This is a genomic window from Allobaculum fili (assembly GCF_020969955.1).
Lineage (GTDB): Bacteria > Bacillota_I > Bacilli_A > Erysipelotrichales > Erysipelotrichaceae > Allobaculum > Allobaculum fili.
Window position 1 is genome coordinate 1 of sequence record NZ_JAHDSX010000006.1, and the last position, 86,730, is coordinate 86,730.

The 86,730-nt window shown below is 50.2% G+C and carries 73 protein-coding genes, 1 tRNA gene, 1 other RNA gene and 1 pseudogene; 36 read left to right on the forward strand and 40 right to left on the reverse strand.

Annotated elements, in window-relative coordinates; all coding sequences use genetic code 11:
* Window positions 1–247 (reverse strand): annotated as a pseudogene (locus tag Afil_RS02420) (hypothetical protein); the annotation flags it as partial.
* 271 nt (window positions 248–518) lie between these two features.
* Between Afil_RS02420 and Afil_RS02425 the strand changes: the two are divergent.
* Window positions 519–863, forward strand: a complete 345-nt coding sequence (locus Afil_RS02425) for a hypothetical protein (protein ID WP_230266931.1) — start codon at window positions 519–521, stop codon at window positions 861–863.
* A gap of 98 nt (window positions 864–961) precedes the next feature.
* Here the strand turns inward: Afil_RS02425 and Afil_RS02430 are convergent.
* Both Afil_RS02430 and Afil_RS02435 read right to left on the reverse strand, forming a co-directional pair.
* Window positions 962–1,045 (reverse strand) — tRNA-Leu (locus tag Afil_RS02430).
* A gap of 312 nt (window positions 1,046–1,357) precedes the next feature.
* Window positions 1,358–2,593 (reverse strand): phosphoribosylglycinamide synthetase C domain-containing protein, encoded by a 1,236-nt coding sequence (locus tag Afil_RS02435; protein WP_230266932.1) that lies wholly within the window; start codon window positions 2,591–2,593, stop codon window positions 1,358–1,360.
* A gap of 624 nt (window positions 2,594–3,217) precedes the next feature.
* Between Afil_RS02435 and Afil_RS02440 the strand changes: the two genes are divergently transcribed.
* Window positions 3,218–4,711, forward strand: a complete 1,494-nt coding sequence (locus tag Afil_RS02440; RefSeq protein WP_230266933.1) for a polysaccharide deacetylase family protein — start codon at window positions 3,218–3,220, stop codon at window positions 4,709–4,711.
* Window positions 4,712–4,864: 153 nt separating this feature from the next.
* On the opposite strand, the gene trxB is transcribed toward Afil_RS02440, so the two are convergent.
* The 10 genes from trxB to tmk all read right to left on the reverse strand — a co-directional run bounded on the left by trxB (window position 4,865) and on the right by tmk (window position 15,859).
* Window positions 4,865–5,779 (reverse strand): thioredoxin-disulfide reductase, encoded by a 915-nt coding sequence (trxB, locus tag Afil_RS02445; protein ID WP_230266934.1) that lies wholly within the window; start codon window positions 5,777–5,779, stop codon window positions 4,865–4,867.
* Window positions 5,755–6,489 (reverse strand): HAD family hydrolase, encoded by a 735-nt coding sequence (locus Afil_RS02450; RefSeq protein ID WP_230266935.1) that lies wholly within the window; start codon window positions 6,487–6,489, stop codon window positions 5,755–5,757. The genes trxB and Afil_RS02450 overlap by 25 nt, the downstream gene beginning before the upstream one ends.
* A gap of 231 nt (window positions 6,490–6,720) precedes the next feature.
* Window positions 6,721–7,707 (reverse strand): HPr(Ser) kinase/phosphatase, encoded by a 987-nt coding sequence (hprK, locus tag Afil_RS02455; protein ID WP_230266936.1) that lies wholly within the window; start codon window positions 7,705–7,707, stop codon window positions 6,721–6,723.
* Window positions 7,708–8,118: 411 nt separating this feature from the next.
* Window positions 8,119–8,583, reverse strand: coding sequence for a helix-turn-helix domain-containing protein (locus tag Afil_RS02460; protein WP_230266937.1), 465 nt, complete (start codon window positions 8,581–8,583; stop codon window positions 8,119–8,121).
* 225 nt (window positions 8,584–8,808) lie between these two features.
* Complete coding sequence (gene uvrA / locus Afil_RS02465) at window positions 8,809–11,691, reverse strand: excinuclease ABC subunit UvrA (RefSeq protein ID WP_230266938.1); 2,883 nt, start codon at window positions 11,689–11,691, stop codon at window positions 8,809–8,811.
* Between the two features lie 173 nt (window positions 11,692–11,864).
* Window positions 11,865–12,104: a hypothetical protein gene (locus Afil_RS02470; RefSeq protein WP_230266939.1), complete on the reverse strand. Its 240-nt coding sequence runs from the start codon at window positions 12,102–12,104 to the stop codon at window positions 11,865–11,867.
* A gap of 198 nt (window positions 12,105–12,302) precedes the next feature.
* Window positions 12,303–13,169: a 16S rRNA (cytidine(1402)-2'-O)-methyltransferase gene (gene rsmI / locus Afil_RS02475; protein ID WP_230266940.1), complete on the reverse strand. Its 867-nt coding sequence runs from the start codon at window positions 13,167–13,169 to the stop codon at window positions 12,303–12,305.
* Window positions 13,141–14,019 (reverse strand): PSP1 domain-containing protein, encoded by an 879-nt coding sequence (locus Afil_RS02480; RefSeq protein WP_230266941.1) that lies wholly within the window; start codon window positions 14,017–14,019, stop codon window positions 13,141–13,143. Before Afil_RS02480 ends, rsmI begins: the two co-directional genes overlap by 29 nt.
* A 141-nt stretch (window positions 14,020–14,160) precedes the next feature.
* A complete protein-coding gene (locus Afil_RS02485; RefSeq protein ID WP_230266942.1) occupies window positions 14,161–15,219 on the reverse strand; it encodes a DNA polymerase III subunit in 1,059 nt (352 codons plus the stop codon).
* Window positions 15,209–15,859 carry a dTMP kinase gene (gene tmk / locus Afil_RS02490; RefSeq protein WP_230266943.1) on the reverse strand — a complete coding sequence of 217 codons (651 nt, stop codon included), beginning with the start codon at window positions 15,857–15,859 and terminating at the stop codon, window positions 15,209–15,211. Before tmk ends, Afil_RS02485 begins: the two co-directional genes overlap by 11 nt.
* 305 nt (window positions 15,860–16,164) lie before the next feature.
* On the opposite strand from tmk, the gene Afil_RS02495 reads away from it, so the two are divergent.
* Window positions 16,165–16,737 (forward strand): SOS response-associated peptidase family protein, encoded by a 573-nt coding sequence (locus tag Afil_RS02495; RefSeq protein WP_230266944.1) that lies wholly within the window; start codon window positions 16,165–16,167, stop codon window positions 16,735–16,737.
* 282 nt (window positions 16,738–17,019) lie between these two features.
* Here Afil_RS02495 and Afil_RS02500 read toward each other — a convergent pair whose 3' ends face one another.
* Complete coding sequence (locus tag Afil_RS02500; RefSeq protein ID WP_230266945.1) at window positions 17,020–17,430, reverse strand: TIGR04076 family protein; 411 nt, start codon at window positions 17,428–17,430, stop codon at window positions 17,020–17,022.
* 228 nt (window positions 17,431–17,658) lie between these two features.
* Here Afil_RS02500 and Afil_RS02505 point away from each other — a divergent pair, with 228 nt between their 5' ends.
* The 4 genes from Afil_RS02505 (at window position 17,659) to gpmA (ending at window position 21,493) form a co-directional block, all read left to right on the forward strand.
* Window positions 17,659–18,288, forward strand: a complete 630-nt coding sequence (locus tag Afil_RS02505) for a YggS family pyridoxal phosphate-dependent enzyme (RefSeq protein WP_230266946.1) — start codon at window positions 17,659–17,661, stop codon at window positions 18,286–18,288.
* Window positions 18,289–18,515: 227 nt separating this feature from the next.
* Window positions 18,516–19,541: an N-acetylmuramoyl-L-alanine amidase gene (locus Afil_RS02510; protein WP_230266947.1), complete on the forward strand. Its 1,026-nt coding sequence runs from the start codon at window positions 18,516–18,518 to the stop codon at window positions 19,539–19,541.
* A gap of 119 nt (window positions 19,542–19,660) precedes the next feature.
* Complete coding sequence (locus Afil_RS02515; protein WP_230266948.1) at window positions 19,661–20,584, forward strand: N-acetylmuramoyl-L-alanine amidase; 924 nt, start codon at window positions 19,661–19,663, stop codon at window positions 20,582–20,584.
* 162 nt (window positions 20,585–20,746) lie between these two features.
* Window positions 20,747–21,493: a 2,3-diphosphoglycerate-dependent phosphoglycerate mutase gene (gene gpmA, locus Afil_RS02520; RefSeq protein ID WP_230266949.1), complete on the forward strand. Its 747-nt coding sequence runs from the start codon at window positions 20,747–20,749 to the stop codon at window positions 21,491–21,493.
* A 115-nt stretch (window positions 21,494–21,608) separates the two neighbouring features.
* Here gpmA and Afil_RS02525 read toward each other — a convergent pair whose 3' ends face one another.
* The 5 genes from Afil_RS02525 to mutS all read right to left on the reverse strand — a co-directional run bounded on the left by Afil_RS02525 (window position 21,609) and on the right by mutS (window position 29,739).
* A complete protein-coding gene (locus tag Afil_RS02525) occupies window positions 21,609–22,955 on the reverse strand; it encodes a hemolysin family protein (RefSeq protein WP_230266950.1) in 1,347 nt (448 codons plus the stop codon).
* A gap of 184 nt (window positions 22,956–23,139) precedes the next feature.
* Window positions 23,140–23,880 carry a tRNA threonylcarbamoyladenosine dehydratase gene (locus Afil_RS02530; protein WP_230266951.1) on the reverse strand — a complete coding sequence of 247 codons (741 nt, stop codon included), beginning with the start codon at window positions 23,878–23,880 and terminating at the stop codon, window positions 23,140–23,142.
* Entirely contained in the window at window positions 23,858–24,832 is a 975-nt protein-coding gene (gene miaA / locus Afil_RS02535) for a tRNA (adenosine(37)-N6)-dimethylallyltransferase MiaA (protein WP_230266998.1), read from the reverse strand. The genes Afil_RS02530 and miaA overlap by 23 nt, the downstream gene beginning before the upstream one ends.
* On the reverse strand, window positions 24,825–27,026 hold the full coding sequence (gene mutL / locus Afil_RS02540) for a DNA mismatch repair endonuclease MutL (RefSeq protein WP_230266952.1): 2,202 nt from the start codon (window positions 27,024–27,026) through the stop codon (window positions 24,825–24,827). The genes miaA and mutL overlap by 8 nt, the downstream gene beginning before the upstream one ends.
* A gap of 178 nt (window positions 27,027–27,204) precedes the next feature.
* Complete coding sequence (mutS, locus tag Afil_RS02545) at window positions 27,205–29,739, reverse strand: DNA mismatch repair protein MutS (RefSeq protein WP_230266953.1); 2,535 nt, start codon at window positions 29,737–29,739, stop codon at window positions 27,205–27,207.
* Window positions 29,740–30,044: 305 nt separating this feature from the next.
* Between mutS and Afil_RS02550 the strand changes: the two genes are divergently transcribed.
* Window positions 30,045–31,424 carry an FtsW/RodA/SpoVE family cell cycle protein gene (locus Afil_RS02550; RefSeq protein ID WP_230266954.1) on the forward strand — a complete coding sequence of 460 codons (1,380 nt, stop codon included), beginning with the start codon at window positions 30,045–30,047 and terminating at the stop codon, window positions 31,422–31,424.
* Between the two features lie 128 nt (window positions 31,425–31,552).
* On the opposite strand, the gene Afil_RS02555 is transcribed toward Afil_RS02550, so the two are convergent.
* Window positions 31,553–32,338 carry a diacylglycerol kinase catalytic domain-containing protein gene (locus tag Afil_RS02555; RefSeq protein WP_230266955.1) on the reverse strand — a complete coding sequence of 262 codons (786 nt, stop codon included), beginning with the start codon at window positions 32,336–32,338 and terminating at the stop codon, window positions 31,553–31,555.
* A gap of 52 nt (window positions 32,339–32,390) precedes the next feature.
* On the opposite strand from Afil_RS02555, the gene Afil_RS02560 reads away from it, so the two are divergent.
* Entirely contained in the window at window positions 32,391–32,942 is a 552-nt protein-coding gene (locus tag Afil_RS02560) for a CYTH domain-containing protein (protein ID WP_230266956.1), read from the forward strand.
* On the opposite strand, the gene Afil_RS02565 is transcribed toward Afil_RS02560, so the two are convergent.
* From Afil_RS02565 to ffs, 6 genes are all read right to left on the reverse strand, one after another.
* The gene (locus Afil_RS02565; protein WP_230266957.1) at window positions 32,934–33,608 is read right to left on the reverse strand and encodes a coiled-coil domain-containing protein; all 675 of its coding nucleotides are present in this window, start codon (window positions 33,606–33,608) and stop codon (window positions 32,934–32,936) included. The genes Afil_RS02560 and Afil_RS02565 overlap by 9 nt on opposite strands.
* 723 nt (window positions 33,609–34,331) lie before the next feature.
* Window positions 34,332–34,466, reverse strand: a complete 135-nt coding sequence (locus Afil_RS11095; protein WP_255658161.1) for a hypothetical protein — start codon at window positions 34,464–34,466, stop codon at window positions 34,332–34,334.
* Between the two features lie 349 nt (window positions 34,467–34,815).
* Window positions 34,816–35,406, reverse strand: coding sequence for a recombination mediator RecR (recR, locus tag Afil_RS02570; RefSeq protein WP_230266958.1), 591 nt, complete (start codon window positions 35,404–35,406; stop codon window positions 34,816–34,818).
* 468 nt (window positions 35,407–35,874) lie between these two features.
* Window positions 35,875–37,623, reverse strand: coding sequence for a DNA polymerase III subunit gamma/tau (dnaX, locus tag Afil_RS02575; RefSeq protein ID WP_230266959.1), 1,749 nt, complete (start codon window positions 37,621–37,623; stop codon window positions 35,875–35,877).
* A 5-nt stretch (window positions 37,624–37,628) separates the two neighbouring features.
* Window positions 37,629–38,369 carry a tRNA adenosine(34) deaminase TadA gene (gene tadA, locus Afil_RS02580; protein WP_353887465.1) on the reverse strand — a complete coding sequence of 247 codons (741 nt, stop codon included), beginning with the start codon at window positions 38,367–38,369 and terminating at the stop codon, window positions 37,629–37,631.
* A 101-nt stretch (window positions 38,370–38,470) separates the two neighbouring features.
* An RNA gene (ffs, locus tag Afil_RS02585) (signal recognition particle sRNA small type) lies at window positions 38,471–38,568 on the reverse strand.
* Window positions 38,569–39,158: 590 nt separating this feature from the next.
* Between ffs and Afil_RS02590 the strand changes: the two genes are divergently transcribed.
* The gene (locus Afil_RS02590) at window positions 39,159–39,914 is read left to right on the forward strand and encodes a hypothetical protein (protein WP_230266960.1); all 756 of its coding nucleotides are present in this window, start codon (window positions 39,159–39,161) and stop codon (window positions 39,912–39,914) included.
* Window positions 39,915–40,031: 117 nt separating this feature from the next.
* Here Afil_RS02590 and serS read toward each other — a convergent pair whose 3' ends face one another.
* The 7 genes from serS to dnaA form a co-directional block, all read right to left on the reverse strand.
* On the reverse strand, window positions 40,032–41,327 hold the full coding sequence (gene serS / locus Afil_RS02595) for a serine--tRNA ligase (RefSeq protein WP_230266961.1): 1,296 nt from the start codon (window positions 41,325–41,327) through the stop codon (window positions 40,032–40,034).
* 1,266 nt (window positions 41,328–42,593) lie between these two features.
* Complete coding sequence (gene gyrA / locus Afil_RS02600) at window positions 42,594–45,242, reverse strand: DNA gyrase subunit A (RefSeq protein ID WP_255658162.1); 2,649 nt, start codon at window positions 45,240–45,242, stop codon at window positions 42,594–42,596.
* Between the two features lie 26 nt (window positions 45,243–45,268).
* Window positions 45,269–47,245, reverse strand: a complete 1,977-nt coding sequence (gene gyrB / locus Afil_RS02605; RefSeq protein ID WP_230266962.1) for a DNA topoisomerase (ATP-hydrolyzing) subunit B — start codon at window positions 47,243–47,245, stop codon at window positions 45,269–45,271.
* Window positions 47,238–48,338 (reverse strand): DNA replication/repair protein RecF, encoded by a 1,101-nt coding sequence (recF, locus tag Afil_RS02610; RefSeq protein WP_230266963.1) that lies wholly within the window; start codon window positions 48,336–48,338, stop codon window positions 47,238–47,240. Before recF ends, gyrB begins: the two co-directional genes overlap by 8 nt.
* Window positions 48,335–48,538, reverse strand: coding sequence for a S4 domain-containing protein YaaA (yaaA, locus tag Afil_RS02615; protein WP_230266964.1), 204 nt, complete (start codon window positions 48,536–48,538; stop codon window positions 48,335–48,337). Before yaaA ends, recF begins: the two co-directional genes overlap by 4 nt.
* 426 nt (window positions 48,539–48,964) lie before the next feature.
* Window positions 48,965–50,104 carry a DNA polymerase III subunit beta gene (gene dnaN / locus Afil_RS02620; RefSeq protein WP_230266965.1) on the reverse strand — a complete coding sequence of 380 codons (1,140 nt, stop codon included), beginning with the start codon at window positions 50,102–50,104 and terminating at the stop codon, window positions 48,965–48,967.
* A 172-nt stretch (window positions 50,105–50,276) separates the two neighbouring features.
* Window positions 50,277–51,620, reverse strand: coding sequence for a chromosomal replication initiator protein DnaA (dnaA, locus tag Afil_RS02625; RefSeq protein ID WP_230266966.1), 1,344 nt, complete (start codon window positions 51,618–51,620; stop codon window positions 50,277–50,279).
* 1,446 nt (window positions 51,621–53,066) lie between these two features.
* Between dnaA and rpmH the strand changes: the two genes are divergently transcribed.
* Genes rpmH through Afil_RS02645 form a run of 4 tightly spaced genes read left to right on the forward strand, consistent with a single transcriptional unit; the run spans window position 53,067 to window position 55,292 of the window.
* Window positions 53,067–53,201, forward strand: a complete 135-nt coding sequence (gene rpmH, locus Afil_RS02630) for a 50S ribosomal protein L34 (RefSeq protein ID WP_230225730.1) — start codon at window positions 53,067–53,069, stop codon at window positions 53,199–53,201.
* Window positions 53,202–53,242: 41 nt separating this feature from the next.
* The gene (gene rnpA / locus Afil_RS02635) at window positions 53,243–53,605 is read left to right on the forward strand and encodes a ribonuclease P protein component (protein WP_230266967.1); all 363 of its coding nucleotides are present in this window, start codon (window positions 53,243–53,245) and stop codon (window positions 53,603–53,605) included.
* The gene (locus Afil_RS02640; protein WP_230266968.1) at window positions 53,586–54,647 is read left to right on the forward strand and encodes a YidC/Oxa1 family membrane protein insertase; all 1,062 of its coding nucleotides are present in this window, start codon (window positions 53,586–53,588) and stop codon (window positions 54,645–54,647) included. The genes rnpA and Afil_RS02640 overlap by 20 nt, the downstream gene beginning before the upstream one ends.
* Window positions 54,648–54,653: 6 nt before the next feature.
* The gene (locus Afil_RS02645) at window positions 54,654–55,292 is read left to right on the forward strand and encodes a Jag family protein (protein WP_230266969.1); all 639 of its coding nucleotides are present in this window, start codon (window positions 54,654–54,656) and stop codon (window positions 55,290–55,292) included.
* A gap of 170 nt (window positions 55,293–55,462) precedes the next feature.
* Here the strand turns inward: Afil_RS02645 and Afil_RS02650 are convergent, their stop codons facing one another.
* Window positions 55,463–55,732: an HTH domain-containing protein gene (locus Afil_RS02650; RefSeq protein ID WP_230266970.1), complete on the reverse strand. Its 270-nt coding sequence runs from the start codon at window positions 55,730–55,732 to the stop codon at window positions 55,463–55,465.
* A gap of 202 nt (window positions 55,733–55,934) precedes the next feature.
* Between Afil_RS02650 and Afil_RS02655 the strand changes: the two genes are divergently transcribed.
* The 8 genes from Afil_RS02655 to rpoE all read left to right on the forward strand — a co-directional run bounded on the left by Afil_RS02655 (window position 55,935) and on the right by rpoE (window position 64,585).
* Window positions 55,935–56,189, forward strand: coding sequence for a hypothetical protein (locus Afil_RS02655; RefSeq protein ID WP_230266971.1), 255 nt, complete (start codon window positions 55,935–55,937; stop codon window positions 56,187–56,189).
* A complete protein-coding gene (gene pth, locus Afil_RS02660; RefSeq protein WP_439647320.1) occupies window positions 56,186–57,001 on the forward strand; it encodes an aminoacyl-tRNA hydrolase in 816 nt (271 codons plus the stop codon). The genes Afil_RS02655 and pth overlap by 4 nt, the downstream gene beginning before the upstream one ends.
* Before the next feature lie 11 nt (window positions 57,002–57,012).
* A complete protein-coding gene (gene mfd, locus Afil_RS02665) occupies window positions 57,013–60,450 on the forward strand; it encodes a transcription-repair coupling factor (RefSeq protein ID WP_230266972.1) in 3,438 nt (1,145 codons plus the stop codon).
* A gap of 3 nt (window positions 60,451–60,453) precedes the next feature.
* Window positions 60,454–60,729 carry an RNA-binding S4 domain-containing protein gene (locus Afil_RS02670; RefSeq protein ID WP_230266973.1) on the forward strand — a complete coding sequence of 92 codons (276 nt, stop codon included), beginning with the start codon at window positions 60,454–60,456 and terminating at the stop codon, window positions 60,727–60,729.
* Window positions 60,710–61,936 carry an HD domain-containing protein gene (locus Afil_RS02675; RefSeq protein ID WP_230266974.1) on the forward strand — a complete coding sequence of 409 codons (1,227 nt, stop codon included), beginning with the start codon at window positions 60,710–60,712 and terminating at the stop codon, window positions 61,934–61,936. The genes Afil_RS02670 and Afil_RS02675 overlap by 20 nt, the downstream gene beginning before the upstream one ends.
* Before the next feature lie 213 nt (window positions 61,937–62,149).
* Window positions 62,150–62,551: a hypothetical protein gene (locus Afil_RS02680; RefSeq protein ID WP_230266975.1), complete on the forward strand. Its 402-nt coding sequence runs from the start codon at window positions 62,150–62,152 to the stop codon at window positions 62,549–62,551.
* Between the two features lie 29 nt (window positions 62,552–62,580).
* Window positions 62,581–64,221 (forward strand): arginine--tRNA ligase, encoded by a 1,641-nt coding sequence (argS, locus tag Afil_RS02685; protein WP_230266976.1) that lies wholly within the window; start codon window positions 62,581–62,583, stop codon window positions 64,219–64,221.
* Window positions 64,222–64,246: 25 nt separating this feature from the next.
* On the forward strand, window positions 64,247–64,585 hold the full coding sequence (rpoE, locus tag Afil_RS02690; RefSeq protein WP_230266977.1) for a DNA-directed RNA polymerase subunit delta: 339 nt from the start codon (window positions 64,247–64,249) through the stop codon (window positions 64,583–64,585).
* Window positions 64,586–64,777: 192 nt separating this feature from the next.
* Here rpoE and Afil_RS02695 read toward each other — a convergent pair whose 3' ends face one another.
* Window positions 64,778–65,602, reverse strand: a complete 825-nt coding sequence (locus Afil_RS02695) for a DUF4230 domain-containing protein (protein WP_230266978.1) — start codon at window positions 65,600–65,602, stop codon at window positions 64,778–64,780.
* A gap of 469 nt (window positions 65,603–66,071) precedes the next feature.
* On the opposite strand from Afil_RS02695, the gene rsmG reads away from it, so the two are divergent.
* The 4 genes from rsmG to abc-f all read left to right on the forward strand — a co-directional run bounded on the left by rsmG (window position 66,072) and on the right by abc-f (window position 70,472).
* A complete protein-coding gene (gene rsmG, locus Afil_RS02700; protein ID WP_230266979.1) occupies window positions 66,072–66,785 on the forward strand; it encodes a 16S rRNA (guanine(527)-N(7))-methyltransferase RsmG in 714 nt (237 codons plus the stop codon).
* Window positions 66,778–67,557, forward strand: coding sequence for a ParA family protein (locus tag Afil_RS02705; RefSeq protein WP_230266980.1), 780 nt, complete (start codon window positions 66,778–66,780; stop codon window positions 67,555–67,557). The genes rsmG and Afil_RS02705 overlap by 8 nt, the downstream gene beginning before the upstream one ends.
* The gene (locus Afil_RS02710; protein ID WP_230266981.1) at window positions 67,554–68,501 is read left to right on the forward strand and encodes a ParB/RepB/Spo0J family partition protein; all 948 of its coding nucleotides are present in this window, start codon (window positions 67,554–67,556) and stop codon (window positions 68,499–68,501) included. Before Afil_RS02705 ends, Afil_RS02710 begins: the two co-directional genes overlap by 4 nt.
* A 462-nt stretch (window positions 68,502–68,963) precedes the next feature.
* Window positions 68,964–70,472 carry a ribosomal protection-like ABC-F family protein gene (abc-f, locus tag Afil_RS02715; RefSeq protein WP_230266982.1) on the forward strand — a complete coding sequence of 503 codons (1,509 nt, stop codon included), beginning with the start codon at window positions 68,964–68,966 and terminating at the stop codon, window positions 70,470–70,472.
* A gap of 154 nt (window positions 70,473–70,626) precedes the next feature.
* On the opposite strand, the gene Afil_RS02720 is transcribed toward abc-f, so the two are convergent.
* Window positions 70,627–71,184 (reverse strand): DUF5662 family protein, encoded by a 558-nt coding sequence (locus tag Afil_RS02720; protein WP_230266983.1) that lies wholly within the window; start codon window positions 71,182–71,184, stop codon window positions 70,627–70,629.
* Between the two features lie 153 nt (window positions 71,185–71,337).
* Window positions 71,338–72,453 carry a UDP-galactopyranose mutase gene (glf, locus tag Afil_RS02725; protein WP_230266984.1) on the reverse strand — a complete coding sequence of 372 codons (1,116 nt, stop codon included), beginning with the start codon at window positions 72,451–72,453 and terminating at the stop codon, window positions 71,338–71,340.
* 378 nt (window positions 72,454–72,831) lie between these two features.
* Here glf and rpmE point away from each other — a divergent pair, with 378 nt between their 5' ends.
* The 7 genes from rpmE (at window position 72,832) to Afil_RS02760 (ending at window position 79,511) form a co-directional block, all read left to right on the forward strand.
* A complete protein-coding gene (gene rpmE / locus Afil_RS02730) occupies window positions 72,832–73,050 on the forward strand; it encodes a 50S ribosomal protein L31 (RefSeq protein WP_230266985.1) in 219 nt (72 codons plus the stop codon).
* Window positions 73,051–73,302: 252 nt separating this feature from the next.
* Window positions 73,303–74,571 (forward strand): helicase-related protein, encoded by a 1,269-nt coding sequence (locus Afil_RS02735; protein WP_230266986.1) that lies wholly within the window; start codon window positions 73,303–73,305, stop codon window positions 74,569–74,571.
* An 89-nt stretch (window positions 74,572–74,660) separates the two neighbouring features.
* Window positions 74,661–75,068, forward strand: a complete 408-nt coding sequence (locus tag Afil_RS02740) for a hypothetical protein (protein WP_230266987.1) — start codon at window positions 74,661–74,663, stop codon at window positions 75,066–75,068.
* A 151-nt stretch (window positions 75,069–75,219) separates the two neighbouring features.
* Window positions 75,220–75,435: a hypothetical protein gene (locus Afil_RS02745; protein WP_230266988.1), complete on the forward strand. Its 216-nt coding sequence runs from the start codon at window positions 75,220–75,222 to the stop codon at window positions 75,433–75,435.
* 207 nt (window positions 75,436–75,642) lie between these two features.
* Window positions 75,643–77,253 carry a hypothetical protein gene (locus Afil_RS02750; RefSeq protein ID WP_230266989.1) on the forward strand — a complete coding sequence of 537 codons (1,611 nt, stop codon included), beginning with the start codon at window positions 75,643–75,645 and terminating at the stop codon, window positions 77,251–77,253.
* A 252-nt stretch (window positions 77,254–77,505) separates the two neighbouring features.
* Window positions 77,506–78,516 carry a bifunctional UDP-N-acetylglucosamine diphosphorylase/glucosamine-1-phosphate N-acetyltransferase GlmU gene (locus Afil_RS02755; protein ID WP_230266990.1) on the forward strand — a complete coding sequence of 337 codons (1,011 nt, stop codon included), beginning with the start codon at window positions 77,506–77,508 and terminating at the stop codon, window positions 78,514–78,516.
* Complete coding sequence (locus Afil_RS02760) at window positions 78,510–79,511, forward strand: ribose-phosphate diphosphokinase (RefSeq protein ID WP_230266991.1); 1,002 nt, start codon at window positions 78,510–78,512, stop codon at window positions 79,509–79,511. The genes Afil_RS02755 and Afil_RS02760 overlap by 7 nt, the downstream gene beginning before the upstream one ends.
* A gap of 188 nt (window positions 79,512–79,699) precedes the next feature.
* Here the strand turns inward: Afil_RS02760 and Afil_RS02765 are convergent, their stop codons facing one another.
* Together Afil_RS02765 and galU are read right to left on the reverse strand one after the other, a co-directional pair.
* Window positions 79,700–80,470 (reverse strand): TatD family hydrolase, encoded by a 771-nt coding sequence (locus Afil_RS02765; RefSeq protein ID WP_230266992.1) that lies wholly within the window; start codon window positions 80,468–80,470, stop codon window positions 79,700–79,702.
* A 1-nt stretch (window position 80,471) separates the two neighbouring features.
* Window positions 80,472–81,365 carry a UTP--glucose-1-phosphate uridylyltransferase GalU gene (gene galU / locus Afil_RS02770; RefSeq protein ID WP_230266993.1) on the reverse strand — a complete coding sequence of 298 codons (894 nt, stop codon included), beginning with the start codon at window positions 81,363–81,365 and terminating at the stop codon, window positions 80,472–80,474.
* A 244-nt stretch (window positions 81,366–81,609) separates the two neighbouring features.
* On the opposite strand from galU, the gene prfA reads away from it, so the two are divergent.
* The 3 genes from prfA to Afil_RS02785 are packed head-to-tail and all read left to right on the forward strand — an operon-like array spanning window position 81,610 to window position 84,414.
* Entirely contained in the window at window positions 81,610–82,689 is a 1,080-nt protein-coding gene (prfA, locus tag Afil_RS02775; protein ID WP_230266994.1) for a peptide chain release factor 1, read from the forward strand.
* The gene (gene prmC / locus Afil_RS02780; RefSeq protein WP_230266995.1) at window positions 82,686–83,564 is read left to right on the forward strand and encodes a peptide chain release factor N(5)-glutamine methyltransferase; all 879 of its coding nucleotides are present in this window, start codon (window positions 82,686–82,688) and stop codon (window positions 83,562–83,564) included. Before prfA ends, prmC begins: the two co-directional genes overlap by 4 nt.
* Window positions 83,551–84,414, forward strand: a complete 864-nt coding sequence (locus Afil_RS02785) for a methionyl aminopeptidase (protein WP_230266996.1) — start codon at window positions 83,551–83,553, stop codon at window positions 84,412–84,414. The genes prmC and Afil_RS02785 overlap by 14 nt, the downstream gene beginning before the upstream one ends.
* Window positions 84,415–84,930: 516 nt before the next feature.
* On the opposite strand, the gene Afil_RS02790 is transcribed toward Afil_RS02785, so the two are convergent.
* Window positions 84,931–86,232 (reverse strand): IS30 family transposase, encoded by a 1,302-nt coding sequence (locus Afil_RS02790; RefSeq protein ID WP_230266997.1) that lies wholly within the window; start codon window positions 86,230–86,232, stop codon window positions 84,931–84,933.
* Between the last annotated feature and the right edge of the window lie 498 nt (window positions 86,233–86,730).

The following is an 86,730-nucleotide window of genomic DNA, read 5'->3' on the forward strand; positions in this document are numbered from 1 at the left end:
CATTGGCCCAGTCTTTAAGAACTGTCTTAGATGTATGAACCGCTGGAGAAGTCGGTTCTTCAAGAGGTACGAATTTGCCATTAATGATGTGGCCGATAGTAGGACCATCGACTGGATAACAATGGCCGTTCTTGCGGACACAGCCGACTCGCTGCTTGACAGCGTATCGATCCTTGTTTTTTCCATAGGCATAGACAATCGAATTTTTGGGACGTGGTACGGCACGAATCTCAGCTGGAACAGACATATTTGGCTCCTTTTCATATAGTGTATTTATATCTGTCTTATATCATTAAATAATCTATACAGGGAGGATTTTTATAATAAAAATGAAATTTCAAAGAATCAAATTGATTTACGATTTTTGCTTAATAATGCTTGTTAATCGCATGTCTGGTCATGAAGCCAGGCAGAATTAAAAGAGAGCCTCGAAAAAAAGGCTCTCTAATGAGATAAAATTTCAAAAACGAGCGATTTGTATAGTTAAGCTCGTTGGGAAAGTTCTAGAGGAATAAAAAATGAATTTCAAAGATCCATATAGAAATCTTTTAAGAAAAAGAATAGCTGTTTCCGATGAAGCCATTACCTTCAGCGAGCTTTTCATCAAGGATACAGTACATTTATTTGCGGCTAACATTCCCGACGCCATGCACTTCTTAAAAAACAATTGCACGGAAGACGAGTATTCATGGATCAGCGAAATCATTGACGATAGTGCAGAACAGTCGAAAAGTGTTGAACTCATTGAGGCATATAAGAATCTGGCTGAAAAATATCCAGAAGAAACGAAGAGCTACAATATAAAATCATTCATTAATTCCGCTATGGCCATTGCTGAGTCCTGGCAGGAGGATGAAGACTAGTCTTCTAAACTCAATCTAGTATAAAAAATCGCACGTAAATCGCACATCAAAACAAAATAAAAACCCGATAGGCTTTACCTACCGGGATATTTGTTAAGTGGTGCGGACGATGCGAGTCGAACGCACACGGGTTGCCCCACTGCCGCCTGAAGACAGCGTGTCTGCCATTTCACCACGTCCGCATATGCGCTTTGTTTCAACGCTTTGATATTATAGCATGCGAAATCAGAACTGGAAGACCAAAGTACATTTAAATTCTAAAGATTTTCTAAACAAAATGCCCGGTTCACTTGTTCTGTTCCCTGAACGGAACGAGAAAACGGGCTTGTGCCTCTATGTGGACGTCTGGATCTGGATTTTTCTTTTGCTTTTTCCTTTGGCCAAGAGCGGATAACAGAAAAGAGACGGCATAGATCGACGAAAAGGTCGATGCCGTCTCTTTTATTTATTCAGGGATTTCGAAGATTCGTCTTTTCTTTTGCAACGGAATCCAGCTAGTCGAGATCCTGTCCAATGTCGGAACGATGAATCAGATCGGAGCAGTGAATGGCGTCTGCGGATTCCTGTACTTTTGCACAGGCTCCGGCAAGCGTTTCGTCTACGCGGGTAAGAATAAGTACGCGTCCGCCGTCCGTAAGGATCCGGCCGTTTTCTCCGACTTTTGCGTGGTTGTAGTTGATGATGCCTTCAAAGTCTTCATCCATCACAATCGGCGCATCGTGGGAATCGGTCTGCGGATAGTCCTTGCCGGCCAGAACAACGGAAACTGCTACTTTCGGCCGCCATTCGAGATTTACCGGTTTGCCTTCCTGCAGATCGAACCAGGCTTTGGCCAGATCGCTGCGCAGAAGCTGCAGATAGGAAACCGCACCGGTTTCTGAAAGACCCGGTTTCATGTTTACGCAGACCAGACCGTGATCGGTCAGCACAAATTCACCGGTCAGAAGACCGTTGTAGTCCACGCCACGTTTCTGGATCACCTTGAAGAACGGAACCATAATTCGCTCAACGGCTTCCTGGGCGTGTTCATGACTGATCGGACCTCTGGCGCTGCATACCGCGCCCATTCCTTTGGCCTGCGGATCGTCTTCATGTTCATAAATACCGCGCATCACAATATAAGGAAGAAGCGGAACCACACGGGCCTTATAAACCATAACCGGCAGATTAAAGCGGCGGCCTTCTTTAAATTCAGAAACCATGACGCGGGTACGTCCATTTCCAAACCATTCTTCCAGCAGATCCAGCGCTTCGTCTTCGTTATACGGAATGGCGAACCGTTTTTCGCCTTCCACTTCCTTCAGTACGAACGGGCATGGAAATTCTTCCACAAACTTTCGTGCTTCTTCAATCGTATTCAGCATGCGGAAATCCGCTACCGGAATATCGTTTTCCTGCATAATCTTGGCCCAGAGCGGCTTGTCATCAATCATATGACAGGCTTTGATATCCGGGGCCAGAACATTCCATCCACGGCTGGAGAGACTGTCTCCCCATCCCTTGCGGATGAGATCCTCATCACAGAGAATGACCAGATCTGGTTCAAACTCCACCAGCGTTCCAAAAATGTCTTCAGGATTATAGTTATCCGGGAGCTCTTCTACCGACTGCTCAAACTGAACCGTTCCCGGATTTCCGGGGACGACGAGTACTTCATTACTGCCGCGGCATTCCAGAAGCGAACCCAGAGCTTGTTCTTTCGCATTTTCACCAATAACAATTATTTTCATACACCAATCTCCTCTGTTCAGGTTTGCCATTTCTGCAATTCATATTACCATGTGCATTTTCCCTGACCGCAGATCCTGCTAACTCCTGTTCAGTTTGTCATATTTGAGGAAAGATATTTTTAACTGATGCAAAGGAATTTTAGGAAGGGCAATCTGTCCACAGTATGCGCCGTCCTTTTTTGTCTATTCTTTCCTACGCTCACGTTTCATCTTATCCGTATACTTTCATCCAGCTTTTCTTACTTTTCAAAAAAGGCCGGTTCATAAAGTCTTTTCTTCGGGTATCCGAAGAAGACGAACTTTAAACAGCCTTAAGATTGTACGACAGATCGTCATAATCTTTGTGATTTTTAGTGCATCCGTTTTCAAACCGCCTGTTTTGTCCTGCCGAACGCCTGAATCGTTTCCGATCGCACCCCCTGAACGTACACGGGGAAAACGTTCAGTTCTGTCATTTTGTCAGAAAAGAGCGTGCGCGGCTCAGAATTCTGTTACATTGATATATACCTTTTCCTGTCCGGACGATGCGTTTCCTTCACTTTGAAAAACGATCGCCGGCCGTTTAAAAAAGCAGGCAGACCGCAAACCTTTCCGCAAAATCTGCGCTGCCAGAAAGGAGAACCTGTGAATTCTGAACCGTCCAAATCCAGCCCTTCTTTACAGGAGCCGGCTGCCCAGAAGAAGGCTTCGAAAAAAGCTTCCAGAAAACAATCCCGGCCGGCAAACCGGAACAGAAACCGGCGTAGAAATCGGATTCTGCTTCTGATTGCGCTGATTGCCGCCGCCGTTGCGGGTTTCTATCTGCTTTTCAAGGCGCTGAACCCGATCAGCCTGGCTTCCGAAGTCTATGTGGCTGAATATACCGAGTCGTTTAACTCCAAAGGAAACCTGAAATCGGTCTTCCTGGATTCCGAAGACAAAGTCACATTTAAAGGCTCAGTAGATAAAGATAAAATCGGCACTTACGATGCCGCCTATGTGTATAAAGGAAAAGAATATCCGTTTCTCGTTGAAGTAAAGGATACGAAAGGCCCCGAGCTCGAAGTCCACGATCTGACCATTACGACCAATGAGAATCTGACGCCGCGCATGTTCGTGACATCGTGTTCCGATCCGTCCAACTATTCCCTGAAAATGACCGGCGATGACCCCAAGCGCCGCGAAGGGTCCTATGAAATCACCATTACAGCCCGGGATGACTACGAAAACGAAACCAGCAAGACCGTCAAGCTGACCCGCGTCAACGATACCCATCCTCCGGTCATTGAAAACTTCACCGAAAGCATTGAGCTGCTCCAGGGAAAACCGTATCCCGCCGAACAGCTGATCATCACGGATGACTATGACGAAAAGCCTTCCGTACACATCGATACTTCGGCGCTGAATACGGAAGCCCCGGGTTCCTATCCGGTTACCATTCGTCTCATTGACCATTCCGGCAACGAACAGACGTATTCGCAGACGGTTACCGTAAAGGAAAATCCAAACTACGGAAAGAAACTGGTGTATCTGACCTTCGAAGAAGGTCCGTCCAGCCAGACCGATGCCATTCTGGACGCTCTGGAGCGCAATAACGTCAAAGCGACCTTCTTTGTTACGGCGGAGCATCCAGAATCCGCCGATAAGATCCGCAAAATTGCGGATGCGGGCCATTCGCTGGGCCTGATGTCCTATTCCAACAATCCTTCCGCCATCTACAAATCCGAAGACGCGTATTTCAAGGATCTGGACAAAATTTCCAGTCTGGTCCGTGAAGAAACCGGTCAGGATGTCAAACTGATCCGCTTCCCGGAAGGATCCGGCAACACGGTCGTTCCCGGCACGGGAATCATGTCCGATCTCGTTCGTGCCATCAGCCAGAAAGGCTACATGTACTGCGACTGGAACGCGGATTCCAACGACTGGTATGACGTGAACATCGATCCAAACACGCTGATCAACACCTGTCTCCAGCATATGACAGCCGATCAGCTGGTCGTCCGCTTCCACGACTCGCCCGACCAGTCCACGACTGCCCAGGCGCTCGATGCGATCATTCAGAACTATCGGGACAACGGCTATTCTTTTGAAGTCATTGATGAAACGACGATCCTTCCGCATCAGGTTGTCATGAACTGATACGAATTTTCTGAGCTGCTCTGTGATTTTTCGCAGAGCGAAGACCATAGACAAAAGGCGATACGCTCGTGATTCTGCGCGCGTATCGCCTTTTTCTGTTTCTGACTCTGAATTTCTGTATGAATTTTCGTCTGCCGAAATCGATGAATGATCCTAGATTCCGGTGACGTAGTGGAAGGCTTCTTCCGCTGCGATAGCACCGTCTCCGCAGGCGGTAACGATCTGACGAAGTTCCTTGTCGATGCAGTCGCCGCATCCGAAAATTCCAGGAACGGCGGTTCTCATGCGGCGGTCAACGACCAGATAGCCGCGCTCATCGAGTACGCCAAGATCCTTCACAAAGCTGGTTTCCGGAATGTGACCGATGTAAGGGAAGATGCCCTGACATTTCAGATGTACTTCGAGGCCGTCTTCGAGGTTTTTGAGGGTAAGTCCGCTGACTTTGCCGTCTTCCATCTGAATGGAAACCGGGATGTGATGACGGATTACGCGAATCTTGTCGTTGGCGGCGATGTCCTGCTGCACTTTGGTTGCTGCACGGAATTCATCGCGGCGGATGACAATCGTTACCGAAGACGCGAAGCGCGCCAGGAACTGCGCTTCTTCCAGAGCGGAGTTGCCGCCGCCGATGACAACGACTTCCTTTTCACGGAAGAAGGCGCCGTCGCATACGGCGCAGAAGCTTTCGCCGTGACCGATGGCTTCCTGTTCGCCAGGGATATCGAGATGACGTTCTGCCGCACCCGTGGCGACAATAACGGCTTTCGCATTGATGATGGTGCCGTCTTTCAGGATGACCTGATGACCGGCGGATACGGATTCAACTTCGCCAAACATGTACTGGGCGCCGAACTCGATGGACTGCTGATACATCTGCATGGCCAGATCCGGTCCGGAAACGGAAGGTACGCCAGGATAGTTATCGACCTGGTACGTTTTGAGAAGTTTTCCGCCTGGAGCCGTACCGTCAATCATGACTGTCGTCAGTCCGGCACGGGAAGCATACAGTGCGGCGGTCATTCCAGCTGGGCCGGCGCCGATAATCACAAGATCATATTCTTGTTCCATTTTGATTCCTCCTTGAGAAGAAAAGGAAGCTGGCGAAGATCATCGATCAGATAATCCGGACCTTCCTTTTCGAGTGCTGTTCTTTGTACTGTATCTAAAGTATAGCCGATGGACACAAAACCGGCTCTGTGTGCCGCCTGAATGTCTGCGTCGTTGTCTCCGACGTAGACCGCTTTTTCCTTTGGATAGCCCATGACTTTCGCCGCATGCAGCAGTCCTGCCGGATCCGGCTTGCAGGCCGGCTGATCTTCCTTCGCGAATACCGCCTCAAAATATGGACGCAGATGACAGATTTCCATCCCCAGCAAAACCGGTTCGCGCCGCTTGTTGGAAAGGATTCCCATCGCATACCCTTCGTCATACAGCTTCTGAACGGTTTCGAGCGCATGCGGCATTTCACGCAGCAACATGTAATGCAGATCCTTGTTAATTTTCTGATAGAGGTCGATCACGTCTTCCACTTCTTCCGGCGGAAAATAGCGAAGAAAGGTCGTTTCGAGCGTTGGGCCGAAAAAGGAATACAGCTCTTCGGGGCTCAGCTGGTAATCGGGAAGCTTCTGGGCAAACACCTGCCGGAACGTCTCGAACACAAGATTCTGCGAATCGATCAGCGTGCCGTCCAGGTCAAACAGCACCAGCGGCTTTTGCGGATCGACAGTATGTTTTGAGGATGGGGTCTGTCCTGCATTGGAATTTGGCAATTTTTCCATGTTCGCTCTCCTTAAAAAATGCCTTGCGGCATTCTCGTCGTTTTCGTTTCGGGGTACTTCGGGTATCCCCGGTCTATTTTGCGTACATCGGGTTCATTCCATCACGTGCATATCGCGTACATATGGAAACAGAGCGCCGGGAGCGCTCTGTTTTTCGATGTCTGATTTTTGTATTCGTTCATTCTTTCGGCAGTGTCTGTGATTCACGCCGTTTTTTACGCTTTGGCCATCTTAATTGAGCGGCTCTGCGTTTTGCATGGCTGCGGCTTTGACTTCTTCCTCTTCTTCACTGCGGTTCTTTTCAATTTCTTCGAGAACCAGCTCTTCGAAAACTTCTGCGGAATCGAAGCCGTCCTGCTGAAGCAGATAGTTGGTTACCGCCGTTTCAATAACGGTCGCCATCGGCCGGCCGTACGTAACCGGGATGACCATTTTCAAAACCGGGATGCCAAGGTAGTTGGAATACTGCTTGTCTCCCAGACCGACACGGTCATACGCCACGCTCGGATTATACGTTTCGAGACGAATTTCAAAACTGATTTCCGCGGAATTGGCAACCGAGGTAATGCCGTACAGGCGCTTGATATCGATAATGCCGACGCCGCGCAGTTCCATGAATCCGGAAATGACCTGAGCGGTTTTGCCGACGAGCGTGTTGTGAATTCGATACAGATCCACCCGGTCATCGGCAACCAGCTGATGGCCCCGCTTGACGAGGTCCAGTACGATTTCACTTTTGCCGGAGCCGCTGGTTCCGGTAATCAGAACGCCTACGCCGTAAATGCGGACGAGTTCGCCGTGCAGCAGTGTCGCCGGGGCGAGCAGTTCGTCGAGATAGTTGGTGACATTGACGACGACCTGGCTCGTTTTTGTCTTCGTTTCAAAGACAGGAAAGTCCTTCCGATCGGAAATCTCCTTGAGAATCGGCGGGCAGACGTGGCCGCCGGTCAGAAGAATGCAGGGGGTATCCGCATGCGTCACGAATTCAAAAACACGGCGCTGCTGGATTTCGTCCATCTGTTCGGTAATGTAGCGGTATTCTTTACCGCCGATCACGATCAGACGCTTCGTCTGCGAATGGGACAGGTAGCCGGCGAGTTCAAGACCCGGACGGTTAATATCCGGCAGGGTGATCGGGCGCTTGAGGGCTTTGCTGGTGCCGGCCACCTGGTTCCAGTGAAATTTCACAACCAGATCCCGGACTGTTGCTTTCGCCATGTGTTCTGCCCCCTTTCCCTGCTCTGCGGATTTCGCAGTTTTTTGCGGCCGCTGTTCAGAGCTTTATCATATCTTATCCAGCGGTTTTTCTGCGTACAGAAATGACCGGCATAGAGTATCCCATCACAAATTTCTGTGTTCCCGCTGTATTTCCTTAACATTAGACAGTTCGAAATGTCAAACGGATTCAAAATGCCCGAATGTTTCTTCCAGACGATTTTTCGACCTTGTGCAAGACGTACAGTCTCTCAGTTTACATGTATCCCCGGGAAACGGGGAAAGCCAGCACACAGGAAAATGCCGGATTCTGACCTGACTGTTTAAACAGCGGCCCGAATCCGGCCTGATGCGGTGAATTGGCGGTGAATTCGCAGTGAAGTATTGGCTGGAATGGGTGTAAAGCAGCTTTTCTTATTCGTTGGAATCGGAAGTCATTTTTCCCTTCCAGTACGGAAGCTTTTTGAGATGTGATGCGTAAAACGCCCGGCATTCTTTTTCGCTCAGGCCATTCTGCGGCATCGAAGCGACGAGAAAATCCAGCATCTGATCCGGTTCGGTATACACAAAGGATCCGTCTTCCAGACACCACTTGCAGTAGCCGGGATCGATTTCTCCTTCCTTATTTTTCCCCATGATCGACGGCTCAAGAGGCATTCCGCAGCATTCGCAATAGCGAATCACCGGTGACTCCAGTAAAGCGTCGATCGATACGCCAAACACTTCGGACAGCTTCACCAGCAAATCCGCTCCCGGTATAGTTTCGCCATTTTCCCATCGGGATACCGCCTGACGGGTGACGTGAACTTTGTCCGCCAGCTGGGCCTGCGTCATCATCGATGCATCTCGAAGCTGTTTGAGAATCGTTCCTGTACTCATTTGCGTACCTCTTTTCCTGCATTCAGTATGCGGGAAGCCCGTATGAGGCTCAAGCAACCGTCCGTTGCCTTTTCTTCCTCGTTGAAAGGCAGAAAAAAGCAGCAGCTCGAGGAACTTTTTCCTTAAGCTGTTGCTCTGGATTCGAATTTCTTCTGCTATTTTGGATTTTTCGTTTTTCGGTATTTAAGCTCTTCGGATGATTTTTCCGATTTGCGTTTTGGTTCTTTATTCTTCGGTTTTGCTTTCCTTCTCGTCTTCAAAGCCTTTCCATTTCGTATAGGCTTCGGCTTCGCCGCCGGTAAGCAGCGGGGCGAGATACTGACCGGTAAAGCTGTTCGGGCAGGCCGCAATTTCTTCCGGGGTTCCCTTGGCGATAATCGTACCGCCGCCGGCACCGCCTTCCGGACCGAGATCAAGAATATAGTCCGCGTTTTTAATGACGTCGAGATTGTGTTCGATGACGATGACCGTATTGCCGCCGTCGACCAGACGCTGCAGCACTTCGATCAGCTTGCGGACATCGCTCGAATGCAGACCGGTCGTCGGCTCATCGAGAACAAAGACCGTCTTGCCGGTCGGCTTTTTCTGCAGTTCGCTCGCCAGCTTGACACGCTGTGCTTCCCCGCCGGACAGGGTGGTCGCCGACTGGCCGAGCTTGACGTAGGACAGACCGACATCCGCCAGCGTCTGCAGCTTGTGACGGATGCGGGAAATCGGCTGGAAAAATTCAATGGCTTCTTCCACCGTCATTTCCAGAACGTCGGAAATCGTTTTGTCCTTGTACTTTACCTGAAGCGTTTCTTCGTTATAGCGCTTGCCGTGACAAATGTCGCATTCGACATAGACGTCGGGCAGGAAGTGCATCGAAATCTTGCGGGTACCGTCGCCCTGACACGCTTCGCAGCGTCCGCCTTTGACGTTGAAGGAAAACTGCGATTTGGTGAAACCGAGCAGTTTGGCTTCGCGCGTCTGTGCGAACAGGTCGCGGATATCGTCAAAGACGCCGACATACGTCGCCGGATTGGAACGCGGGGTACGGCCGATCGGCTCCTGCGAAATCTCGATCAGCTTGTCGATTTCCTCAAGACCGCGTATTTCCTTTGCCTGACCGGGTTTTACACGGACTTTTCCTAAATGATGCTGGATGCCGTGGGTGAGAACTTCAGTTACGAGCGACGATTTGCCGGAACCCGAAACGCCGGTGACAACCGTAAATGTTCCGAGCGGGAACGAGGCGTTCACGTGCTGGAGGTTGTTATGGGTGGCATCGATGACATCCAGCGATTTGCCGCTGCCTTTGCGGCGCACAGCCGGATACGGAATTTTCTCCTTGCCGGACAGATAGCGGCCGGTAATGGAGTTTTCGTTGGCCATGACCTGTTCCGGCGTACCGCAGGCGACGACTTCCCCACCGTGCACGCCGGCGCCTGGGCCGATGTCCACGATATAGTCGCTGGCGCGCATCGTATCTTCATCGTGTTCGACAACGATCAGGGTGTTGCCCAGATCGCGCATTTCCTTCATCGACTGAATCAGACGGTCGTTGTCGCGCTGGTGCAGACCGATCGACGGTTCGTCGAGAACGTACATGACACCGGTCAGACGGGAACCAATCTGGGTGGCCAGACGAATACGCTGGCTTTCGCCGCCGGAAAGAGTCGACGCCAGACGGTCGAGCGTCAGATACGTCAGACCGACATTTTTCAGAAACGTCAGACGGTTTTTGATTTCATTCAGACCGAGTTCCGCAATTTTGCGCTGCGCCGGGGTCAGTTCGAGATGTTCGATGAAGTCGATGGCTTCCACAACCGACATCTGGGTCCATTCGTAAATGTTCTTGCCGCCGATGCGTACCGCCAGAACCTGATCGTTCAGACGGGCGCCGTGGCAGGTCGGGCACACCGCTTCGCCCAGGAACGTTTCGTACCAGTCTCTCGACCAGGCCGATCCCGTTTCGAGATAGCGGCGTTCAATCAGATCCGCTACGCCCTCGATCGGCTCGTTGTATTCGCGGGTCAGGCCTTTATTGTTGACGATAGTGTAGGACACCGGTTCGTCCGAACCGTGGAGAACGATGTCGAGTTCCTTTTTCGTCAGCTTGCTGATCGGCTTGTCCATATTGATGCCGAAATGGTCGCACAGCGCCACAAAGCGCTGCCATTCCTGGTTGGACGAGCCGGCAATGTTTTTAAAGTAGGCGACGCCGCCTTCATTCAGCGTCTTTTTCTTATCCGGAATCAGAAGATCCAGATCGACTTTCTGGATGACGCCGATGCCCTTGCATTCCGGGCACGCGCCCATCGGCGCGTTGAAGGAAAACAGACGCGGTTCGAGTTTCGGTACGGTAAAACCGCAGATTTTGCACGCGTAGCTCGAGGAAAAGAGCAGCGTATCGTCCGGCGTCATGACCGCCGCCATGCCTTCGCCGAGATTGAGCGCCGTATTGATGGAATCGTAGTAGCGGCCGCGGTTATTGCCTTTAATGATTCGGTCGACAACAACTTCAATCGTGTGCTTCTTATTTTTTCCCAGCGGTTCGAGTTCTTCGATCAGACGGATTTCCCCATCAACTCGGGCACGCAGAAAACCGTCTTTCATCAGTTTGGCAAATGTGTCCTTGAACGTGCCCTTCTTGTCGCGGGCAATCGGAGCGAGAACGGTCGTGCGGGTGCCGTCGGGCAGAAGCATAACCTGGTCTACCATCTCGGTAACCGTCTGGCCGGTAATCGGTTCGCCGTGTTCCGGGCAGTACGGCACGCCGATGCGCGCGTACAGCAGACGCAGGTAGTCGTAAATTTCCGTTACCGTGCCTACGGTCGAACGCGGGTTGTGCGAAGTCGTTTTCTGATCGATAGCAATAGCAGGAGAAAGACCGTCAATCTGATCGACATCCGGCTTTTCAGAATTGCCGAGAAACTGGCGGGCATAAGAGGACAGGGATTCCATATAGCGGCGCTGGCCCTCCGCATAAATCGTATCGAAAGCCAGCGAAGTCTTACCGCTTCCGGAAACGCCGGTCATGATAATGAGCTTGTTTTTGGGAAGATCGAGAGAAATGTTTTTCAGGTTGTTTTCTCTGGCTCCCTGAATGTGAATAACAGAGTCCATGTTGATCCCTTCTTTCTGTTTTTCTGTTCGGTTTGTGTATGTATTTCGATTTTGTATTTCTGTCTGAAACTGGAGTGTAGCGCCCGGCTCTGGATTTGGAAAAGCACAAAGCCTGCGCCTTTTAAACTTTTCATGATTTTGGCACGGACAAAATGTCGTGCCGATAAATGATTTCAAAAAAGGATCTCTGGACGCTGCCCCAAAGCGGGTATGGTCTGGCGGATCCGCATACGGCGTCTTTTCTGTTTTGGAGAATGGTTAAGAGGGCCGGCTTCTTTATTTTGTATCGTCTGGTTTCGTTTTCGTAATTTCTGGATTCTTCCTTGAGCAAAAAACGCAGAATTTCCTGCGATCTGCCTGCAGCCTGTAAAAAGCGTATAATCCAGCTTTTCATTATTCCATTTTTCACGCAAATGTCAATTTGAATGTGCTCATATTGTGCACAACAAATCCTTTAGACAAGCCCAAAATTCCGCTTTTTCCAGACCGGATTGAGCTGTATGAACATCGCCTTGCGCGTCGGAATTTTCTTCGAACCGGCCGGTATGCCGGTATATAGAAAAGGCTGATTTCTGGTTTTGAAATCAGCCTCGTTTGTTTAAGAATGGGTTTTACTGCTCTTCCTGTTCCTTTTTCTGGCGCATCATTTCCTGATACACCTCGTTTTTGGAAAAGCCGCTTTCTTCGCTGGCTTTAGCGGCTGCCTGTTTGGGCTTGATGCCCGAGGCCGCCAGTTCAGACGCCATGCGAACCGTTTCTTCAAAAGAACGGTCAGTCTGCTGCGGGCAGCCCTGTACGACTACGACCATTTCTCCTTTCAGCTGGGAAACCAGCGGGAGAATTTCGGAAATCGTGCCGCGCAGGAACTCTTCGTGCAGCTTGGTCAGTTCTCTGGCCAGACAGATCTGCCGGTCGCCAAAGACTTCCTTTACGTCTTCCAGCATTTTTTCAATGCGGTGCGGCGCTTCGTAAAAAATTACCGTATACGGCAGGGACTTCAGACTTTCGAGTTCCTTTTTCCGGCGAACGCTTTTCGCATCCAGAAATCCGTAAAAGAGGAAATGAGAGGTTTCCAGGCCGGAGGCCACCAGCGCGTTTAACGCCGCATTGCTTCCGGAAACGGGAATGACCGGATAGCCGGCCTGGGAAGCGAGCCGGACGAGTTCACTGCCCGGATCCGAAATGAGCGGATAGCCGGCATCGGAAATGACGGCGACTTTCTTTCCTTCTTCAAGCAGCTTTAAAATGCCGGTCGAACTCGTATGCGCGTTGTATTCATGATGCGCGATCAGCGGTTTGTGAATTCCGATCGATTTCAGAAGAAGGCCGGAATTGCGCGTATCTTCACACGCGATCACATCGGCGTTTTCCAGCGCCTCTTTCTGGCGAGGAGAAATTTCCGAAAGATTGCCGATCGGGGTCGGGACCAGATAGACGGCTGGTCCATTTTCATTCTGGAAGCTTTTCTGTCGATTCATGTTCTGCCTTTCTTGCCGGGAACAGTTCGTCAAAGGAGACAAACAGCGTTTCTTCCCGGTTTTCAAGCTTGGCTTGTTTCTGAAGCACGTTCATCGAGCTGATCCGATAGCGATTTCCGTTGTATTCGATCTGGGAATTCAGCTTCGGCAGGTTTTTGCGCAGCTCGCAATAGGCTTCGTTTTCAAAACGCAGACAGCACTTCAGCTTGCCGCACTGTCCAGACAGTTTGGAAATATTGAGCGCGAGCAGCTGGTTTTTCGCCATGTTGATGGACACAGTATCAAAGTCGCTCATGAACCGGCTGCAGCAGCATTCCATGCCGCAACTGCCGATGCCGCCGACCAGTTTGGCTTTGTTGCGGGGGCCGACCTGGCGCAGTTCAATCCGGCCGCTGATGCATCCGGCGAGCTCTTTGAGCAGACCGCGGAAATCGACGCGATCTTCGCTGACGTACGTAAAAATCACTTTGGAGCGATCAAGGGTATACTCGCAGGAAATCAGATGCATGTCGAGCTTGAGGCGCTCGATGGCTTTGGCACAGATCTCAAAGGATTTGCGTGCTTCTTCTTCATTTTCAGCTTTCTGGTGCAGGTCTTCCGGCGTGGCGCGGCGGACGATGCCTTTTAAGTCGCCCTGGACTTTGGACGCGTCAAAGGGCATCGACGGTACATAGACCGTACCGATTTCCTGACCGCGAACCGTTTCCACAACGACCGCTTCACCAGTTCGATGTTCCATTGTCGTTCCGAAGGTATACACCTTCTTGGATCCGTCAAACTGGATATACACCATGAAAGGGTAAGTTTTCGTATTCGATGCCGGCTTGGCGGCACTGGATGGTTTCGACATAATTCGTCTTGCCTTTCTAAGGAAGCAGACGGGTTTCGATCGATTTTGATTTTCTCTCAAAGAAAGATCGACAGCGTCCGTTCCAATCTATGGAGAAGCCGCCCGGTTTTGCGTGAACATGCAAAACGGCGGCTGAAATTTCTAAGGATATGCATCCTGCTGCAGGATGCCGGTTGAGCGTCTTTGTTTTCTGAGCGCTTCTTTGCGCAGATCGCGGGCAACGCGTTCGATCAGAAGAACAGGGTCGAGCGGCTGACGCAGGGCGTCGAGCGCTTCGACAAGCGTTGAGCGCTCTTCGAGACGATCCGCCTGTTCCGTCTGCTCCTGCTCCAGAAAGTAAAGCAGGCCGTGCAGGAAAAAGGCGGCCGCTTCCCGGGTGGGAAATCCGCTTTTGGAAAAGACGCCGCATTCCAGACGCACAATGGCGGAATGCGAAGTTCGCTGCGGCCAGTATTCCTTCGCCGCATCGCGCAGTTCAAACAGCGCTTCGTTTTCCAGGAGCGCTTCCAGACTGTCCGGACCGTAGCCGGCCCGGGCGAGAATCGCCACAATTTCGGGATCGTCGATTATTTCGGCAATTTCCGCTTCGAGTGCCGCTCGTGCAGGCGGCCGCATGGGGATCAGCTGACAGCGGGAAACGATCGTCGGCAGTACGGTATTGATCGCGCTTGTACACAGGATGCCGGTCAGCCCGTCCTTGGGCTCTTCAAGAAATTTCAGAAGCGTATTGGACGCGGAAGCGGTCGCCTGTTCGTACTGTTCAATAATATAAACCTGTCGTCGGGCGTCCGTCCCGCTCGAGGTGGCAAATGTATCCTGCAGACGCAGAATGTCTTCTTTGCGCAGTCTCCAGCTCGTTTTCTGTTCGCTGGGAACCGCGTTGGTTTTCCACCAGGCGTCGAGTTCCTTTCGCGTCAGCGGCTTGCGCGCCTGCAGACCGCCGGGATGCAGCCAGAAAAAGTCCGGATACATGTCTCGGGCGATCAGCTGACAGGTTTCGCAGTTCTGGCAGGCAATCCCGTCTTCATCAGGATGTTCGCAGTTCATCGACTGCGCAAACAGCAGAGCCAGCCGGCTCTGATCCGGGTTTTTCTGTCCATAAAACATGTAGGCGTGCGAAATGCGTCCGCTTTTCAGGGCATTGGAAAGAATTTTCCATGCGACCGGCTGGCGTTCCTTCAGCTTTTTCTTATCGACCATAGCCGGCCTCTTCGAGAAGACGGTCTACCTGCTTCATCGTCTGATTTGCTACGTCTTCGATCGACCCCGACGCGTCAATGCGGCAATATTCGGGATGCGTTTTGAGAATGGCTTCAAATCCGTCGGCTACCCGGGAGAAAAACGCTTCCTTTTCCTGATCGAGACGGTTCAGATTGCCGCGCAGGTTAATCCGCTTTGCGGATGTTTCCCGATCGAGTTCAAAAAAGAGCGTCGCGTCCGGCCGGAAGCCTTCCAGACCAAAATCATTGAGATGTTCAATCGTCTTCGCATTCAGATCGCGTCCAAAGCCCTGATAGGCGATCGACGAATCCAGAAACCGGTCGCAAAGCACGATTTTGCCTTCTTCCAAAGCTGGCAAAATGGTGGAAACCAGATGCTGGCGGCGGCTGGCGGCGTACAGAAGCGCTTCGGTTTTCGGATCCACTTCATTTTCGGGATCGAGCAGAATGTTCCGGATTTGTTCCGAGAGCGGCGATCCGCCCGGCTCGCGGGTAGTGATGACGGGAAGGCCGCGTTTCAAAAGTTCTTCATAGACATGCGCCATCGCAGTGCTTTTCCCCGCTCCGTCGCTGCCTTCAAAGGCGATCATGATGCCTTTGCTTCCTTCTGGCTTTTTCATCCTCTTTCCTCCCCGAGCGCTGCTTTCCTTTTTTCGCTCTGTTTTCTATATGGTTTTCTCTACATATTCTTGATTTCGCATCTTTGCTTTTGCAGATACAAAACGCTCTGCAGTCGAAATCCGCTTTTCCTATTGTATCAAGCGGCGCAAGCTCTGACGATCGGCCAAAACGCAGGCCCGGCTTTACAAAGGAAATCCGGGGTTTGCTACAATCAGGACAGGAAGCCATTCTGCCCGTTTTGCCGCAGACAGAGCGCTGTTTTGCCTGGCGGGCAGAAGGACAGAAAAAGAAAAGAGGAATGTGTATGTGCGGTCAGTTTCTAGTCAGCGAAGAAATCGTAGATTCTCTGCGTCATCTGGTGCCCAGGGAACACTGGGAGGAGATCGAGCTCGATCTGCATCCGCATGTGATTTATCCTTCCGCCCGAACGATCGCCGTCTGCGCCAGAGACCAGGCGCTGAATCTTTCCGTAATGACGTTTGGCTTTGCCTCGTCTTCCATGAATCGCCGTATTTTCAATGCGCGTCTGGAAACCGCGTCGTCCAAGCCCCTGTTTGCGCGCGCCTGGAGATCGAATCGCGTTGCCGTTCCGGCCACTGCGTTTTACGAATGGACACCGGATAAGGAAAAAATCACCTTTGATGAACCCGGGCGCGTTCTGTATCTGGCCGCGCTGGCCCTCGATGATCAGTTCATCATTCTCACACAGGATGCCAATGAAAGCGTGGCACCCTATCACCATCGCATGCCGGTCATTCTGCAGGAAGATCAGGTGCCCGCCTGGGTCCTCGATTCCGCACAAAGCGCCATTCTGGGCCAGAACGCTTCGCCCGCTCTGCATGCAATTCTTCCAGAAGAGCCGCTTACGCTTTTTTAAATTTTCTCGTTTAGAACATTCTGACGCCGCAGACCGGCGTCTTTTTTGAACCGCTTTTCAACCGATCTTTTCAGCCGCTTCTTTCAACCGTTCTTACCCCAGGAAAAGAATCGTTTCATCTTTCCTTAATCCCGGTCTGGAAGGATAAGAGCGGCAGCTGCTCTCCGGAAAAAGAAAAAGAGATCCGGTCGCGCTGGCAAAACCTTCCGCCAGAACTCCAGATCTCAAACCATTCCGACTGTATGGACGCACCGATCGGCTTGAAAACGGATGATTCGAAACTCAGCCGGTATAGGCGTCCTGGGCGCGGTTGGAAAAGTCCTGCTTTTCCAGCCATTCTTTTTCTTCTTCTGTTTCCGGAATATCGATCCGTTCAATCTTGAAAATCACCGGCCGCGTGCCGTCGTTGCAGCAGGCGATCATCATCCGCTCATCGTTCGTCCATTTATACATGATCGATCCGCCCTGCAAAGCCGCGGAAATGTAGCGGCTGATGGCATCCCACGCTTCTCCGCAAAACCTGCCGTTCATGAGATGGTAAAAATCGTCCTGTTTTTCCGTCCGCTTGAGAACAAACGTATCGCCGGGCTTAAAAAACGGACACGGTCCGGACTTTGGATTGGCCAGATACTGCTGCTGAAGCTCTGGAAACACTTTGGTTTCCAGTACGGTCACTTTACATTCGTGCTGCATCTGCGCACCTCCTTTTTTCTTCTATTATCTTCTCGTATTCTGACGGTACTGTCGCCTTTTTGGCAGAAGGTCTGCCGCCTGCATGCTCTGCAATCTGGGCCGGTCTTTCCCTGCTCTGCCGGTTCTGCAATTCGGTATACAATAAGGGACGCAGGTACTCCAGACGATTTGAAAACAACGATTTGATTTTTCGCCGTTCTGGATACCGTTTAAAGAAGGACTCTCGTTATGAATGAAAAACTGATTAAAGAACGTCTGAACGATCCAAAGGTCACGCTCGTTGCGGTGACGAAAAAGCATTCCAAAGAAGAAGTCGATGAACAGTACCGTCTCGGGGTTCGCACGTTCGGCGAAAACCGCGTACAGGAATTTCTTGAAAAATACGATCCGAACTATACCTGGCACATCATTGGCCATCTGCAGACGAACAAAGTGAAATACGTTGTCGGCAAAGTCGCCATGATCGAATCCGTGGATTCGAAAAAGCTGGCCGCGCAGATTGAAAAGGAAGCCGCCAAGCAGAATCTGGTCCAGGACATTCTGATCGAAGTGAAAGTGTCGAAAACGGATGAAACCAAAACCGGCCTTCCGCCCGAAGAACTGGACGATCTGCTCGCGTACTGCGATACGCTTGAGCACGTTCGCGTACGCGGTCTGATGACGATCGCCTCGCTCAATCAGCCCGAGGAAGTCAACCGGGAAGAGTTCACGCTGCTTCATTCCCTGTTTGAAAAACATAAGGCAAACCGCCCCGATTTTGAGTATCTGTCCATGGGCATGAGCCATGACTACAAGCTGGCTATCGCCTGCGGAAGCAATATGGTCCGCATTGGAACGGCCCTTTTTGAGAACGCCTGATCACGGCGTTCTTTTCTGTGAACGCACGTCTCTGATTTTATAAAATGTCTATCATCCTTTACGTATCGGTTTTTTCCAATTCTGGTAAATTTTGTTTTCAAATCGGAATCTGTCGGACGATGTGATAGAATTACGTATCGCGCGGCGGACGTCGACGGACGCCATCCATTGATATCCGCCATGAATAACGATCGTCTGCGCAAAGACCGGGAAAGGAGGAAGGCCGTATGGCAAAACAGAAACTGAAACTCAAACGTTCCGCGGCCGCCGTCCTGTACGGACTCGGTCTGCTTGCGGTAACGACCGCTTTATACGCGCTGTTCCCTTCCGCCTTTGAAAACGGCAAGAATGCACAGACGTCTTTCACAACTGCCGCCCTCGCCCAGAGTCCGCAAAACGCAGACGCGGCTTCTTCCAGTTCCTCGAGCGATCGTTCGAGCGCTCAGGCGTTGGAAGGTTTATCCTCTGCAGAGACGGAAGTCTCCGCTTCATCGGATTCTGCCGATGCGGCTTCGACGCAGACGGGAAGCGAAACGAGCGAGACCCTCGAAGAAACCGCCAGAAAAGCGGCCGCTTCTTCCAAAGACGATTACGGCTTTGCGATTCGTGAAGCCGACGGTCAGAATGCGAAAACCATTCTGATTGACGCCGGTCACGGCGGATCGGATCTTGGCGACGGCGCCAAAGACGGCAGTCAGGAAAATAATATCGTTCTCGACTACGCGAAAAAGCTCAAAGCCCATCTTGAAAAGCAGAATCCCGATCTTCACGTTGTCCTCACCCGTGAAGACGATACCCGTTTAGGCAGCAACGACTGGAACGATACGGCCGCCCGCATCCAGAAGCAGGAAGACGTGCAGGCCGATTACGTAATTTCTCTGCATGCGCACGCCAGCGATGACCCTTCCGCCAGCGGCTTTCAGATCATCCTCAACGATGACGATGACATGGCTAAGGATCTCGCCAGCCGGATCGTCGAAAACTTCGCGACGGTTTCCTGGCTCCCCGATCGCGGTATTGTCTTTACCCGCGACTATCCCCTGCAGATGATTTCCATGTCCAATGCGCACGCGATTGAACTCGATCTCGGACTGTTAAGCTCGGATACCGATCTTTCGTATCTTAAGGATTCCGCCCGCCTGGAACAGTCCGCCGCAGCAGCCGCTGCTGCCATTTCCGATACGATTCTCTACAACCCGGGCGCACCGGGCTACGCATCCAGACAGAAGCAGAATGCGGCCTCTCGATCCTGAACCCGACAGGATCGGTGATCAATTTTTGTTTTTTCCTGTCTTTCATCTTTTCTTTTGAACTCTTCAGAATCCCGCTTCCTGCGCGGATTTCTGTCTTTTGATTTTTAAAGGAGGTATACATGCCATCCCCTTCCCCAAAAAAGCAGCGCAAAGGCAAAAATAAGGCCGCGCATGCTGGACTGTATTTCGCGCTCCTGCTCTGCCTTTCCATCGTTCTTTATTCCACGCTGTTTACCCGGGCCTATTCCCCCGTCCAGCAGCCTCCTGAACCGAAAACTTCCAAGACTTCCCAGTCGCAGACATCCAGCACCCAGACGTCGGTCGCGTCGACCGAACCGACCCCGCCGACGTATAAAACGTATCCGGATACCGGAGAAAAAGTGGCTACCGTTCTCATCGATGCCGGTCATGGCGGCGTAGACGGCGGCAAAACGACCGATAACGGCACGCTGGAAAAAGATCTGAACCTGGCGATCGCCATGAAAATGGGTCAGTATCTCGAACAGCTGAATCCTCAGATCGAAGTTAAATACATCCGTCAGGACGACAATGTGTTCTGGGGCGATGTCGAATCCGATGACCTCAATTACCGTCTTGCCCAGCAATGGGAACAGGACGCGGATTATTACATCTCCCTTCACTGCAATTCCTTTGCGGATCCTTCCGTCGAAGGCACGATCTTCTTCATCAACCCCGACGACTCGATTACCCGCGCGCTGACGGATAAAATGCACGAATATCTCAGCGCGATCGGCTGGGCGCAGAACTACCAGACGATCGACGATCAGCTTTTGCAGCTGGTGACCATGTCCGATATTCATTCGATGCTGATCGAGCTGGCGTACATGTCCAATCCGGACGATCTTGCCAAGCTCAACAGCGAAGAAAAGCAGGACGAAGTGGCCGAAGCGCTCGCCGCTGCCGTTTCGGATTACATCATGGAAAATCCGGACGCCCCGCAGTACCAGAACCAGCGCTACCATCACGGTCAGCTCATTGAAAAAAAGGATTCTGCCAGCTCTTCTTCCGCCGCGGCTCAGTAAACCGTTCTGCTTCTGATCTTTCCGTCTTTCCATCTTGTCTTTTCCAGACTCTGTCCGCTCGACAGAGTCTGTTTTTTTCTGGCATCCGATTGGATTGGATCGATCCAATCTGCTACTCTTCGATTAGACTAAACTAACAATCAAAGAAAGGAGAGTCTGGATATGAAAAAACTTGTGCTGCTTCGCCATGGCGAAAGCGAATGGAACCGGAAAAACCGCTTTACCGGATGGACGGATGTGGATCTGTCCGAAAAAGGGCATGAAGAGGCAAAAGAAGCCGGCCGTCTGCTCAAAGAGGAAGGCATCGTTCTCGACCGGGCCTACACCTCGTATTTGAAACGGGCCATTCACACGCTCAATCACGTGCTCGATGAACTGGATGAAAACTATATTCCCGTCGAAAAGACGTGGAAACTCAACGAACGGCATTATGGGGCACTCCAGGGACTGAACAAAGCCGGCACCGCCCGCAAATACGGAGACGAACAGGTTCTCATATGGCGGCGTTCTTTTGACGGGCTGCCGCCCGTTCTGGATCCAGAAGATCCAAGAGCGCCGCAAAACCAGCCCCACTACGCCAAAATTCCGGCCGATGAACTGCCGCTGGCTGAATCGCTCAAGACGACCATTGAACGCGTCGTTCCGTACTATCTGGAACATATTGAACCGAAAATTCGCGACGGAGAGACCGTCATCATAGCCGCCCATGGCAATTCCCTTCGCGCGCTCGTGAAGTATCTGGACGGAATCGGCGATGAAGAAATCGTCAAGCTAAACATTCCGACCGGCGTACCGCTCGTCTATGAATTCGACGACGATATGAACGTCCTGCGCCATTACTATCTGGGCGACGCGAAACAAATCAAAGCCAAAATGCAGGCGGTAGCCAATCAGGGAAAAGCGCACTGATTTTCGGTCGGATTCCGCTTTGGAATCCGACCATGAAAAAAAGACCATTTGTATGATATATAAAGTTCAGATGGTCTTTTTATTCTTGGAAAAATACGCTTAATCGCCAGTCGGATTATTTCTGCTTTTTCCGATCCGTTTCGCCGGATTTTTCCTGGGAAGGTTCGGGTTTGGCTTCTTCTTTTGAAGCGCTCTTTTCTTCGGTCTGCGCGTTGGGATCCTGAATCATGAGCATGACTTCTTCGATTCGGTTTTTGTGCAGGGACGTTACGCGGACACTGAGTCCGTCATCAAGCTGGACGAGTTCGCCAAGCGTCGGGAAACGGCCGAGCTTTTCAATGAGCAGGCCGCCGATCGAATCGTAGTCTTCACTGTCCAGATGCAGCGACAGCGCATCGTTAAGATCGTGCAGGGAAAGATAGCCGCGCACTTTGTAGCGGCCAGGACCGACCTGAATGATGTTTTCATTTTCCGAAGCGTCGAATTCGTCCTGCACTTCGCCGACGATTTCCTCAATGATGTCTTCGACCGTCAGAATGCCGGCCAGTTCGCCGTACTCGTCGAGCACGATCGTCATGTTGTACTGGTCTTTCTGCATTTCTTCAAGAAGCTCGTTAATGCCCTTGTTTTCAATCGTGAAATACGGCTTGCGAAGCATTTTCTTGAGATCAAACGGTTCATCGGGATCGTGGAAAATAAGATCTTTCATGTTGAGGATGCCGATAATGTTGTCCGGATTGTCCTCATACACCGGGATTCGCGTAAAGTGGTCGCGATCGTAAATCTGCTTGAGCTCCTGGCTGGTGATGCTCGAAGGAACGGACGTCACATGGACGCGGGGGACCATGATTTCGCGCGCCTTGGCATCAGTAAACTCAAACACGTTGCGGATCATATCGCGCTCGTCTGCTTCAATAACGCCTTCTTCATGCGATACATCCAGAATGGTGTGGAGTTCGCTTTCGGTAATCTGGGCGTTTTTCTGACTGCCCTTTACGCCGAACATGCGCAGGATCAGACCGGAGAAAATGTTGATGAACCAGATGACCGGCGTGAGAATCTGCATGAGAAAGCGGATAATCGGCGCGTACATCAGCGCGAACTTTTCCGAGCTGATCGTCGCCAGCGTTTTCGGGGTGATCTCGCCAAAGACCAGGATCAGAAACGTGATCAGAAAGGTCGCGATCGACACGGCGTAGCCGCCGAATCGATAGGCGATCATGGACGACAGAGAGGCCAGGAACGTATTGACGAGGTTGTTTCCGATCAGAATTGCCGACAGCATTTTCGGCTCGTTTTCAAAAATCTGAAGCAGTATTTTCGCCCGTCGGTTGCCCTGATCCGCAAGCGTACGGATGCGGATGCGTGAAACAGCGACTAGCGAGGTTTCCGCCGAGGAGAAAAAAGCGGACAGAAGCAGGAGAACAACTAGCAGAATAATTTGGATTGTCAGTTCGTTCATTCAGTTTTAGGTTTCCTTTCCTTCCTTTGGGGAAGTCATTTTTTATCTGGGGATGAAGCAAAGAAGATGAAACGATTGTATTGGTTTGATCTTGTTTTTTGAATTTACTTTTTTGTGCGTTTGCCTGTTTATGGCCATGCACACGTACGATCTCTCAGACCGGGAAATCCATGGATAATCGGATTTACTCGCCCATCGAAGCGGCAGGTTCTTTTTCTGCCTTCGGGAGCGCCTTTTTCTGCAGATCGCTGACGCAGCGCGACGCCATGAGAATGCCGGCGGTTGACGGTACAAAAATCGAAGAAGGCAGCGGTTCGCCTTCTGGCATGGCCATCGGAATTTCCTTCGAGCAGACGGTCATGATCTTGCCGCGAATCCGGCTCTTGCGCTTCCACAGGCGAAGAATTTTCGCCATGGGATCGCCGGCCGTCTTTTCCAGTTCCACGAGTTCCACTTTGGACGGGTCAAGACGTCTGGCCATGCCCATGCTGGAAATGAGCGGAATTTTTTCGCGCAGGCAGAAACGGATCAGGTCCTTTTTGGAGCCGATGGAATCAATGCAGTCGAGCACATAGTCCGGGTTCTGTTCGAGGAGCTGTTCGTCCATGTTTTCGTCGTACCAGCCAGTAAAGAGAACGACCTCGCAGCCCGGATTGATCTGCGCGATCCGCGCTTTCCAGACGTCGGTCTTATACTGGCCGATCGTGCTTTGCAGGGCGCAGAGCTGGCGGTTGATGTTCGTTTCTTCCACTACGTCCTTATCGATGAGCACAAGTCTGCCCACGCCGCTGCGCGCGAGCGATTCAATCGCAAAGGAACCGACTCCGCCGCATCCGGCGACGATCACGCAGGCGTTTTTCAGGGCGTCCAGCCCTTCTTTTCCGTAAAGCAGGGATGCCCGCTTAAATGGATTTGTCTTTTCCATACCAGTCCTCCAGCGCATCGAAGATTGCCTGCTTATTGGCCGGATCAAACCAGTGCACCGGCATCTGGTGATTAAACCAGGTCATCTGCCGTCTCGCGTACTGCCGCGTATGCACCTTGATCTGCTCTCGAATGGACTGAAGCATCGTTTCGCTTTCCGCTTCGGTCAGCTTTTTTGTACTCTGTCCGTTTTCATCGTCTTCCAGACGCTTGAGCCACGGCGCAAATTCCTTGTACCCGATGGCCTGAAAGCTGTTATACGTGCGGCTTTTCTCGGAAAGAAAGAGTGCACGTACTTCGTCTGCAAGTCCGGCATCAAACATCTGATCGACGCGGCGGTCGATGCGTTCAATTTCCAGGGCGCGGTCCGCTTTGAGACCGACCATATATACATCATAAATCGGCTCATGTTTCTGCCCGTTTTCACGCATGGATTTTGTTTTTCCCGAGCGGGCCATGAAAGCGGCGCGAAGCAGACGCTTGCGATTGTTGATGTGAATTTTTTCCAGGGCCTGCGGATCGAGTTCCTGCAAAAGCGCGTACAGTTCTTCGTTCGTTTTCGTCTCGAGCTCAGCCGTCAGTTTCTGATCTTCTTCGCTTTCCGATTCGTCTTCAAATTCGTAGTCGTAAAGCGCGGCTTTGACGTACAGTCCCGTTCCCCCGCAAAGAATCGGAACTTTGCCTTTTGCGCAGATTTCTTCAATTTTCTGACGGCAGAGCGTCTGGAACTTGCGGACATTCCAGGGCGTATCGATGTCTTCGATATCGATCAGAGAATGGGGAATGCCTTCCATTTCCTGAGGCGTAATTTTTGCGGTGCCGATATCCATGCCTTTGTACACCTGCATCGAATCCGCCGAAATGATTTCTCCATTGAGCCGTCGGGCCGCTTCAATCGCAATGGAGCTTTTTCCGGAAGCCGTCGGGCCGACGATTGCGATCACCTTATGCACGTTCAAACTCCCTGGCCAGCTGCTTCAGTGTCAGCCGGATAATCGTCGGGCGGCCATGCGGGCAATGATACGGCTGGCGGCAGTGTTTCATGTCTTCAATGACTTTTTTCATTTCCTCCATCGAAAGCCGGTGGTTAAAGCGGATGGAAGAATGGCAGGCGATCGTCGCGATCATATGACGACGGAGTTCCTGCATGTTCACATCCTTGTGGGAGGCAAACCAGACGAGCAGATCATCGACAAATTTTTCCGCGTTCATGTTCGTCATCCAGCCCGGAATTTCGCGCAGAACCAGCGACCTATTGAGCACGTCGAAGTGCAGTCCGTAACGGCCGACGCTTTCGTTGAGCGTATCGACCATTGCGATCAGCGACGCCGGAACGGTTTTGGAAATGGGAAGAATCAGCGGCTGCATGTAGGGAGAAGGCTGTTCAAAGGAGTTGGCAATCTTTTCAAAGTTGGCGCGCTCCTGGGCCGCATGCTGGTCGATAATGACGAGTCCTTCGTCGTCTTCGCAGACGATGTAGGAATCCTTAAGCTGGCCGATAATACGCAGCGTATCCAGATAGCCAATGCCGCGGGCGTCCTGACGGGCTGCCCATTCGGCAGGATCCGCAGTTCCCTGCGGATAGTCAGGCGTCGTACGCTCCTGCACAGGACGGCCTGAAGCCGCACTTTCTTCCGGACGATTGGCAGAGGCGTTTTCGGCTCTTTCCTCCCCAGAATTCAAAAGTGTTTTTTCACCAGCAGAGACCGAAGTCTGTGAAACGGGATTTTGCACAGGAGAAAGATCTTCTCCGGCTGGATTCTGGGGATTCACCGGAGCGGTCTGAGCGGGCGTGTCGCTGGCGGTCAGATCGGAAAGTTTTTTCTGCGCCTGATTGAGAAAGGACGAATTGAGAAAGGCAAGCTCTGCATCTGCCGATGCTTTGGTGCCGGAGCGCTGCGGGGCTTCTTCTCTGGAAGCTGCCGTGGCGGCTGATTGGCCCTTTGAATCGGTGCGCGGCGGAACCGCTCCGGCCGGATAGCCAAACGGTGCGGAAGGCTTTCGATCCATACGGGGCGCACCGGATCCGGCGGGATACGCAGATGCAGCCGGCTTTCCGTAGTCGCGCACGCGGTTTTCCTGGACTACCATCGTTCCGGGAAGGGGCTCCATGGAATACGTTTCCTTTTGGTGCACAGCCGGATTCTGAATCTCGGGCGCCTGAATTTTTTCTTCAAACAGCGACTGAATCGTCGTTTTGATCAGATCAGCCAGATATTCTTCCTTGGAAATCCGCACTTCCAGCTTGTTTGGATGCACGTTGACATCGACGAGCTGAAAATCCGTTTCGATATTCAGGAAGCAGACCGGATAGCGCTCCCTGGGCAGGAATTCGCGATAGCCTTCGACAATCGCGTTGACAATCGGCCAGGAACGAATCGTACGGCCGTTCAGGCAAAGGTAAATATAGGATTTGGACGCACGGTTGACGGACGGCTGGAGCGCGTAGCCGCTGATTTTGAAGTCGGGACTGGATGCTTCAAACGCTTCGGCTTTGCTGGCAGCGTCGCGGCCAAACATCTGAAAGAGAATTTCAAGACGGTTGGATTTGCCGGTCGTCTGAAAAATCAGACGATTGTCATGGCGCAGCGTAAAGCGGACTTCCGGATGGGCGAGCGCGATTTTATTGACCGCATCCGCAATGACCGCGAATTCATAGTTCGGCTTTTTCAAATATTTAAAACGGGCTGGCGTATGCAAAAACAGACCGCGCACTTCGATTCGCGTTCCCTGCGGTACGTCCGCGTGTTCATGCAAAATCAGTTCGCCGTAGTCAAAGACAATGCGCGTACCGCCATGGACATCGGCGGTCGTCATGCTGACGCGGGCAACCGAAGCGATCGAAGGGAGCGCCTCGCCGCGAAAGCCCATAGTGGAGATGGAAAACAGTTCATCTTCGCTCTGGATCTTGGACGTGGCATGTCTCTCAAACGCCATGCGGGCATCATCAAAGCTCATGCCGCAGCCGTTATCGGTCACGATGACGCCATCGATGCCGCCCTGGAAGACTTCAATATCAATGGAGTCCGCACCGGCATCGAGCGCGTTTTCCACGCATTCCTTGACGATATTCACCGGCCGGTCGACGACTTCGCCAGCCGCAATCATATTGGTCAGCTGCTCATCGAGTACATGAATAATTCCCATGTCCCTTCCCTCCTTCTCGGGTTTCTGTCTGTATTTCTATTGGTTTCGATTTATAAAATCGTGTGTTTCTCCATTTCAGGTAAAAAAGCAGCCGGTCCGGAATCGCAGACCGGCTTGCGTAAATTGTAAGGCCAGAACAGCGGATCAAATTTCCCTGTCTGAAGCGGAAAATTGGAAATCAGCTCAGCTTGTCGGCTTCCTGCTTGAGGCGATACAAAATGTCGAGCGCTTCTTTGGCCGAGAGACTGTCGGGATCGATTTTCTGAATTTTTTCGATCAGCGCCATGCGGTCCAGATCTTCCGGATCCATCACAAAGAGACTGGATGGAATATTGGAGGCCGGCGAATCGGCTTCAAATTCGTGGAGCAGATCGTCCGCCCGGTTGATGACAATTTTCGGCAGACCGGCCAGCTTCGCGACATGAATACCATAGGATTTGTCCGCTTTGCCCTCGACAATGCGGTACAGGAATTCGATTTTGCCTTTGTTTTCGCGCACGTCAACGTGGACATTGCGCAGATTATCGATCGTTTCTTCGAGTTCCGTCAGTTCGTGATAATGGGTGGAAAACAGCGTTTTCGCGCCGATGGCGCCGCTGAGATATTCCAGCATCGCCCGGGCAAGCGCCATGCCATCGTACGTGGCGGTACCGCGGCCGATTTCGTCAAACAGAATCAGCGAGTTTTTCGTGGCGTGGCGCAGTGCGTTATTGGCTTCCATCATTTCCGTCATGAACGTCGACTTGCCCTGAAGCAGGTCGTCGCTGGCGCCAATGCGGGTAAAGATGCGGTCAAAAACCGGCAGCTTGGCTTTTCTGGCCGGAACGAAACTTCCGATCTGCGCCATGATCACAATCAGCGCGTTCTGGCGCAGCCAGGTCGATTTACCGCCCATGTTCGGACCGGTAATCAGGCAGATGTCGCAGTTTTCATCCATAGTCCAGTTGTTGGAGACAAAGGAAGGCATGCGCTCATCGAGAATCGGATGACGGCCCTCGACGATTTCCACGCTGCGCGTCTGGGTAAATTCCGGACGTTCATAGCCTTGCATCGCCGCCAGATCAGCCAGCGAGACGAGAACATCGATCAGACTGAGCGCCTTGGACAGCTGATGCAGATCCGCCAGTCTGGATTTGATCGTTTCCAGCAGGCGGGAAAACAGTTCTTCTTCCAGAACGATTTTCCGCTCCTGCGCGTTCAGAATCTTATCTTCGAGCTGTTTCAGTTCATCAAAGGTAAAACGGGCACTGTTGGCCAGTGTCTGTTTCTGGGTATAGCCAAGATCCGGCGTAATCTGCGAAAGCTGGCTGTTTCGAACTTCGACATAATAGCCGAATACCCGGTTGTAGCCGATTTTCAGATTTTTAATGCCTGTCCGCTCGCGTTCTCTCGCTTCGAGTTCCATTAACGCCTCGTCACTGGACGTGACCAGACGGCGCACCTCATCGAGTTCGGCGTCGTAGCCGTCCGCAATATAGTTGCCGTCCTTGGTGGACAGAGGCGGTTCGGCCACAATGGCGTCCTTGATCTGCATGTAGAGATCCTGACAGTTGTCGACTTCCTGAATCATCGGAAAGCTGTCGAGGCACGAAGCCAGATCGAGAATCGGCGCCGCGTGTTCAAGCGAGGCACTCAGCTGCAAAACGTCTCGAGGCGAAGCGCTGCGATAGCTAATGCGCGCTGCCAGACGTTCGAGGTCGTAAATGGAGGAAAGATGATCCTGTAAAGACGCGCGGATCAGAAACTGATCGAGCAGCGTCTGTACGGCATCCTGACGGGCCGTAATTTCTCCGACCGAAAGGAGCGGGGCTTCAATCCATTCGCGCAGCAGGCGGCCGCCCTGCGCGCTTTTTGTATGATCCATGAATTCCCATAAGGAAGTGGCTTTGGAAGAGGAAGAACTCGAACGGGTCAGTTCGAGATGCATGCGGGTTTCTGAATCGAGAATCATGCAGGCTTCCGGAAAGAGAGGGGTCATCTTCATCAGATGGTCCGCGTGCTGCATGGACGTCGCCTGCAGGTAGCCGGTCAGCAGGGAGAGCGCCTGTTCGATCAGCTTGTCCGGATACGGAATCAGGCTTTCATCAAACGGTGTGAGCGGCGCCGGCGATCCGATGGAAAACGTCAGATCCTCATCGGCTTTCAGCGCGGCCTGCCACGTTTTATCGAGCTTTCGGGAGGCGACGACTTCCTTGACCTGCAGTTCATTGAGAAGGGAGCGAACGGCGGTAATGGATTTTTCCATTTGCGTAAAGCGCAGCTCGCCTGTCGACAGTTCGCAAAGCAGAACGAGAATATGAAGGTGATCGGAAGCGAGAACCGCCAGATAGTTCAGAGAGCGCTTGGAGTTTTCTTCTTCGAGCAGCGTTCCCGGCGTCACAATCTGAATGATTCCACGTTCCACAAGGCCCTTGGCTTCTTTTGGATCTTCGAGCTGTTCGCAGATCGCGACTTTATAGCCCTTTTTTACCAGACGGGTAATATAGGATTTTGCTGCGCGAAACGGCACGCCGCACATCGGTGCCTTTTCCGCGCCGGCGGAGCGTCCGGTTAAAACGAGATCCAGTTCCCGGGAAACCGTTTTGGCATCGTCAAAAAACATTTCATAAAAATCGCCGAGACGATACATCAGGATCGCATCGGGATTTTCTTCTTTGAGCTGCAGGTAATGCTGCATCATGGGGGTATATTTTGATTTATCGATCTTATCCATATTCGTTATCTGTCTTCTCTGTTCCTTGCACTCGAATCATCGACGGCTTTCCTGTCGGTTCTGACCTGGCCGGATGGAAGGATCAGGTCCTTTTCTTTAAAGCGTTCGAGTATTTTTCCATGCGCGAAATGTTTCGCATTCATTTTTAGGTTTCGCGTTTTTGGTCTTTCGCATTATTATAGCAAACCGTACAAGTCCCCCTGCAGGCTCCCACTTCCAGCCCGGTTTTGTCTCTTTTTGGAGGGGCCATGCGATCGGTGCGGGTATGGTATACTGAATCACAACTTAAGGAAGGAGGAGATTTTTTGAAACAGAATATTCAAATTGGAAAACGAACGTTTTCTCTGGATTTCGGCTTTATTTTCATCCTTCTCGTCCTGTTCTTTACGAGCTGCTTTGCACTGTATAACGCCTTCAACCTGATCCGGACCGGATCTGGCGAATCCTATTTGCGCCGGCAGATTCTGTGGTACACAGTCGGGTTTGCGACGATGTATCTGATCACCCGCATTACCAATAAAAAGGTCATGGAATATTTGCCCATGGCTTACAAAATACTGCTTGGCATTCTGTTTTATCTGCTGGCTTCCAAGCTTCTGTTTCGCTTTACCTCGCATTCCCTGCCCTTTGCGAGTGCCGTCAACGGCGCCTATTCCTGGCTCCAGCTGCCGGGCATCGGTTCCTTTCAGGCTTCGGAGTTCATGAAAGTCGTTCTGATTCTGAAAACCTCGCAAATCATATCTTCCTTTCAGGCGGAACATCCAAATCCAACGGTGAAGGATGATATGAAAATGTTCATGGAAATTCTTCACTGGGCTCTGCTTCCGATGATTCTGATTCTTCTCGAACCGGATACCGGCGTCTTCATCATTATCGGCTTCACTCTGCTCGTTCTTCTGCTCTGCTCTGGCATTCGGAAAATGTACATCTGGATCGCGCTGGGCTTTGTAGCCGTTCTTCTTGGCGGCTTTTTCCTGCTTTATTTCTTTAATCCGGATTTCCTTTCCTCGGTCTTCTCTTCCTATCAGATTCGAAGAATTGACGCGTGGCTGTATCCGGAACGCAATATGCTGGGATCGAGCAACCAGCTATATACCGCCCTGCTCTCTTTAGGCTCCGCCGGTCTGACCGGGCATGGTCTGCAGGCTTCCATCATTTCGATTCCGGAAGCGCACACCGACTTTATTTTCGCAGCATTCGGCCAGTGCTTCGGCCTGGCGGGAACGACGTATATCCTGTTCGTCTGCATGTGGCTCGATCTGTACCTTTGCAAAATGGCCTACAATTCCAAAGTGCCGTTTAACCGGCTCGTCATGATTGGCGCGATTGCCATGCTGCTGTATCAGCAGATCCAGAATCTGGGCATGATCGTCGGCCTTGTTCCGATTACCGGCATTACCCTGCCGCTCATTTCCTACGGCGGATCGTCCACGCTTTCCTACTTCATTCTGTTTGGCGTCATTCTCAATATGTCGCCGCGATCGAAGAAGACCATTCGCTTCCGCCGCTATTCCTGGAAGACAATCAGCCAGAAAATTCAGAAAGGAACGCGCCGTTTTATCGACCAACTTCGTCAGCCGGATCCCGAACATCCGCACGCCGCTGAAAAAGATCGAAAGAACCGTAACGATTCCGATCGCCAACAGCGCCGTTACCGCGCGCATGAATCCGAAATTCGTGTCTGAACTTCTTCATCGGACTGTCCGAATGAACAATTGGAACGAACAGCCGGAATGAATAGCTGAAATGAAAAGCTGAAACAAGAAAAAGAAAGACTGAGAATCTCAGCCGGTCTGCGAAAACCATTTGCAGATCAGAAGAGGTTTCTCAGTCTTTTTAAATACGAATAAGGACGAAGTCTGGCAAATCGGACGCTTTGCACAGAAAGCCGGATTTCTACCCAGTCGATATCGGTGAGTTTGGGCGTTTCGAAATAGTCGCAGCAAAGAATGGATTCTTCCAGCGACTTCCCTTTCAGCGTGACAACCCGGTTTTTATTCATGATGTAAGGAGAGACAAAGGAATGGTGATTGGCATGACTGACGGGCATGATCTGCGTAATTTCCAGAACATCCAGTCCGTTTTCTACAACCGCACCGCCAAGAGAGCGGTTGGCGCCGCTGCTTCCCGCCTGCGTCGATACGCAGATGCCGCAGCTGTTGGTCGTTTCAAAAAACTCTCCGTCGATCAGAACATCAAAGCGAACGGTACTTAAAAAAGAGCCGATTCGAATTTCATTGAGCCCTCGAAAGATGCGCCCATCCGAAAGGCAGGCTTCGATCATCGGATACTTTTCAATGACAGAACCGTTTTGATCGAGTTCGCGCAGATCGGCAAGAAAACTGTCGATCTCATCTTTTGTGTAATCGGTAAAAAAGCCTAATGTACCGGTATGAATGGCGGTAAACAGAAGATGATCAAGCTGTTCCTTATACTTCTGAATCGCGCGCAGGATCGTTCCGTCTCCGCCGATGCAAATGCAAAGATCGGGATGGTCCGCGTCGAGAATCCAGTGGAGATCTTCCAGTATTATCTGTTCAAGATCCGCTTTAAGTTTTCTGGAATACCCGTCAAAACGGGAAAAAACAGTGAACTTCAATTCAATATCTCCTTGGGTTCTTTGATTGTATCATGGTGAAAGGAGGCTCCTTATGTCCGATCAAGAACGAGAACTGAAAGTGCTTTTAACAAAAGATAATTATGAAAAGCTTTGTACTCTGATTCCCTGCGATGAGCAGAGACTTCAGATCAATACGTATTACGACACACCCGATCAGGCGCTCAAGGCGCACGGATTTGCCTGCCGAATCCGTGAAACGCAAGGAAAATACAATCTGACGATCAAAAAACCGCTGGACTCCATTACGAAATATGAATATGAAAAGGAAGTCAGCGCGCCGACTGTCAGTGAGCTCGATCCGGAAGATCGCAGCTGGATGCTGGAAAAAATCGGTCTGGGCGATATTGAGCTGCATCCCTTTGTAACTTTTGAAACCATTCGCCGGATTACCCAGCTGGAAAATGCAGAACTTTCTCTGGATGAAACCCATTTTCCAAAGCATACGGATTATGAAATTGAATATGAATACAGAAAAGACCATGATGGGATTTCCGTTTTCAATCAGATTCTTGAAAGAGCTGGTCTCCAGTATGAAAAAAACTGCATGAGCAAGCTCGCCCGTGCAGTTCAGGATTTATTTTAAAGAAAATTTATGTGTCAAACGATAGAAGAAGGATTTCGAATTGTATTCTTCTTCTTTTTTTCTGTAGTCTTCTTTCGTCTTTTCGAGTTCTTCCTTCGATTTTCGAAGATCTTCCATTTCGGATTTCAGCTGCCGCTCGGCTTCTTCTGTTTTCGACTTCGTTTCCTGTAATTTCTGATTTTCAGATTCCAGATCCGAAATTTTTGTTTCATGTTCTTCAATCAGTTTTGCCTGATCATCGAGCATGGTCTTCTGTTCGGAAATCGTATCTTCGTTTGATTTCTGTTCGAGAAGGTAGGTCTGCCTCGCTTTATCCATTTCGAGCTTCAGCCGTTCCTGATAAAGCATTTCCAGATTGGCGATTGTTTTATCTTTTTCGTCCAGAATCGCATTCAGTTTTTCAATTTCCATACGGAGTTCCGATTCTACGGCCGAAACTTCGTGCTTTTCCTTTCGAAAATACGTGGAAAGGACTTCTACGCCGTCCGCTTTAATCGTAATTCGCCTGGTTTTTGGATTTTTATACTTCCATCCAGCATCTGGATAGTTACGAACTAGTTTAGCGACGGCTTTATCCACTGTATTTCTCGATTTTCCGAAATGCGCGCAGATCTGAGCAATATCCATATCGTAATAGACGTCAATTGGGGAATGATCATCTGCCATGGGGTTCACCGCCTTTCCAGAGTTCGCAAAAACTTTTTTCTTTACGATCTCTGGTTCAGATAGTGCAGAAGACCGTACGCATGGGCGATTATAGCACAATCATTTTGAAAACAAGAAGAAATATGAAATACGGATGAATTTCATATCCATGTCCATTTTACACGCTACAATGCGTATCGGAAATTGAAGAACTCTTCTAAAGTAAAAGAGATTGAATGAAAACAAACTCAATTTTCATCAACCAATTTATAGGAAATCCTATTGTGAAAAAATAAGGTAGAGGAATGAGAATATGATAATCGTATCAAGACATATTCCAGGGAAAACTTGCACGACAGGAAAGTTTTTGTTTCGTATGAATATTCATAAATTCAAATTCTTTGGAAAAAAGTCCAAGCGAGTACACGGAATTGAAAACCTCCGTTTTCATATGAATGAGAAATATTGTTATTTTGGTCTCCGCTAAAATCCATAAAATTCATATTGAAATCAGATATCATCGTATTCCAATAATAGGAATTTCAGAAATAGATTTCATATGGGATGGGATCGATCTGATTTTTGGATAACTGTTCAGATATTTTGTGAAATATCAAAGAAGAAACAATTTGGAAAGAAATAGGATATTCAGATTTGCTCTTCCGTTCCTTTCTTTCTTTTTATGAATTTCCGATATTTGATTTCGCTCATTCCTACTTTCTATCCTATTCTCTTTTTCCAATTTCAGATTTTCATATTCTCTGGAAAATTTCTTTTCTCCCTCTGATCTGCCTTTTCATATTTCTGGAATTCTTTGATCTGCAAGAATTTCTGATATTCATAAATTCTGATTTTCTGTCTTTCATCTGCTTTTTTCATTTATATCCTTCTCATATGATTGCTCAGGTTTAATGAAATATGGCTTTTTTTGCTTTATTTCCGATCGTATGATCATTCAGATTTGATACCAGCTGCATGGAATCCTTCATTTTCCTCTATTTCCCTGTTCCTATGAAAAAAGCAGGGGATTCACTCTGGTTAGTCCAGGTGATCCCCTGCTTTTCTTATCTTAGATATGAATTGACCAATTTCGCTGAAATTCCCGTTTCTTTTCCTTCTTCTAGAATATGAATTTCCCAAAACGTAAGTTTTATGAATAGGATTATTCCTATTTATGTAGGAATTCCATATGAATAATGTTTTTAATCGGATTTTCGTATAGGAATGATCAGATATCGTCCTTTTTACGTCCATCAAAGGCTTTTGCGATCGTTTTTGCATCCGCATAGTCGAGTTTTCCGCCAAATGGAATGCCGGAGGCCAGTTTGGTGACCAGAACTCGATCTGAAAGCAGACGGCTCAAATAAAGCGAAGTCGTTTCTCCATCCTGCGTAGGATCAAGTGCGAGGATGACTTCTTCCGTTTCATCAGTGATCCGATCTTCCAGCGCATCAATATTCAGCTGATCGGGCAGAATTCCTTTCTGAATATTTATGGTTCCGTGTAAAACGTGGTACACGCCGTTGTATTCGTTAATACTTTCGATTGCGTACAGATCTTTCTCATTCTGAACGACGCAGATCTGGTGATGATTGCGATCTGAATTTTTACAGATTTCGCAGATTTCTCCTTCTGTAAGATTTCCGCAGATTTTGCAGTGCTTCAGATTGGCTGCATTCTTAAATGCCTGAATCATCTGTTCTTTCTGGTCTTCATCCCAGCCAAGAATCGCAAACGCCATTCTCTCGGCACTTTTCATACCAACACCGGGCAGTTTATGAAGTTCCAGAATCAGATTCTCAAAGCTGACTGGATACATAGTTCCTCCTTGTTCCTGTTTATCTGATTTTCGGATGATCGTAAGAAATCGGCTGGGAAACTGATTTTTAGCCGCGTTCTTCGATCGGTCTGTTATTTCTCGTCGATCGGATTTTCCGATACACCAGACTATTTGTTCTTTTCATTTCTGTTGCTGTTGCAGACGGATTCCTAACGGATCCCATCGGCTTGTCGTTTTGTTTTTTTGTTACTAACAGAGCAGGGAACAGCGACCTGATTTTTCTCAGCTGCTGTGCCGGTTTTTTCTCTCTGTTTTGATCCAAACGTTCCGCATTTATGATTTTCCGATCTGATTTCTTCTTTTCAAGGTCCAGAAAAGGCTGTGTTATGTCTTTTCAAAGCTTTTAGAAGAGCAGATCGGATCATAATCTGATTTTTACAGTGTGCTCAGACGCTCTATAAGGCGTTATGCGCCATTTGAGGCGATTTATGACCACTCAGCAGGGAATTAGTCATCCTGGACAACCAGGTCCGGGAAACGGGCCTTTAAAGATTCCTCAAGGGATTCTTCCGGTTCGGAACTGGCCAGGGAGACTTCGATTTTCGCCGGTTCTGGCAGCGTCTTCTCCTTGGATCGCTTAACGAATGTCTGCAGAAGAGTCACTCGATCGTTTTCTGCGAGCGAAAACAGCTTTTTCGGATGGCCCAGCCACTGATTGGTAAATTCTTCAAAGCCATCTTCATTCTGAAGAGCATTGATATGATCTCGTTCCAGCATATGCGGTGCACTTACCAGCATGTACGTCTCGGCTGAGGCAACGATCTTAGAACCCTTCAGTGCGTTCGCAAATTTGCCCCAATCCACGTCTTCAAAGTATTTCGGAAGATCATTCATATGACCTTCATCTTCCGATCGGATCGTTTTCGAAGCGCCGACGAGCAGAGAAAGAAGAAAATCTTCCTCTAATCTGAATTCAGATTTCGGATTTTTCTCTTTTCCCATTGTTTCACGTGAAACATCAGAATTCCAAAAAAGCATGGCCAGGTCGGATTTCTTACTTACCTTAGGGCTTTTTGCAGGTTTCACCGGAGCAGGAATGGGATTTTCCGTTTTTTGTAAGATTTGGCCTGCAGCCATATGTGGCTGATCATGTGATTGACGATTGGATACTGCAGAAGCGGACTGTACGGAAAATGCGGATTTCAGCAGGGCCGTCTCAATGTAGTCGAGCATATTGGATGCATAGCCGAGCTTGTTATAGACGTTCATCAGCTCGTTAAGCATCTGAATTCGTTTCCAACTGGGAACTGGGGAAAGCGACTTCTTAATGACTTCTTTTTTTCGTTCCGAAAGAAGGGAAGTCCCGCTAGCCAGATCATAGATCAGGGAATCCTTGAGCAGACCGATCAGATCGGCTGTGAAACGCTTAAGATTAAAGCCGCGTGCTTCAATATCTTCCACGAAGGCAATCGTTTCTGAAGCCTGTTCCGGATTGAGCTGTTCAATGATCTTGCCGAGTTCTTCGGTCTGAACAACACCATAAATCTCGCGGACAGCTTCCAGTGTCAGATGATCAGGTTCATAGGCAACGCACTGGTCGAGAATCGACAGAGCGTCACGCATACCGCCGCTCGCCAGTTCGGAAATCAGTTCCAGAGCATCCTCATCCGCTTCAATCTGTTCGGATTTGCAGACATCCTGGAGTCGATGCAGGATATCTTTCTCGCTGACCTGGGAAAAATCATATCGCTGGCAGCGGGAGAGAATTGTAGCCAGAACCTTATTCGGTTCGGTTGTCGCAAAGATGAAAATCACATGTTCAGGCGGTTCTTCGATGGTTTTAAGCAGAGCGTTAAAAGCTGCTGCGGTCATCATATGAACCTCGTCAATAATGTAGACTTTGTATTTTCCTAAAAGCGGGGCATAGCCGACACGTTCAATCAGATCGCGGACATCATCAACGCCGTTGTTGGAGGCGGCATCAATTTCCACAATATCGGGATGGGAACCGTTCAGAGATTCCCGGCAGTTTTCGCATTCCATGCAGGGTTTGTGTTCTCCCGTACAGTTCAGCGTACGTGCGAAGATTTTCGCGATCGACGTTTTACCGGTTCCGCGCGGTCCGCAGAACAGATAGGCGTGAGCGATACGATCTTTCTCCACCGCGTTTTTCAGCGTCTGGACTATGTGTTTCTGGCCTACCACTTCGTCAAAAGAAGCCGGTCTGTATTTTCGATATAGAGCCTGATAGGACATTCAGATCACTCCTTTCCTTGACGATCGGCCATCGGCCATTGATCGGACTGTGATTTGGGATTTTCAGATTTCGTATGCATATCCATTTCTGCCTTGAGATCCGGATCGGATTTTAAAATCGGATCGATCCGTTTTCTGTCCTCGGCAGAATTCAGGACAGGCAAATAAACAAAGATGGAAGAGTCTCCATCCAGGACGTTCTCTGACCTACTTTCATCTCTTCGAACGTCTGGCTCAGAAGGCAGTGCATTTTGTCTGGCCAGAGCCTTCAGTTTCTTCTTTTCCTCTCTTCGTCTGCGAAAGAAATTCTTGAGGATCGTCGAACATTCTTCTTCCAGAATACCCCCGGTCCATTCGGGATGGTGATTCCACTGAGGGACTTCAAAGAGGGAAACGACCGAATCCACGGCGCCGGCTTTCGGATCTTTCGCACCGTAATATACGTGAGCGATTCTGGACTGAATGATGGCCCCGGAACACATCACGCACGGCTCGAGGGTGACATACAGCGAACAGTTTTCCAGCCGCCAGGAATGAAGCTTTCGACACGCAGAGGCAATCGCCATGAGTTCGGCGTGTTCGGTCACACTCTGTCTTTTCTCACGTCGATTGTATCCGCGGCCAATGATCGTACCGTTCTCATCGACGACGATGGCTCCGACAGGTACTTCATTTTCCGTTTCCGCTTTACGGGCAAGCCGTAAAGCTTTTTTCATCATCTTTTCTTCTGGGCTCAATCTGTTCATGTGTTCATGATACCAAAAGGACTCCATGCCAAAGGAATGACTTTCCCAAAAGAGGGGCAGACAAAAAAGGCAGACCCCAATGAAACTGGGATCCGCCAAACGAACACAAAAAAACTACTGCACATAACAGAGCCAGCACGGTGCTGCTTCGTTCCCGACCTGACACGGTTAGCAGGATGCTATTGCAGTAGCTCAATAAGAATAGCAAATTCAAAGGCGATTTGGCAACTGAATTGTTTATCAATCTCCTAGGACCAGACGCTGGCTGGGCGTGACGATCTGCCGGATGCCGCCAGGTTTTAAGGACAGCCCTTTGGCTTCCGGGCGGCAAGTTTGATCCTCTGAAAATACGTTTGAAATTCCTTTCTTTGTTTGAAGCGGGAGTAAGCCTGACGCGATCGGAAATTCAGATTTCACGTGAAATTCGTCTGGGGGCTTTCCGGATCTGAGGATTATCTCGAATCCTTCCAAAAAGGAAATACCGGCAATCCAGCGGTAGAGAATAAACAATTCCGATCAAAGGAATCCGTGATTCACCGCACATACGAGACAATAGAAATAGACAATTTCAATGACGACAACCGATTGACCGCAAATGGGCAAGCCGAATGAAGGCAGCGGGAAATCCGGTCACCGTCATTTTCTGGCAATCTGAATTTCTGATCGAAGAAGGCGGCAAACGCAGATCCCCAAGCCGTAAGAGACAATCCAGTCCGAACGCGGATCTGAGCGCACCCATTTCGACACGAAGGAAAAGAAGAAAAAAGAAACTGAAGAAAGGGAACACCCATGGTAAACAAACTGAAGCATGTCCTGCTGATCGCAGCCGCCGCGCTCGTTCTGGGCGCCTGCTCGAATCTGATCAGCGTGATTCATCTGAACGTGGAAGACGGACAGAATATGATCACCGGTCAGACGGTTCTGATCGATTACCAGACGGAACCGATCCAGACCCGGATCGATCCGAACGCCGTCCAGATCTCCGGCGGAGAATCCTGGATCGAAGATGGAAAACTGAAATTCCAGGCAATGAAACCGGGAACGTATACGATCTCTGTTACGCAAAACGGAGTCACCTCCAATACCGTCACGGTCGACATCAAGGCATCTCCACTGGCTGATGCGTCTTCGTCTCACGACGATTCCAAAGACTCGTCCGCGCAGGATCAATCGTCGGAAAACTCGTCTTCTTCATCCGAAGACGATCCGCTTGCGGATGCTAAAGCCACCGTTCAGGACCATATTATTTCGGTGGATCAGGCGTGGGAAGACGCAGATTCTCTGGCAGGATCGGGCAAGCTCATCACCGTCGACGGCAAGCTTCCGCAGTCGACCATTCAGGATAAAGCGGGAAATAATGTCGTCGTGTTGTGGAATTCCGACATCAGCAAATACATCATTCTGGAAGGCTTCCCGATTCCTTTTGGCAACTGCGACGCCAATGTAACCGGACGGCTGCGTCGAAATGATAACGGTGAACTGGTGATGGATATGACGTACGTCGAAGCGACGAACATGGAGCCCTCTGCCACTCCAGCCCAGTAAAATGGAGCTCGAAAATACGCATCTTCATTCTTGCTGTGCTCCGTATGGGGTACGGCTTTTCTTTTTGAACCGGCACCTGAAAATGAAAAAAAATCCTTCTTTCGAAGGATTTCAAATTTATTTCTTTTTGTTTGGAACGAGTACTTTCTTGCCACCCATGTAAGGCTGCAGAGCCTCTGGAATGAGGACAGTTCCGTCTTCCTGCAGATTGTTTTCCAGGAAGGCGATCAGCATACGCGGAGGCGCTACGCAAGTGTTGTTCAGCGTATGGGCGAAGTACTTCTTGCCGTTTTCGTCTTTGACACGGATTTTCAGTCGACGAGCCTGCGCATCAGTGAGGTTGGAGCAGGAGCCGACTTCGAAGTATTTCTTCTGGCGCGGAGACCAGGCTTCAACGTCTACGGATTTGCATTTCAGATCCGCGAGGTCGCCGGAGCAGCATTCAAGCGTACGTACGGGAATGTCGAGCGTACGGAAGAAATCTACGGTGTTCATGTACAGGCGAACGAACCAGTCAGCCGATTCTTCCGGTTTGCAGACGATGATCATTTCCTGTTTTTCGAACTGGTGAATACGGTATACGCCGCGCTCTTCAATACCGTGCGCGCCTTTTTCCTTACGGAAGCAAGGGGAGTAGGAAGTGAGCGTATAAGGCAGTTCTTTCTCGTCGATGATCTGGTCGATGAAGCGGCCGATCATGGAGTGTTCGGAAGTTCCGATCAGATACAGATCTTCGCCTTCAATCTTGTACATCATACCGTCCATTTCAGCAAAGGACATAACGCCGGTTACGACGTTGGAACGAATCATGTAAGGCGGGATGACATACGTAAATCCGCGGTCGATCATGAAGTCGCGGGCATAAGAGAGGATAGCGGAATGGAGTCTGGCAATATCGCCAACCAGATAATAGAAACCGTTGCCAGCTACACGGCGTGCAGCATCGAGGTCAATTCCCCCAAAAGATTCCATGATGTCGGTATGGTAGGGGATTTCGTAATCCGGTACAACCGGTTCACCGAAGCGTTCGAGTTCAACGTTTTCACTGTCGTCCTTACCAATTGGGACAGTGGGATCAATCATATTTGGAATCTGCATCATGGCGTCGGTAACGGCCTGGCGCAGTTCTTCTTCTTTTTTGGACAGTTCTTCAATCTGATCGCCAAGTGCTGCCGTTTCGAGTTTTGCAGCTTCGGCTTCTTCTTTCTTGCCCTGTCCCATCAGCATGCCGATCTTCTTCGAATTGCTTTTGCGCTTCGAGCGAAGTTCGTCAGCCTGCTGCTGCGTCCGACGCAATGCTGCGTCGTTGCAGATCACTTCATCTACAAGATGCAGTTTATGATGCTGAAATTTCTTTTCCATGTTCTCTTTAACGAGATCCGGGTTTTCACGGACAAATTTCAAGTCAAGCATTCAGGATTCTCCTTTTCATATCTTCATTACGATATCACGCCAAAATATCTCATTCAAACATCCCTCTTTTTCCACAGGCTCTAAACATCAAATCCGCGAAAAAGACAGCGGAAACAAACCAGAGCGGGCCGTAGAAATCCTAAGACAAAAGGGAAATCCAAACGGAAAAAATCCGCAGGACTGCCTGGGCTGTTTTGCAAAGTCTGTATGGTTTCGTCCCGAAAAATACAGTCCAGATTCAGGCGATATAATCGTGCAGAATCGCTAGATCCAGCCGTTCAAAAACAGGACATCTTTTCCAAGAACAGCACTTAGAAAAGAGTCTCTAAAACATCTTTCGACTCGGGTGTCATCCGATCGGTCTGATCCCCGACGGGTATCCTCGCCTTCGTTCGAACAGAAAACCGCCAGCTGTTTGCACGGAGGAAAAGGGGATGAAGCGATCGGTCCGATTCAGAATCCAGCAGCTGCTCCAGAACCGCCAGATCATTCAGCCCGGATTTCCTGACAGGAATGAACAGACGAATGAAGACAGACAGAACAGGCAGAGAGGAAAGCTCCAAATACGACAAAGGCAAACACAAAGTCAGGAAAGAAGCTTGCCCAAACAAACCGAATTGCAGATTTTTCCCTGCTGGATCCGATTTCTGTCCTTCCTATGGCTGGTCAGAGATCGAACAGTCCAGCCTCCTTCCAAAGACGGATATGGGCTCAAAATAGCCATTAAGTTTCAGTACGGCGAATGTTATAGGCTGTTTAGATCGGAATTCCGATATTTTGATCGGAATCGCATACGAATTTTCCGATATTGGATCGAGGATCAGCTTTTTAGAAATCGGAATACGATTTTCTATTCCTATCGTCTTTTCTTATTCCTATAGGATAGGTAAAGGAAATCTTCGCTGCTTCTGATTAAGAGACCCAGATCTTCCAGACACCGATTTTGAAAAAAGGGAAAATCAGACGCTTCTCCTCTCCCATTTCTGAAGCAGGAAACTTTTCCGATTTTCCCAGTCTCTTCTGGAGCTGAGCGATCCAAATTGGGGAATCCTTTTCGTATTAATGCGATCTGCTTACCGGATTTAGAGGAAAACTGGATCGAAAAACGGACAGCCATCTAATGAAAAAACGATCCATGCCTTTTCGCTGGCAGAAAAAAATCCGATATCCTGCGCCCTCAAAAGACTGGATATCGGATTTCATTTTCTTCATTCAGGAATTCAGATCCATCTGCCTATTTCTGAAAATCAGATTTCAGAAGCGGGATCAGACCGTTTCTGGTTCCTTGCCTGCTGCGTCTTCTGATGCCGATTCCGATTCGTTTTCTGGAAGCGGGCTTCCGTCTTCCGTGGTCTTGTAATCGAAATCGCCGACCGGCTGATTCAGCTCATCCAGAACGTAGTTGTTCTCGTTGTCATCCTCTTCTTCCTGGTGCCCGGTGAAGGTCATGCGGTTAACCTTATCGTTTTCCGAAAGACGGATGATATGAACGCCCTTGGTGTTGCGTCCCTGAATTTTGATGTTGTGCAGATGAACACGAATCATCTGGCCGTAGTCTGTTACGATCATCGCATCTTCGTTTCCGTTAACGGCCTTGAAGGCGATGACGTTGCCCGTAGCCGGGCTGATAGAAAGCGTCTTAACTCCTTTTGTACCGCGGTTGGTCAGTCGGTATTCATCCACCGGTGAACGCTTGCCGAATCCGTTTTCGGAAAGGACAAGAATCGTATCGCCTTCGCTGGCGAGCGTAGCGCCAATGACATGACCGCCTTCGAGATTGATGCCTCGAACGCCGGCGGCTGTACGTCCCATCAGACGAACGGTTTCTTCAGGGAAGCGAACCGCGTAGCCGGTATCGCCGGCGATCAGAATTTCATCATCGCCATGGGTCGGCAGGATGTAGGCAAGGGAGTCGCCCTCGTTGAGGGTGATCGCAATTTTACCGGTACGGTTGATGTTCTTGAATTCGGCTACCGGAGTCCGCTTAACGATACCCTGGCGGGTGACGAACAGAAGGTTCTTCGCGGTGTGTTCCTGATCATACGGCAGGATCGCCTGAACCTGTTCGCCGTCCTGAAGCTGGATGAAGTTTACGATCGGCGTGCCCTTGGCGGTTCTCGAACTCATCGGGAACTGGAAGCCGCGCATACGGTAAACGCGTCCGGCGTTGGTGAAGAACAGAACGTAGTCATGGTTGGACATGGTCGCCATGAAATCGATCGTGTCTTCGTCGTTGAGCGAAATCGAGCGGATACCCTTACCGCCGCGCAGCTGGGTATGGTAGTTCGAAATGGCGGTTGCCTTGATGTAGCCGGAATGGGTCAGCGTCATCAGGATGTCTTCCTGCGGAATCAGATCTTCGTCGATCACATCAAAGCTGCCTTCGAGAATTTCCGTGCGGCGTTCATCGCCGTACTTGGCTTCGATATCGTCGAGGTTGCTGCGAATGATATCGAGAACGCGGGAGTGGTTGGCCAGGATATCCTTGAAGTCCGCGATTGCGGCCAGCAGCTGTTCGTATTCGTTTTCAATCTTCTCGCGTTCCAGTCCGGACAGACGGCGAATCTGCATGGCGAGGATCGCCTTGGACTGCAGATCGTCCAGACCGAACTGCGCGTTCATATCTTCAATCAGACCGGCTTCTTCCTTGTGGGAGGAACGGATCAGGTTGATCAGTTCATCGAGATGGTCGAGCGCAATACGCAGACCTTCGACAATGTGCAGACGCTCCTGCGCTTTCTTCAGGTCGAAACGGGTCCGACGGACGATGACATCCGTCTGATGCTTGACGTAGTCAATGATCATCTCGCGGATCGTCAGCTGTTTTGGTCTTCCGTTTTCAAGCGCCAGCATGTTGATGCCAAACGTAGACTGCAATGGCGTTTCTCGGAACATCTGGTTGATGACAACATCTTCCTGAACGTCCTTTTTCAGATCCATGACGATACGGATACCTTCACGGTTGGATTCATCGTTCAGATAGGTAACGCCCTGGACTTTCTTTTCGCGGATGACCTGCGCCATCTTCTCGTACAGCTTCATCTTGTTGATGCCGTATGGAATTTCGTAGTAGATGACACGCTTCTTGCCGTTGGGCAGATCTTCGATGCGGTACTTCGAACGGATCGTGATCGAGCCGCGTCCGGTTTCATACGCTTCGCGAATGCCTTTGCGGCCAAGAATGATGCCGCCGGTCGGGAAGTCCGGTCCGGGCAGATATTCCATCAGTTCCGGTACGGAAATTTCCGGATCGTCCATGACCGCCTTAATGGCGCGGACGACTTCGGTGAGGTTGTGCGTCGGAATGTTGGTGGCCATGCCGACCGCAATACCGACTGCACCGTTGAGCAGCAGGTTCGGAATGCGGGACGGCAGAACCGTCGGTTCTTTACCGTCGCCGTCATACGTTTCAATGAAGTCGACGGTTTCCTTGTTCAGATCCGCAACCATTTCAGTTGAAATCTTGGACATGCGGGCTTCGGTGTATCGCATAGCCGCAGCGCCGTCGCCGTCCAGGGAACCGAAGTTTCCGTGACCGTCAACGAGCGGGTAGCGATAAGAGAAGTCCTGCGCCATGCGGACCATGGCGTCATAAACGGCGGTATCGCCGTGCGGGTGGTATTTACCAATAACATCACCGACGATACGGGCACTTTTCTTGTGGGCGCTGCCCGGGGTAATGCCCAGGGTTGCCAGCGCATAGAGAATCCGGCGGTGAACCGGCTTCATGCCGTCGCGTACATCCGGCAAAGCGCGCTGTACGATAACCGACATGGAGTAGTCCAGAAACGAATCTTTCATCTCTTTCGAGATTTCAATATCTTCAATCGCGTCCCTGGCTTTCTGGCTTTCCTCATCAGAAAAGGAATCGTCCAGAATATCTTCTTCGGGAGTTTTATTTGCGTTATCTTCCATAAATGGATATTTCCTTTATTTCCTTTCTAGAGATCCAGAGTCGCGTATTCCGCATTGTTCTGAATAAATTCTTTACGGGGTTCGACGTCTTCGCCCATGAGCATGGCAAAGGTATCGTCCGCCATCATCGCGTCTTCAATCGTGACACGCTTGAGGATACGGCGTTCCGGGTCCATAGTCGTTTCCCAGAGCTGTTCGGCATCCATTTCACCAAGACCCTTATAGCGCTGTACTTTGTAGCCGTCCTTGTACTCGGCACGCAGAGCATCCATTTCCTGTTCCTTGTAGGCGTAGTCCATGCGCTTGCCTTTCTGAATCTTGTACAGAGGCGGCTGGGCAAGATAGACGTAGCCGTGTTCAATAACTGGCTTCATGAAGCGGTAGAGGAACGTCAGCATGAGGGTGGCGATGTGCGAACCGTCGACATCGGCATCGGTCATGATGATGATCTTGTGATAGCGAAGCTTGGAGAGGTCCGTATTTTCCTTAAATCCGCATCCGAACGCCGTGATCATCGAGTTGATTTCCGCGTTGGCGAAAATCCGGTTTTCTCTGGCTTTTTCCACGTTGAGGATTTTTCCGCGCAGCGGCAGGATGGCCTGGGTACGGGCATTTCGGCCCATCTTGGCCGAGCCGCCGGCAGAGTTACCTTCGACGATAAAGATTTCGCATTCACTCGCATCGCGGCTCGAGCAGTCCATCAGCTTTCCAGGAAGGGAAGTGATGCCGTCGAGTCCCGATTTGCGCTGTACGGCTTCACGGGCCTTGGCTGCCGCAATGCGCGCGCGGCCGGCTGTGAGACCTTTTTCAACGATCGCCTTGGCTTCGGTCGGGTTTTCCATCAGGAAGCGGTAAAGAGCGTCGCCGAAAATGCTGGAAACGATTTTGCGGACTTCGCTGTTTCCGAGCTTCGTCTTCGTCTGTCCTTCGAACTGCGGGTCCGGATGCTTGATCGAAATGATCGCTGCCAGACCTTCCTTGACATCGTCCTGCGTGAGGGATTCGTCTTTTTTCAGAAGGTTGTTTTCCCGCCCGTACTTGTTCAGAACACGGGTCAGGGCCAGACGGAAGCCGTCTTCATGGAAGCCGCCTTCAGGGGTATTGATGTTGTTGACGAAGGAGTAAATCTGGTTCTGGTAATCCCGGTTGTACTGCACCGCGACTTCGACCAGAATGTGGTCCTGTCCGCCCTCGGCGTAAATTACCTTGTCGGAGATGACTTCCTTGCCTTTGTTCAGATGGCGGACATATTCGATAATGCCGCCTTCGTACTGATACTCCTTGCAGACAGGATGTTCGCCGCGCTCGTCGCAGAGAGTCATTTTCAGATCCTTGTTCAGATAGGCGAGCTGACGAATACGGGAATCGAGCACATCGAAATTGAACTCAGTCGTTTCGGTAAAGATTTTCGGATCCGGTTTGAAGCGTACGGTCGTACCGGTACGCTCGGTCGTTCCGATCTGCTTGAGCGGCGCAACGGTATGGCCGCCGTTTTCAAAGCGGATGTAGTAGCGTTTGCCGTCCTGGTCAACGGTGACTTCGAGCCACTCGGAAAGGGCGTTTACAACGGAAGCACCGACACCGTGCAGACCGCCGGAAACTTTATAGGCGCCGCCGCCGAATTTTCCGCCGGCGTGCAGTACGGTCATAATGGTTTCTACCGCACTGATTTTTGTTTTCTGGTGAATGCCTACCGGCATGCCTCGTCCGTTATCCCGAACGAGAATGGAATTGTCTTTTTCAATGACAACATCAATCTGGCTGGCGTAGCCGGCCAGGGATTCGTCAATGCCGTTATCGACAATTTCCCAGACGAGATGATGAAGACCTCGCGAAGACGTTGAGCCGATATACATGCCAGGACGCAGACGAACCGCTTCCAGACCTTCCAGAACCTGGATATCGTTGGCGGTATAGGCATGATCGACATGAATTGCTTCATCTTCAAGCTTGTCGAACTCAAGAACAGAAGCCTCGAGCGACTTGTTTTCAGTTTCAGACATCAAATATTCCCTCCTTCATCTTGCCGTGATCAACTGTATAAAACTTGACCGGCCGCTTGAACCAGCCTGGGGAGACGGGTTCGGCCGTGGTAATAAAAATCTGAATTTCTTCCGGAAAAGAGGCGATGAGCCCCTGCCGGCGAGATTCGTCGAGCTCCGAAAATACATCATCGAGAAGCAGGACGGGGTTCTGTCCGGTCTTTTCCCGGATCACCTGACAAAGTCCGATTTTCAGCGCCAGCATGACCGATCGTTTCTGGCCCTGGCTGGCGGTCTGCGTAATCAGCTTTCCGTTAAGATAAAATTCAAGATCATCCTTGTGGATGCCCGCGGACGTTGTTTTCATGCGGCGATCCCGCTCAAGCGTCGAGTCATAAATCTGCCTGAGCTGTTCGCGGATATCCTGATCGGGATCCACACAGGTTTTGTAGCGAATGCTGAGCTGTTCCTTCCCCTGCGAAAAACGAGGAAAGATTTCAGAGGCTTTCTGTTCCAGAAGCGTGATAAAGGCGCGCCGCTGCACAATGAGCACGGCCTGCGCCTCAATCATCTGGGCTGTCACGGTCGACAGCAGAATTTCATCGGGTTTCCACGATTTAAGAATCGCGGAACGTTCCTTGAGCAGTTTCTGAAACTGGGAAAGAAGCGACGTGTAGGAACGGGAAAGCTTCACCAGTTCCATATCGATCATTTTTCTTCTTTCCTTTGGCGAATCTGAAAAAAGGGTCAGATCGTCCGGTGAAAAGAGAACCGCATTGAGAATGCCGACAAACTCCGAAAAAGAGCGGACCGGCTTGTCATTGCGGTACAGAAATTTTTTCCCCTGTGAAAACACCGTTTTCAGCTTTTCGAGGCGGCCTTTGTTTTCGATGGTTCCTTCGAGCACAAATGAATCCTGGCTGTGCCGGATTAAGGACGGTGTCTTTGATGTTCGCCACGAGCGCAGGTGGCTTAAAAAGTAAATGGATTCGAGAAGATTGGTTTTTCCCTGCGCGTTTTTTCCCCAAAAGATATGAATCGTATCCGGATCAAAAGAAAAAGAAGCCGTTTCGAAGTTTCTGTAGTCAGAAAGCTTCAGCTTCTGTATGTTCATTCAATCTCAATCCGAATATTGCCGGTTTCTACGACATCACCCGAACGAAGCTTCTTTCCGCGTCGGTTTTCTGGCTCTGCGTTTACGAGCACTTCGTTCTGTGCCAGCCACGCTTTGATCTGCCCGCCGGAGTCAATGACATTGCAGGCTTTCAGCAGCTGCTGGAGGGTAATATATTCATCTTTCAGGTTAAACTTCATATTTGAACCTCACTTCAAGCTCAATTATATCAAAAAAAGCCTTTATTTTCCACAGGACAGAGATCACCGCCGGAACATAGGGAAATACGATGAATCAAAAATTCAGCGTTACGGCCCTTTAAACGGCTTTTTTGAGAAAGAATCCTTCGCATGGGGCACATATTGTGACTTTGAAGGGTGCAAATCGCTTCTCAAATTCGACAAGGCGGCGACGGGCCGCCTCGTTTTCTGGAAAAAGGCCTTTTCTAAGCCTTTTGAGCGCCTTCCAGGTCTGCATGCGAACGGATGACGTTCGGCTTAGCGGACGCTTTCGATTTTCCTGTGAAAAAAAAAAACGAGCCGGTGCTCTGCAGCATGCAGCATCGGCTCGTTTTTTGTATGGACAGAAATAAATCGTCGTATGAAAAATGCAGGAAACAGGAAACGCTAGACGTTGCTGCGCATGGCGACAAAGAGCAGTTCGAGGGAAGGGTCATCCGGGAGGGTGATGTAGAGCGGTTTGAGTTCGCCGCTTAGTCCGAGATTGAATTTTTCATGATCCTTAATCGCCCGCAGACCATTGATCATCAAACTCGCGTTAAACGCGATATTTCCCGACTCTCCATCCATCTCCATCTTTTCAATATTCTGGCGGCAGGATCCGAGCGTACTGGAAAGAACTTCGACAAACGTCTGATCCGGAGTATAGGTCATGCGTACTGGAATGACGGAAGAATCCGAAGTCTGCGCGCCCGTATAAATGATCGAACGGCTCATCATGCCTTCGAACTCATTCGTATCGAGAATCATATGGGTTGTCGGATGCGTCTGCAAAATCCGGTCGCAGTCGGGGAATACGCCGTCGTAGAGCGTCGTCTGCAAAAGCAGATCGTCCTTGACGAACTGAATGCGCTGACGGTCGAGATATACATCGCATTCGCCTTCGCTTCCAAAAAGCGAAGCCACGAGACTGATGGCTTTGACCGGGATGTTCGCCTGGGCGGACGCATCGGTCTGTACCGGTACAATTTTGCGGGCCATCGCCAGCGTATTGGTCGCCGTCGCGATCAGTTTATGGTCATTGATGCGCAGGTTGACGCCGTTGAGATAGACACGCGGGCTGTTGGTTGCCGCCGCAAAGGCTACCTGACGGGAAATATCCTGCAGCGCATGAATCGGCAGCGTCAGATGCTTCGCCGGCTGCGTGAGATTGGGATCCGGGTATTCGCTGGGGGCGCGCCCAAACAGTTCGAATTTGGAATCGGAAGGCCCATTAAAGCGAATCAGCGTATCGTCGATCGATTCGACGTGCAGGATATCGCCGTTCATGCGGCGGGTCAGTTCGATCAGAGCGGAGCAGCGAATGATAATGGATCCGCGCTCTTCAATGACGAGCTGGTTTTTCTCATCGGGAGAAATGACGACCTGAATAGCCAGATTGGAATCGGATCCGGTCAGAACAATATAGTCCGGAAACACCTGGATCAGAACGCCGGTCAGCGCGATGGTCGGGGAAACCGAAGGAATGGCGTGTGCAACCGTCGCGAGCTTGTCGGCAAAGTATGAACGATTAATGGAAAAACGCATGAGAAAGTTCCTTTCTTCTTCTCTTATTAAAGAATAATAACAATAAGGAATGCCCCAGACGGGGATAACTCAAAGCTTTATACGAAAGATAAAGGGAAAAAACGGAAAATCGGGGCGGGGATTGTCTGTGGATAACCCGCAAAGGCCGGGGATAACCCCCAAAAACGGTGGATTACCCGCTGATTTTCTTTCGGAGCGTATCTACAGCCTCTTTCCAGGCTGGATCGGAATCGATCAGCTTGCGAACGCGGGAACAGGACGAAGAAATCGTCGTATGATCGCGTCCGCCGATTTCCTTGCCGATGGCGGAATAGGAAATCCCCAGCAGATCGCGCATCAGATAAATGCAGATCTGTCTGGCCTGCACAATTTTTTTCTGGCGGCTTTTGCCCTCGAGATCCTGGTACGAAAGACCGTAATGACGGATGACCGCTTTCTTGACGGTTTTCGGACTGAGCTCTTCGGTCGGGGCCACAGCCGGCTCATCGCGCAGAACGCCCATCGTGAATTCCATCGTAATGGAAGGCGGATCAAAAAGGGTCGCGTTGAATAAAAGACGGTTGAGCACGCCCTCCAGTGCGCGGACGTCATGCGAATAGCTGACGGCCAGAAAATCCAGAACATCTTCATCGATGGGCTGCACCTGTTCGTGCCCGTCGAGTTTCTTTTTCAGAATCAGTTTGGCCGTTTCCGTGCCCGGTTTTTTGATGCTTACGGTAAGACCGGACTGAAAGCGGCTGATCAGACGCTTCGTCAGCGTCGGAATTTCCGAAGGATGCACGTCGGATGTCAGAATAATCTGCTTATTTAAACGTATTAATTCATTGAAGACGGTAAAGAACACTTCCTGGCAGGACGCACTGCGCAGGTTCTGGATGTCATCCACCAGAAAAAAGTCGCAGTCGATCAGCTGAGCCTTGACCACATCCACCGCATTGGAAGAGGGGTTTTTGGAGCGCATCGCTTCCAGCATGAGGCTGACCAGATCGCCCGCATAAAAATAATTGACCTTGCATTCCGGCCGGTGAACGGCGAGGTAGTTGCCCACCGCATTCAGCATGTGCGTTTTGCCCAGACCGGAACTGCCGTAAATCAGCAGGGGGTTGAAGCGGTTTTCCCGTGTGACCAGCCGGCAGGCAGCCAGCGCTTCCTGGTTGCTGGGGCCGGAGACAAAGGAATCAAAAGTATACGCCTTGTCAAAAGGGCGGTCTACCAGCTTATTGGTTCGAATTTTCAGCGCTTCGTCCGGCATCATCTGCTCCATCTCCCGCTGGGAAATGAGTTCGATCTGAAGCGTCGATCCCCAGATCTGGGAAAGAGTATCTTCAAACAGCGACAGATTATCCTTGATCAGATTGGAAGCAATGATATTTCGATAGGTCAGGTAGGCCTTTCCGTTCTCGATTTTAAATAGCGAAGTCTTTGAGATCCATGTAAGTGTGCTTTCGTCGAAATACTGGCTGGTGCGAATCATCGAAAGCGTCTGATCCCAGTACTGATTGATCGAGGAATCCATATTGAATCCATCCTTTCCACCTGGATGTTTATCATAACCGATTTTATTCCATTCGGGACGTGTGGCTATTCGCATTATCCCCTGTTTTTGGGGGATAACTCTTTGGCACACCTAGAAACGGAAAATTATCCCCAATGGGGACAATGGTGGATAACTTCAGCAAATTGTGCAGAGCCCGCAGGCTGTATCCCCGCCCAGGCTGAATCCAATCCTCCATAGCTAAAGGAGAAATCCGAGTTATCCCCCATGGGGGATTGTGCGCAGCATTCCCCTTTCCGGGGATATCTTTTCGGGGGACAGCGCGGGGATAACCAAAATGCACAGGGGGAAAGCACGCAAAGAATCTCCCAGTTTCGGGGAATTGTCCTCATTGCTTTGAAACGCGGGGAAAAGGGATGGGGACAGGATGTGGATAACCTGTGGATAACTGGGGGATAACGCGCATATCCCCCGAAAAGCGGGGATTTTCCCCTGGATTTACGGAAAAAAAGCCGCTTTTCCAAAGGCAGTCCCCCGTTTTTGACGAAATCCTGCACAATCCCCCGCAAACGGTGGATAACGGGGATAACCCGAAGAAGGCCCCAACCGGAAGATGCGGGTATGAAAACAGAGGGAGAACTGCCATACGCTCCCAGTCCGTAATCGAACCGTCCCCGCTTTCCACCCAGACGGGGGATAACTGCAAGTCACGCCGATTCAGGGCGGACGAACCAGACCATCGCAAAAAAGCCGCAGACGAATCTGCGGCTTTTAAACATCATCTGAACAGACAGTTCCAGAAAGAGGAGAGGGGGAAAGAAAGAATGGAAGACTGCATCTGGAAAAGAGACAGGCGGATAAGAAACGGGGGATAAGAAACAGGGAGAGACAGGGAAAAAGAAGGCTGTGCGGATGCATGGAGATCCGGCTGGATCGAGAACCGAAAGAAGAGCAGAACGAACAGCGGCGAGAATACTGCGCTGAAAATATACAGATAATAAAAGCTGAAAATATACAGATAATAAAAAAAATATACAGATAATAAAATAGGAATCGGGACGAAGCAGAAATGCTGACAATCCACAGAAAAGAAGATCACCGCTGTATTTTCGGGTGCAGGCAGGACCTGCCGGGGTCTGTGGGGGGAAGAATCCGAAAAAAAGGCGAAAAAGATTGGAAAAACCGCCTGTTTACAGGTGATTGCGCGTGTCGTTTCTGTTATCCTTGTTTACAGATTGCCACGATACAGGATCGCTGCTGTTTAGCGGTGAACAGATAGGAATCGATCAAGCTGCGCAATCCATTTTTCTTTTATATTTCGCATGAATGAAAAGGACCTTTAAGAAAATCACCCCCTGAAACGGCTTCGTGCGCGTTGACATCCTTTTTTTCATCATGATATAGTGACATGCGCAATTAATAAGAAAATAAGAATCACTCTTATAGAACGAAAGGAATTGAGTCGACATGAAACGTACTTATCAGCCAAGTAAAATCAAACACCAGAGAACTCACGGCTTCCGCGCTCGTATGGCTACCAAAGGCGGACGCAAAGTATTAGCAAGAAGAAGAGCTAAAGGCAGAAAGGTTTTATCCGCTTAATAAATCACCTGCAAAGGTGATTTTTTTCTCTGTCTGAGTCAATGAAGAAACATCAGAGAATCCTTAAGAATGCAGAGTTCTCATCCATCATTTCCAAACGGAAGTCCTTCGTCTGCCCGGCCATGATTGTGTATACGGCGCCGAAAAAGGAAGAACATGCCCGTGTTGGGATCAGCGTCGGCAAGAAAGTTGGAAAAGCGGTTGTCCGCACCCGTGTAAAACGCCAGCTTCGCGCGCTGATCGATTCTGTATTCACCTTTGACGAATCGTTTGATTCCATTGTTATTGTCCGCCCTGCCTTTTTAAAGATGGATTACGAACAGAGACACAAGATGCTCTCTGAACTGCATGAGCGGGCCCGCCTAAAATACGAAAGAGGATCCCATGAAAAAATCGCTTCTTGAAAAATCACGGATTCTGTTTCTGTGCGTACTGGTATCCCTGGGTCTTGCGGCCTGTTCCAACCCGCGAGGATCTGACGGAAAAACCAAACTCGACCAGATTATTGCTCTTAACCAAGAGACCATTAATAAGGAACAGGTCAACATTTCCGAAATCACGGATGAAGATCTGAAAGCCGAAGTCGAATCTTCAGAATCAGAAACAGTAACTATTGAACCCACCAGCTGGTCCTCCTCCTGGAAGAGAGGATGGTTTGACGGTCTGATCGTCTGGCCGATCGCCCAGCTGATCAACCTGTTTGCCAGCTTTACCGATGCCGGCTGGGGCATCATCCTGGCAACGCTCCTGATCCAGCTGCTCATTTTTGCGTTCACGTTCCGTTCGCAGATTTCCCAGCAGCGCATGCAGGAAATCCAGCCGGAAATGACGCGCCTGCAGGCCAAATACGAAGGCAAGAACGACGAACGTTCGAAAATGCTGATGGCGCAGGAAATGCAGAAGCTTTACAACGATAACGACATTCATCCGTTCGGAAGCATGCTCGTTATGTTCATTCAGCTGCCTGTCATGATGGGTATGTTCTACGCCACCATGCGTGCGGCAACGACCGTATACGGCTCCTTCATGGGCATGCCGCTGTCGGAAACGCCGCTGGCCGGTTTTCAGCATCTCGACTGGGGCATCATGACCGTCTACATTCTGATGATCGTCATGTCCATCCTGCAGATGCAGATTCCGAAATGGCTTGGCAAGCTGGATGTAAAAACCGGCCGTGTCAAAGCCCAGAAGGAAGAACCGAAAGCGGGCGGCATGATGGCCAACACCATGAACATGACCATGTACATGACGACGGCACTGATCGCCTTCATGTATATTTCCTGGCCGATTGCGATGTCCTTCTACTGGCTAGTTTCGTCCATTATCCGTGCCTTCACCAGTGTTCTCAGCCACTACATTTCGCTGAATCAGAGAGAAAAACGTGAAAAAGAAGAAAGAGTACGCGATACCGAAGGCATTCTGAAAAACAGAAAGAAGCAGGGATAGGAAAGTATGGAATTTGATCGTTTTTCCGGGAAAACTCTCGATGAGGCTCTCGCCGCTGCCTGCAATGCGAAAAATGCGGCTGTTGAAGAACTCACGTATACCGTTGTAGAAGAAAAGTCTGGCTTCCTCGGTCTCGGTCGGACGATCACCATTGAAGCCTGGGCCGAAAGCGACATTATCGTTTTCCTTCACGACTACATTCAGACCTATTTTGACAACGCCGAAATGGATGGAACCGTCTCGATCGAACTCGATGACACCGGCTTCTATCGTATTTCTGTCGATACGAACGCCAATGCGGTTCTGATCGGACGTCAGGGAAGAACGCTTCAGGATTTCACCGTCCTCGTTCGTTCCGCGGCCAGCGCGGTCTTCAAGAAACATATCCGTCTGATGATCGACGTCAACAGCTATAAGGAAGAGCGCTACGAAAAAGTCGCACGCATGGCGATCCGCGTTGCCCGTGACGTACGCCGCACGAAAGTGGACGCGGTTCTTGAACCGATGCCTGCCGATGAAAGAAAAGCCGTTCATAACGCCCTGAGCGATATGGATGACATTTCCACCAAGTCGCATGGCGAAGGACCGGAACGCCGTATTCATATTCTGTATACGCCCGGAAAAGTCAGCGAGCCCGCTGAATAATCCGATTTACGCCAAATGAATTCCGAAAGAAAAGGGGATTGCTTCCCCTTTTTTTGTGCAGATTCGAAAGCAGCAGGAAAAACGACAGGAAACAGGAAAAGGACAGAGAAAATCAGAAAGGCAGAAATCCGTTTCTGGATTTCTGCCGTATACAGAACTCTTTTTCCTTTTTAAAATTCTTTGTCTTCCGGACTCAGAATATACTCCAGCGATCCGCGCAGCCGCTGATCCATGGCGATCATCCGCTCTTTCCCGATGAATTCTGGATTGTAGCCCAGCGTCAGAAGGATATCTTCCGGCGTGGCATGGCGTGTGCGCAGGCGCACATACATCAGACAGAACACCTGGGTGAATTCGATGGTATCGTTTGTCACGCGCTGGGTGTACGGATTGCCCTGAAGCGCAATAATCTGTTCCAGCGTAAATCGCTTGTTTGGCATTTCTTCACCTCTTTCATACATTCATGCATGAATAGTGTTTAAACAGTCAGCTGACATTCTGATTATATCGAAGTACATTTAAATCAATGTCTATAAAGACCGAAACCGTGGTCTTTTTCTGTTTCATGACTATTTCAAATTCTGTTAAAGTTATAACTAATTTATTTATAAAAAGAATACTGTCTTCAAAAGACAAGACGGTATGGGGAATAAATGGACAGAACTTCGTTTTCAATCCGGATCGCAGGCAGAGGTGCTGGCATTCATCGATTTGACAGGGTTTGTCTTCAATCTGGCAAAAGCGAATTTTCATGTATTCCATGGGAAAAAGCATAAGATAGGAACATCGAAAACGAAGCCGAAACAGGAAGCAGAAACAAGCCGAAGCACAGCGCAATTTGCGCAGCAAGCGGATCTTTGTATCGTGCCGGATCCCGGCAAAAGGAGAAATTTATGAAACTGATTGTCGGCCTGGGAAATCCAGGCGAAAAATATTCGCGTACCCGGCACAATGCCGGGTTTATGGTCATGGACCGGCTGGCCGAAAAAGCCGGCGTGGAGATCAATAAAAACAAATTTGAAGCCCAGTACGTCAAAACCCGCATCAAGGGGGAAGACGTTATTTTGCTGAAGCCGATGACGTATATGAACAACTCCGGCTTCGCCGTTCGCGCCTGCATGGACTTTTTCAAAATTGAACCGAAGGATCTTCTGGTCATTTATGACGATCTTGATACCCCGGTAGGCGCCATCCGTCTGAAGCCGTCCGGATCCGCCGGCGGTCATAACGGAATGAAAAGCGTAATCAGCGCGGCGATGGGACAGGATTTTGACCGGATCCGCGTCGGCATCGGCCGGGATCCGAAAATTAAGATTATTGATTATGTGCTGACCCGCTTTCGCGCTGATGAAATGGACGATCTGAACGCGGCGATTGATCAGGCGGTCAAAGCGGCCTGGTTTTCCATTGATCACGGCTTTACCCAGGCGATGAATCGCTACAACGTGAAGCCGAAAAAGAAAAAGAGCGACCCGGAAGCCGAAAAGCTCGCCGCCGCGCTGAAAAAGCAGAACGCGCAGACGTTCCATTCCGGAAAAAAGGATGTTCTTTATCAGGAAGAGACCGGCCGGAGTCTTTCGGACTCTGCCATCGCCGAGCAGCTGAAAAAAGAAGCGCTCGCCGCACAGGAAGCATCTCAGAATGCATCCGCTTCGTATACCTATCAGAGAGAAGAAACACTGGATAGACAGAATAAATCCGAACAGTAAGGAGTAAGGCCATGCTTTCCGACCAGAATATCAATCCCATTCTGAATTACATCGAAGCCAATCCCGTTACAAAGGAAATGATGTCGATTCATGGAAATGTCGGCAACCTCGGGGAGATGGAAGAAGCGCTGCTTCTGGCCGCTGCTTTCCTTCAGGATGGAAAAACACGCATTGTTGTGAAGAAAAATAAGTACGAAGCCCAGCAGCTGTACCGTCGTCTGGCGATGCTGCTGCAGGAAGTCGTACTTTTCGTCATGGATGAGTCTCTGCGTCTGCAGGCGATCGCAGCGTCTCCCGAAGAGAGGGAAGGCCAGCTGTCCGCTCTCGTGCAGATGCGTCAGGACTTTCCAAAAATCATCATTACCAATACCGCTGCCTACACCCGCTTTCTGCCGGATGTGAACTACTTTGACGAAAGCTGCCTGACCATTCGTACCGGGCAGACGCTTTCTCGAAAAGCGCTCATGGAGCATCTGCTGTGTATCGGCTATGCGCACGTCAACTACGCGCAGACCCCGGGAAGCTTTGCTTCCCGCGGCGGCATTCTCGATGTTTACTCGCTGAATTACCCGGATCCGATCCGTATCGAATTTTTTGATACGGAAATCGACTCCATCCGCTTCTTTAACCCGGATACCCAGCGGACGATCCGCGCCACTGATGAAGCGGTGCTCGTTCCGGCCAGCGATATTTTGTTCAGCGACGAACAGATTGAAAAACTTAAGGAAATTTTGCCGGTCAAACTGGAAGAACAGCTGAAACGCACAGATCCGGCGGGGCAGGAATTTTTACGGGATGCGATCGAAAAGGATCTGGAAGCGATCGAAACGCACGATCCGCAACCTCATCTGTACCGCTACTACGCTTGGCTCGACAGCGCCTCCGTTCTCGATTATGCGCCGGACGCGATGACCGTATTCTCCACAGTGGAAGGCGTAGAAGAAAACGCGAAAAAGACTGTGCAGGATAACGTGCAGTTCATGCAGGAAGAAGTCGAAGATTTCCACGCGCTGCCCAGATACATCCTGTTTCATGATCTGTACAAACTCGAAAAGAAGTCCGAGCCGCTCAAAATTCATACGTTCCTGGATCACGATCATCCCGTCCAGTCGGGAATTGAAAACATCGACGCTCCGGGTCTGAACTACCGGCAGTGGGTTCTTGAAGAAGCCAGAAAGGACAATGTCTATTTTGCGCTCGAGCGCGAAGACGTCGATCTGCTTAAGGAAAAGATCGATATTTCTTCACTGAAGCTGACCGATCCGATTTTTTATCAGGGCTTTCGGACCCCGGATTATATGGTGTATACGCGCCGTGAAATTTTCTCGCATCTGAACCGTAAAGTGCCGTATCAGAAGACGTTCTCCCGTTCGAATGCGCTCAATAACATTATGGAACTTGAGGCCGGCGACTATATCGTCCATGCGGAATACGGAATTGGACAGTATATCGGCGTGGAAACCCGCGAGCAGAACGGAGTCAAGCAGGACTATCTGCACGTTATGTACCGCGGCAACGAAAACCTCTTCGTTCCGCTTTCTCAGTTCCAGCTGATCCGCAAGTACGTGTCCAAGGACGGTGCAGTCAAGCTGTCCAAGCTGGGCACCGGCGAATGGGAAAAGACGAAAAAGAAGGTTAACCAGAAAGTCGAAGAAATCGCCGGGCGTCTGGTCGAACTGTATGCCGCCCGTACGGAAGACATTGGATTTGCGTTCCCGAAAGACGACGCGCTCGAGCGGGAATTTGATGAATCGTTTGAATACGAATCCACGCCCGACCAGCTGCAGGCAACGGCGGAAATTAAAGCCGAGATGGAAAAGGCCAAGCCGATGGACCATCTGCTGATCGGCGACGTCGGGTATGGAAAAACCGAAGTGGCCATGCGCTGTGCCTATAAGGCGATCTGCGCCGGCAAGCAGGTGGCGTTCCTTTGCCCGACTACCATTCTTTCCATGCAGCACTACCAGACGCTTTTAAAGCGTTTTGAACCGACCGGAGCGCGCATCGCGCTGGTCAACCGCTTCATTTCCACAAAGGAAATGAAAAAGATCCGGGAAGATCTGGCAAACGGACAGATCGATATTGTCGTCGGTACGCACCGGCTGCTGTCCAATACCGTCAGCTTTAAGGATCTTGGCTTTCTGATCATTGACGAAGAGCAGCGCTTTGGCGTTCGTCACAAGGAAAAAATCAAGGAAATGAAAAACTCGATCGACGTGCTGGCGCTTTCGGCTACCCCGATTCCGCGGACGCTGCAGATGTCGCTGATCGGCGTTCGCACCATTTCCCAGCTGACCACTCCGCCGGCGCACCGTCATCCGATCCAGACGTACGTTATGGAAGAGCGCGGTCCGGTAGTGGAAGAAATCATTCAGCGCGAGCTTTCCCGCAGCGGCCAGGTGTTCTTTTTGCACAACCGTGTCGAAGACATTTACCTCAAGGCGCATGAGCTTCAGCAGAAATTCCCGGATATTTCCATTGGCGTTGCCCACGGAAAAATGAGCCGTGAACAGATTGAAGACGTCATGACAGAATTTGCGCGCGGTAAATATCAGGTGCTCGTCTGCACGACGATTATCGAAACGGGACTCGATATCGCCAACGCGAACACGATCATTATCGAAAACGCAGACCGTTTCGGTCTGGCCCAGCTGTATCAGATTCGCGGCCGTGTTGGCCGACGGGAAAAACTGGCGTACTGCTATCTGCTTGTAACGCCGGACAAGCAGCTGAGCGAAGAGTCGACGAAGCGTCTGAAATCGATCAAGGAATTCACGCAGCTCGGTTCCGGTTACAAAATCGCGATGCGCGATTTGACGATCCGTGGTGCCGGCGACATGCTTGGTCCAAAACAGGCTGGATTTATCGATTCCGTCGGTCTCGATCTGTACCTCGACATGCTTTCCGATGCCATCGCCCGCAAGAAGGCAGCCGCGGGTCAGCCGGTCGATGAAGAACTGAAAGAAGCCGAAGAAACGGCGGAAGCCGACAGCGCCAGAAGCGCGAATGTGCAGATTCAGGGCTATATTCCGGAAAAATTCTCGGATAACGACGGCGACAAGCTGGCGCTCTACCAGGAAATCCGGGCCATTCGCACCGAAAAGGAACTCGAAGACTTTGAATTCCGAACGGCCGACCTGTTCGGAAAAATTCCAAAGGAAGTGCAGGCTCTGTTCGATGCCAAGCGCCTCGATCTGTTCGCTTCGCGTCCAGGCGTCGATGAAGTCAGCGAACAGAACAGCCGGATTCAGATTGTCATGAGCGCATCCTGGAGCCGGAACGAAGACGGCCTCAAGCTGTTTGAAGCCATGAACGCTCTTTCCAAGGAAATCGCGCTCACCTTCAAAAATGGACGAATTCAGGTCAGCCTGCCGAAAAAGAAAAACTATATGGCTCAGCTCAAACAGGTGATTTCGGTCCTGTCCGATCCGCTCTTTCGAAAGGGGTAAACCATGAGACTTGATAAATATCTGAAAACCGCGCGCATTCTCAAACGCCGCGAAGCCGCTAAGGAACTTGCCCTTCAAAAACGCATTCAGCTCAACGGACGCACGGCGAAACCGTCGAGCGAAGTCGAAGAAGGCGATGTGATCTGCATGGAGTTTGGCAACCGGCTTCTGGAAGTGAGGGTGCTCGATACGCCGAAACAGGCGTCCAAGGAAAAAGCGCTTCTGATGTTTGAAGTGCTGCGCGAAGAGAAAAAAGACTATGATGCGCCGGCTGAATGAGACGCGCGTTTTGCGCGATCCCGTCCACGGCTATATCCATATTGATCTGCAGGTCATCTGGAAGCTTCTCGACGCGCCGGAATTTCAGCGTCTGCGCCGCATTCATCAGCTAGGGGGCGTTATGGCGGTTTACCATACCGCGGAACATTCCCGCTTTTCCCACTGTCTGGGCGTGTATGAAATCTGCCGGCGCATTCTGAACGAAGTGCCCGGCGTGACGGATACGCTCGATGAATTCGAACAGACCGCGGCGCTTTGCGCGGCGCTCCTGCACGATCTGGGTCACGGACCGCTTTCGCACAGCTATGAGGCGATCTCCCATATTCACCATGAGGCCGTTACGTGCCGTCTGATTACGAACCCCGAAGGCGAAGTGTATAAAATTCTGACCGGGGAAAATCCGAAACTGCCCGCCATGGTGGCTGCCATTCTGGAGCATCGATCCGGCTGCGCGCTTCTGGAAGATCTGATCAGCTCGCAGCTCGACTGCGACCGCATGGACTATCTGCTTCGCGACGCCTACGAAACAGGAACGAGCTACGGCCGCTTCGATCTGGAACGCATACTGCGTACTCTGCGTGTGAAGGACGGCCGTCTGTGCATTAAAAAAAGCGGCGTCCATTCGGTCGAAGACTACATCATGGGCCGCTATCAGATGTACTGGCAGGTGTATCTCCATCCCGATGCGTTTGGCTACGATCTGCTCGTTCAGGCTTTCTTTGGGCGCTATGCCAGACTGCGTCAGGAAAACTTTGAAGAATACGGATCGAAAGCGCTCGAGCCTGTATTTGATCAGCCCTTTGATCCGGAGCGCTTTCTGGAGTTGGACGATTACGTTCTGATCAGCGAAATCGGAGCGGCGAAATCCGCCAAGGATCCCATTCTTGCCGATCTGGCCCATCGCATATGTGATCGGCGTCTGCCGCGCTGGGAAAACGAAGCTAGTCCCGAGCGAATCGAAGCCATTCGCGAAAAGACGCGAAAAGCGAGTTTTGATCCGGATTACTATGTTCATCTTAAACCGATTCGACTGGAAGAATTTCTGCCGTATCAGGAAGAGCAGTCCAAGCCGATTCTCGTTCTTGACCAGGAGAGACTGCTTCCGCTTTCGGACTGTTCGGTGGTGGTGCGGTCTTTGCTGGAAATGAAAAATCCCCAGCAGATCCGTGTGTATTTCCCCAAGGAAGTCCACACCGCTTCTTCGTAAACGCCGCCTGTATTCGGACGGCAAGCCTGTCTGGCATACCTGTTGAGTCTGTCTTTTCCTGTTTTCTGCAGCGGTCCTTCTTCCCGCGAGAAAACGGGATTTTGCGCAGAGGGGCAGACGAGGCGCGTATGGGCGGATTTTCACGATGAATAAAGCCGGAGAGATGGGTAATCCGTTGAAAAGAAGAATCTGTATGTTAAACTTTTCTTCGCTATGAAAAGTCAAGCCGCTTTATGCGAACTCACTGCGAAAACCGAGATTTTTAAAGGAGAAGCGGAGTTTGAAGAAAAGAACAAAGGAATTTTTGTCACCATGGAAGCCGAGGACTGTCACTGCGTCTGGAAAATTCTTCCGAAAGGCATTGTGATTGAAAATCAGCAGGAAGCGCTGAGCGTGCTTTCCCTGTTTGATTCCGGCAAGGGCCGGGTGCGAATTTTCAGCGAATTCGGCGAACTGGAAGCCGTCTTGAGCGATGTGCGCATTGTCCGCGAACCGCATCGGATTCTGGTGAGCTACAAAATTGAAGAAGAAGCTGAATTTCAGTTTGAACTGCAAAGCGAAGACTTCTGTTTTATCGAACACGAACCGGCTGCCCCCTCAGGGCGGAACGGATGACATAAAACTGGCATGAAGGAGTGAACAATATGTCTGCTATGGATCTGCAGCTGGCCAACGCTCTGGCGTCCGCCGCAAAAAAAGCCTGGGATCTGAGCCTGGAGCCCGGGGAAATTACCATTGAAATTCCCAAACGAAAAGAACAGGGCGAGTATGCGACAAACCTGGCGATGAAGCTGGCGCGTACCCTCCGCAAAAAGCCGCTGATTATTGCGCAGGAACTGGTTGCTGCGCTCGATGACGATTCCATCGAAAGCGCCGAAATTGCCGGACCCGGCTTCATCAACTTCACGATGAAAAAAGATCAGTATTCCCGCGTCATCCCGACGATTCTGGAAAAGGAATCGGAATACGGACAGTTTGAACCCAACGGCATCCGCGTGAATCTCGAATACGTTTCCGCCAACCCGACCGGCGATCTGCACCTTGGTCATGCCCGCGGCGCGGCGTGGGGCGATTCCGCTTCGCGCGTTATGAAGAAAGCCGGCTATGACGTAACCCGCGAATACTATGTCAATGACGCAGGAAACCAGATTGCCAATCTGGCGCAGTCCTTATGGGCCCGCTATGCGCAGGCGCATGGCCAGGAAGCCGAAATCGGTCAGGACGGCTACATGGGCGAAGACGTTAAAGTCAAAGCCGAAGAAATTGCCCGCGAGCACCCGAATGTCTATCTCGAACCGACGAAGGAAACCCTCGATTTCTTCAGAAAAGAGGGAATTGCCTACGAGCTGGACAAGATCCGTCATGACCTGGACCGCTTCCGTGTTCACTTCGATGTATGGACTTCCGAACAGGCTTTACGCGACGCTGGAAAAGTGGACACGGCTCTTGAGATTCTGGAGCGAAACGGTTATACCTATGAGCAAGACGGGGCACTCTGGTTTCGCACAACGGACTTTGGCGACGACAAAGACCGTGTTCTGCGCAAGCAGGATGGTTCGCTGACGTATCTGGTTCCGGATATCGCCTACCATAACGACAAGTGCGAACGCGGCTTTGACAAGCTGGTCGATTTCTTTGGTGCCGACCATCACGGCTATATTCCTCGTTTAAAGGCATCCATGGCCGCTATGGGAAATGACCCGGATAAACTGGATGTGGATATCATTCAGATGGTTCGTCTGGTCCGCAACGGGGAAGAAGTCAAGATGTCCAAGCGTTTAGGAAATGCCTGGACGATCATGGACCTCGTCGATCTGGTTGGCGTGGACGCAGCCCGCTACATTTTCAGCAGCAGAGCCCTCGACAGTCATCTCGACTTCGACCTGGATCTCGCCGTTGCTCAGTCCAACGAAAACCCGGTTTACTATGCGCAGTACGCGCATGCACGAATCTGTTCGATTCTGAAAGCCGCTCAGAGTGAAAACTATCCGACCGTACAGTCTTATGAAGGCCTCGTTCACGAGAAGGAAATTGATCTTCTCAAAACTCTGGCTCAGTATCCGAACGTCATCGAACAGACCGCTCGCACCCGACAGGTTCACAAGATTTCGCATTATATTCAGAACCTCGCTTCGAAGTTCCACAGCTTTTATTCCGCATGCAAAGTCAACGACCCGTCTAACCCCGAACTCAGCGCTCAGCGTCTTGGTCTGCTGCAGGCAACCCGCATTGTGCTGGCCGACGCTCTGAGTCTGATTGGTGTATCCGCACCTGAATCCATGTAATTTGTGATCACGAGGAGATAATCGTATGAAAAAATCTATGATCGATAACGCGTTCGACATTTTAACCGATGAAAAGAAGCCCATGCAGTTCATGGACCTCTGGCACATCGTAGAAGAGAGAATGGGATTTACCCCTTCTCAGGCCGATGACAACATCGCACAGTTTTACAGCGACCTGTCCATTGACGGCCGCTTCGCTTCCCTGCCGAAAAACACATGGGACCTGCGTACGCGTCAGACCGTAGCATCGACGGTTGTGGATACAGATTCGCTCAGCGTTGAGGACGAAGAAGACTTCGTTCCGGCTGACGATGACGAAACAGAAGAAGAAGTCGTCGAAGAAACAGAATCGGAAGAAGAATAGTCTTCTCGAACTCTTCCGACCTTCGCCTGCCGACAAGAGTAAATCAGACCGGCATTCGAAGAAAACATACAGATCAGATAAATAAACGGAGCTGCTCTTCCACCTGAGAAGAACAGCTCCGTTCTTTATGTTTCCTGTTTTAATAAGCAAAGCCGGTGCGGCTTTCTGTAAGAGCCTCCGGTTTTTGCGGATCTATCTGGCTGCCGATTCTAAGATCGAGTTGGCTTCGTCTGCGTCTTTTGGAAAGCTCTTCTCGCCGCTGTCGGTAAGAATGTCGCTGCGGTCGGTGAGCAGATCGGTCGGTTCTACGGTGACTTCAATCGTATAGCCGTCTACTTTTCCGGAAAGCCGGAGAATATCGGTCAGCGCGGATTTGGCGTTGCTTTCCGCGGCTTCAATGGCTCCGTTGGAAAGCATTTCTTCTTCCTGCTTTGACTTTTCCACTTCAAGATTGTCATAGATTTCTTCAGCGGTCAGCGGATTGAAGATGTTGTTGCTCGCGTCATACACTTCGATCGATCCTGGATCGATTTCGTTGGAAAGAATCTGAATGGCCGGGCAGTGCACATGAATGATTTTGTTTTCTTCGTCCGTGTCGACTTCAATCTTCTTTCCGTTGATGCCAAGCAGGGCTTTTCCCTGGAACGTATAGAGCAGCCGTTTTCCGGTAAAGGGGATGTTCCATTCCTGAAACTGCTTGGCCCCTTCAATTTTTCCAATGCCGGTGTAGTAGTTGTAGCAGGTCACAATGTCGTTGGACTCTGCGAAAACATTGGAAAGGGTTGTCGACTTCTGCTCGTACCGGTCTGTAACCTGAAAAAATTTCGTAAGGCCGACGCCTGCGACCAGTCCGACAGCCAGAATGACCAGCATGAGAACGGCGTTAAAACTGAGAGAATGCTTTTTCCGCTTGCGGGGCATTTTCCCTGCGGAGTTCTCGTTCGTACTTCTGGTACGTGCGGATTCGGCACCGCTTTTTTCCCGATTCGAAGAATTGTTTTTTACTGGATCTGACATATCTGCTTTCGCCTCCTTAACTGTCTGTCTCTATAAAATTGAGGGATGCAGGGAAACAGGAATTGTAAGATATGAGAAAAATGGGCGCCTGTTCTTTGCCTGCAGCGTTTTGCATCTTCCAAGCAGGTGAATGCGTAGTTATTATACTTGAAAAGAAAATGTAACGCTTTAGGAAAAAATTAAGAAAAATAAGCAAATTCTGAGCACAAACCGAGAAAATGACGATAACTAAATCGTATTTTAATAGATTAAATTTTGAAAGCGGTGACAAAAACCGCAAGGATTATGGCCTAAAAGTCCGCTTTGTTTGCGAATAAAAAGCCTCCTGTACAAGGATAGTCTCCTGCGGTTTGCCTCTCGGCGGCAAATCTCGTATATTTTCCTGACCGGCCGGCTCTGGAAAAACGGGCTTTGTTCTCCGTCAGGGGCCCAGATTGCCCGGCCTAATCCGGATGGGTATACTGAATTTATGAATAAAGACTCTTTTAAAAACGAACTGGCTGCCAAAGGACTGAATCTGTCCGCAGAACAGCTCGGTCAATTTGAAACGTATCTTCACCTGATTCAGGAGTGGAATCAGAAAATGAATCTGACCGCCATTACCGATGACAGTGAAATCTGGCAGAAGCATTTTTACGACTCCGTTGTCCCGTTTTTACATACATCGTTCCAGACGCTCTGCGACGTCGGTTCCGGTGCCGGCTTCCCCGGCATTCCTTTAGCCATTGCCTGGCCGAATCGTTCTTTTGTTTTAGTGGAACCGCTCGCCAAGCGCTGCCGTTTTCTGAATGAAGTCAAAAACCAGCTTCATCTGGATAACGTAGAAATCGTCAACGCGCGGGCCGAAGACTTTGTGAAGGAGCATCGCGAACAGTTTGACGCGGTTTCGGCACGTGCCGTCGCGCGTCTTTCGATTCTGCTCGAGCTCTGCGTCCCGCTGGTGAACGATTCCGGTACCTTTATCGCGCTCAAAGGCGCAAATGGAAAAGAAGAGCTCAAAAATGCGGCTCCGGCTTTAAAGGCGCTGCCGGTTGTGCTCGACCATGAAGAAGAATTTGAACTGGGCAACGATGAAGGAACCCGCATCAATTTTTATTTTAAAAAGACGGGAGAAGTTCCCGCAAAATATCCCCGTCCGTACGGAACGATTAAGAAAAAACCGCTCGAGGTGACGAATGGCTAAAATTATCGCAATTTCCAATCAGAAAGGCGGTGTCGGAAAAACGACGACCGCCATCAATCTGTCCAGCGCCCTGTCCTATCTGGGCTTGGACGTCCTGCTGGTGGATTTCGATTCGCAGGGAAACGCCTCGCAGGGGCTCAATGCGGTGAAGTCCAATCAGCAGCCGACCATTTACAACGTCCTGCTTGAAGAATATCCCGTTCGCGATGCGATCGTGCATGGCGAAAAGACGAATATCGATATCCTTCCGGCCAACATTTCGCTGGCCGGTGCCGATCTGGTCATGGATCGACTGAAAACCGGAAAGGAACAGCTGCTGAAAAACGTTCTGGATCCGCTGCGCGACGACTACGATTTCATCATCATCGACTGTCCGCCTTCACTCGGCCTTCTCAATACGAACGCCCTGACGGCGGCCGACAGCGTTCTGATTCCGGTACAGTGCGAATACTACGCGCTGGAAGGTGTGACGCAGCTGCTGCTGACGATCCGCCTGGTTCAGAAGACCAGCAACCCCAATCTGAGCATTGAAGGCATTCTGATGACGATGTTTGACTACCGTACCCGCCTTTCGGTCGATGTTTCTCAGGAAGTTCGCCAGACGTTCGGCCGTCTGGTCTATCAGAATTCCATTCCCCGCAACGTTAAGCTTTCCGAAGCGCCCAGCCGTGGCGTATCCATTTTCGAATACGATACAAAGTGCAAGGGGGCCAAAGCCTATGCGGCTCTGACCCGCGAAATGCTGCACATTGAAGAGGTAGATGAAGCATGAGTAAAGACAGCAGTCATCTCGGCAAAGGCCTCTCTTCGATTTTCGGCGGCGATATCACACAGATGCTCGACGACATCCAGAACGGACAGAATCAGCCGGCCGCCCAGGTCAGCGAACCGCTCCGCCTTCCGCTCAGTCAGATTCGCCCCAATCCATATCAGCCGCGAAAAGTCTTTGATCAGACCGCGCTCGAAGAACTGGCTGCTTCCATTGCCGAACACGGCGTTTTCACGCCGGTTCTGGTCAAGAAAAGCATTTCGGGCTACGAACTGATCGCCGGTGAACGCCGTTTGCGCGCCAGCCGTCTGGCCAATCAGGAGACGATTCCGGCCATTATTGTGGATTTCGATGATCAGCAGATGATGGAAATTTCGCTGCTGGAAAACATTCAGCGCGAAAACCTGAATGTCATTGAAGAAGCCAAAGCCTATGATCAGCTGATCAAAAGTCTGCATTACACCCAGGAACAGCTGGCTGCCCGTGTCGGCAAAAGCCGTGAACATATTGCCAATCTGCTGCGTCTGCTTAAACTCCCGGACGAAGTGTCTCAGATGGTCGTCGACAAAAAGCTGTCCATGGGTCATGTCCGCGCCCTCCTTCCCTTAAAGGAAAAAAGCAAAATGACCCGGCTCGCGCACGATGCGTTTGAACAGGGCTGGTCCGTTCGTACGATGGAATCCAAAGTCCGTCAGGTCATCGAGCAGAAAGACGCTCACGAAAGAAAAAATGCGGATCTGGATCCAGACGGGGAAGAAACAAAAGAAGAAAAAGAGAAAGCCCACAAGGAAAGTCTCTTTATTCAGGAAGCCGCAAATCAGCTGGAAGGCTACTTCCAGACTTCGGTAAAAATCCGCGCCCATTCCATTGATATTCATTTCGAAGACAATAACGATCTGACCCGGATTCTTGAACTTCTTTCGCTGACCGAAACCGAAGAAGAGTAATTCCCGAGAAAAATTGAAAACAAAAAACCAGAAAAGAAAGCTCTGACCGACTGGAAAACCTCCAGATCCGGTCAGAGCTTTCTCGTTTTCTTCCGTTTTCCCTTCTTTTTTACGACATGCGGGTAGAAATCTGTTTTCGACTGTGGTTAACTCGGTATGAACAGACAGAAAGGCCTGGTGAGAGGATGAATTCTATTTCCTGCAAAGTACGTTAATCCAAGCATGTTCCTGATCTGTTTTGTCATGGCCGGATGGCGCAATGACATTTTGTATCGGACTGTGCCTGGAAGCAGGAAACCATCCACTGTCCGGTCTAAATATTTGAATTGCCTGTTTTTTTTGAACAGGCAGACTATGAATTCTTTTTTATGACTTGCAAGACCGCGGGAGATTTCCTGCGGTCTTTTTGCGAGTTCGGAATGTTTCAAATTCGCCTGTGTAAAAGTTTAAGGAGGAATGCATATGTCTATGATTCAGATTCGTGATTTGACGTTCAGCTATGAAAATGGGGCTGAACCGGTATTTGAACATTTCAATGCGGATCTTGATCCCCGCTGGAACCTGGCGCTTTGTGCACGAAACGGCCGGGGAAAAACGACACTGTTGAGACTTTTGCTGGGAGAACTGCAGGGATCCGGTACCATTTCTTCCCCCGTGGAATTTGCGTACTTTCCGTGTCCAGTATCGGAAGAAGAACAGCTGGTCGCGGATGTGCTGCAGGAAATTGCCCCGCAGCCACAGCAGTGGGAATTTGTCCGGGAGCTGAATGCCCTCAAGCTGGATGAAGATATTTTGTGGAGGATTTACTCGACCCTTTCCTATGGCGAGAAAACAAAAGTACAGCTTGCGGCTCTCTTTTTAAACGAAGGAAAGTGTCTTCTGATTGATGAACCGGCCAACCACCTGGATACCGTCGGCCGTCAGGTTCTTTCTGCCTATCTGCACGATAAGCATGGCTTTATTCTGGTCAGTCATGACCGTGTACTGCTCGATGGCTGTACGGATCATGTGCTGGCCATCAACCGGTCGAGCGTAGAACTGGTCAAAGGAAGCTATTCAAGCTGGAAATCCGATTTCATCAGCCGGCAGAATACGGAAGATGCCCGCAACACCCGTCTGAAAAAAGAAATTTCCGCCATGCAGAAAAGCAGTCGGCAAAGCGCCGACTGGTCAGGTCGCATTGAAGCGTCCAAATACGGAAACGCTCCAGTTGACCGCGGCTTTATCGGTCATCGGGCAGCCAAGATGATGAAGCGTTCGAAATCGATTGAACGCCGCCGCCAGAAAGCCATCGAAGAAAAATCCGCTCTGCTTCAGGATTTTGAAGAGAGCGAATCGCTTCGTCTTTCGCCAAGGAACGATTTGCATGGCACCCTGATTTCGGCGCATGATGTGGTCTGCTTTTATGATTCCCGACCCGTCAACAAGCCGGTCAGCTTTCCCCTTCATGAAGGCGACCGCATTGTACTCGACGGCTCGAACGGTTCAGGCAAATCTACCCTTCTCAAACTGATCCGCGAAGGAGGAGTTACGTATACGGGCGAGCTGTTCAGTCCTTCTCGTCTGATCATTTCCTGGGTTCCGCAGGATTCTTCCTTTTTAAAGGGAACGCTGCGCGAATTTGCGGAAGAATCGAAAATTGACGAAAGTCTGTTTAAGTCCATCCTGCGCAAGCTCGGATTTGACCGGACTCAGTTTGAAGTACGCATGGAAGATTTCTCAGCGGGGCAGAAGAAGAAAGTGCTGATTGCCCGCAGTCTGTGCGAAAGCGCGCATCTCTACATATGGGATGAACCGCTCAACTATATCGATATTGAATCGCGCGAGCAGATCGAAGCGCTGATTCAGGAATATCACCCAGCGATGCTGCTGGTTGAACACGATCTGGCTTTCCAGCATGCGGTTGCTGATGAAATTGTTCCGGTTGAAAAGCGGATCGCAGGACCAAAGAACAGGACTGATTTTGAATAACCGAAAATCGATTCCTGGAAAGCAAACCGGCTGGCGCATTTTGAAGCTGCGTCAGCTGGTTTTGTTTGATACGGAATGCGAACATCCGGAAGTTTCCGGCTTCAGGACAACAAGAACTGATTCCTTAATTGCTAGCCTGAAAATTACGGAAAACTCAGATTCCGGGATCGCCAGTATGGCGCCAGCGGTTCAGTAAAAAGCGGATGCGCAAAATCGTTTTATCCATGCCGTGTTCGGCCAGATAGGTCAGAAGATATCGGATCTGGCGTTCGGTGTCGGGATGAAAAACTGTGCTGGAAAGATTGTTTTCAAAATACTGCAGGGGACTGTCGTCTCGATACTTATCCTTGAGATACGTCTGGGAAGCGGCTGCGCGATCGCAGAACATCTCGACAACGTAGTTAAATTCCATCGCGCGAGGAACCATTCCGTGCGGTCCGTTATCCATCCAGAATTCCCAGTGATGCGGATTTCTTCCCTTGTGATGGAGCCAGGAAAAGGAATAGCCTTCTGTTTCCTTCTGGGCATTGATTGGGGAGCGGTAGCCCTGGTAATAGCGAAAGCCGGTTTTGAGTTCGACGGGAGTGTATTTGGACAGATCATGAAGCAGGCCCTGTTTATACAGGCCGCAGCGAAAACACAGTTCCATGACCCGAAGCTTATGATCGTTAATGGTAAGCAGATGACCTTTGATTTTTTCAAGCTGGTTCATAGTTTCATACTAGTGATCTGTCGGCGCGCGCGCAAACAGATCCTGATTCTCCAGTTCAAACCTGAGATCGAAATAATTACTTGCGTTCCAGAAAAATGGACTCTGTGCAGGCAAAGCCATATACAGAGTCTGGAAAGTTTGAAGATCTGAAAATTAAGCCAGTTCCTTTCTGGCTGCATCCAGAGCAGAGGCAATAACACCGTCCATGTCGTAGTAACGGTATTCGCCAAGACGGCCGCCAAAAAGAACATTCTTGCGCGTATTCGCCAGTTCTTTGTAGCGGGCATAGAGCGTACCGTTCTTTTCATCATTGATGGGGTAGTACGGTTCATCACCTGGCTTCCATTCGCTGGAATACTCGCGGGCGATGATGGTGCAATCGCTGCCGAGATCTTCGAAATGCTTGAATTCGAGAATGCGGGTAAAAGGCGTTTCGCGATCGGTGTAGTTCACAACCGAAGTTCCCTGAAAATCCGGTTCATCGAGCGTTTCCATTTCAAAACGGACGGAACGGTATTCGAGATGGCCGAGGGAATAATCGAAAAATTCATCAATCGCACCGGTGTAAACAATCCGATCGGCAAGCGCGTCCCATTTTTCACGGGCCTTCAGATAATCGGTATTCGTGAGCACGTCCACGCCTTCGAGCATGCGTCCGACAAGATCGGTATAGCCGCCCTGCGGAATGCCCTGATAGAGCGCATTGAAATATCTGTTGTCATACGTCAGACGTACCGGAAGACGGCGGATGATAAAGGGCGGCAGATCTTTGCAGTCGCGACCCCACTGTTTTTCCGTGTAGCCTTTTACGAGTTTTTCAAAGACATCGCGTCCGACCAGAGAAATCGCCTGCTCTTCCAGGTTTTTCGGTTCGCCGGTGATTTCCTGACGCTGCTTTTCGATCATGGCTCTGGCTTCCTTCGGGGTGCGGACGTCCCACATTTTATTGAAGGTATACATATTGAAAGGCAGGGAATACATCTCGCCTTTAAAGTTGGCGATGACGCTGTGGGTGTAGCGGCTGAAGCGGGCAAAGCGATTGATGTAGTTCCAGACTTCTTCATTGTCCGTATGGAAAATGTGTGCACCGTATTCGTGGACATGAATGTTATGGTCAAGACGGGTATACACGTTTCCGGCAATATGAGGACGACGTTCGAGAACGAGAACCTTCTTGCCGGCATCGTAAGCCTGGCGGGCAAATACAGCACCGTACAGGCCGGCGCCGACAATCAGATAGTCATAATGGGAATGCGATAACGGGTTCATGAATACTCTCCTTATATTTGACTGCCGCCTTCTTCATGGAAAATAAAGAAGCAGGGCAGGGAATAAACCGGTTAGACAGAAGGGTCTGCGCTTAATGGAGCGGAAGAAATTCTGTATGAACTGGACATTCATTATGTCCGGTATGTCTTTCCAATTGTCGCATATTGCCATTCGAATCACATCTGACACCAACTGACCGGCTGTGTTTTTTTCACGCAGGTTTTCTATACAAACCGAAAAAAACGGGATAAATACGGCATAATGACGGAAAAAAAGAGAAATTGTTTTCCGGGTTGCGATGGAAATTGGGGATTGCTATAATGCATAGGCACTTACTTTAAATCAGCACCTGATTTAAGGCGGAAGGAGGATATGGCGATGAAAAAGGGAATCCATCCTAATTACCATACCGTAACTGTTGTATGCTCTTCCTGCGGTAACACATTCGAAAGCGGCTCCACCATCAAAGGTGACACCCTTCGCGTAGATACCTGCAGCAACTGCCATCCGTTCTACACAGGCCGTCAGCGTTTCGCGGCTGCCCAGGGACGTATTGAAAAGTTCAACAGAAAATACGGACGCAACGACAAGAAATAAGCTTAACGCTGTTTCAGGATCATTTTGCACACAAGGCGCTCATAACGAGCGCTTTTTTATTATGTGTCGATGAAGTTTAGCGCGGTTCTTTTTCCGTTTTTCTTTTGTCTGTGCTTTCTTTTGCCTGCGTTTTCTTTGGTCTTTGTTCTCGTCTTTATTCGGATGACTTTCTTTCGTATATCCAGACAGCAGGAGATCCAGTCCTCGGACGGACCGTTCGACTGGCAGTACTGGAAAAGGCGGAAACAGAATATGGAAAATGACCCATTCAAAAATCAGACGACGCATTCCGCTCAGCGGATTTCAAAGAAGGAAGAAAGTCCCAGACGGGAATGTCTGCGCTGCCACAACCGGGATCCGAAGCTTTTCTTTTTCCATGACGGTTTCTGGTACTGCCGCAAATGTCTGGATTTTGGCGCGCTGAAAGCCGGACAGAAACCACAGGCGCCCAGTCTGTCCCATCGTGTGTGGAAAGGAAAGCCGGTTCTGGAATTTGAACTGACGCCGCTGCAGAAAGAAGCATCCGCCCGATCGCTTTCCATTTTGCAGAGCCATCGGGATCTGCTCGTGTACGCGGCAGCTGGATGCGGAAAAACGGAACTGACGCTTGAAAGCATCTGCGCGTATCTGGCCCAGGGCAAGAAAGTGTGCTTTGCGATTTCCCGCCGTCAGGTGGTGATGGAAATCGCCGAACGGCTTCGCAAAAACTTTCCAGAGCTGCACATCGTTCAGATCTGCGAGGGCTTTACCGATGAAACGGACGGCGATCTGATCGTGTGCACGACGCATCAGCTTTATCGTTTCCCCTACAGCTTCGATCTGCTCATTCTGGATGAACTCGACGCGTTTCCGTATGCAGGAAACGAAGTGCTGGAAGCGATCGCCCTCCAAAGCTGTATCGGGCAGCGCATGCTGCTGTCAGCCACACCGGACGCGAAAAGTCTGGAAGCCATCGAACGGGGTGAGATGGAAATGGTCAATCTCTTCTTGCGGCCCCATCGTCATCCGCTTTGCGTTCCTGTCGTGAAACGAGGATCGAAGCTGAAGCAGGTGCTGATTTTAATCGCGTACTGCCGCCGGTACATTCAAAACGGCAAGCAGGTTCTGCTTTTTGTCCCCCGTATTGCGGATACCCGCTGGATGAAGCCGGTCATCCGTCTGTTTTTTCCCTGCTCTGTTATTCATTCCAAAACGAAAAACAAAGATGAAGTCATGGCTGAATTTCATGCCCGAAAGACGATGGTTCTCATATGTACAACTCTTCTCGAACGGGGAATCACCGTTCCCTCCGTCCAGGTCGCGGTGTACCGGGCCGATCATCCGGTGTTCACCAGCGCCTCTCTGATTCAGATCTTCGGGCGCGCCGGGAGAAGCTTCAAAGATCCCTCCGGCGAAGGAATCGCCTTAATCGAATCGCCCTCCAGAGCGCTCGATGCCTGCATTCGCCAGCTGCGCTACATGAATTCTGTCTCTGGTGCGGATCAGAATTTTCCGGCTGCGAAACGCTCCCGTTTCTTTTAAGAGGACCGGATGCGCTCTGCCCGCAGTGCGCGGCTTTACGGGAAACGGCCAATATCGATATCCGTAAAAAAGGGCGCCGTCTGCGCATTTTGTACTATCGAAACAGCGAATGCGACCGCATTCTGCGAAGAATTTTGCAAAACGGCGATCTGGAAGCCGCCTCCGGTTTTCTCGATGGCCACGAAGACGAACTTTCTGCGCTTTGCCGGCGTCCGGTTCGCGTGGCTGAGGCAGAAGCGTGTTCCACGCAGGTTTTTGAAGCGTTTTTTGGACGGCGCGCGCTGTTGTGGCAGAACCGGCTGGCGCAAAAGCGCCGGTTAAAGACAGGCCGACGAAAGCGGCCTTCGACTTTCTATACAGCCTTAAGCTATACGGGACTTTCGTATGCGCAAATCGAGGAAATCCTCGAAGATAACGACTGCCGGGAAATCTGGATCCTGATGCAGAAGAAAGAAGATGCCGACCGAAAGCATCTGAAGCGCTGTCTTAAAAGGTGAAGGGAAAAAGACAGGATGACAGATCGAGCAGCGGGATAAACGATCAATCGGAGCATCCGCTCAATAGCGCATCCGACAGGACTCAGAAGTGGCGATCGTACAGAAAAGCCGGACGCAGATCCGGCTTTTTTGACGGGCAGGCGTAAACAAAATGCAAAAAGGAAATGATAATACGATCGTCTGTACTTCGTCTTTAATCGGTTTTTCATCCAAATCGGGCATCGTTTCTATCCGTTTTTCCGAGATTTATGCAGGGGGAAGGCAAATGTTAGCAGAACTTTTAGAGAAGCCGAAGAAAGAATCAGGCATTATAAAGAAAGCCTCTGCCGCCAAAATCCGGGTCGATATTCTAAAAGAAAGCGAATAACCCACAATGATTTTTCTTTAGGGTTGAACGGCAGGATAAAGGCGCAAATTCAGTACAATAAACTAAAAGGGGTACCTGTATACAGAGTCAGGAGAGCGCGAAAGCCTTTCCGTATTTCGAACACATCGATTTCATAGAAGATACAGAACAAAGGCGTGCAGACCGGCTGTCGGATCATGCACCCGGAATATAAAGGGGGGTTTTTCAATGAGCGATCAGAACCGTGATGATAATTTTGATTCCCTGCTGGATTCATTGAGCGGAAACGAAGAAATTGAAAAAAAGATGGATGATTTTGCGCGGAACAAAGAACGGATTGAACGCATTCAGCGGGCAAGAGAAACATCGGAACAGTTCCAGCAGACGTATTCGTCGGCCGCACGCAATAAAGCGCGTTCGGAAAACGAAGCGGCGAAAAATGGAACGCCCCAGGTGATCTATACAGAAAAGCCTGGCAGTGCGCCAAACGGATCCGATTCGTTTTTTGCGTCCAAAGAAGAAACCGCCCCTTCGGCGGAAGACCAGTATGCCCAGAATGCGGGGATGACCCGCGAGTTTGGCGCGCCGCAGAGCGCTCCGGCTCAGCCGGGCGAGCAGACGCGCGTGTTTAACGGCGCTGCGCCGGCAGAAGAAGACGAAATCGGTCAGACCAAACCGGTAACGATGCACAGCGATGAAATCGCCGGTCTGCTGGAAAAAGATGAACCGCTCCTTCACCGGGAATACGTACGCGAGGACGAAGACGACGATTACGACGACTATGACGATTCGTACGACGACGAAGAGGACGATTATGACGACTACGATGAAGAAGACCGTCATGTAAGAGTCCGTCACCACGATTCCCGCGGCTCTTCGCGTCCGGCGCCTTCCCGCTCTTCGCATTCACGTAAAAAATCGAAAAACAATATGAGGACCGTCGGCATTATTGCTGGTATCGCGCTGGCGATCGCTGTGGTTTCGGTCGGCGGCTACATGGCGGTTCATTTCATGAACTCCGGCGCGCAGACCCAGACCAGCAAAGGCTACAACGACCTCCTTAGCTGGGCAGAAAGCTTTAACGGCCTTACCGATGACAACAAGCAGCAGGTTCTGGATTTCCGTTCCGTGTATGACAAGCTTTCCGAAGATGAAAAGCGAAAAATCAATGAACAGCTGCTGGCGAGAACGTCCAAGACGTTTGATGAACTGCTTGCTGAAGCCGGCGCTCAGCAGAAGCCTTCTTCTTCCAACTCCGATGTGAAAAACGCGGAACGAAAAGCGGAACTCCGCGATGAAATCGAGTCGCTCAGCGGCGACGTGGCGGTTCTGCAGGGCAAGCTGGACGGTATCAATAAGCGAAAGAACGATGCGGAAAACACGTACAACTCCAAAAAGAATGCGTACGATCAGGCAGTTCAGGCCACAAACACAGCCCAGAGCAAAGTCAATCAGATTCAGGACGATCTGAACAGCTATCCAAGCGCGGACAGTATTCGTGCTCAGATCAAGGATCTCCAGGATCAGATCAACGCCATTAATGCCGGCGACGGATCGGATACTGGCGGTTCAGGTGCGGACAAAGAGCAGCTGCAGTCGCAGATCAACAGCCTTCAGAAAGATCTCGACAGCGTCAATTCGCTCAACAGCCAGCTTTCTTCCGCGACCAATACGCTGATCGATGCCCAGCGCTCCGAATCGGATGCGAAGTCCGCAATGGATTCGGCCTACAACGACTGGCAGGCGATTGTGGCAGAAGCCTCCCCGGTAGAAACCGAAATCAATAACAAGAACAACAAGATCAACGAGCTGCAGAGCGAATACGATTCCATTGATTAATGCGATCGGTTCGGACGGAAAAAGAAAGTCCGTCGGATCGGCTCCAGAACCGTTTGAAAAGCCGGAAAAAGCGAAATTGTCATCGCTTTTCCGGCTTTTTCCATGCCGGCATGCCGCAGACATGGTCCTTTTGAAGACGCTTTGAGGAGAATCTGCTGTTTTATCAAAAGCCATTTTTGATTTTGTCTAAAAACCCTGAACAAAGAGGAGGAATGTCGGGGATGTGTTAGAATACCTGCGAAAGGTGGTCCCATGACAAAACGGAATGCGATTATTCTGGCTGCCGGCAAAGGAACCCGGATGAAGTCGGAAAAAAACAAAGTAATGCATGATCTGATTGACCGACCGATTCTGGCTTATCCTCTTGGCGCGCTGAAAAAAGCAGGCGCAGAGAGGATTGTCATTGTTGCCGGCTATCAGGCACAGTCCTTAATGGACGCTTTCCCCGAAGAAGAGTTTGCGCTGCAGAAGGAGCAGCTCGGAACCGGACATGCGGTCATGCAGGTTTCGGCCCTCAAGGACGAAGACGGCTATACGCTCGTCATGAATGGAGATGTCCCCTGTCTCCAGCCGGAAACCCTCGAAATGCTTTATGACCAAGCACAGGGAAAGGCTCTTGTTCTTCTGAGTGCCATACTGGAAGAGGGCGGAAATTACGGAAGAGTTGTCCGCGATGAAACCGGTGCGGTAAAAGAGATCGTCGAAGCTCGCGACTGCACTCCCGAGCAGAAAGAAATCCGAGAGATCAACGCGGGCGTTTACTGCTTTAACAACCGAGATCTTTTTGATGCGCTCAGCGAGCTGACAACCGATAATGCCCAGAATGAATACTATCTGACGGATCTGGTTCGAATTCTCAATGAAAAAGGCAAGCACGTGGATGCCATTGCCGCTTCGGATCCGGATGAGATGGCGGGCATTAATACCGTCAGCGAACTGTACGATGTATATCGCTGGATGAAAGACAGAATTAACCGCAGACATATGTTAGCCGGCGTGCAAATTGTAGATCCGCAGCGAACGGTTATCGGCCAGGATGTGAAAATCGGTCACGATACCGTGATTTATCCGGATACGGAAATCCTTGGCAAAACGGCGCTGGGCAATTATGTCGAAATTTTCCCCCAGACCTGGATTAAAGACAGTGTCATCGGTGATGGTGTCCGCCTGCAGATGTGCAAAGTCCAGAACGAAATGATTTCAAATGCCCTGGATGAGGAACCCGCAGGAAATGAGGAAGGAACAGGTACGCAAGCATGTTAAACAAAGATGAGCTTAAAAATTCAACCGTTGTATTCGCGCTGACCAGCAGCCGCGATCTGGCCAGAGAAATCTGTGAGATTCTTGAAATCCCCCTTGGAAAATGTGATGTTCATCATTTTGCTGATGGAGAAATTCTTGTTGAACTCGGTGAGTCTGTACGTGGAAAAGACGTATTCTTTGTACAGAGTACCAATCGCCCGGTAAACGCCAATCTTATGGAGCTTCTGATCGGTATCGATGCCTGCAAGCGTGCTTCGGCTCGTTCCATCAACTGTGTTATTCCGTATTTTGGCTACGCCAGACAGGACCGCAAGGCGAAACCGCGTCAGCCGATTACAGCCAAACTGGTGGCTTCGCTTCTTGAACGCGCCGGTGCAAACCGCGTGATCACCATGGATCTCCATGCTGCCCAGATTCAGGGCTATTTCGATATTCCGGCAGATGACATCAATACGCTGTCTCTGATCAGTGAATACCTCAAACACAAACCAGGTCTGAACATCGAAGATGTTGTCGTTGTTTCTCCTGACCACGGCGGAACCGTTCGTGCCCGTCGTCTGGCTGACCGCCTCGGCGCTCCGGTTGCCATCATTGACAAGCGTCGTCCAAAACCAAACGTTGCGGTTGCCATGAACCTGCTTGGTGAAGTTGACGGAAAAGTTGCAGTTGTCATCGATGATATGGTCGATACCGCCGGCACACTGACCAGCGGCATCAACATGCTTTACGAAAAAGGCGCGAAAGAAGTTATCGCAGCCTGCGCACACGGCGTACTTTCCGGACCGGCGATTGAACGTCTGAAAAACTCCGGCCTGAGTGAATTCATCGTTACGAACACCATCGATCAGACTGAAAACGCAAAACTGTACGATGAAATGGTAGTTCTTTCCGTTGCTCCGCTTGCAGCTGCTGCCATCGAAGCGGTTGAGCTCAACGAATCGCTGTCCTACGCGCTGCAGACAGCTCTCGTTCACGAAGACGACAACCGTCACTAATTCCAAATCGAATTGGAAACGCTCGTCTGGGATTTCTGGAACTCTCCAGTCTTCCGCGGGATATAAATCGACAAAAAGAAAACCGCCGTCAGGCGGTTTTTTGTTTCCAGAATTTACGATCGAATCCGCTGTCGGCTGCGGTCGGCTTCTGATGGTCGATTCGCGGGAATGCATTCTGTGGAATGCGTTTATTCGGATCCGTTTTGAAAAAGAGACAGGAAGTTGGCGCGGATCTGTCGGGCCAGATCATCGGAATCCATTTCTTTTAACTCAGCCATTTTTTCAAGCGTCGCTTTGACATAGGCAGGCTGATTTCGCTTGCCGCGATACGGAACCGGGGCGAGATACGGCGAATCGGTTTCGCTTAAAATTCTTTCGGGCGGACAGGCGATGACATTGGCAGGCCCCTGTTTATTGTTTTTAAAGGTGATGGGTCCCGCAAAGGAAATCATGGAATCCAGTTTGAGGGCTTCTCTCATGGTTTCCGTTGAACCGGAATAGCAGTGGAAGATGATCGGCGTACGGGCATGGGCTTTAAGAATATCCAGGGAATCCTTTGCGGCGTCCCGCATATGTATGGAAACCGGAAGCCCCGTTTCGGCCGCGATATCGAGCTGAGCTTTGAAGAGGGCCTTCTGTTCTTCTTTAAACGACATGTCCCAGTAATAGTCCAGGCCGATTTCGCCCAGAACATCCATATTGCCGCAGGCGGCTTCTTTTCTCAGCTCTTCGAGATCTTCTTCTGTGATCTCTCTGGCGTCTTCAGGGAAAAAGCCCCAGGCGACTTTCAGATTTTCGGGATACTGTTTTTTCAGCGCAAGCGCCCGGTCGTATTCCTTACGGTTCGTGCACATGATCATCATCAGATCTACGCCCTGTTCCAGGGCGCTTTCGATCAGCGGCACCGCGTTTTCGTACAGTTCGTCACACGTAAGATGGCAATGCGTATCGGTGATCATGCTACTTGCTTACTTTCTTATAGCCGAGCGATTCAATGATGTCTTCCATGGCTTCGCGCGTATCGTCGCGGTTGAGTGCGAATTCGATCTGCGCCTGGAGGAAGCCTTTGCGATCGCCGACGTCATAGCGTCTGCCGTCGAACTGGCAGGCGTAGACGGTATCTTCCTTGGCCAGACGGTCAATGGCATCGGTCAGCTGGATTTCGTTGCCTTTGCCGGCTGCCTGGGTTTCGAGCTTTTCGAAAATGTCCGGTCCAAGAACGTAGCGGCCAAGAATGGCCATGTTGCTTGGCGCGTCTTCCTGCGCGGGCTTTTCAACGAACGTGGAAACGGTCATCAGGCCGTCTTCGATTTTTTCCAGCGGGTCGATAATGCCGTACTTGGAGACATTTTCTTCAGCGACTGGCTGAACGCCGACAACGCTGCATCCGGTCGTTTCATACACGTCCATGAGCTGGCGAATGGAGCCTGGTCCACCGGCATTGATGACGATGTCATCGCCGAGCAGAACGGCGAACGGTTCATTGCCGACAAAGCTCTTGGCACAGAGAATGGCGTGGCCAAGACCTTTTGGCGTTTTCTGACGAACCGATACGATGTTGACCATATCGGTAATTTTCTGGATCATTTCCAGATGTTCCAGATCGTTGCTGGCTTTGAGCTTTTCTTCCAGTTCAAAGGAGCGGTCAAAATGGTTTTCAATGCTCTGCTTGTAGGAATTGGTAATCAGGCAGATTTCTTCGATGCCGGAATTTACGGCCTCTTCAATAATGTACTGAATCGTGGGAATATCCACGATGGGAAGCATTTCCTTCGGGATGGCCTTGGTCGCCGGGAGAAAGCGCGTTCCAAAACCTGCTGCCGGAATGACCGCTTTGCGGACTTTATGTTTCATAGGTTCTCCTTTACCCGCATATCCTGCGGAGCGAAAGTGAAATATTCATAACGCTTACCTATTATTCTATCCGGAACGGATAGGGGCTTCAACCTTGCCCGGCGCAGGGGGAAATTGTCCGAAACCTCAGAGTGGGCACAAAAAAATCATAAAAGACTTGACAAAGGGTGAGCGAAAAGCTGTTTGCTATAATGAAAACGATACGAACAAGAATACAGACTCAGAGGGAAGGATGAGATAAACAATGGCAAAAATGGAAGAACGTCTCGACAGGCTTGCAGCGCGTCTGGATGAGATTAATGAAAAAATGATGGATCCAACGGTTGTCAGCGATCGCCGGCAGATGTCCAAACTTGGACGGGAAGCCAACGAACTGACACCGATTGTAGAAACCTATAACGAATACAAAGCAGCAGTTTCGGAACTGGAGGACGCCCGCGTGCTTCTCGAAGAACATGATAAGGAAATCCGGGAAATGGCCCAGATGGAAATCACGGAACTCGAACCGAAAATTGACGATTATATTGCTCGCCTCGAACTTCTGCTCGTTCCGACCGATCCGAACGATTCTCATAACGCATTCATGGAAATCCGCGGAGCAGCCGGCGGCGACGAAGCCAATATTTTCGCAGGTGACCTGTACCGCATGTACGCCAAGTACGCTGAAGGCAAAGGCTGGAAAGTCGAAGTGACGGATGCAGAAGAATCCGAAGCCGGCGGCTATTCCCTGATTGCTTTTAAAGTCAGCGGCCAGCATGCCTATGGCACTTTGAAATATGAGAGCGGATCGCACCGTGTACAGCGCGTTCCAAAGACTGAGTCGCAGGGACGCATTCAGACTTCGACCGCGACAGTTCTGTGCTATCCGGAAATTGATGAAGAAGATTTCGATATCGATATGAACGATCTGGAAATCGAGACCATGCGTGCGTCCGGAGCCGGCGGTCAGCACGTAAACAAAACGGACTCCGCTGTCCGCGTTATTCATAAGCCGACCGGCATCGTCGTTAAATGCCAGGACGGCCGTTCCCAGCATGAAAACCGTGCGACGGCTCTGGCAACGATCGCTGCACGTGTCAAAGAAGAACATCAGCGCGCCATCGACGAAAAGAACGAGGCAGAGCGCAAGACCAAAATCGGTACCGGCGATCGCGCGGAAAAAATTCGTACGTACAACTATCCGCAGAACCGTGTCACCGATCATCGCATCGGCTATACCGTAAACCAGCTCGACCGCATTATTGACGGCCGTCTGGAAGATCTGATGCAGGCGCTGCAGAAAGCGGACCAGCAGGCGAAGCTGGCTGGAGAATCGCTGTCATGATGCGTTACCGCGATCTTCTGAGCGAAGGCAAGGATCGCATGGTAGCGGCTGGTCAGTCCGATCAGGCGGCGATGCTTCTGCTCAACGAGCTCTGCCAGAAAAAGGACATCAATCTGTATATGGATATGGATGAAGAAGTCGATCCGGAAATTCAGACCGACTATCTTGAGGGGATTCACCGCATGGAAAAAGGCGAACCGCTCGGCTATGTCCTTGGCTATGAAAACTTTTATGGATACGACTTTACCGTCAATGAAAACGTGCTGATCCCCCGTCCGGAAACAGAAGAACTGACCGGGCAGGTTCTGATTCAGTGCGATGTGCTGTGCGAGCAGATTGAACACCCTGTTGTGTTTGATGTAGCCACCGGAAGCGGCGCCATCGGAATTACCCTTTCCCTGGAAAACGATCAGATCGACGTGTTCGCTTCCGATATTTCCCGGGAAGCCCTCGAAACGGCCTACGCCAACAATGAACGGTTAGGCGGTTCGGTTGTTTTTGTACAGGGCGATATGCTGGATCCGTTTATTTCCCGCAATATGCACTGTGACCTTCTGGTGTCTAATCCGCCTTATATTCCGAAAAATGAAAAAATGGATCACAGCGTTGTGGACTATGAACCGAACGTGGCGCTGTTTGGCGGCGAAGATGGCCTTTACTTTTACCGGAAGATTTTCCAGAAAGCGGATCAGGTGCTCAATCCGGGCGGCGTGATGTGCTTTGAAATGGGCTGGGACCAGGGCGATCGTCTGAAAACGCTGGCTGCCAAGTTCTTCCCGGAAGCGGAAGTAACAGTCCTTAAGGATATCAATGGAAAAGACAGAATTCTGATTGTTCAGATGGAGAAAGAAGGAACTAAACATGACCATGCGTAACGATCCGTGCTGGTGCGGAAGCGGAAAGAAATACAAAAAGTGTCATGAAGCGTTTGACCGGACACTGATGGACCTGAAGAAAAAAGGGTGCAAGGTGCCCACGCATAAAATGATCAAGTCCGAAGAAGATCTGAAGTGGATCCGTGAAGCGGCGAAAGTCAATAACGGCGCGCTCGACCTGGTGCAGTCCAAAATCAAGGCGGGCATGACGACCAACGAAATTGACAAGATGGTTCATGACTACACGATCGAGCACGGCGGCATTCCGGCCTGTCTGGGCTACGAAGGCTTTCCGAAAAGCTGCTGCACGTCGATTAACGATCAGGTTTGCCACGGCATTCCAGACGATACCGTTCTGGAAGACGGCGATATTGTCAACGTCGACTGCACGACGATCGTAAACGGCCATTATGCGGATGCATCGCGCATGTTCTGCATTGGCGAAGTCAGCCCGGCAGCCAAAAAGCTGGTGGATGTGACGAAAGAATGTCTGGAAGCAGGCATTGCGGCCGTGAAGCCGTGGGGACATCTTGGAGATGTCGGCGCAGCAATTCAGGAAATCGCGCACGCCAACGGCTATTCCGTCGTTCTGGACTACTGCGGTCACGGAGTCGGCAACGACTTCCATGAAGATCCGATGGTCCAGCATGTGGGAACACGCGGGACGGGCATCATTCTTGCACCGGGAATGGTGTTCACCATTGAACCGATGATCAATGAAGGCGTATGCAGTCTGTTCATCGACGCTGATAACGACTGGACCTCCTATACGGATGACGGCAAGCTCTCAGCACAATGGGAACATACGATTGCGGTTCACGATGACGGCGTGGAAATCATCGCCTGGTAAGCTTCAAAAACAGATTTTAGTTTTTCAATACGGCAGGATACTTTCAGAAAACGAAAGTATCCTGCTTTTTTACGAATCTGAGGATAGCAGCTACTCTCCGATCCGCACATGGCGACAGGGAATAGCCGTCCAAACGTGTCTTAAAAAATCAGAATCTTAAAAAGAAACGAATAGAGTGAAAAAAATCCATATAAAAATGGTGAATTGGATGAATTGAAATAGTAAACGCAACCATTGAACTGATAAAAACGAGCGTTCCATTTACTGTTTCAAAAATCTACTTTTCCTCTCAATTTCCTTTATCTAAGCCAGGAAACTGAGGGGATTTTTCTTTTACCAGGGCCGCGTTTCGCCTTTTCTGTGCTTCCATGCTAAAATTTTTGAGTTGGAAGGACTAAATGCAACCACGACAAAAAGAGCAGTTGATTAGTGTATTTTTTTGCTCCGATACTAAATGCAACTGCCAAATATGTGAATTAAGGTGTGTTCGTTCTCCTTCTTAACTCTAGTTATTGTTTAGCGAGTTAACAGATCTGGCTTCAAGTGGACAGAAGCCGGATCTATTTTTTTGATTCCTAGTTTTTCCAGAATTTCAGAAGATTTTTCCAGAAAGCGGAAACAATCGTACGGGGTATGACCGTGCAGACTTTTTAATCCATATGAGTTGATATGCGAGATGGCGATGTTCAGCTGCTCCTGACTGGTCAGTCCCAGCTTGACTAAATCAAAAATATGGCTGCCTCGGTTCTTCAGGAAAATTCTCCTTAAAAGAAGATGTTTGTTCTCAACGGAGGTTTTCTGGATGGACTGCATCGGATCGCAGTAAAACACTTTCACACCGAGTGCTTCGATTTCTTCGACTGCAGTAAATTCTGAACCGCGATCGGTCAGAATCACCGCGAACAGTCGTCGGAAAGTCTGGGCTCCAAGCTGATCGTGGAGAGTTTTAAGCCCTTCATACATCGCCTGAGCGGTCTTTTCTGTGTGGTAGACAGCGAGAAACAGATGGTGCGGATCGCGAAATAGAAAAGTCTGCATGAATGGCCCGTTGGTTACGTCGTTATAGACCGTATCCATTTCAACTACCGATACATTTGGGTGTGAAGCGAGGTGTTTCTGAAAATCCTCATAAGTTCGGCCTCGAACCACAGAATTGTCTTTCCGCTTTTTCGTTTTGATAGAGGGCTTGAATCGGATTTCTCGCTTTACCTTAAGGGGGAGATCGATATTTAAGACTCCCTGATCGGCTAATTCCCGGTGTTCGATCCAGGTATAGACAGTACGCTCCGTTACTGGGATCTCTGGGCAGCGCTGACAGATAGAGGAAAGAGACTGCCCGTTTTTAACTCCTTCACTGATGATGCGTTTCACATATTGGAATTCTTCACCGGTAAGGTTGATCCCAGTGCGTGATTCTCTAAGAGTTTCTTCGTACTCCTCCTGCGCCTGTTTCGCTTTGTAGAGGCGCTTTTCGAGTTTGCATCGCCGAGGCCGATGGGCTTTAGGACATCCGTTGCACAATCCTTTTTTGTCTCTGAATTCGCGAGGAATCGGCTTTCGCTTTTTACATGGAGATTTACAAATCCCGTTGTCAGGGCTGCATTCATGAATACAGACGCAATCCCAGATGACAGCTTTACCGTTGGAATCAGATTCCTTAAGACACGGCTGAAAGGAAATGTGCGTTTTGACTTCGCGGCTGACGGTGCTTTTAGACTTGTCGATCTGTCGGGCGATTTCAGGCATAGAAAGCCCCTGGTCCAGACTGTCTTGAATCAGTTTTCGAGTGACAGCGTTGAGATGTTTTTGATTAGGCATAAGGCCCTCCTGTCTGTTTTGGAAGGAGAACATAGAAGACTGGCCGAATCGGTCAGTACATTTTTCGCTAAACAAGAACGACCTTAGGTTATCTGGACTGAAGGACTAAACGCAACGATTGTGGTTGAAGGACTAAATGCAACGAGAAAGAGTTCAATGGTTGCATTTACTATTTCAATTCACTACCTTCTTTTCGTACACAAAACCAACATTTTATCAGTGCCCGAAACCTGCAAAATTACAGTACCCTTAACAGAAGACATATGGCTTCACCTTTAAGATGAAATAACCAACGGCCGGAATCCCCGTATTTATAGCGGATTCCGGCCGTTTTGCGTTTCCTTTGAATTATTCAGGTCATCAGTGATAAAGTAAGCGTCAAATAAAAGACGGGTATTTTCTCGACCGCCTCCTTGGGATAATTCCTTTATTCAAGGAGGCTTTTTCATGGAATCAATCATCCCTGCAATCGATCTCGGTATCGATTTCTCCAAAGTT

Bases quoted from the DNA above. Each gene is read 5' to 3' on its own strand.
- Afil_RS02425 (WP_230266931.1), top strand. From the start codon at position 519: ATGAATTTCAAAGATCCATATAGAAATCTTTTAAGAAAAAGAATAGCT.
- Afil_RS02435 (WP_230266932.1), bottom strand. From the start codon at position 2,593: ATGAAAATAATTGTTATTGGTGAAAATGCGAAAGAACAAGCTCTGGGT.
- trxB (WP_230266934.1), bottom strand. From the start codon at position 5,779: ATGGAACAAGAATATGATCTTGTGATTATCGGCGCCGGCCCAGCTGGA.
- Afil_RS02450 (WP_230266935.1), bottom strand. From the start codon at position 6,489: ATGGAAAAATTGCCAAATTCCAATGCAGGACAGACCCCATCCTCAAAA.
- hprK (WP_230266936.1), bottom strand. From the start codon at position 7,707: ATGGCGAAAGCAACAGTCCGGGATCTGGTTGTGAAATTTCACTGGAAC.
- Afil_RS02460 (WP_230266937.1), bottom strand. From the start codon at position 8,583: ATGAGTACAGGAACGATTCTCAAACAGCTTCGAGATGCATCGATGATG.
- uvrA (WP_230266938.1), bottom strand. From the start codon at position 11,691: ATGGACTCTGTTATTCACATTCAGGGAGCCAGAGAAAACAACCTGAAA.
- rsmI (WP_230266940.1), bottom strand. From the start codon at position 13,169: ATGAATCGACAGAAAAGCTTCCAGAATGAAAATGGACCAGCCGTCTAT.
- Afil_RS02480 (WP_230266941.1), bottom strand. From the start codon at position 14,019: ATGTCGAAACCATCCAGTGCCGCCAAGCCGGCATCGAATACGAAAACT.
- Afil_RS02485 (WP_230266942.1), bottom strand. From the start codon at position 15,219: ATGGTCGATAAGAAAAAGCTGAAGGAACGCCAGCCGGTCGCATGGAAA.
- tmk (WP_230266943.1), bottom strand. From the start codon at position 15,859: ATGAAAAAGCCAGAAGGAAGCAAAGGCATCATGATCGCCTTTGAAGGC.
- Afil_RS02495 (WP_230266944.1), top strand. From the start codon at position 16,165: ATGTGCGGTCAGTTTCTAGTCAGCGAAGAAATCGTAGATTCTCTGCGT.
- Afil_RS02500 (WP_230266945.1), bottom strand. From the start codon at position 17,430: ATGCAGCACGAATGTAAAGTGACCGTACTGGAAACCAAAGTGTTTCCA.
- Afil_RS02505 (WP_230266946.1), top strand. From the start codon at position 17,659: ATGAATGAAAAACTGATTAAAGAACGTCTGAACGATCCAAAGGTCACG.
- Afil_RS02510 (WP_230266947.1), top strand. From the start codon at position 18,516: ATGGCAAAACAGAAACTGAAACTCAAACGTTCCGCGGCCGCCGTCCTG.
- Afil_RS02515 (WP_230266948.1), top strand. From the start codon at position 19,661: ATGCCATCCCCTTCCCCAAAAAAGCAGCGCAAAGGCAAAAATAAGGCC.
- gpmA (WP_230266949.1), top strand. From the start codon at position 20,747: ATGAAAAAACTTGTGCTGCTTCGCCATGGCGAAAGCGAATGGAACCGG.
- Afil_RS02525 (WP_230266950.1), bottom strand. From the start codon at position 22,955: ATGAACGAACTGACAATCCAAATTATTCTGCTAGTTGTTCTCCTGCTT.
- Afil_RS02530 (WP_230266951.1), bottom strand. From the start codon at position 23,880: ATGGAAAAGACAAATCCATTTAAGCGGGCATCCCTGCTTTACGGAAAA.
- mutL (WP_230266952.1), bottom strand. From the start codon at position 27,026: ATGGGAATTATTCATGTACTCGATGAGCAGCTGACCAATATGATTGCG.
- mutS (WP_230266953.1), bottom strand. From the start codon at position 29,739: ATGGATAAGATCGATAAATCAAAATATACCCCCATGATGCAGCATTAC.
- Afil_RS02560 (WP_230266956.1), top strand. From the start codon at position 32,391: ATGTCCGATCAAGAACGAGAACTGAAAGTGCTTTTAACAAAAGATAAT.
- Afil_RS02565 (WP_230266957.1), bottom strand. From the start codon at position 33,608: ATGGCAGATGATCATTCCCCAATTGACGTCTATTACGATATGGATATT.
- Afil_RS11095 (WP_255658161.1), bottom strand. From the start codon at position 34,466: ATGAAAAAAGCAGATGAAAGACAGAAAATCAGAATTTATGAATATCAG.
- recR (WP_230266958.1), bottom strand. From the start codon at position 35,406: ATGTATCCAGTCAGCTTTGAGAATCTGATTCTGGAACTTCATAAACTG.
- dnaX (WP_230266959.1), bottom strand. From the start codon at position 37,623: ATGTCCTATCAGGCTCTATATCGAAAATACAGACCGGCTTCTTTTGAC.
- tadA (WP_353887465.1), bottom strand. From the start codon at position 38,369: ATGAACAGATTGAGCCCAGAAGAAAAGATGATGAAAAAAGCTTTACGG.
- Afil_RS02590 (WP_230266960.1), top strand. From the start codon at position 39,159: ATGGTAAACAAACTGAAGCATGTCCTGCTGATCGCAGCCGCCGCGCTC.
- serS (WP_230266961.1), bottom strand. From the start codon at position 41,327: ATGCTTGACTTGAAATTTGTCCGTGAAAACCCGGATCTCGTTAAAGAG.
- gyrA (WP_255658162.1), bottom strand. From the start codon at position 45,242: ATGGAAGATAACGCAAATAAAACTCCCGAAGAAGATATTCTGGACGAT.
- gyrB (WP_230266962.1), bottom strand. From the start codon at position 47,245: ATGTCTGAAACTGAAAACAAGTCGCTCGAGGCTTCTGTTCTTGAGTTC.
- recF (WP_230266963.1), bottom strand. From the start codon at position 48,338: ATGAACATACAGAAGCTGAAGCTTTCTGACTACAGAAACTTCGAAACG.
- yaaA (WP_230266964.1), bottom strand. From the start codon at position 48,538: ATGAAGTTTAACCTGAAAGATGAATATATTACCCTCCAGCAGCTGCTG.
- dnaN (WP_230266965.1), bottom strand. From the start codon at position 50,104: ATGCGTTTTTCCATTAATCGTTCATACTTTGCCGACAAGCTCGCGACG.
- dnaA (WP_230266966.1), bottom strand. From the start codon at position 51,620: ATGGATTCCTCGATCAATCAGTACTGGGATCAGACGCTTTCGATGATT.
- rpmH (WP_230225730.1), top strand. From the start codon at position 53,067: ATGAAACGTACTTATCAGCCAAGTAAAATCAAACACCAGAGAACTCAC.
- rnpA (WP_230266967.1), top strand. From the start codon at position 53,243: ATGAAGAAACATCAGAGAATCCTTAAGAATGCAGAGTTCTCATCCATC.
- Afil_RS02640 (WP_230266968.1), top strand. From the start codon at position 53,586: ATGAAAAAATCGCTTCTTGAAAAATCACGGATTCTGTTTCTGTGCGTA.
- Afil_RS02645 (WP_230266969.1), top strand. From the start codon at position 54,654: ATGGAATTTGATCGTTTTTCCGGGAAAACTCTCGATGAGGCTCTCGCC.
- Afil_RS02650 (WP_230266970.1), bottom strand. From the start codon at position 55,732: ATGCCAAACAAGCGATTTACGCTGGAACAGATTATTGCGCTTCAGGGC.
- Afil_RS02655 (WP_230266971.1), top strand. From the start codon at position 55,935: ATGGGGAATAAATGGACAGAACTTCGTTTTCAATCCGGATCGCAGGCA.
- pth (WP_439647320.1), top strand. From the start codon at position 56,186: ATGAAACTGATTGTCGGCCTGGGAAATCCAGGCGAAAAATATTCGCGT.
- mfd (WP_230266972.1), top strand. From the start codon at position 57,013: ATGCTTTCCGACCAGAATATCAATCCCATTCTGAATTACATCGAAGCC.
- Afil_RS02670 (WP_230266973.1), top strand. From the start codon at position 60,454: ATGAGACTTGATAAATATCTGAAAACCGCGCGCATTCTCAAACGCCGC.
- Afil_RS02675 (WP_230266974.1), top strand. From the start codon at position 60,710: ATGATGCGCCGGCTGAATGAGACGCGCGTTTTGCGCGATCCCGTCCAC.
- Afil_RS02680 (WP_230266975.1), top strand. From the start codon at position 62,150: ATGAAAAGTCAAGCCGCTTTATGCGAACTCACTGCGAAAACCGAGATT.
- argS (WP_230266976.1), top strand. From the start codon at position 62,581: ATGTCTGCTATGGATCTGCAGCTGGCCAACGCTCTGGCGTCCGCCGCA.
- rpoE (WP_230266977.1), top strand. From the start codon at position 64,247: ATGAAAAAATCTATGATCGATAACGCGTTCGACATTTTAACCGATGAA.
- Afil_RS02695 (WP_230266978.1), bottom strand. From the start codon at position 65,602: ATGTCAGATCCAGTAAAAAACAATTCTTCGAATCGGGAAAAAAGCGGT.
- rsmG (WP_230266979.1), top strand. From the start codon at position 66,072: ATGAATAAAGACTCTTTTAAAAACGAACTGGCTGCCAAAGGACTGAAT.
- Afil_RS02705 (WP_230266980.1), top strand. From the start codon at position 66,778: ATGGCTAAAATTATCGCAATTTCCAATCAGAAAGGCGGTGTCGGAAAA.
- Afil_RS02710 (WP_230266981.1), top strand. From the start codon at position 67,554: ATGAGTAAAGACAGCAGTCATCTCGGCAAAGGCCTCTCTTCGATTTTC.
- abc-f (WP_230266982.1), top strand. From the start codon at position 68,964: ATGTCTATGATTCAGATTCGTGATTTGACGTTCAGCTATGAAAATGGG.
- Afil_RS02720 (WP_230266983.1), bottom strand. From the start codon at position 71,184: ATGAACCAGCTTGAAAAAATCAAAGGTCATCTGCTTACCATTAACGAT.
- glf (WP_230266984.1), bottom strand. From the start codon at position 72,453: ATGAACCCGTTATCGCATTCCCATTATGACTATCTGATTGTCGGCGCC.
- rpmE (WP_230266985.1), top strand. From the start codon at position 72,832: ATGAAAAAGGGAATCCATCCTAATTACCATACCGTAACTGTTGTATGC.
- Afil_RS02735 (WP_230266986.1), top strand. From the start codon at position 73,303: ATGGAAAATGACCCATTCAAAAATCAGACGACGCATTCCGCTCAGCGG.
- Afil_RS02745 (WP_230266988.1), top strand. From the start codon at position 75,220: ATGCAAAAAGGAAATGATAATACGATCGTCTGTACTTCGTCTTTAATC.
- Afil_RS02750 (WP_230266989.1), top strand. From the start codon at position 75,643: ATGAGCGATCAGAACCGTGATGATAATTTTGATTCCCTGCTGGATTCA.
- Afil_RS02755 (WP_230266990.1), top strand. From the start codon at position 77,506: ATGACAAAACGGAATGCGATTATTCTGGCTGCCGGCAAAGGAACCCGG.
- Afil_RS02760 (WP_230266991.1), top strand. From the start codon at position 78,510: ATGTTAAACAAAGATGAGCTTAAAAATTCAACCGTTGTATTCGCGCTG.
- Afil_RS02765 (WP_230266992.1), bottom strand. From the start codon at position 80,470: ATGATCACCGATACGCATTGCCATCTTACGTGTGACGAACTGTACGAA.
- galU (WP_230266993.1), bottom strand. From the start codon at position 81,365: ATGAAACATAAAGTCCGCAAAGCGGTCATTCCGGCAGCAGGTTTTGGA.
- prfA (WP_230266994.1), top strand. From the start codon at position 81,610: ATGGCAAAAATGGAAGAACGTCTCGACAGGCTTGCAGCGCGTCTGGAT.
- prmC (WP_230266995.1), top strand. From the start codon at position 82,686: ATGATGCGTTACCGCGATCTTCTGAGCGAAGGCAAGGATCGCATGGTA.
- Afil_RS02785 (WP_230266996.1), top strand. From the start codon at position 83,551: ATGACCATGCGTAACGATCCGTGCTGGTGCGGAAGCGGAAAGAAATAC.
- Afil_RS02790 (WP_230266997.1), bottom strand. From the start codon at position 86,232: ATGCCTAATCAAAAACATCTCAACGCTGTCACTCGAAAACTGATTCAA.